Annotated in this window: 54 protein-coding genes and 1 pseudogene (1 of these 55 running past the window's edge); 50 read left to right on the forward strand and 5 right to left on the reverse strand. The window is 44.7% G+C overall.

Going from position 1 to position 115343, the window contains the following annotated elements; genetic code table 11:
* Window positions 1–496: 496 nt before the first annotated feature.
* The 17 genes and pseudogenes from AB4Z08_RS31745 to AB4Z08_RS31825 all read left to right on the forward strand — a co-directional run.
* Window positions 497–685: pseudogene (locus tag AB4Z08_RS31745) on the forward strand (hypothetical protein); the annotation flags it as partial.
* Window positions 686–1123: 438 nt separating this feature from the next.
* Window positions 1124–2461: a TolC family protein gene (locus tag AB4Z08_RS31750; RefSeq protein ID WP_441577806.1), complete on the forward strand. Its 1338-nt coding sequence runs from the start codon at window positions 1124–1126 to the stop codon at window positions 2459–2461.
* A 552-nt stretch (window positions 2462–3013) separates the two neighbouring features.
* Window positions 3014–3268, forward strand: a complete 255-nt coding sequence (locus AB4Z08_RS31755) for a pinensin family lanthipeptide (RefSeq protein WP_441577807.1) — start codon at window positions 3014–3016, stop codon at window positions 3266–3268.
* Between the two features lie 142 nt (window positions 3269–3410).
* On the forward strand, window positions 3411–5156 hold the full coding sequence (locus AB4Z08_RS31760) for a galactosyltransferase-related protein (RefSeq protein ID WP_441577808.1): 1746 nt from the start codon (window positions 3411–3413) through the stop codon (window positions 5154–5156).
* A complete protein-coding gene (locus AB4Z08_RS31765) occupies window positions 5108–7060 on the forward strand; it encodes a lanthionine synthetase LanC family protein (protein WP_441577809.1) in 1953 nt (650 codons plus the stop codon). The genes AB4Z08_RS31760 and AB4Z08_RS31765 overlap by 49 nt, the downstream gene beginning before the upstream one ends.
* On the forward strand, window positions 7057–8181 hold the full coding sequence (locus tag AB4Z08_RS31770) for a hypothetical protein (RefSeq protein WP_441577810.1): 1125 nt from the start codon (window positions 7057–7059) through the stop codon (window positions 8179–8181). The genes AB4Z08_RS31765 and AB4Z08_RS31770 overlap by 4 nt, the downstream gene beginning before the upstream one ends.
* Window positions 8174–9325 carry a hypothetical protein gene (locus tag AB4Z08_RS31775; RefSeq protein WP_441577811.1) on the forward strand — a complete coding sequence of 384 codons (1152 nt, stop codon included), beginning with the start codon at window positions 8174–8176 and terminating at the stop codon, window positions 9323–9325. Before AB4Z08_RS31770 ends, AB4Z08_RS31775 begins: the two co-directional genes overlap by 8 nt.
* Window positions 9303–10418 carry a quinone oxidoreductase family protein gene (locus tag AB4Z08_RS31780; protein ID WP_441577812.1) on the forward strand — a complete coding sequence of 372 codons (1116 nt, stop codon included), beginning with the start codon at window positions 9303–9305 and terminating at the stop codon, window positions 10416–10418. Before AB4Z08_RS31775 ends, AB4Z08_RS31780 begins: the two co-directional genes overlap by 23 nt.
* Window positions 10419–10422: 4 nt before the next feature.
* A complete protein-coding gene (locus AB4Z08_RS31785; protein WP_441577813.1) occupies window positions 10423–12609 on the forward strand; it encodes a peptidase domain-containing ABC transporter in 2187 nt (728 codons plus the stop codon).
* 68 nt (window positions 12610–12677) lie between these two features.
* A complete protein-coding gene (locus AB4Z08_RS31790; protein WP_441577814.1) occupies window positions 12678–13538 on the forward strand; it encodes a TraB/GumN family protein in 861 nt (286 codons plus the stop codon).
* 14 nt (window positions 13539–13552) lie between these two features.
* Window positions 13553–14392, forward strand: a complete 840-nt coding sequence (locus AB4Z08_RS31795) for a thiopeptide-type bacteriocin biosynthesis protein (protein ID WP_441577815.1) — start codon at window positions 13553–13555, stop codon at window positions 14390–14392.
* 2 nt (window positions 14393–14394) lie between these two features.
* Entirely contained in the window at window positions 14395–15690 is a 1296-nt protein-coding gene (locus AB4Z08_RS31800) for an HlyD family secretion protein (protein ID WP_441577816.1), read from the forward strand.
* Window positions 15691–18357: a lantibiotic dehydratase gene (locus AB4Z08_RS31805; protein ID WP_441577817.1), complete on the forward strand. Its 2667-nt coding sequence runs from the start codon at window positions 15691–15693 to the stop codon at window positions 18355–18357.
* Window positions 18358–18399: 42 nt separating this feature from the next.
* A complete protein-coding gene (locus AB4Z08_RS31810) occupies window positions 18400–19674 on the forward strand; it encodes a methyltransferase domain-containing protein (protein WP_441577818.1) in 1275 nt (424 codons plus the stop codon).
* A gap of 34 nt (window positions 19675–19708) precedes the next feature.
* Window positions 19709–20350: a hypothetical protein gene (locus AB4Z08_RS31815; RefSeq protein ID WP_441577819.1), complete on the forward strand. Its 642-nt coding sequence runs from the start codon at window positions 19709–19711 to the stop codon at window positions 20348–20350.
* A 29-nt stretch (window positions 20351–20379) separates the two neighbouring features.
* Window positions 20380–21276, forward strand: a complete 897-nt coding sequence (locus AB4Z08_RS31820; RefSeq protein WP_441577820.1) for a glycosyltransferase family 2 protein — start codon at window positions 20380–20382, stop codon at window positions 21274–21276.
* A 313-nt stretch (window positions 21277–21589) separates the two neighbouring features.
* On the forward strand, window positions 21590–21994 hold the full coding sequence (locus tag AB4Z08_RS31825; RefSeq protein ID WP_441577936.1) for a M60 family metallopeptidase: 405 nt from the start codon (window positions 21590–21592) through the stop codon (window positions 21992–21994).
* Window positions 21995–22623: 629 nt separating this feature from the next.
* On the opposite strand, the gene AB4Z08_RS31830 is transcribed toward AB4Z08_RS31825, so the two are convergent.
* The gene (locus tag AB4Z08_RS31830) at window positions 22624–22791 is read right to left on the reverse strand and encodes a class I lanthipeptide (RefSeq protein ID WP_441577821.1); all 168 of its coding nucleotides are present in this window, start codon (window positions 22789–22791) and stop codon (window positions 22624–22626) included.
* A gap of 976 nt (window positions 22792–23767) precedes the next feature.
* Here AB4Z08_RS31830 and AB4Z08_RS31835 point away from each other — a divergent pair.
* The 3 genes from AB4Z08_RS31835 to AB4Z08_RS31845 all read left to right on the forward strand — a co-directional run bounded on the left by AB4Z08_RS31835 (window position 23768) and on the right by AB4Z08_RS31845 (window position 30050).
* Window positions 23768–25327, forward strand: coding sequence for a DUF1254 domain-containing protein (locus tag AB4Z08_RS31835; protein WP_441577822.1), 1560 nt, complete (start codon window positions 23768–23770; stop codon window positions 25325–25327).
* Between the two features lie 189 nt (window positions 25328–25516).
* Window positions 25517–28009: a glycoside hydrolase family 95 protein gene (locus AB4Z08_RS31840; protein WP_441577823.1), complete on the forward strand. Its 2493-nt coding sequence runs from the start codon at window positions 25517–25519 to the stop codon at window positions 28007–28009.
* 943 nt (window positions 28010–28952) lie between these two features.
* Window positions 28953–30050 carry an Imm5 family immunity protein gene (locus AB4Z08_RS31845; RefSeq protein WP_441577824.1) on the forward strand — a complete coding sequence of 366 codons (1098 nt, stop codon included), beginning with the start codon at window positions 28953–28955 and terminating at the stop codon, window positions 30048–30050.
* 142 nt (window positions 30051–30192) lie between these two features.
* On the opposite strand, the gene AB4Z08_RS31850 is transcribed toward AB4Z08_RS31845, so the two are convergent.
* Together AB4Z08_RS31850 and AB4Z08_RS31855 are read right to left on the reverse strand one after the other, a co-directional pair.
* A complete protein-coding gene (locus AB4Z08_RS31850; RefSeq protein WP_441577825.1) occupies window positions 30193–31221 on the reverse strand; it encodes a glycosyltransferase family 2 protein in 1029 nt (342 codons plus the stop codon).
* Window positions 31222–31757: 536 nt separating this feature from the next.
* Window positions 31758–32084 carry a hypothetical protein gene (locus AB4Z08_RS31855; RefSeq protein ID WP_441577826.1) on the reverse strand — a complete coding sequence of 109 codons (327 nt, stop codon included), beginning with the start codon at window positions 32082–32084 and terminating at the stop codon, window positions 31758–31760.
* 243 nt (window positions 32085–32327) lie between these two features.
* Here AB4Z08_RS31855 and AB4Z08_RS31860 point away from each other — a divergent pair, with 243 nt between their 5' ends.
* Window positions 32328–34703: a mechanosensitive ion channel family protein gene (locus AB4Z08_RS31860; protein ID WP_441577827.1), complete on the forward strand. Its 2376-nt coding sequence runs from the start codon at window positions 32328–32330 to the stop codon at window positions 34701–34703.
* 651 nt (window positions 34704–35354) lie between these two features.
* Here AB4Z08_RS31860 and AB4Z08_RS31865 read toward each other — a convergent pair.
* Window positions 35355–37058: a RagB/SusD family nutrient uptake outer membrane protein gene (locus AB4Z08_RS31865; protein WP_441577828.1), complete on the reverse strand. Its 1704-nt coding sequence runs from the start codon at window positions 37056–37058 to the stop codon at window positions 35355–35357.
* 25 nt (window positions 37059–37083) lie between these two features.
* On the reverse strand, window positions 37084–40209 hold the full coding sequence (locus AB4Z08_RS31870) for a SusC/RagA family TonB-linked outer membrane protein (protein ID WP_441577829.1): 3126 nt from the start codon (window positions 40207–40209) through the stop codon (window positions 37084–37086).
* 778 nt (window positions 40210–40987) lie between these two features.
* Between AB4Z08_RS31870 and AB4Z08_RS31875 the strand changes: the two genes are divergently transcribed.
* The 29 genes from AB4Z08_RS31875 to AB4Z08_RS32015 all read left to right on the forward strand — a co-directional run.
* Entirely contained in the window at window positions 40988–41554 is a 567-nt protein-coding gene (locus AB4Z08_RS31875) for an RNA polymerase sigma factor (protein ID WP_441577830.1), read from the forward strand.
* A 59-nt stretch (window positions 41555–41613) separates the two neighbouring features.
* Window positions 41614–42612, forward strand: a complete 999-nt coding sequence (locus AB4Z08_RS31880; protein WP_441577831.1) for a FecR family protein — start codon at window positions 41614–41616, stop codon at window positions 42610–42612.
* A gap of 83 nt (window positions 42613–42695) precedes the next feature.
* Complete coding sequence (locus tag AB4Z08_RS31885; RefSeq protein ID WP_441577832.1) at window positions 42696–45314, forward strand: TonB-dependent receptor; 2619 nt, start codon at window positions 42696–42698, stop codon at window positions 45312–45314.
* Window positions 45315–45317: 3 nt separating this feature from the next.
* Window positions 45318–46169, forward strand: a complete 852-nt coding sequence (locus AB4Z08_RS31890) for a DUF4249 domain-containing protein (RefSeq protein ID WP_441577833.1) — start codon at window positions 45318–45320, stop codon at window positions 46167–46169.
* Between the two features lie 18 nt (window positions 46170–46187).
* Entirely contained in the window at window positions 46188–46955 is a 768-nt protein-coding gene (locus tag AB4Z08_RS31895; RefSeq protein WP_441577834.1) for a hypothetical protein, read from the forward strand.
* Between the two features lie 545 nt (window positions 46956–47500).
* Window positions 47501–48007, forward strand: a complete 507-nt coding sequence (nusG, locus tag AB4Z08_RS31900; protein WP_441577835.1) for a transcription termination/antitermination protein NusG — start codon at window positions 47501–47503, stop codon at window positions 48005–48007.
* A gap of 50 nt (window positions 48008–48057) precedes the next feature.
* Entirely contained in the window at window positions 48058–51210 is a 3153-nt protein-coding gene (locus AB4Z08_RS31905) for an amino acid adenylation domain-containing protein (RefSeq protein ID WP_441577836.1), read from the forward strand.
* 174 nt (window positions 51211–51384) lie between these two features.
* Window positions 51385–53808 carry an ABC transporter permease gene (locus AB4Z08_RS31910; RefSeq protein WP_441577837.1) on the forward strand — a complete coding sequence of 808 codons (2424 nt, stop codon included), beginning with the start codon at window positions 51385–51387 and terminating at the stop codon, window positions 53806–53808.
* 120 nt (window positions 53809–53928) lie between these two features.
* Window positions 53929–55224, forward strand: coding sequence for a M20/M25/M40 family metallo-hydrolase (locus AB4Z08_RS31915; protein ID WP_441577838.1), 1296 nt, complete (start codon window positions 53929–53931; stop codon window positions 55222–55224).
* Between the two features lie 16 nt (window positions 55225–55240).
* A complete protein-coding gene (locus AB4Z08_RS31920; RefSeq protein WP_441577839.1) occupies window positions 55241–64921 on the forward strand; it encodes an amino acid adenylation domain-containing protein in 9681 nt (3226 codons plus the stop codon).
* 38 nt (window positions 64922–64959) lie between these two features.
* Complete coding sequence (locus AB4Z08_RS31925) at window positions 64960–68256, forward strand: amino acid adenylation domain-containing protein (RefSeq protein WP_441577840.1); 3297 nt, start codon at window positions 64960–64962, stop codon at window positions 68254–68256.
* A 46-nt stretch (window positions 68257–68302) separates the two neighbouring features.
* On the forward strand, window positions 68303–76933 hold the full coding sequence (locus AB4Z08_RS31930) for an amino acid adenylation domain-containing protein (protein WP_441577841.1): 8631 nt from the start codon (window positions 68303–68305) through the stop codon (window positions 76931–76933).
* Window positions 76934–76944: 11 nt separating this feature from the next.
* On the forward strand, window positions 76945–80433 hold the full coding sequence (locus tag AB4Z08_RS31935; RefSeq protein ID WP_441577842.1) for a condensation domain-containing protein: 3489 nt from the start codon (window positions 76945–76947) through the stop codon (window positions 80431–80433).
* The gene (locus AB4Z08_RS31940; RefSeq protein WP_441577843.1) at window positions 80430–81635 is read left to right on the forward strand and encodes an FkbM family methyltransferase; all 1206 of its coding nucleotides are present in this window, start codon (window positions 80430–80432) and stop codon (window positions 81633–81635) included. Before AB4Z08_RS31935 ends, AB4Z08_RS31940 begins: the two co-directional genes overlap by 4 nt.
* Before the next feature lie 28 nt (window positions 81636–81663).
* Window positions 81664–83715, forward strand: coding sequence for a MupA/Atu3671 family FMN-dependent luciferase-like monooxygenase (locus AB4Z08_RS31945; RefSeq protein WP_441577844.1), 2052 nt, complete (start codon window positions 81664–81666; stop codon window positions 83713–83715).
* Between the two features lie 23 nt (window positions 83716–83738).
* Window positions 83739–85613 (forward strand): asparagine synthase (glutamine-hydrolyzing), encoded by a 1875-nt coding sequence (gene asnB / locus AB4Z08_RS31950; RefSeq protein ID WP_441577845.1) that lies wholly within the window; start codon window positions 83739–83741, stop codon window positions 85611–85613.
* 48 nt (window positions 85614–85661) lie between these two features.
* Window positions 85662–88919: a condensation domain-containing protein gene (locus tag AB4Z08_RS31955; RefSeq protein WP_441577846.1), complete on the forward strand. Its 3258-nt coding sequence runs from the start codon at window positions 85662–85664 to the stop codon at window positions 88917–88919.
* 33 nt (window positions 88920–88952) lie between these two features.
* Complete coding sequence (nadE, locus tag AB4Z08_RS31960; protein ID WP_441577847.1) at window positions 88953–89906, forward strand: NAD(+) synthase; 954 nt, start codon at window positions 88953–88955, stop codon at window positions 89904–89906.
* Window positions 89907–90008: 102 nt separating this feature from the next.
* Window positions 90009–93212: an amino acid adenylation domain-containing protein gene (locus AB4Z08_RS31965; protein WP_441577848.1), complete on the forward strand. Its 3204-nt coding sequence runs from the start codon at window positions 90009–90011 to the stop codon at window positions 93210–93212.
* Between the two features lie 46 nt (window positions 93213–93258).
* A complete protein-coding gene (locus tag AB4Z08_RS31970; protein WP_441577849.1) occupies window positions 93259–94905 on the forward strand; it encodes a cyclic peptide export ABC transporter in 1647 nt (548 codons plus the stop codon).
* A 41-nt stretch (window positions 94906–94946) separates the two neighbouring features.
* Window positions 94947–95780 carry a phytanoyl-CoA dioxygenase family protein gene (locus AB4Z08_RS31975; RefSeq protein ID WP_441577850.1) on the forward strand — a complete coding sequence of 278 codons (834 nt, stop codon included), beginning with the start codon at window positions 94947–94949 and terminating at the stop codon, window positions 95778–95780.
* Between the two features lie 97 nt (window positions 95781–95877).
* Window positions 95878–96870, forward strand: a complete 993-nt coding sequence (locus tag AB4Z08_RS31980) for a TauD/TfdA family dioxygenase (RefSeq protein ID WP_441577851.1) — start codon at window positions 95878–95880, stop codon at window positions 96868–96870.
* Between the two features lie 24 nt (window positions 96871–96894).
* Entirely contained in the window at window positions 96895–98061 is a 1167-nt protein-coding gene (locus AB4Z08_RS31985) for a hypothetical protein (RefSeq protein ID WP_441577852.1), read from the forward strand.
* Between the two features lie 13 nt (window positions 98062–98074).
* Entirely contained in the window at window positions 98075–100714 is a 2640-nt protein-coding gene (locus tag AB4Z08_RS31990; protein WP_441577853.1) for a non-ribosomal peptide synthetase, read from the forward strand.
* Window positions 100715–100719: 5 nt separating this feature from the next.
* On the forward strand, window positions 100720–105207 hold the full coding sequence (locus AB4Z08_RS31995) for an SDR family NAD(P)-dependent oxidoreductase (RefSeq protein WP_441577854.1): 4488 nt from the start codon (window positions 100720–100722) through the stop codon (window positions 105205–105207).
* 45 nt (window positions 105208–105252) lie between these two features.
* A complete protein-coding gene (locus AB4Z08_RS32000) occupies window positions 105253–106968 on the forward strand; it encodes a B12-binding domain-containing radical SAM protein (protein ID WP_441577855.1) in 1716 nt (571 codons plus the stop codon).
* 16 nt (window positions 106969–106984) lie between these two features.
* Window positions 106985–110314: an amino acid adenylation domain-containing protein gene (locus AB4Z08_RS32005; protein WP_441577856.1), complete on the forward strand. Its 3330-nt coding sequence runs from the start codon at window positions 106985–106987 to the stop codon at window positions 110312–110314.
* Window positions 110315–110317: 3 nt separating this feature from the next.
* Window positions 110318–113680, forward strand: coding sequence for an amino acid adenylation domain-containing protein (locus tag AB4Z08_RS32010; protein WP_441577857.1), 3363 nt, complete (start codon window positions 110318–110320; stop codon window positions 113678–113680).
* A gap of 20 nt (window positions 113681–113700) precedes the next feature.
* On the forward strand, window positions 113701–115343 hold the 5' end (the start) of the coding sequence (locus tag AB4Z08_RS32015) for an SDR family NAD(P)-dependent oxidoreductase (protein WP_441577858.1). It continues 2827 nt past the right edge of the window; only the first 1643 of its 4470 coding nucleotides appear in the window; the start codon lies at window positions 113701–113703; the stop codon falls past the right edge of the window.

A 115343-nucleotide genomic window follows, 5' to 3' on the forward strand; every position in this document is an offset into this window, starting at 1 on the left:
ATTGAGGAGCTATTCCGGGAGGTAACAAAAAAGGTTACACTAACTTTTAAAACCCTGAAAAGCCGCGATATATAAGGCATTGATGTAGTCCCAAGGGGATCACCATCAGGAGTAAAAAGAAATACTCTTACGTAATTAAACCTTGTAGAAGCATATTCTACAAGGTTTTTTTGTTTTTAGTGGTAAAGTTGTGAAAAGATAAGTAAGGGTAGAAAAGTGAGCGTTGCGGTTAGCAATAGATTTATTAAATTGTGCTAACCTTCACTGGCCTTAAATGCTATACTGTATTGCGTTTGACCAATGTTAAGTGATGTCAGGATAAGTGAAGTTGAAACAATTTTGGTTAACTTAAAACAAGTGTTGTATGATCAGTTTTTCTGTTCTTTTCTGGCTTAATAAAAGCCGCTCCAAAAACAATAAGCCCGCTATTTATCTACGTCTCAGCGTAGGCGGCAAACGTGCAGAACTTTCCACGTATTAGTAGCTAACCCCTTCTTTATGGAACGCGGCTACCCAATCCGTAAAAGGAACTTCCGAAGAAGCGCAAGCGATTAACCGGCAGTTACTCACCCTGAAAGCCAATTTACACAAGCATTACAGCCATTTAGTTACGTCCGGTTCAATAGTGACCGCTCAATCCGTAAAAAATTCCTTTGCTGGAATTGCGGAACATCGTCTTGCCTGAAGTCCATATCCATTTGCTTCGCCAGAACTCCAGATGATTTTTTGTCCATCTTGATGTTTGGAGCTTAGCTTTTTTTCTGCCAATCCATTATTGTGCATTAAGCAATTTCTTAAATCGTTCACGAATTTTATGTCAGCCGACAGGTTCTTATCCAGTAATAAGTTTCAGGCTTATTTTTTTTGAATAATCACATTATTTGTTATTTTTCAGTGCGATAAAGGTAATCGTTATTGAAGTTATCCGTGCCGCTATCTTCATCTGTCAGGGGATTTACCAGGCCAGGTAGGAACAATGAAAAATATTTGCGTTTAGATTCTATTTCCCGGAAAGTACTATATTATAAGACAGCGTTTAAAAGAGGCGTTGCCAATATAGGTCTGTAATTGATTGAATTCACCCCGTATTATTTGAGCACCCGAATTTAAACTATCCTCAACTATGAGTTTCAGTAAGAGCACCCTATTATTTGTAACCCTTCTTGTTTATGGGCAATTGAGTTATGGCCAGGCACAGATGGATTTGGATGAGTGTATAAAAATGGCGCTGGCAAATAATCCTGCCGTAGCAAAATCGGCATTACGGGAATCAGTTTCCAGGATTAACCTGGAGAATATAAGAGCAGCCCGTCTGCCATCACTGAATTTAACGTTTTCCGGTACTAAGCAATATGGACGTTCTGTAGATCCTTTTACAAATGGCTTTACAAATAACAGTTATTTGTATCAGAATTCCTTTTTACAAAGCCAGATGACGTTGTTTAACTGGGGAAAGATAAGGTCGGATATAGCAGCTAGTGCCGCTGGCTTGGAGATGATGAGATATCAGAAGAAGTATGCTGAATTGGAAGTGAAAATGGCAGTTATTGCCGCCTATCTTGATTTGTTGCTGGTCAATGACCAGGCGCGCCTGTCGGCACGCCGGTTGGCAGGAATGGAAGAGCAACTGAGAATTATGAAAAACCTTGTAGAAGCCGGCAAAAGGGCAGAGTTGTCTGTTATGCAATTGAATGGTGAATTACTGAAAGACAGTGCCCGAGTAAAAGATTACCAGATACAGAGAGCAGAAAAGAAGGCTGTGTTACGCAAGTTGATGTTCATGGATGGCACAACTGAATTTGAGATCAGTGATCATTTGCCTGAAATGGCGCAGGTGACCGGATCTGCAGAGACGAGCTCAGTGGAGCATATAATAGAAACTAATTCCAGCAACAAAATGCACCAAATGCAGATACGTCAGGCAGAGCTGTCTATTAGGTCTATTCGCTCTTCCAGGTATCCTAATATTTATTTTAACGGACAGTTGAGTTCTTATTTTTCTGATACCTATCGCAATCCCGATGGAAAGATTATCGGTTATCAACGGCAGGTACTGAACAATTTCAGTAGCTATGCGGGGATCTCTGTTAGCCTACCCATATTCGCCAATAGGAATCTTGTATCCAATTACAGGCGGGCGAAGATTAACCTGGAAATGGAAAAGATAAATCAGCAAGAAAATAAGATGGAAATAGCGGAGAAGTTAAAATTGCTGGAGGAAAAAGTAGCCGGTGCTGCTGCTCAAAACGAATTATTATACAAAGGAAGCCAGTTAATGGATTCCGTGCTTTCAAACATGAAATTTGGGCTCCAGAAAGGTAATATTACGACTACTGAATTCCTGGACGTTCAACAGCAGTATTATGCCACCATTCAGGAGCAGCGCATGGTGATGTGTCAGTATTTATTTTATTCATTAATCCTCAGGGAATACAGATCAGAGAGTGAAGAAAAGTTGTGAGAATTCGTATGAACGGCCCTCGCAGCACGACTTGATCCGCTCCTGGAAAGTGAATTGAAATGTGAACTTGTCCTGAATAAAAAAATCGCTAAACTTGTTTTATTTTTCTATAAATTGTAGTCGTAATAGATGTGAACACCCTTATCCACTTTAAGTATTTTTTAAACCCAAACATGAAAAAATGATACAGTGAATAATTGCAAATTTGTTAGATAACCACAGTACTAAATTCCCTTTTCGTTTGTGAAGTAATTTGAGCTATTGAGACATTGGGCACGCTGTCAGTACATCTGATTAATTAATCGGATTGGCGTTGTTATGCCAGTGCGGGAATGGTGATGGGTAACCATCATGTCCGCAACTTTGTTCTCTCTCTTCTGATTTTATTCCAGACTGAACTTTTTTAAGCCCTAATAATGTCTGCCTGTTCCAGGTGGTGATGCACTATGTGCAATTGCGACTGTTGGAATCATAGGCTGGCACCTGACCTCGGCATGTCTTATAGATCTATAGCATCGTTTGTTTCTTTTTTTCACTTTTAACCTTAAAAAAATGACAAGGAAAAAGCTCAAACTCGATGAGTTGAAAGTACAAAGTTTTGTAACTGAATTGTCCCCTGAACTTGCGAGGACGGCCAAAGGTGGTGATGATGATGCAACTAAGCCGCTGGTTACCTGCATTATTGAAATCAGCATTAAAACCTACGAAGCAACAAAAGAGGTTTCGTTCTGGCAATGCAGTACAACCAAAGCGGCGGATACTACAGCTGCAACGGGTTCTACAGCCTCACCTACCACCTTGTGGTAGCAGGTTCTGATTGGAACGAACACGTTATTGATGCAATAGCGGGTTAATGAAATGAATTATATGGCAGGGCCGCAGCATGCAGCGGCCTAGCCTATAATTTGTTAGATTAAATTATTCAGTTGCTGTTAGAAATTATAATGTTATGATTTATTTATCCGCAATGCCTGATACAGACTATTTTGTATGGCAGGTAGAAGTGCAGCTGCTGAATTTTAGCGGGCACGGAATTCCCAAAGATTGTGTCCATATTGTAATAGGATATAACGAAAGTATCGGTATAAATAAAGCCTTTCTGCAACTCGAAAAGGATCATAAAGAACAAGCGAATTTTTTCTTTTATCCTGATCGGAGAATATCCAGAAAGTATGTTTCATCCATAAGACCGCATATTTTATGGCAACATTTTGAAAAGCATCCATTGTTAAAAGAAGAAGTTATTTTTTACCATGATTCAGATATCATTTTCACCACAAGCCTGCCTGATTTTGAAAAATTCAGTGAAGGAGATATTTGGTACGTTTCCAATACACGGAATTATATCAGCCTGGATTACTTGCTACCATTTGGTAAAAAGGTAGTTGAGAAAATGTGTGAGATCGTCAATATAGATTTTGACACAGTATTGAGAAATGATGCAAATGCAGGGGGGGCACAATATGTGATGAAAAACATAGATGCAGATTTTTGGAGAGTTGCTGAAGGGCAATGTGAGGACCTATTTAAATTTCTGAATGGAAAGGAAGACGATGAGTCGCTTATTGGTTGTGCGGACATCAGGCCTAAAACTGAATTTCAAGCCTGGTGTGCTGATATGTGGGTGATTCTCTGGAATGGCTACAAAAGAGCCACTGTTGTAATAGATTCATCTCTTGATTTTTGCTGGCCGCATGAGCCGCAGGCCAGTTGGGATAAGAAACATATTTTCCACAATGCAGGTGTTATGCCCTTCCAAAAGGAGCTGTTATTCTGTAAAAGCCTATTTACAGAGGTAGTGCCTTATCATAAACGTCTTACCGCGGGGAGCTTCGGATATTGTGGAGATAACTATCTGGCGTTGATCTCCCGTTGTGCGGAGAACCGTTTGTATGATGCTACAGACGTTACCTTTCTTTTGCTGGTACGCATTGATTCAGCTGAGCGCCTGGAGAATCTGCGCGTCGTATTGGCTCATATCCACCGATATTTCAATACAAAAATATTTTTGCTCGAGGCAGATAGTTCGCGGAAAGTTCCTGAAGAACTCGTGAATATCGGAGGAATTGAATATTTTTTTATACAGGATAATAACCCGGTCTTCGACCGTACGCTATATACGAATACGCTTGCCTCAATGGCGAACACCAGGATCATCGTAAAGTGTGATGCTGATATCATTGTCTCGCCAGACCAGTTGTATAGGTCCATCATCTCAGTGAGATATGAGGAGGTAAGTTTTAGTTATCCATTTGATGGAACTGTTATGAATGTTACCGGCTATCAGCGGGATTACTTCATCAATCACCAGTCTGTTAGTCAGCTGTTTCAGTATTTTGATGCACTTGATAACTACGGATTTTCTTCAGTGGGCGGATGTATTGTCAGCAACAGGAAGCATTTCCTGGAAGCCGGAGGAGAAAATGAGAAATTTCAGAATTGGGGACATGAGGATCAGGAGCTGTTTATCAGGTACAGGATGCTGGGTTATAAAAACAACAGGGAAAAAGGACCCATTTTTCATCTGTGGCACCCTCGCAACGGGAATTCCTATTACAGTGACAAACAGGCTGAATTAGGAAGCTACAGAGAGTATTGCAGGGTTTCCTCCATGACAAATGAAGACCTGAAAAAGGAAGTTGAAAAATGGGATACTACACGAAGGACAGACACCGCAAACTTGCTGCGGAAATAGGTTGGCAGGTTATTCAACAGATGGACGCGCAGCTGCATGGAGCAGCTGATAACGATGCTTTGCTGAAAAGCATGTCGGCCGATATCTATGGGGGAATCGCAGGGGTGGTGCTGTTCCTGACGGAGTTATATAAAGACGCCGGGGAAACACCTTTTCTGGAAGCTGCTGTTCGTTATAGTTGGGAATTGTTGGACAGGACTCAATCCGGTAATGATAATATCAATAACTACAGCTTCTTCACGGGCAGCACGGGTATCTGTTACGCACTGTTCAGAGTTGGAGAGGTTGCTGATATTGATTCCTTTAAAAATGCGTATAAAAAGCTCCTGGTGCCATTGTCTGCTGCTGAAAGCATCGTTGAGACCCGCTGTGAAATGTTATATGGTTTATCAGGGGTCCTGTATGGGCTACTTGTGTTAAGTGAGTCTACCGGGGATTGTAATTTCTTTACACCGTCGATCAGGAATGTGCTGTCAGGAATATTACTGCAAACGAAATTATATGCTGAGGGTGTGTTCTGGGATAGGAAATTGGAGGAATCGAAACCGCTGTGTGGATTTTCACACGGTGTATCCGGCGTTTCATTCGTGCTTTCAAAGGCAGCCACATACTTTCAGTATGAAGAACTGGCTGCGATAGCCGCTCTGGGGTTTCAATATGAAGATGCCTGTTATGACCCAGCGTACATGAACTGGCCGGATTATCGGAAATTATTTTATTCTAAGGATGAATTGGGGTATCGAATCGACAATCTGCTGAAAGAGGATATCGGGTGGGCTATGGGTGGCTGTAATACATTTTTTTGGTGCCATGGAGGACCCGGTGGTCTGATTGCAAGGCTAACGCTGCAACAGCAGTATCCTCACCTGTATAGTCCTGAATTCCTGGGTGGAGTTTATGCGAATCTAACAGAGCAGATTAAAATACAGACTTCGCCGGACAATGTAAATGAAGATAATACGTTGTGCCACGGAAAATCAGGATTGGTACTGGCTGCGATATGTAGCGCACCTGAGTATGGAAGCGCTGTCGATATTGGAAATTTTGTCGATGCAATTTCTGAAAACCAGCAACGGAGCCAGTTTTCAGAAGTGTTGCAACAGAAAGAAGGCAGGGGGCTGAGCCTGTTGACCGGTATTGCTGGCATCGGATATTTATTGCTGGTACAGGGGAAGGCGAAAGGTTATCCGCATCAGATTTTTGACTTCAATATAACGGCGGCTGAGATACCTGAACCTGTGTTTCCCATGCAGTTGGCGGCGGATATTGGAAACCATGATTTTCCTATTTCTGTGTCAATATTGAAATCCGTTGGTTTTTTTGAACGGGTAAGAATAGACCGATATAAGAAATTTCAAGTTATTAGAAAGGTTATTGGTTTTTGTAATTGCAGTCAAACAGCAGGGTGGAAAACATGGCTATTGGATGCTATAAAATTTGAACTTTTCAAGGTAAATGCAAGAAACAGGATTTCCAGCGGGGTGCTTGCCACAGTGTATGCAGCCTATAGCCGTAATGCAGGTAAGATGTTCAAAGCATTGGACCTGGATGAACAACTGGTGCTCCATCCATTGGTGAAATTGAACAGTTCAAAGTTCCGATGGGATAGAGAGTGGAGTGAAGTTGACCATACGGCGGCTGGCGATTCCAACATAGATTATTTTATCAATCTCTCTGCCGGGGAGATAACAGCTAATTACTGTGGCGATTTCTGTTTTACAGCGCTCTTGCTGGTAAGTAAGTGTATGTCATATCACGACGTATTGGAAGAGCTATTACAGCACCATATAGAGGAGCCTGCCGAAGAGGCCCGTACTACACTGGAATCAAAACTATACGATCAGATTTTTGAATTATTAAGTAGAGGTGTCATAGTATATAATAAACATTTTATTAACGTATGATCAGTGAAAAACAAATTCGCGCTGCGGAGTATGCGGCGTTGCATCGGATTAATGATGCGCTGCTGCTAACGGCAACTACCCAGAAAAATAAAGGTCTGCTGTTTGGGCGGATAGGTGCTGCTATTTTTCTGTACCATTATGATCGTTTTTTTCAGCACGATCTGAGCTATCAGGTGGCCTGTGATATGCTGATCAACATGTCGCGAAACCTTGAAAGTGTAGACAATCAGCAATATTCGGCTGGTATTGGTGGAATAGGAAGCGCGCTGCAATACTTAAATGATGAGGATTTCATAGAGATGGGCGATGCGGTATCTCAGATCGACAAATTATTGATAAGACACATCAATGAAAAGATCACTCCGGAAAACCTGGGCTGTATTTCGTTTTTTGTCAGAAGGCTGAAAGTTGCGGATGAATCGCACAGGTTATCTGCTACTACCGGGGAATTAGATGTGCTGTTTCTGCATAACATGATCGCAAGATATATGAATGCGGCTATAGACCTTATCACGGAGCGCATAAAGGTTTTGAAAACCAACAGGGATGTGACGATGTTGAGCGCGCTGGCTGGTCAGCTGAGCATGATACAGAAAGTTATTGGAATAGCAGCTTCCTGTCGGGAAATGTTCCCTGGAATTGCACTGGTGCTGGAAGAGAGGTTTATTGAATTTGGCCAGATGATATTGGGTATCATGATGGATGGTAAATTCAATGAGCTTGAAACGGACGATCAGCGGATCTTGTTTTATGCGCTGTCTGAATTGTGTCAGGCCGCAAAGCTTTTTTTGCCGGCAGACCGGGTTTATTTACAAATTTCCGAATTGACAGATAAAATGAAGATCTATGATGTGTTGACGAATAGCAACGAGGATAGGCAGGTGTCTGTCGATGTACTTTTAGCCGCACTTCAAGCCCCTAACGGCAATATTCGCGACATTGGAATGCGCCATATAGGCCGGGTTTCGGCCAGGATTGCAGACAGAGATTTTCCATTCGATCAGATAAATGTAGGATTAACAGGGTTGTCTGGTGTAGGATTGTCAATCATGTCGTCAATTACTGAAGATTACAAATGGACTTCACTCGTAAATTTTAATCAAACTTACAGCCATGCCTGATATATTCCTGTTTACATCCGTAAAGTCATCTTTCGTGAAGGATGCGTTGTGCGCGCTGCCAGCTCAAACTAACAGAATTGTTGTGATTAATATAGATCAGCGGGAAGGCACGATGTTTTTCCCGGATGTGACGCAATTGGGCACCAAAGAGATTATTATTCCTGATCCATATAGCTTTCAATCACTGGCTGCTATGCAGGAAAATCAGATTGTGGATTTTTGTGATAACATCATCAGGCTCTTAATATTCAAGGGTATTATCCGGATATCGGGCGCACTGAACAACATTTTTCTGATTGATGCCTCTTCCGCATTACCTATGGCGGGAGTCATCAAAAAACATCAGGCCGGCCGGGTGCTTTTTACCGGGCTGATACAACCTCTCCTGGAGAACCTTCATTATGCTGGCAACAAATACCTGGGAAAGCACATCAACTTTTTCGATGGAATCATATACAGGACACACGAGGAGGCCACTTTTTTGAGGAAGCAGTATTCAAAAACTGAAAGCCTGATGCAGATAGGTTTTGCCCCATCTCCAGTATTGGAAAGGTGGTTGCATGGTCCTCTCAAAACTAACGAAAGCCCGGCATTTGAATACGTATTATTTGCGATTGAGCATCTGAATAATACGCAGCTGAAACACCTGACAAACGCCATCAAGCTGGTACATAGCCAGCATCCCGGAACCCGGTTTGTGCTGTGCGGTGATCTGGATTATAACAAACTGTATGCACAACTGGGTAGCGCTTCATCCACCGTAATTGTCGAAAGATCGGATGATCAGCACGTAATGCTGAATTGGCTGTATGGGGCGGTTACCACCGTCTTGCTTTCTCCCCGGCCACCTGAGGTTTTTAATTTGATTGACATATTGGTTGTTTCGAGAAGTGTTGTAGCTGGAAGGAGGGCCGTGCCCACGAATGTGGCGACTGATTTTCAGGATGAATGTGCACTGCAGTTAATGGATGGCAGCTATTCGGCGGAAACATTGCAGGATCTCCTTCTGGTGGCGATTAAGGATAAAGCATCACCGCGGACACCCATAGACCTGAACGGTATTCCAGGGTATGATATTGCCGGAAATGAACAAAAATTTTACTCATTCATAAAATCAACCTATGAAGCAGCTGTCAGTAATTAATGCGGAGATTTGGGAGCAATGGATGGAAAATGATGAACGGTGCAGAATATTGATGGGGGATACTGATCTGTATTTTGGCCTGGTGGATGTGGATGATATTTACAGCGGTCCGGAACCTGGAGAAAATGAGGTGCTGGTGCGTAAGTTGGCTTTTTCATCGAATTACAGAGATCGGACACTTGTAATCCAGGCGGGCAGGGCGCTGGAAGGAAAACAGCAGCAGTTTCCATTTGGGTCTGACTTTGTGGCCCGCGTACTGGCTGTGGGTAGCCAGGTACGCGGACTATCGGTTGGGGATAGGGTGATGGCAAACGGCACCATGGAAGATACTGGCAAGTGCAGCCGCGGATTGCCTACCAATTGGGCTTCCAAGATATTTGAACTGATTCCTGCCGGTAAACTCATTCAGGTACCTGATGCCATGCCGGATGAAGTTGCGGCTGCGTTTACGATTGCAGCCCAAACAAGTTACAGCATGGTAAACAAGGCCCGGATCAAACGCGGTGACAGGGTGCTGGTTACCGCAGGTGGGTCGAATACCTCTCTGGCAATACTGAGCATTCTGAGAAACAGGACCGATATTCAGGTAATTGTCACCACTACTTCCGCCGCCACGGCAGAAGCGCTGACGGCAGAATTCGAAGCAAAGGTACTGTCTGTGGATGCAGATAAACAGCTGCATACAAATGAGTCATTCCTGGCACTTTCGGGAACAGAGGGATTTGATGTCGTATTTGATCCGTTGATGGATGTCCATTTTCCGAGCCTGTACAATAGGCTGAATTATTTCGGGCGATATATTACTTGTGGCATTCTGACACAGCATTCTACTATGATGAAGGAGCATTTGTATACGGATGATCCCGGGTTTACGCTACAGCAGGTCCTGATGTATTTTATGTCGCGAAGTATTTCGTTTATTGGCAACTGCCTGGGAACAACGGCCGATCTCGAAGAGGCAATGAGAGATTACCTGGCAGGGAAATTCAGTATTAAGATCAGCGATATATTCAACACTACAGCTGCACAGTCTTTTGTAGACCGGACTTTCGTAGACAGAACAAATCTGGGTAAAGTAATTTTTAAATACTGATGGGATGAAGTTTCCTTTTTACAGGCAATATGACTCAAGAGACTGTGGCGCAGCCTGCCTCAAAATGATTGCAGGTTTCTACGGTAAAAATTACTCCATCCAGACGCTGAGGGAGCTATGTTACATAAATAGAGAAGGGGTATCTCTTGATACCCTCAGTAATGCTGCAGAGCAGATTGGACTAAGGTCATTTTGCGCGACTGTTACCCTTGATGTTTTGATAAAAGAAGCGCCTTTACCAGTGGTGGTATTCTGGAAACAAAAGCATTTTGTGGTAGTTTATAAAGTTACCAAAACCAAAGTCTATATTGCTGATCCGGCCAATGATAAGGTGGCGCTCGACTTCCAGACTTTCAGTAAATTCTGGATAAACTCTAAAACGGAGGGGCAGGATACGGGAATATGTCTTTTTCTTGAGCCTAGTCCTGAATTTTACCTGGCAAATGACGAGAGAAATAAGAAAAGGTCTATATGGTTCTTCGCAAGATATTTTCAACCCTATAAGGATCTATTACTCCAACTTGGCGTTGCCATGTTGATTAACAGCATCTTTGCACTTATCTTTCCATTTCTCAGCCGGGCAGTTATCGACATAGGCATTGGTCAGAAAAATCTGGCATTCATAAATCTAATCCTGATCTCCCAGCTGGTGCTCCAGGCCAGTCTTTTGTTTGTGGAATATTTCAAGGGCTGGATTTTTTTGCATATGGGCACCAGGGTGAGTTTGTCAATTATTTCCGACTTTCTTGCTAAATTACTTCGGCTACCATTTTCCTATTTCGAAAATAGAAGTATTGGCGACATTCTTCAACGAATGGGAGATCATGGTACAATTCAGGGCTTTTTGGCGAGTTCCGCTTTGAATATAATATTTGCTGTCTTAAACTTTATTGTATTCGGAGCCATACTTATCTCTTACAGCCTTCCCATATTTGTGGTGTTCATCATTGGAAATGCTTTTTATATCTGTTGGACGCTTCTTTTTCTTGGGCAACGAAAAAGGCTTAACTATAAAGCCTTCTCGCAGTCCACCGAAAACCAGAATACAATGCTGAACCTGCTGAATGGTGTGCAGGAGATAAAACTCCAGAATTGCGAACGTAAGAAAAGGTGGGAATGGGAAAGGGTGCAGGTGAATCAGTATAAACTATCGAAGGAACAGCTTCGTATAGGACAGATTCAACAAACCGGTTCATTTTTCCTGGACCAGGTTAAGAATATAATAATCTCCTATCTTGCTGCAAGGGCAGTATTGTCTGGTGATATTACTCTCGGTACCATGTTGTCGATATCTTACATCCTGGGCCAGCTAAATGGGCCGATTGGCCAGGCAATAGGATTGATCCTGTCTTTGCAGGATACGAAAATTGCACTCGACAGGCTGGCGGAGATTCATACAGTGAAAAATGAGGCAGGTGACTATGAAAATGGATTCGATGAAACGCTCGATACAAAGGCAGATATTGTAATCAAAGATCTGTCATTTCAATATGGAGACCCGAATTCCCCTAAAGTGCTTAAATCCATAAATTTGACAATTCCCAGTGGCAAAACAACAGCCATTGTAGGGAGAAGTGGTTCTGGAAAAACGACGCTTGTTAAGTTATTGCTCAAACTCCACATTCCAAAGGAGGGGGCAATTTATATCGGGGACCTGGATCTTGATCATATAAATCCCGGATATTGGAGAAGCTTATGTGGCAATGTTTCACAGGATGGTTTTCTTTTTTCGGATACGATCGCGAATAATCTGGCAATTTCAGATGATAAAGTCGATAAGAAGAAATTACTCCATGCAGTTAATGTCGCCAATATCGGCGATTTTATCAAGACATTGCCACTCAAATATAATACCCGCATTGGTCAGGATGGGATGGGGGTGAGCCAGGGCCAGCGACAAAGATTGCAAATAGCAAGAGCGGTATATAAAAACCCTGCTTTCTTGTTTTTGGATGAGGCAACCAATTCCCTGGATGCACATAATGAAAAAACAATTCTTAATAACCTGAATGCCTTTGTTCAGGAAAAGACTGTAGTGATTGTTGCGCACAGGCTTAGTACTGTTAAGAATGCTGATCAGATTGTTGTATTAGATGAAGGTACAATCGTGGAGCAGGGAACACATGAATCGTTGATCAGGGAAAAAGGTGCGTATTATAGGCTGGTTAAAGATCAATTAGAAATAGAATAGTTATGAAAAACATGCTGGCAATTTTGCTGTTTGTTCCATTATTAATGGCAGGTCAAAAAAGAACTAAAATGGAATCTGTATTCTGGAAGGTGTACTACCCCGGTACAGGAGTGGTATCTTATATTTTGGGTACATCTCATCCGTTTTTCGGGAAGGAATGGCTGGAAAAGTATCCGGCAGTTGTTGCCGGACTTGATTCCAGTGAGCTATTTTATGCAGAACAATTGCTGAACGACTCCGCGGCTGCTACATTAAGTTATGGATCTGGTGAGGTCAAGCCTCCTAGGCCCCTGGAATATTGGTTCGGAAAAGACAACAGCATGATAGATTCATTCTGTCAAAAGACCCTGGAATTTGAAAGACGGCCATCTGAAATCCTAATGTCTGTCCGGTCAGAGGGAGAACAACGGACCATCGCTGCTGTTATTAACTTTCTGACGCTGAACAAAATTATAGCTGCCATAGGGTTCAGACCAACCTACGGGAAATATCTTGATAGAATTCTGACAGACAGCGCAAAGCAGTTGGGAAAGGACCTGCATGCACTGGATGAAATCAGTTATATACAGAAGGAAGTGTACGACAAGAACGTAATGGGTACTGATATTGCAACGCATATACGGTGGCTGGGAGAGGCAGAGAAACAGATGATAACCAGCAGTGAACTCCAGGATATAAAAGACTTTGCTACCAATTATGAGAAAGGTGTATTTGACTATACCACATCTGCCAACCCCGCCAAATACAGCGACGCCACAAAAGCCGTGAGCCGGAATCACCAATGGATAAAGACTTTAGAAAGTACGATGAAGCAACGCAGGTGTTTTATAGCGGTGGGCATATCGCACCTTATTTTGAGAAAAAATGATGGAATTATCACCATGCTCCGGAAACGGGGATTTCGTGTAGAACCTGTTTTGCTGCAATAGAAGTACTATGAAATATGAAAAATGAACTGCAGAGCAGCTGGGTATCTTATCACATATATCTGTCAAATGGGGCCGACAATTTTCTGAAATATTTTTATCGGCACTGCCTGCGGTACATAAAAAAGTATGCATCTTCTTATTTCTTTATCAGGTACTATGATCGCTACGGCTTTCATATTCGGTTGCGTTATAAAACAACGGAACCGCAGATACTAAGGGATCGGTTAATTGATAAGCTATCAGGCTTAAAGTTGGATCAGTTTACCATTTCATCTATTCGTCCAAGGAAATACACGAGAGAAGTGGCCCGGTATGGCGGAAGAAGTAGGATAGGTTTAGCGGAAAATTACTTCAGGCTCTCATCAGACATCATTCTTGCGCTGATTTCCCGGGAAAGGAAATGGTCGTACGACCTGGCACTGGGAACAGCCATAAAACTGCATTATGTCGCTATCCATGCCATCGCCCTGACGGGAAAGAATCAACGCCGTCTGCTGGAGGGGTTGCATACCGGATGGTTACAGTATATTCTGGACGCGAGTAAAGGTGCCTGGGAGAAGCAGCAGTTATTAGATGCTTTTGAGACTTCCTTCCAACGCCAACAGCCCATCTTTGATAAACTGATCGTAAAGGGTGCAGATGATGAAGTGTTACAGCGCTGGGCTTCGGGTAATCAAAATATAGCAGCTGAAATAACGAAAACCGTAAGACCTCCTGTTAATACGTCTGATTCCAAAATCGGAGATCTGGTGGTGGATATATTTCACAGCTATTTGCATATGACTAATAACAGGCTTGGCATCAAGAATATCGATGAGTGTTTTATTTTTTATGTGTTACTAAAATATTGTTGATCATGACAGATGTAGCAGAAGATATAGAACTGAAGAGCGAGGAATTGCAGTCGGTGTTGGATAGAAAACCATCCTGGTTATTGCGGTTTGGTATTTCCATCATCTTCGTAATTGTTTTGCTTTTGGTGATAATTGCAAACCTGATCAGGTATCCGGATGTCTTACGGGCTGGTGCCATGGTGACATCCGTCGTTCCTCCCATTGCGGTTAAGTCAAAAGTTAACGGGCAGGTTTTTTTTTATGTCCATAATCAGGATAGTGTGGATATGGGGGCCGTACTGGGGTATGTCCGGAATGCTACCAATATGGACGATTTTCACTATGTGGAGCAGCTGATGGGCCGTCTCCTTAAGTTGTCCACGGATGACCTGCAGCAGCAGTTGTTACAAATACCTATTCGTTCGGATCTCTCCCTGGGGGAAATGGAACCTGAATTTTTATCTTTTTATCGTGCAGTTGAACAATACCGGATGTTCGTGAGAGACAATAGTCGCGAATATGAAACAAGTTTCTATCTAAAAGCTGACAAGTCTCAGGGCGCGATAGGCCGTTCGCTGGAGAAACAGCGGGAGCTGGTCTTACAATCGCTCAGGGATGCCGAGCGCCAGTATCATACAGATGAGGAATTGTTTAGCAGGAAGATTATTTCGAAGGATGAGCTGAGTAACTCATTGCAAAACCTCGTACAAAAGCAACTGGCACTGGAAAGTTTAAATACGAATAATGAAGAGTCGCTCAAGAACAGGAACAGCATCAACTACAACCTGAGCAGGATTGTTTCCACGACAAATCTGAATAAAAGAGAGTTGCTGCTTGGGCTGTCTGCCTCAATGAATCAGCTGGAAGTAGCTATGACTACCTGGAAACAAAAGTATTTGTTAGTGGCCCCGATTCCGGGTGAGGTGAATATTGTAGAACTCTGGTCCGATGGACAACTGGTAAAGGAAGGGCAGGAAGTGGTGAAAGTTACGCCTCATAACGCAGCGTTATTTGCAAAAGTATATGTACCTGTAACCGGATCTGGAAAGCTGGAAGTGGGACAGCGGGTTAATATAAGGCTGGACAACTTTCCTTACGAAGAATATGGGATGCTGGAGGGTAAAGTAAAGTATATTCCTAAGGTGGCATCCAATGGGATGTATGAAGTGACGGTTTCACTCAATAAGGGAATGACAACAATCGCCAACTTAATTATTCCTTACAAGCCCGATATGACTGGCGCCGCTGAAGTAGTGACAAAGGAACAAAGTGTAGCCGGTAGAATTTTTCGCATGTTTAATAAAGTAATCAGAAGGTAAATGAAAGTATTCGACTATGCCCTGTTAAGAATAGGAGGTGTTCCATATGAACAGCTGGCGTCCCTGAATGCAGAAGAACTGCCAGTACTGCTAGATCGTGTTAGAAGTACAGAAGAGATGTTGCAATCGCACAGGATGATTACATGCGACTTATTGTTTGACGAGATTAAACGCCAGGAAGATATGGAGGTGAAGAGGCGTTGCATCGAATTGAAGCGGGCAATTTTTAATGGAAGAGTCGTATCGCCAGGTAAGCTCGGAGAAATATCCGGGTTGCTTGATACTAACGTTCTGGAAGCCATCAGCCTCTATCTGAAAAAAGAACAGGATGCGCAGTTCCAGCAGCAGGAGTATAAGTCTTGCTTTGATAGGCAGTTCGCCGGAATGCGTAGCAAATTTAGGAAGTTGTTGTTGGAAGAACACTCGTTTTTAAACGGTGTTGTTTTTGCCAGTACGGATCTATTCGACGCTGTAGAAAAGCATCTGTCTGGTGATTTAGTTGCCAATACGAGGAATGCACTTCATACAGAACTGAGCTTGTTAAAGTATTTATCCCGCACTAGCCTGAAAACTTCACCTTTCAGTACTTTCACTGCCACATCCTTTTCACAGGTTCTCCCGAAGGATTCTCAACGTGGTTACTTTAACCTGGAATCTGTGGAGAAATTCAGTGTGATTAATATCAATAATAATATCCTGGCGCATATCAGGCGGGTTTTGTTGTACTACCCGCCATTTTATATGAAGAGGCGGGTGTTCCCCAATAACACCTTGTTAAAAAAAGACAACCGCCTGTGCTTTTTCCTGAATATAGGAAATACCGAATCATTTCAGACGCTTGAGCGCAGTGAAATAACAGACTTTACACTCGATATATTAAACGGGGAGGAAGAAATCTCTTTTGCCGGTCTCGCAGAAAGAATAGAAAATCAGTTTGAGGTAGATGATAGCGCTGAGATAGTTAGATTCCTATATCGGATGATTGAAATAGGTGTATTGCAGTTCGATTTCAGGATTAACCGCAACGATAGTGATTGGCTGCTTAATCTTGGAACCTATATTTCTTCGGATGAAAACGATGAACATCTTACCAGATTTGGCAAAAGGTTGATTGAAATACATAGTGACATCAGGTCCCTGGAAGACGGCGCTTCGGCAAAATTTCGCCGGAAGCTACTGGATCTTATTTATAAAAAATTGTATGACGCATTAGATCCACTCTATGCGCACCTGAGCATTCAACCATATGAGCAATATGTGAAGGATATGAAATCCGTTGAAAAGGTGATGGAACATAGAAAACCATATCGGATACTTTTGAAAAGGGAAAATCTGCTCTATGAGGATACCTTTCTGAAAATCCCTTCATCTATAGATAAACAGTCGATGGAAGAGGCCGCAGGCTTGTTACGGCAACTGGAGCAATGTTTCCGATATGTAGATCCTTCTGTTGGAAATCGGAGAGCAATGTATGAATTGTTTATGGCGGAGTGTAAAGAGCTAGCCGGGATGCAGGTGTTGGAGTTTTTTGAAAAATTTGAACTACTGAAGAAGGAAGGAAAAGCTGCTGATTACAGAAAGATAGGTGAAACAGATTATGATACTATTGTTGGCAATTGGCTGGAGAAGGCAATCAACAATATTGAAGTGGAGTTGCAGGATACTATTAATCTTACTGCACGCGACATTCTATTTGAAGTGCCACCTGAACTGAAGCTTTTTCACAAAAACGATATAAATGCATCTCATGCTGCATTTATACAATTCCCTTTTTTAGGTGGTCAGTTGGATCGGGAAAGCCCCTACGTTGTTAATGGAGGGATTTTAGGAGGACATGGCAGATTAATGGGACGTTTTCTGAACACGCATAATCACCAGCATGTAGTCAGTTCGCTGAAAGATATTTGCTCATCCAATGAGGCCTATATATTCGCGGAGTATGACGACAATTCCTACTTTAATGCGAATCTGCATCCGCTGCTCACGGATTTTGAGATCGAGTTCTTAAGTGAAAAGAACAGATGTAGTCCGGAAAAAGTGCTTTACTTTAATAGCCTGGTTGTTAAACCAGATCATGCCAGCCGGAATCTTATGCTCTTTGATGCCAGGTCAGGGAAGCAGGTGTTTTTTCTGGATCTTGCATTTCAGGACGGAAGATCCAGGTCGTCTTTCTATAGATTTCTGGATTACTTTTCCAATCAGGATAACGGAAGTTTTATTCCATTTGTATGGAAAATTTCAGACAAGGCCAAGCGATTATATAAAGATGATACTATAGTGTTTACACCCAGAATTGTATTTGAGGGTCGCCTTATTTTAAAACGGATGTCCTGGCAGATACAAAAYGTTTCTTTTCCTCAAATAGATGAAAAGGAGCCACCTGCCGATATTTACAGAAAAATACTCGAATGGAAATTGTCACTGAATTTGCCGGATACTGTTTTTGTGACTGTAGAGCGCACCGAGGGTGCTAACTCCCGGAAGGACACCAAGCCCCAGTTTATAGATTTCAGAAGCCCATATTTTGCCATGTTGCTGTATAAATACTATTTCGTGGAAAAGACAGCTATGAGGCTTTTTGTGACGGAGAGCTATCCTGACACCGGTTCTCTGATGATGGTGGACGGGCAATCTTACGTGAGTGAATTCCTGGTGCAGTGGTCTTAGTTTTTTCCCCAATCAACCTTTCTCTAAACTTAAAAAAATTGAATGATGACCGAACTGGAAATCTGCATTGCCACTTATATCATCAATCTGAAAAAGAGGCCGGAAAGGCTACAGCATGTTCTTGGACAGTTTCAGGGACGGGAAGAATTTAATGTTCACATTATAGAGGCTATTGAGCACCCAGTAGGAAATTTTGGATTGTGGCAAAGTATTAAAAAAGCGATACTGCTTGCAAAGGAATCGGGGGAAGATGTGGCGCTTATTTGTGAAGACGATCACCATTTTACCTCCTCCTACAGTGAATCCTACCTTGTTTCCAGCATAGTAAATGGCGCAAAGGTTGGACTGGATATTCTGTCCGGCGGTGTTGGCGGATTGGGTAGAATTTTTCCCGCTGCTCCTTATCTGTTATGGGTGGATTGGTTTTGGTGCACGCAATTTATTGTCGTCTATAGCAAGTTCTACGACACCATCCTGGAGAGCGAATTTTCTGAAAAGGATACAGTGGACGGAAAGCTGTCCGCGCTTACGGGATTGAAAGCAGTTACCTATCCTTTTATGTCGGTTCAGAAGGATATGGGGTATTCAGATGTTACTAATAATAACAACGTAAACCGTGGGCTGATAAATAGGCATTTTGAAGAGGCGGCCTCCAGGATTGGAAGCTTACTTGAGTCGCAATTTACCGCCATGAACAATTATGTGCACTATGCTAATATTCATCGGGACTCAGATGCAGAGGTAATCGTTCCATTGGTGTACGATTTGGTAAAGCCAAAAAGTATTGTTGACTTTGGATGCGGTCCCGGACATTTTCTGAATTCATTTCTGAAGAATGGTGCAAAAGAGATTTTAGGACTGGATGGCAACTTCGACGATAATCAGCAACGATTACTTGGTGAAGAAAATTTTCAGATCAGGAATTTTGAATTGCCTATTTGTCTCTCCAAAAGGTACGACATGGCTATTTGCCTCGAAGTGGCTGAACATCTGCATCCAGAATCGGCGGACACACTGGTGAAATCGCTGACGAATGCAAGCGATACCATACTTTTTTCTGCCGCAGTCCCTGGACAGGGAGGACAGCATCATATTAATGAACAATGGGTGGACTATTGGGTGGAGAAGTTCGCTAAACACGGTTTTTCATTCTACGACCCGATACGCGCGAAAATCTGGAACCATCCGGACGTACACTGGTGGTATAAACAGAATATATTTCTGGTCGTGAGCGACAAAATCCATCACAATTTCATTAAGCAACACATATTAAGTTACATTCATCCTGATCACTATAAAGAAAAAGTAGGGATATAAGAATCCATTTCAGTTTAATATTAAACCGTTGTATATGATCGATAAAGTAATACACCAGATTCTTTTAAGCGATATCCCGAATGCATGGATTCACCAATGTCTGAAATCATGGAATGCGATGAGGGAATATGGTTTTGAAGTTAAGGTCTGGACGTACAAGGATGTAGCTGACCTTATATCCGATAATTATCCGGCACTTGCACCTGCATTTTTCCATTCCAGGAATTTTGGTGAAGCAGGGGACATGGCAAAGTATGCTGTTATTCATCAGCATTCGGGTTGCTACGTCGACTGGGATATAGAACTATTTCATCCGGATAAGTTTGCGGATTTTTTAGAGAAATGCCCTGAAGGATATTTATTGATAGACCCGTCTAATGGTACCCTGGCGGCGGAATGTTTTGCGGCAGCAAAGGGTGATCATTTTATGTATCAGCTAATGGAAGACATAAAAGAAATATTTGAAGCGGAAGAGATTCCTCCATTCGCACCTAGTTATACCGGCCCACACAGGATGCGCGACACCCTCCGTAAGTTCGGTGAAGTTAAGCAGACAATAGTTCTTGTTAAAGACTTGTTTGAGTATGACTACGAAGAAATACGGAATGCCAATCTCAATAATCATGTCGAAAAGCCTCTCATACACTATTGGATGCATACCTGGATTAAAGATTGATGTATTATTGTTTATACTAAGCTAATGCTATGAGTAAACCGACTATATCAGTTATTTTTCCTGTTTATAATGCAGCCGCTCATATTGTCGAGAGTTTGAACTCAATACTCCGGCAAACATTCGGAGATTTTGAAATCATCCTCATTAATGATGGCTCTACGGATAATACTAAAGATCTCATTTTGTCAATAAGTGACAAGAGGATCAGGTATATGGAGAATAGGAGAAATCTGGGGCTTGTACATTCTCTAAACAAGGCTATCTATTATTCCGCTGCGCCATTTATTGCACGTATGGATGCCGACGATATTGCATTTCCACAGCGGTTTTCACATCAACTGGATGTTTTTGCATCCCGGCCTGATCTGGATATACTGGGGACGCAAACCCAGCCCTTGGGCGAATCTGTTGGGATGAGATATTTGTGTGGAGGTGATTTACACAGGATTTATCTGTTAATATATAATACACTGTCCCATCCTACAATTATGATGAGACGTGAAAGCCTGCTGAAGCACCGGCTTTACTACGACAAAAGCGCGATGCATGCTGAAGACTATAAATTGTGGGTAGATGCCTCCATTTGCGGTCTGCAGCTCGACGTTTTGGATGAGTGTCTGCTAAAATACAGAAATCACGAAGGGCAAGTATCTGAAAAATATAAAGCATGCCAGGAAGGGCAAATGTTGAGGATTCGGGAGGCATACGCCAGCTATATCTTTAATGATTTGATTTTCCATAACAGGCAGGCATTTCAGATGTTGCTTTATGGAAGACATATTGGTGGCTGTTATCACCGGCCTGTTATACATCTTGCAGAATTGATGAGCGCGCGTAATGTTCAACTCGGCTTTTTTGAACCTGTGCTTTTTGACAAATTCCTGGACTTCCGATTGGATATTTTAATCCGAAATGTAAATTTATAGGCCTGGTGGGCCCAACACTTGGCTGTTTTCCTTTCACCTTATATTTCACCGATATTACCCCTGGCAATTAAAACTATGAGAATTACAATAGTTGGTGCCCACAGGATGGGTAAATCAACCCAAAGGCAAAAGTGACATTTGTTTCCGGCTTTAAATCCGTTCCGTAATTTATTGCGGGCAAAACAACAAACGCACAGTGGAAAACAATGTTATCTTCAATGACTGATATGCCGGATGATTTATTAGCTGGAGATAGAAACTACATTGTAGTTGACAGATTAAATGCCATTAAGTATCAGGAACATGGTCTGCAATTACGGAGGTTACTGTAAATACATTTAGCTTAACAGTACAACGGACTTTTTTAGCTGGTCAGCCAATCAGGCTTACTAAAGATGGAGTTTGGGCAAAGGCAAAGATCTATCTGGCTAATCCTGATGCAGATAAAGATTTTAATGCTTCTACTAGTGGCAAAGATGCTGCAGGGAAAGATCTTTATGTATATAAAATACTACTGACAGATGTTTTTGTGCGTTTGTGTATGTTTGATCAGCTATACCTTAAATATGGTGCTAAATTTTGGCCTTCTTTCTACAAGCAAACACGATTGGATAGACCCGCTTTAAATACCACAGGTTTAAAAATGGAGTATTTTATAATGAACGCCTGCAAAGTATCAGGTAGTGATTTAAGTGATTTCTTTAAAAAGTGGGGTTGAAATTATCCAACCAGGCAGCTACTGATGCTGTATTTGCAAAAATAGCCGGATTAGACTTGCCGCATCCGGGTAGTGACCTGACTTTAATCCAGGAGTAGACCTGGTCTAAAGTTGTTAAATGGAAATTCCCTGTATTTGTGGATCACAATTACTAACCATAACGGTTACTCGTAATCAGGTCTGCATCACGGTTAGCAATATAGGCTCACCATTATCACACACTAAATCTAACAACAATTACGAAGATACGCCGTGCTCCCAGCGGGATCACAACAAAAAAAACAAACAGTATCAAAGCCGCATAAATCGCACGATTTACGCGGCTTTGATACTGTTTGGGCTACAAAGGTTTATCATTCAGAACGAAGGTGAATGGTAACATAAAAGGTTACGGATCAAATTGAAAGCTTGGGGGATAGCATAAATTTCAGGCATATAGTTTAGTCAATCTGTAAAGAAAGAATTCTACATTCCGGGCCCCTCGCAACGCATTTCCAAAGGACTTTATTTTGCATTGAAAAATTCTGCCAGGTACCTACCTTAAAGGCTTTACTAATTTGATCATTTGTTTTTTACTGCTCTACGCGCAATAGGCCCAATACTTTCGGCCTGCTGTTGATTACTTTTCCTTAGCAGCCCCGGCTGCAAATCAGCATGCTATGTATAGGGTCGCAGGGATTTTCTGTCGATGGATCAGAAATCAGGCGGCCAGCCATATTATTGGCGGGTGCTGTACTTAGTCGTGCAATAATTTTTTTACTCAAAACGAGTTTTTGTGAAGACATTTTCTTTTTCATGACTTTTTCAATTTGTGGTGACAGAGAAACATCTGTACTTTAAGGTACTGGATAATTTGCTGCCACGGTATCCCGTAAAAGCGGGATTTTTCACGCAAAGAAGAAAAGAGTTGATGTTTTTGCTTCTTCGCGTGAAATCCTTTAGCTTTTTACTCCTGTATACCATGCAGATCTTTCCTGCTCAATACTCCAAAAGCGCTGTCTGTCCGAATGATGAGCCATCCGGATGACTTAATCGCCATACTACGCCATCATAAGGTAAAAGTGTTGCCGTATTTATCGATGCGCGGCCCCGTATAATGAATTTAAATCGTCCAAATTGCATTTTTTAATTGTGTAGTAGTAGCACCCTGGGGTGATTAAGCATTTTTTTATATGACAATAGGGCTACTCAGCTTAAGTTGCCTATTTGCTTTAGATTTAGCAAAAGGAAGTTCGATTTCTGTACCATAGGGTTCACCGGAAGGTTACAAAGCTCTTGCTTGTCGCGGGCTTTGTTGTTGGGGCTACTTGTTAGTCTATTAGAGTGCGATTACGCCCTTGCTGCTTACTTGGTTTTATTTGGGTTGATTTATCATTACAAATGATAATACAATATCTTTTTGAGGATATTGTTGTTTTGGAAAACATATTCGGTTTGGTAGAAAATAGTGAACAAATATTTAATTGTGTTGTTTAATATACAGTCAAGAATAATCTCCTTCGCATAAACCAGTTATCATTATCATTTACAGGTGTTTCGGCGTCATCATTACGAGGGTAAAGATGGGCCTGGCTATATGGTGTCATATAGCTGGGTGGCTTTTTTTACGCAAAGAAGATGTGAACTAATGTAAAACACAGGCAACTCCTTACTGAATGTATTTTCCATATTTGAATGGATAATAAGTGGTATGTCACATCAACATGCTTTGGATGATTTATTGCCTTTTCGCACCTTATCAAATGTGTTACTGATAAACTTAAAAGGATAATTATGAAAATCACATTCCAATTATTTAGGCATATTTCACTGAGTATGATTGTTATTGGTACTTGTATGCTGGTAGTGTCAGGTTGCAAACAAAACAGTGAGAATGCAACATCTGCGGAGAAAGGAGCAGGGAGGTATGACTATCTTTCCGGTTCGTCTTTTGAGAAGGGCTTCCCTACCAGGGAAACAATCATATCCCTGACAGATGAACTGAAATTCCAACGCGCAGTACAGTCTTACCTGTGGTCGCTTCCGGCAATTAACATGTGGGCGATGAAAGAGGGATCGGAGAAGATTTTTGGCGCCGGATATAATATATTGCCTGTATGGACAAAGAGATTGGATGCCCGGACGAAAATTACTACCCCCAACTCGGATCTGATTTATGCTATGGGATATTTGGACCTGAAGAAGTATGGCGCGTTGGTAGTAGAAACACCTCCGGGAATACTTGGTATGTTTGATGATATGTGGCAAAAACCAATTATGGGGCCAAGTATAAACGGAACCCAATACAGGGGAGATGTGGGAATCCCCGGGCCTGATAAAGGAGCAGGAGGAAAATATTTGCTGCTTCCACCCGACTACAAAGGAAGTATACCCCAGAGTGGATATTATGTTTATCGTTCTGAAACTTATAATGTGTTTCTTTTCTGGAGAGCATTCTATAAAGATCCGTCTGACCTCTCATCACCCGTGGCAGCTATTAAAACAACAAAAATTTATCCTTATGGGAAAGAATCAGCTGCACTTCCTATGCAATTTCCGGATGCTTCAGGTGAAAAGGAGATTAATATGCTTTTCCCTGAAGATGGAGCCTACTTTGATATGCTGGACCGCTTTATCCAGGAAGAATCTGTCATGGAAAGAGATCTGGATATGAGAGGTTTTCTGCATACTATTGGTATCGAAAAGGACAAGAAATTTGCACCTTCTGAGGAAGATCGTAAATTATTGAATCTTGCTGCAGTAACTGCATTTAAAACCAGTAAGGTAATCATAAATGAACTTCTGCCAAAAGAGACTGGCGGACTGTATTATAAAGGCAGGCAATGGGTTAATACGTTCGCGGGCGAGAATACATCTTTTCAATCCAGTGGTACATTTACTAACCTCGAGCAAAGAACCGCCTACTTTACTTCAGCCTATTCTGATGCGCCTGCAATGGTGGTTAACATGATAAACAGCGGAGCTAAATATCCAGCCACCTCTAAAGATGCAGATGGCGAGTACCTTGATGGTGGAAAGAATTATTCCTTGCATTTGCCTGCTAATATTCCGGCAAAGATATTCTGGTCATTGGCAGCCTATAATTCAATAACAGCGTCAGGTCTTGATAATGGACAACCTTTCCCTTCGCTGAATGCAATGGATAAGCCTGTGCAGAATGCCGATGGGTCTATTGACCTTTATCTGGGACCAAAGGCTCCACAGGGAAAAGAAAAGAATTGGATTGCAACGGTACCGGATAAGGGGTACTTTGTTATTCTTCGCTTATACGCACCAGAGCAGGCTTTTTTTGATCAAACCTGGCAGCCAGAAGACATAAAGAAAGTTAAGTAAAATTAAGAGAGGGAGAAAAAATGAAGAACGACAGTTTAAATACTTTATGGATAGGACTTGTATAATGCCCTCTTTAAATGCTAAATAATCTAATCCTTGTGTTTTTTTATCTATTCCCAAAGTTGAACAGATAATTATCGTTTGTTTTTTTATTTTCCCGGCACTGTACCTCTATAAAAAACGAGACCAATGTCGCAATCAGAAAGTTTCAAGTTCAGCATATATGCCGGGATCACAGGATGTATGTTATTTGCAGCTACCGTGCAGGCACAAACGAAAACCGCGCCGGCTGTTGAAAGACCTGTAAATATCACAGCCAGGTGGGAAGACAGGGCTGAATGCAGTGGCCAGGTAAATAAGCCGGCAGGAGATAATGTATTGTGGTATCGCCGTCCGGCGCGGGTTTGGGAGGAAGCATTGCCGATAGGCAACGGCCGCATGGGGGCTATGATATTTGGCGGCGTGGCAGATGAACGTATACAACTGAATGAAAGCACGCTATGGGACGGATATCCGTTGGACGCTGATAATCCTGCGGCATTGAAGGCACTGCCGGAAGTAAGGCGGCTGCTTTTTGAAAATAAGAACAATGAGGCGGTAAAGCTGGCCAGCGAAACCATGCTAGGTAAGCCGGAACGAATAAAGCCCTATCAGTCGCTGGGGGAAGTATGGCTGGATCAGCCAATAGCCAACGCAGAACATTACAGTCGAACACTGGATCTCTCTACTGCAGTGGCAACAGTGAAATATACGTCAGATGGAGTGGAGTATACCCGTGAAAATTTTGCTTCTCTGGCTGAAAATGTTATAGTGGTGAGGTTTACAGCAAGTAAACCAGGTAAAATCAATTTCAGGCTTGCCCTCAGGCGGCAGCAGGATGCAACATGTATTCCGGATGGCAACGATCCGGCTGCACTTATACTGAAAGGAAAACTGCCAATAAAAGATGCGCAGGGAAATGCCCGTGGACTGCAATTTGCTGCGCGTGCTAAAGTAGTTAGCAGCAGTGGCACTGTCTATGTGAAAAACGGGATTTTGCATGTGGAGCACGCCAATAGCGCCACCCTGTTTATAACAGGTGCCACCAGTTATCCAGGGTTAAAAAATCTCGCAAAAGGTATAACAACTGCTAAGGTAGATCCTGTTCAGTTGTGCAGGGACAGGGCGGCAGCAGGAGCCAGCGCCTACGCTGCTTTGAAGTCGGATCATATAGCGGCATACCGGAAATATTTTGACAGGATGACCCTGCATTTTGATGCGCATGATACTATAGCTGGTCTGCCTACAAATGAACGGCTGGAATATGCGCGGCGTGCAGGTAGCCCGGATGTGGGTCTCATTGAACTGTATTTCCAGTTTGGCCGTTATCTACTGATCTCAAGTTCGCAGCCAGGAAGTATGCCGGCCAATCTGCAGGGTATCTGGGCCTGGGAGATGACGCCACCCTGGAATGCAGACTTTCATACCAACATCAATGTGCAGATGAATTACTGGCCCGCAGAAATTACCAATCTGAGTGAGCTTCATCATCCTTTGTTCGACCTGGAAGAAGCGTTGTCAAAGCCCGGAGCACGAACAGCCCGGCAGGTGTATGGAGCCAGAGGTTGGGTGGTACACCACCTCACAGATGCCTGGGGATTTACAGCGCCAGCCGATGGGCCGCAAGGAATATGGCCTATGGGCGCTGCATGGCTGGTGCAACACCTGTGGGAACATTATTGTTATACCGGGGATAAAAAATTTCTGCTGGAAAAAGGATATCCGCTGATGAAAGGCGCAGCTGAGTTTATGCTCGACTTCCTGGTGGAGGCTCCTGCCGGAACCGCTTGTCCAGGGAGTCTTGTAACCAATCCTTCTTTCTCGCCTGAAAATACTTTCCTGCTACCTGACGGCCATACTTCTGTATTCACATATGGCGCCACGATGGATATGGAAATTATACACAATCTGCTCGGCAATTGTATAGAAGCAGGAGAGATACTTGGTGTGGATAGCGCCTTCAGGGATCAATGTGCCGCGACGCTGAAACGTTTGGCTCCGGTGCGTATCAGCCCTGTTACCGGTCGTATTATGGAGTGGGCAGAAGATTATAAAGAAGTGGAACCACATCATCGCCACACTTCCCACCTGTTTGGATTGTATCCCGGCAACCAGATCACGGTAGATGGTACACCTGATCTGGCAGCAGCAGCCCGTAAAACCCTCGAAGGACGCGGCGATGATGGCACGGGCTGGGGGCTTGCCTGGAAGATCAATATGTGGAACCGCCTCCATGATGGTAATCATTCCTATAAATTATTATCGACACTACTTGCTACAAAAACATTACCCAACCTGTTTGATAACCATCCGCCTTTCCAAATTGATGGCAATTTTGGCGCAACAGCTGCGATCGCGGAGATGCTGTTACAAAGCCAATACAGGAAAAGCGATGGAACTTTTGAAATTGCCTTACTGCCCTCTCTGCCTGATGCGCTGGCCAACGGACGTGTGACCGGGTTATGTGCACGCGGGGGATTTGTTGTTGATATGGAATGGAAGAACGGCGCACTTGTGAACGCATTTGTCACCTCAAAGCTTGGTGGGAATCTGACTATTAAAGTGGGTAGTAAGTCGGTTAGCTATTCCACCAGGAAAGGGGAGCTGGTTAGACTTAACTACCAGCTACAGAAAATAATTTAAAGGGAATCCGGATCCGTGCTGCGGATAGCCTGAGCCAAAAGACATCCTGGTGCCGGTAACACCTACTAATCGGGTAGCGGCAAATATGCGGCGGAATCGGGAACGATTTCCGGCCTTTTGCCGCAGATGCAACCTGGCGTATACGATGGTGTATTTGTATTCTGGCGGGAAAGATGGGCCTATTTACACCATCAACGCCATTGAAAGTTTCCATTGCCAGGTTCGAAAGGTAAGCTCCCGCTTTTAGTCCGGGATCGTATTGTTATTACTTCTCGTATACTTCTCCGGTACTTAGGACTCGTCTATCTATTGCATTCCCATTATACTTCTATTACTGTTCCACTACATTGTTACTACTGTTACATTACTCTTTTACTACTCTTTTACTACACTCTTACTACTCTTTCACTGCACTATGAGCCCTCCAGGTATTCCCTGACGTCGTCCTATATTGAGCTGAGCGTTGGCTCTTGCCAAACATGTTTTGAACGTCTTTGGTATATATCACTATTTCCTGAGGTACTTTTTTCCGCAAAACCCCGCAAAAAGTAACAAAAGCGGAAGTTACATTTTCTCACACCTTCACCAGTGAATAACTTCGCATTGTACTTCGAAGTGCAGCCTATCTGACCAGATGGAAACACTTTAAAGGCATGGTGTTATAAATTGCCTCTCTTTAATCGGGAAAATTATAAGCTATGAGTAAACAGGATGGTCTGACCCGGTTTAATGGAGCCATTGAAAACTTATCGTTTTACCAATTCGGCTTTTTTGCTAAAAAATTAACAGTTCGGAATTAATAAGGAAGTATTTTTAATATTGGGTTTGATTTTTAAGCAAATGAGTGAGGTGATAATATTATTAATTCAATGAAAAAGATGTAGTGCTGGCTGACTATTCGAATTACAACTGTCCTTATTTTAGTTACATAAACTTTAAAACAATGCTATCGAATATCATTGAGCAGGAACGAATAAATCTAAGTACTTATCCAGATGGGCATTTACCCCTGGCAAAAAGAGTCCGGATTGCAGGGGAAATTAAAGACCCCGAAACGATAAACAAAATATTTCTGGCATGTTGCAAATTTGCTTTTACTAAGCTGCATATTAATGACAATCTGCTTTTGGATATTCTAAAGAAAGCCGGGCGTACTTTATATGAAAAAGAGATAAATGATTTTGGATTGATCTATGAGCAAAATAAAAACTATCTCGAAAGTATGGATAAATGGCCATTGTCAGGTGTAGCCATGGCGTGTTTGTCCCTGTGTCGCAGCCTGGATACCGGTTCAGCAGGTATATTGAATATGGAGGAATATGAAGGTCAGGATGACAATATATATGATTGGGAAGATTGGAATGCCGACTTTTTCGCTTCCAATGCTTATTCAGGTGGAAATCCATTTTTAAATGAGGGAAGCATCCAAAAGCGAATTGAATTTTGGGATTATTATTTGGAGACCGCCCTTAAAATCTACCGTTCACCGGATAGAATTGCAGATAGTGAAGTTAAAGGGGGAATTGCGGAAAGCACGGATATAATAAGAAGTAAAGATTATAATGATTCTTTCCTTCATTCTAAAATAAAGGAAGTTATTGATCTGGTGCTGCAAGACCTGAAAGAATCAAAAGCAGGATCTGATTGGATAAGAATTGAGATAGAAGGGCAGGATATTGGTGGCATGGGGATGAAAGGTTTTTATTTTAGTAACGACAATGAAAGGAACAGATTTGAGTTGACGTACTATTTGTATGATGGCGACCTCTCTGCAGTAAAGCTCATGGATAAAGTTAAAAAGCATATTTATGAGCAGAGCCCGAATGAAGGTACATGGTTTAGCTACTTGTTAACAATCTATCCGGATCAAACATACAGCGTAGCATACAATTTTGACGATCCTAAAATTTTCTCAGATAAAGCACCTAATCTAGAGCCATTTGTCGGGGAATTTAAAAAATATCCGAGGCTGCAGGATTTCACACCCCAATGGTGGCAGGATATAATAAAAAACCAGGGATTGCAGTATCGTTCCCTTTGACGAATTACGGGCTAAGGTAGCGTTGCGGTTAGCACGATAATTATTAAATCGCGCTAACCGTCATGCTTTATGCAGTAACTTTTTTATCGCTCAGCTAATTACAACCAGTAGGGTAAAGTGGATAGTGGGAAGGTAATTAATATTAATGTCGTCTTAAGGGGAGATGACGAAAAAAAGCCTGCTTGAATACTTTACGTAATTCCTTAAAAGTAACAAATTGCCATTCAAACAATCTACTTTTAAAATATAAGGAAAGAATTCTTTTCTCTTTTTTAAGTCTTAAAAGTGAAAACCATTTTTTGAAGAGTATTTCATTGAATACATGGGCGGAATAATTCCCTGATTTAGTATTGCCCTGTTTGAAGGCCTCAAAAACCTGCAGGAATTCTTTTGAGCTTCTGGATGAAAACCGATAGGAGAAGTAATCATGATGAATCCGAATTAAATTTTCATCTTTGGGAATGCCCAGGTTTGTATGGATGTTTTCGATGATACGGAGTTCTGCGCGGACTATTTTCTCTTCCTGAACCTTTGAAATGTTATTGCCGTGAAAGCGGTAGGCGACAAGGACCTCGTTAAGGTTTGCTACCGGATGACGTAAAGAGATTCTGTAAGAAAGATCATAGTCCTCTGCGGGAGAATAATCTCTATAGCCACCTGCCTCAAGCATCGCTGATCTTTTGATCATTAAGGACGAATTGATAAAGATATTGTGAAATACCAATTCAGGAGACATATTCTTATCTCCGGCCATCACATTTAAGTGCCCGATCTGTATGCCGGATTCATCAATAGTGATGGCTTGTCCGCCACATATTGCGACTTCCGGATTTGAACCTAAAAAACTGGTTTGCGCTTTAAGACGGTCAGGCATGGCTATATCATCACAATCCAGAATTGCGATATATTGTCCTTTAGCTTCTTCAATCCCACGGTTACGGGTGAAAGTAAGACCTTTATTGCCATCATTGTGAACTAAACGAATGCGGGGATCAGTAAACTTACGAACGATGTCAAGGGTGCGATCCGTAGAGCCGTCATTAATAATTAATAGCTCAAAATCAGTAAAGCTTTGATGGAGGACACTTTGTATGGCCTTTTCAATATAGGCTTCACCGTTAAAGGCCGCCATGAAAACAGTCACTAAGGGGGTATTTACATTTTTATCCATGCAGATGGTATTTGAATGTCCCCTTATTGGAATCAGGCTTGTCCTTACCAGTTGTGCAGATGTATATCAGGGCTTGCTGAAAGTTGTTTTCATTGAAACAATGACAAGCGTTATAATTCCCATTTCCTGTCCTGAAAATGTGGATGTTAAATAGATTTATCTTAAATTTTTCTCCGTAGAGATCTACTGGTGTAGCCATTTTTCTTTTCACGGTATTTATCCTGCTGCTGCTGTTTTGCAATCGAAGATAAATTTCATTTTTGATACCTGTATATTTTTTTCTCCTCCATTGGAACACAGGTGCCGCGATATTTTAGAAGAAAGCTACTTTTTTTATTGAGATTTTATGCTTGGGGAGTATAGTTACCCCGTTCGTCCTGATGATTAAATAGGTCGCAATGTAGCTGTGCTTACCCTGGGTAAGCACAGCTACAAATACAGGTCCTACTGCCTGGTGGCCACGTGATAGCACAAAGTTGAAAATGCGACAGGTTTTAAATGCCACAATTGCCTTTGGCTTATCAGACCCCTGAATGCTAGTTGTTGGAAGGTGGGAGTGCAGGCGGAGGTGGTACCGGCTTCTTATTTGTTTTTCGCGCGTCCTTCTTTATAACTGGCGGGGCAAATTTCACTTCGGGTGAGGCTTCCTGTTTGGTGCCTGTTTTACCGGCATTCTCCTTTATAACAGGTGGTTTAAATTTCACCGCAGATGCCTTGGTAGAAGGGCTGGCTGCTTTATCTTTTTTGATCACCGGTGGTTTGAAATGGACCTTGGAGGTATCTGCTGCCTTTTTTTCCTGGGCATACAGGCTTGTGCTACTCAGCAAAATTGCAGCAAAAAGAAGAGAGGTATTCCTATTCATAATGTGGATTTTTATATAGAGTCTTATTTTTCTATTTTCCATAAAAGTTTTTAATCAGGTCTAAAGCCTGTGTATTGCTATATTCCCTTCAGATAAAATAAAAGAATATACAATTGAAAAAATATCATTATGTTTGTAGCCCTTTTAATTGCTCCCCATAACCCGTCACCTCTTTTAATGCTTGTTTAACTTTCCCGTCAGGGCGTAGGTTTTCTGAATGGGACATTATTTCCTAATACACACATGACAAAATCAATGCATGGTACATGCACGAGAAGGATACCGGTATTACTGGTATTCCTGTGCAGTTTTAATTTTTTTGGAAACACGGCTAGCGCACAACCCGCAAAAGACTCCACGGCTGCAGCTATACCCGGCCCGGTGAAGGTGAGCGCTGACAGTCTGTTGATACGGATGGAGGAGCTTCACAACACCCTGAACCGTATCAATGATATCTCCTCCCGGGGATTTGATACACGTGGTATGGAAGGAGAACTCCCTGAAATAAAATCCAATCTGCAAACCATTGAAGATAACCTGAAGCTATATAATAAAGTTTTAAATATCCGCAACCTGCAAATGTTCCACGTATTACTGGCAGATATGCGGGAACATCTGGATGACTGGCGCTCCCGGTTGTTCGATTACAACAAGGAACTCGTGAGAATGAATGCAGAAATGGTGGCCTTTACCAGGGATTCCTTCGTAAAGCAAATCAAAGCAGACACTACTTTCCGGAATTTTTACCTGCCTGAATTAAAAGAATTAAAAAGCAAATGGGATCAGGCACAGAAAGCTACCGCACAACATCTGGATAAGATTACTGTATTGCAGGCGGGCATTTCCGGCAGTTACTTTAAAGCACTGGAACTGGAAAATAAGGTCAATGAACAGTTGCGGATTTTTAGTGTCAAATCTTTCGGGAAGGAATATAAGTACCTGTGGGAGGATAAAGTCCGTATTGATTCTTCCGCTGCTACGTTGTCTGAGCAATCTTCCAAATCATTTGAAGGGCTGGGGAAAATACTGAATTATTATACCCGAACGCATTCCGATACCTGGTTTTGGATGTTGTTGATAGGGCTGGTATTTTTCTTCCGGGTAAATAAACAATTCAGAAGAATTAAAAAGGCAGGCAGAATTGAATTGCTGCAACCGCCGTATATAAAGTATCTGCGGGTGCTTCCTTTTTCAGGCACGCTGGTGATCATTCTTAATATCGCCTCTTTCTTTGACCTACATGCACCATCGGCTTATATAGATTCGTTGCAGTCCTTTTTACTGTTTTTACTAACCATCTTGTTCTGGCGCAAGTGGGAACGCCGGATGTTTGTTTACTGGATCGCCATTTTTGTATTATACCTGCTTACAACGGCAACGGCGGCAGTTGTTGTGCCTGATGTGCGTGTCCGGATATGGATGCTGGTACTGAATGGTTTGTCTGTAGTAACCGGTTTGTTTATTTATTTCCGCATTTACAAAAATTTATCTGCCGGAAGGCTGGTTAGAATTGTGTCTATGATCTTCATTATTTTGAATGTACTGGCGGCGCTGTTCAACTTATATGGCCGTTTAAGTATAGCTCAGGTATATAGTACTGCTGCGATCGCCGGTTTATTGCAAATTATTGGCCTCACGGTATTTATGCAGATCATGGAAGAAGCATTTTACCTCCAGATGCAGTCCAGCCGGATTGCAGGTGGTATTACTGCGCGGTTTGATTTTGAAAAGGTGCGTCCGGGACTACACAAAGTGCTGGTAGTGGTAATGGTGGTATTATGGCTGATGGTGTTTACCACCAATCTGAATATTTACAATGAATTGTATGGTGGTATCAGCAGCCTGATCACTGCCCCCAGGATTATCGGCAATACTTCTTTTACGCTGGGCAATATTCTGTTGTTCTTTGTGATCCTGTTAGTCTCCAATCTTTTCCAGAAGTATATCGGTTATTTTTTTGGAGAGACAGATGAAGACCTGGTGGGTGAGGTAAAAGAGAAAAGTTCCCGATTGCTGCTGTTACGCCTGCTGGTGCTGGTAGCCGGTTTCCTGATTGCCATCGCGGCTTCCGGTTTACCGATAGATAAGATTACTGTGGTACTCGGCGCCCTGGGTGTGGGTATTGGTTTGGGGTTACAGAATATTGTGAACAACCTCGTCTCTGGTGTGATCCTCATCTTTGAACGTCCGCTGAAGATTGGCGACTTTGTAGAAGTAGCCGGACAGAAAGGTCGCGTAAAAGACATTGGCATCCGATCCAGCAGAATGGTGACGACAGAAGGAGCAGAGGTCATCGTACCTAATGGTGATCTGTTATCTTCCAAACTGATTAACTGGACACTCAGCAATAATCATATACGCACAGAACTCTTATTCACCATTGCTCCTTCCACAGCGTTGCCGCTGGCAAAAAAAATTATCATGGAAGAGGTGTCCGGTTCGGATGCCATTATCGGCAAAGTAGCGCCTGAATTACTGGTGAAGAGTATTAATGATAGCAGCGTAGCGCTGAAGCTACAGGTATGGATTCAGAATGTACACCAGGACGAAGCATTTAAAAGCCGTATGTTACAACAGATCTATCAACGGTTAAAGGATAATGAGATCACGATGTCGTAACAGGTAATTTTTTACTTGTAATTCAAAGTAATCAACATACCGTAAATCGAACAATTATATAGTTAAAAACTGTAAGGAAGCGACTGAGAAATCCACTGGCAAACAGCATGTCATTTTGCAAATTTCAACCCTGGTTTATCAAATAAAATAGTGTTTGCCAGGGGAATCTCTTTTAAGCGTTAAGAGAAACCTCAGGCTCTAGTTTTCTCTGGAGGATCAGTAGTGGGGTCGCAATGAAAGGGCCAGCATGATCCAAAAGTCCATGAATCACGAATCTTTTGGTGGCTTTGGCCATCATTGCTTAGTGCAGCGATTTGGATCTTTCCTAATTGCAGTTTTTTTTGATTTTCCTTTTTCATATATTATTTATTTAGAATTGAGGGTTTTCGGGTCAACGGATATTTTTTGCAAACGGATAGCACTACAAAAACTAGACGAAAGCAAAGTTATAATAGGAAAATGAATTGACACGACAGCAGTAATTAAATAATAAGGATTTTTTAAACAACATTTTATTGGAAGTGCCTGCTGGTTTCGGTTTTTGGAATATAATGGTAAGCTATATCAAACATATCTGAAGGGATACATAAAAGGATACACTAACTTTTTAAATTTAGTGTATCCTTTTGCAGATCGATGAAGAATATATTTCTAGTATCCCTTATTCTGTTCCAATACAGCTCCTGTATTTTGTGTTATTTCAGTAGCTGGTATCGGCCATAGGTTATGGTATGCTTCAATTGTCAGGCCCGACTTCGGATTGTATCTTTTATCACGATCGTACAACAGCCCTAGCCGGGTAAGGGTTACCGCCCGGAATTCTTCCATGTACAATTCCCGCAGGCGTTCATCCAGGATGTAATCCATATTCATTTCTGCAACGGAGGCAGGAGTGGTTTGTGCCCTGTTCCGCAACACATTTATATCATCTGTCGCTTTCTGTTTTTCTCCCTTCCCAAGATAGGCTTCCGCTCTTAGCAGATAGGTTTCTGCCAGGCGGGCCATATATTTCTGCATAAATAACCGGGAGGCGCCATTCAACAAAAGTCCGCCAAACGGATTGGTCACATTGGTAAGAATTGCCGGACCGGCAGCAGATACGAAGTCACCCGCTGATGGAGATGCTTTCCTGATAACCGGATAAAAGTTACGGATGGTATCCCTGAAGTCCGCCGGTTGTACTTTGTCCTTATAACCATCTTTTACATACCATTTACCATAATCAGGAGAGGTAGCAGGTACGCCGGATATCCGGATATCCCTGACGATATTATAGGAAGAATTGCGGATATCGCCGGGTGTCCATATCTCGTAGAAAAAGTGGGAGGTAGGGCGTATCCATCCGATGCCGTTGGAAGAAAGGCTGTCCACGAACTTGGCATTGAAAAGGATAGACATCTTGGTTTTAGTGGTAGACTCCACAATTCTGACGCCTGTTAAACTGGGAACTACTGCCCAGGCGGTTTGATCGCCTACAGATGCGGAATTGTTCAGCGTGGTTTGTATCACCATTAGTCCTTCATGGTTGCCGGTGCTATAGTTTTGATTGTTGTATTCAAACAAATCCCGATAGGCATCGCCTGGCAAATTGGCCCGTTTGCCAAACCGGCCGGTCACCAGCGATAAGCCGGGAAAGTTGATCACCGCGGATGCACTTGCAATGGCGCCATCATAATCCTTTAAGGAGATGAGCACTTCGGTGAGGACATGTTGGGCGATTTGTTTGTTCACAGTACCATCAGGTACCTGGTTAATGTCGGACAATAAGCTGATCGCCTGTTGCAGATCTTTTTTGCACTGCTGGTATACTGCGTCCCTGGTGGCGCGTACATAATCATACCGCGGACCTGAAAGTTCATTCAATTCGATAGGTACCCCGCCGAACAGGTTGCCCAGTACGTTGTACGAATAGGCTCTGAAGAACAATGCCTGGCCGAGGAAACTTTTTTTATCCCCATCACTCAGCTGGGTAGATTTATTTAGCTGGCTGATGATCAGGTTCGCATTGGTAATGATCTTGTAATATGCTGTCCAGATGCCCTGTGGAATAAAATAGCTGGGCACCATGGTAGCCTTATAGGCATTTAACTTTGCGGCAGGATCATAGTCAGTAGCATTATAAGCAAAGTCGGTAGCGTAATACATACCGAAATAGGTATCGAGGTTGATATTGCCCATGTAAATGTTCCTGACACCGTTGTACAGGTTGTTGGTAGCCTGCTGGTACTGGGTTGATGTTTGCAGCGAATTTTCCGGTGTATAGATAGATAGCGGATCTTCATCCAGGAAGCTCTTGCTGCAGGAAGATAATGCCGCACTGATGCCAAGCAGGTATATGATGACTCTTTTTTTCATGTCTTAAAATTTACGGGTGAAAGCATTAAAATGTCACGTTTACGCCCAGTGAAAAGTTCTTCATCACGGGGTAGCCATTCTGATCCAGGCCCAGGCCTCCCGGTATTCTCAATCCCAGTGAGGACCGCTGACTGGCCGGAGGATTGGACTCCGGGTCCCATCCGTCCCAATTGGTGATGGTCAGAAGGTTTTGTGCATTCACATATATACTCGCCGCCTTCACTACTTTTAACCGGCTCAATATCCCTTCCGGCAGCATATAGGTAAGGGTAACGTCCTGGAGACGGATAAAGCTCCGGGATGTATAAGGACCGAAATTTTCTCCCAGCGTAGCCACATAGGCAGCGATGCTTCTGTAGCGGGCGTTGGGGTTGTTGGGTGTCCAGTAGTCATATACAAAGCCGTTGTTGTTCCTGATATTGTCCGGATTCAGCAGCATGATACCAGGTGCTCCCAGGTATCCGTTTTTACCACCCTGAATAGTATTGATAAAGAATTTTAACTGGAATGCTTTGTATTGGAAGCTGTTGGAAATACCCAGACTGTAGGAGGGATCCAGTCTGCCCAGTATCTGTTTATCTGCCGGCGTGATTTGCCCGTCACCGTTTCTGTCTTCGATTTTATATTGACCGGCTTTGAAGCCCTGTGCGGCAAGGCTGGCAGGTACTTGTTCTCCCAGCTGGTACATACCGGTAATTTTGTAGTCGTACACAACACCGTATGGCTGGTCGATGAAGTAGCTTAGGATAGGATCGGCGCCATTGATCAGGTCATTTTTGGTGCCGTCTATATCCAATACTTTGTTCCGGTTCCGGAAGAAATTAGCTGTTACTTCCCATTTGAAATTTTTGTTGCTAACCGGTACGCCTGTGATGTTCAACTCCTGTCCTCTGTTCTGAATTTTCCCGATGTTGATCAGGAAGCTGTTGAAGCCTGTGACGGTAGGCGTGGCTCTTGAATTCAGGAGGTTTTCTGAGTTGGAGAAATACAAGTCGAGTGAACCGAAAAGCCGGTTGTTGAAAAAGGAGAAGTCCACGCCGGTGTTAAAGGAATGGGTGGTTTCCCAGCGCAGGCCGGAATTGGGCAACTGATTTAAGTAAGAACCCAGTTGTGCGCCGCCTGAGCTGCCATATAAATAGCCATTCGCTAATCCAATGCTCATCTGGGAAAGTGTTTGGTATCGACCTACGGTCCTGTTACCGGTAGAGCCGTAAGAGAGTCTTAATTTCAGGTCATCGATAAAGCCAACAGATTTAAGAAATTGTTCTTCTTTTACACGCCATGCAAAAGCAATAGATGGGAATGTGGCCCATTTGTTTTGGGCGGAGAAGCCGGAAAAACCATCTCTTCTGACAGTACCGGTTAAGATATATTTTTTGTCGAACGAATAGGAGAGCCTGGCCATCTGGTAAAGTGCCTGTTCCTGCCAGGGTAGTGTAGCCAGATCGTTTGACACTGTGAGCCGCGCGGGGTCTCCCACATCGAGCCTGTTGTAGGATAACACGCCATTGGTGATACCACCGGCGGAGGTGCTGGTTCCATCGTGTATGTTTTTCTCTGCACCATACAATAAGGTCAGGTCTACGCCGTGTTTTCCAAAGTCCCTCTTATAGGTAAGGATGTTGTCCAATGTCAGAAAGTAATCCGTCATGTAGGTTTTATAGGCGGTCGCTTCAACAGAAGGGGCATTATAATTAAACCGGTTGGTATAGATATAATTATTCCCGAAGTTGACACGGTAGTTCAGTCCTTTCACATGTGGAATGTCCACGCTGACGAAGAAATTTCCTATTATGTTCAGATTCCGGTCGAAGTCCCTGGATCTCTTGAGTACTTCTAACGCGGTGGGCGTAGTTGTTTGCGCATAAAACTCCAGCATTTGACCGGTTTTTGGATCAAAGGGCAGGTTAAATGGCTTCAGCTGCATGATGTCGGAAAAAGTGGGAGAAACGCCACTGTAATCATTAATGGAGAGCCCCGTTTGAGCGCCTACTGTCAGCCAGTCGGCGGGTTTGGCTTCCACGTTGAGTCGTATACTGTTTCTTCTGTAATTATCATTTTTAATGAGATTCAGCTGGTCAAAATAACCATAGCCCAGATAAAACCTGATCTTCTTTGATCGTCCGCTGAGACCAATGTTATGGTTCTGGATTCTGGGGCTGCTATTGGTCATTAAATCCCACCAGTTGGCTTCATAGCCATTTTTGTAATTGTCGCCTTCGATGCCCGGCATTTTCGTAGTAGGGTCCCAGTTAGGGTTCATCTTCGTCATGTCGTTGGGGTCGCGGCTTTCAGACAGGTACCAGTCCCCCAGTTTCTCTATATACTGGGCGCCGGATGCTGGTCTCATACTTTTTTTGGTCATCTCCTGTATAGAATAGGAGCCGCTGTAATCGACGGTGAGTTTATCGATACCGCTTGCCCCGCTTTTGGTGGTGATCAGGACCACACCATTTGACGCCTGGGAGCCATATACAGCGGCAGCACTGGCATCTTTCAAGAGGTCAATGCTGGCGATGTCGGAGGGATTGATGGAGGTGAGAGATCCTCTATAGATGAGTCCATCTACTACAATCAATGGGGAAGTGGTACCGGAAATGGAGTTCCGGCCCCGCACCATCAACGTAGGATCACTGCCTGCTCTTGTAACTTGTCCTACCGTCAGACCAGGAACGGTACCTCTCAATGAGGACATGACGTTTGCATTGGGAGATTGTTTTTGTAGTTGTAGGTCGGCTTTGGCTACTGCTCCGGTAACATCCTGTCTTTTCCTGGTGCCGTATCCGATGACCACCACGCTACTCAGTTCACTTACGGTAGTCGACAATGTGAAGGATAGTGTTGCATTATGGCCCGGAACAATTTTATATCCTGTAAATGATTTTGCATCATAGCCAATCATACTCACATTGAAGGCGTAGCTGGCCGCCGGTAAATTTTTAAATGTGAATTTTCCGATGCTGTCAGAGATGGCGATATTCACGCGTTTGCCGTTGGATGAAGCTTCAACCGTGGCGCCGGGAAGCGGTGTGCCTCCCTGATCGGTAACGATACCGTTCACACTGCCGGTATTATTTTGCCCGTAGGATGGGGCAAATACAGCGCAAAGAACCAGTGTGATCGCAATGCTTGTTTTCACTATTCCTCTCATAGAACGATTTTTTTGGTGTTTGCTATTAGGACATAAAGTGATGTAAGGTGGTAGCAGTAGCTACCTGCATTCGCTGTCGTTTTCCAGCGTTCTGAAGTTTTTTTCATAATGTGGTTTTTTAACGTGAATAGATGTTGGTCATAGTTACATGCAAACGTTTGCATTTTTATCTAAAAAAATTGATACCTCCGGTTCAAAAGTTGATAATTAATTCGTCTGGTCATGACATGGTGCGCTGTTTTTTCATTGCTGTGATGTCAACATGCCTTTTAACCACAGCCCTGGTTGTTTGTGCATGCACAGTTATGGCTGATAATGGCAATCTTGTGATACAGGTATTTCGTCTGAATTCCGAATTTGTAGGTTGTATCATCGCCCCGCATTTTTATAGAGCAGTATCAGGAAGTTATAGAATAAATAATATCGCCGGTGGCAAATTTTCATCACAGGTAAAATAATACCAGCAATTGCTTAATTTATATTCAAATCGTTTGTGAAAACAGGATGTAGCTACCGGAATCGCTCAGCTGCGGAATATTATCGATGTCAATGAAAAAGGGAAATTTAAATTTTCTTACGCTGTAAATAAAGTGGTCCGCTTATCTTCAATTGCGATTATTTTATAAGTAGGCCCTTTTGTTTTTTCATCTTTATGCTTTCTTCAGTTTAGTTAAATGGAGTGAATAATGCGCTCTATGTTGTTGTGCATGTTGTCTCCGAATTGGCGACTATTTAACAAGTGTTTTACTAACTTCGCCGCTGATTTTATCATCCTTACATGTCAACACCTATTCTGCACCAAACTCCGGATACCGAATTGTGGCAACTTGTCCGGGAGGGCAACCTGCAAGCTTATGGAGAGATATATGAACAATATTGGGAAACCCTGTACGAAAGCGCCTACTGGCGTTTGTACGACAAAGCCGCCGCCAAAGACATTGTGCAGGAGGTATTTATTTACTGTTGGCAGAAAAGAGAACAGATACAGATTACGGAATCTATAGTCGCTTATCTTCGTGCAGCCGTAAGGTTTAAGGTGCTGAATTATCTCAAATCGGAGCAGGCCAGGGAGAAATACCGGCAGCTGGCGGGCCGGGAATTACCGGAAATTACTCATTCCACAGAAGAAACTATTGCGGATGCTGATCTGCAGGCCAGCTATCGCCGTGAGTTGCAGCGACTCCCGGAAAAGATGCGGCAGCTGTTTATTGATAGTAGGGATAATGGTCTCTCTATCCGAGAAATCGCCGAAAAACATACACTGTCAGAACAAACGGTTAAGAACCAGCTTTCCACAGCGCTCAAAAAACTGAGGGAAGGGCTGGGTAATTTCTTTTTAGATTAATTTTTTTTCTTCAACATAGTACTTCCGGAATTTGAGGATTGTCTATTAAACAACAGCATATGAGTCATCCTGATCAACATACCATCGACCTGCTGCTTGAAAAGCATGCGCTTGGCATTTGTACGCCGGAGGAACGAGCTATATTGGAAAGATGGTATGCCGCATTCCCTGCTGAAGGTCATGTATTTCATGATGAGTCAGAGAAGCAGGCTATGAAGGAATCGTTGAAGACAGGCATTTTCGGAGTTATCCGGGAGGAGAAAGCTGAAATAAGTGCGGAGCCATTGCATAAAATACCAGGGAAAATACCTGTCCGGCGCGTGTATTGGCGTGCTGCAGCTGCCATACTAGTGCTGATCACCACAGGCAGCCTGTTTTACCTGTTCAGGGGAAAGCCGGAAGCCGTATCGTATACAGAAGTCAGCGCTCCTGCAGGCAGGAATATTCTCCGGGTGAAACTGCCGGATGGCTCTGATATGTGGCTGGCGCCTGGCTCCAGGCTGCGCTATGCCAGCCATTTCGGGGAAAAAAGCAGGGACGTGCAAATGGTAGATGGTCTTGCTTACTTTGCTGTGGCGCCTGCTGCTTCGCATCCATTTACTGTCAGCACCGCTTCCGGCATAGTTGCGAAGGTACTGGGCACAGAGTTTAGTGTGAAAGCCTATCATGGATTACAGGATGTACAAGTGTATGTAACCACAGGCATGGTCCAGGTATCAGACAGTAATCATGTACTGGGTGTGCTGGAGGCAGGTCAGCAGATCGTATATCAGCTGGCTACGCATACGGCTACACGCCTTGATGAGCAGGTGGACGACTGGCGCCAGGGAAGTCTTCTGTTGCAGCATGTTTCGTTCGGGGAAGTGGCCCACATACTGCAGAACCGCTACCAGGTCCGGGTTGCCTATGACACCGCTATGATGTCGTCTTACCGTTTTAATCTCCGGATAACCGACAAAGCTTCACTGGAGGAAGTGCTGGAAATGCTGAAGGATTTGAGCGGCATGACTTATACGCTCCACGATGGCCAGGTAACCATTACCGGCGTACAACAATAATCATTCAATCACAACATTACCCCCGTTTAAGCAGCCGTAAAAGCGGCAGGGGAGTACTATGCTTTTAAAAAACGAATAACGTCATGCAACGATTATTAACCGTTCTGTTCTTAGCATGCAGTCTGATTGCTACCGGTCAGCAAAGTGTATTAAAGCTTACTATAAATATTCCGGCCACATCGCTGGAAGCCGCGCTTAAACTGCTGGAGCAACAAAGCGATATCCATTTCTCCTATGAGTATACACGGGTGAAGGGGATTAGTGTGGAAGCACATCGCTATAAGGAGGCGGCGCTGGAAACTATCTGCAGGGATTTGTTGAAAGGCACCTCCCTCATGTTCAAACGTAAAGGGGACCACATCATTATTGGTCCGGTACCGAAACGTGACCGTACGCTGAGCGGATACGTGGAAGATGCTACTTCGGGAGAGCGGCTCATCGGTGTTTCGCTGGCCGTACCGGAATACCAGGCAGGCACCATCACCAATGCATATGGATTTTACAGCATCACCCTGCCGGAGGATTCTTTCCGGATACAACTGTCCTATCTTGGTTATCAGCGGCTGGATACGGTAGTGGCGGCGCAGGGTAATGAAGGGATTAATTTCAGGCTGCAGGTACTCAATCGTCAGTTGGAGCAGGTAACTATCCGGGGTGGGCGTGCTGAACAGATCGAAGCATCTTCCCAGATGAGCCGCATTAATTTGTCGGCAGCAGCTGTACAGGCAGTGCCACGCCTGCTGGGGGAAGCGGATTTGTTTAAGACCCTGCAATTGTTGCCAGGCGTTAAACAGGGAACGGAAGCTACCAGCGCATTGCTGGTGCGTGGTGGAACGCCTGATCAGAACCTCATTTTACTGGACGGTGCCCCGCTGTATAATCCGATGCACCTGATGGGCCTTTTTTCTACATTCAATACCAATGTACTTAAAGATGTAACGCTCTATAAAGGGGCATTTCCGGCGCGGTATGGCGGCCGGTTATCATCCGTGGTGGATGTGTCTACCAAAGATGGAGACATGAATAAAATACACGGTGATTTTTCCATTGGACTGCTATCTGCGGAGGCTTCGCTGGAAGGGCCCATCAGGAAAGGGAAAACAACTTTTCTGATCTCTGGCCGCAGATCTTATCCCGATCTGGCAGCTAAGATTTATCTCAACGCCCAGGATGATGCGCCGGATAAGTTCGGATTACACTTTTACGATTTCAACGCGAAATTGCACCACAAATTCTCGGATAAGGACAAGTTGTACCTGAGCCTTTATAACGGGCGTGACATGATGGAGACACGATACCGATTCCAAAGCGGTTATAAAAATAATCATTACGTCTCCAACCTCGGCGCAAATGCCGGAAACCTCGCAGGCACCATCCGATGGAACCATGTGTATTCTCCAAAATTATTCTCCAATGTGATGCTGATTGGCAGTGATTATCATTTCAAGTCCCGCTTTTACCAGGAAGGACAAACTGACCAAAACGCCTATACTGACTATCAACAGCTGAATTCCGGTATCAGGGATTATGGGGTCAGGACAGATTTTGAATATCACCCGAAACCTGCGCATTCCGTTAAAGCAGGCGTTGCTTACATGTATCGTATTTTTACTCCCGGCGCGTTTCGAACACGACAGACACAAAGTAAAGAGGTAACTGTGGATTCCGTGAATGATAATCCTGATATTCATGCCGGAGAAATAGACCTGTATGCAGAAGATGACTGGGACCTTTCCCGGCGCCTGAAAGTGAATGCCGGAATGCATTTCAGCGCTTTTCCTGTAGAAGGTCGTTTTTATAGTTCGCTGCAGCCACGCCTGAATGTGCGCTACCTCATGCCTGGCAACTGGGCACTCAAGGCGTCCTACTCCCGCATGACACAATACGTTCATTTGCTGGCCAACAACTCTATCTCACTTCCTACCGATCTGTGGGTGCCCGCAACAGATAAGGTGAAGCCTCAGGACGCGGACCAGTATGCACTTGGAATAGCCCGGAATGTTTTTGGAAACCAGTTTGAATTTTCCGCTGAAGGGTATTACAAACGTATGCGGAATGTGATTGAGTATAAGGAAGGTGCAGACTATCTCACCAGCAGCAGAGGGGCTACCTGGCAGAACCAGGTGGCAGCAGGCCAGGGAGAATCATATGGACTGGAATTGCTATTGCAGAAGAAAAGCGGCAGACTTACAGGTTGGGTAGGGTACACGCTTGCCTGGGCTAATCGCGTTATTCCCGAGGTGAACTACGGAAAGGTGTTTCCATATAAATATGATCGCCGTCACGACTTACATATCGTGGGCGTTTATAAGCTACGCAAAGGCATTGAACTTTCCGGCTCCTGGACTTATCAGAGCGCCGCACCTTTCACGATTCCGGTAGCGTCCTATGAAGGTTTGGACGCGCCTGCCACTGAACACACAGATCATTACAGGATGTACCCATCGAACCAACGCATTAATATACGCAATAACGCACGTATTATGGCCTACCACCGGCTGGATCTGGGTATCAATTTCATCAGGTATAAAAAAAATGGGATGACACGTACCTGGAATATCAGTATACTCAATGTTTACAATCGCTTTAATCCTTTCTTTTATTACCTGGACAATTATGACAATGGACGCCCCAGAGCTAACCTGACAGCAGCTAACCTTGTTCCTTTTATGCCCAGTTTCTCTTATAGCCTGAAATTTTAAAAAATGAAATCAACATTATTTCTGTTGCTGATACTGGTGGTATGCAGCTGTAAAAAGAAAATAACAATAGACATACCGAATGAAGCAAATAAGCCGGTACTCAATTTACTGATGAGTAGAGATAGTCTGATGCTGGCACGCTTAACAGTGTCCGGCCACATCGGAAATGGGGCGCTATTTCCCGAAATAAGAAATGCGGTTGTAAAACTGTATGAAAATGGGGTATTTAAGGAAAAGATGGATACGGTTGTAAAAGGAATATATACTTACTATAAAAGCACTGTTACCGCGAAGGCAGGTGCAACATATCGTATTGTTGCTGCTATTCCCGGCTTTCCGGAAGTGGAAGGCAGCGACTTTGTGCCGGAAGGGGTAGCTACGGGGGAAATCTCCGTAAAGTCAATTGCCGCCGGTTCCCAGATCAAAGGGAATGTAACAGTGGAACTGCACGATAAAAAAGGAGAAAAGAATTATTACCGCATCAGGATCTATGGTCTGTCTAAAGATTATCAGGGGCACTACAATAAGTGGCCGCATAAATTTGCGTCAGGTGATCCCAAGGATGGACTGTTCAACAATAAAGACCGTACGGAGTTTTTTACAGATGATGTTTGGTTTGATGGACACAGCCCCCGGTTCAGTTTCCTTACATACTGGTATAACCCCAGGGACAAAATCATAGTAGAAATATCAACCCTCACTTATAGCAGTTATACCTACCTGTTCACAGCGTTTATGGCCCATGAAAAGAATGACGATCCTTTGTCAGAAAAGGTAATTATTTTCAATAATATCAATAACGGTCTGGGGATTGTTGGTGGCCTGACGGAACAGGAATACATTATCGGCGAGTAAGATTAAATAGATAACTTAATGACTGACTATATAAAACTCTTCCCGGAATATGAAGATGTTTTTTATGATGAAATAGCATTGCATAGAAAATATTTTCTGCCCCTCGCCTCCATTAACCTGAGATACCTGCATCCTGACAGAGATGAGTGGCTCCATTTTGTTTCGGTAAAGGAAATATACAATGAAAGAGTAGGAGAACATACCGGGGCTTATCATACAACGTATACCCGACCGGACGCATTGGCTTTTGATATAATAGACGGGAAGTACAAATTTGATGCAGACTGGCGTTACTTTGGCGAACACCGTTTTATTCCGCCGAATGAATATCATATAGCATATACGAACCAGGAGATCGGATACAATATGAATGAAGTGATGTATCAGTTGAAAAAATCGTATTACCAGAAATATGGTCAGTTATATGAGGGGGATTTTAAACGCCCTGCGCTTAAAGCAGAAGATGTGCGGCGCCTGATGCGATTAAGGGCATTAAAGCCGGAAGACCTCAGAGCGGATGAAATTTCCAGTTACCTGGTGGAAAGCCATCAGCAAAAAATTGCGGGTGTGTTTGTGGGCCTGGCACCATTTGCGTTTCCGGATATTGATTCCGCACTGATACCCCGTAATGATGGAAAAGCATTTGAATTGATTGGTATGATGGAGGGAAGTGATTTTCAGCATACCGCTCCTGGTGATATCAGCTTGTTCCATAGCCCGGAACTAAAAAAGGCGGTAGTAGGTTTGGGATATCTCCATCTTCGACAGATTTCCAAACAGCCTTAGTTTTTACTTTAATTCGGCCGGCCGTGGTAAATCAATGCAGTGCCTTCAGCAGTTTTTAAATTGATTTCCGGGCAAAGCATCATCAAAATTCCCCTGGCCGGCTTCTTTCTCTTTTATCCATCTATAATGTGTTATCCAACATATGCCGCTGCATGTTGTAGCATCCGGCTATCATCGTTCATTTTTCTACGCATCTCACTGAAGCCTCACTGCAGCAAAGGAACCAGGCACAACAATAAAGGAACGCCAGAATCGCTGTTTACTGATAAAACAGATCTGTTTTATCGTAAAAGCCGTAATAATAACTGCGGCAATACCTATAAATAATTAATCAAGTTAAATTAACTTGGTAGTCACGATAATGAAAGGCCCTATCCAGTATATTGTTGTTACACTTTACAAAGAGTTGTGTCACCCGGTAGTTATTCAATGCCTTTCGCGGTTCATCTGGTATTATTAAACGGTAGTAGTCATTGTTACTCACTGCAGCGGTAGCTTTGCTTTGGCGAAACCCTAATCCTTTTCTAGTCCTAAATGCTTAGCCCATGAAGAATTTCCCAACGGGATGGTACCTTATTTATACGAAGCCACGTTATGAAAAAAAAGTCTTGTTGCAATTAACCAGAATGAACATTGAAGCCTATTTGCCATTTACCAGAACACTAAAGACGTGGCATGACAGGAAAAAATATGTTGAAGAGCCACTTTTCCCCTCTTATGTTTTTATTCACCTGAAAAATTTGGAGAGCTATTACGGCGGAATCGATGCCGACGGTGCCTTGTTTTATGTAAAAACAAAAAAGGAAATTTCACGCGTCAGCGATTCTATTGTCAATGATTTAAAACTGGTCACAACGCAAGCCAACAGCGTAGAAGTCACCCAGGAATATTTTCAGCCGGGACAAAAGGTAGTTATCCGTGAAGGAGCTTTAACCGGACTAAATTGTGAGATGGTGGAAGTAAATGAAAAGAAGAAGCTGCTGGTGAGAGTATCTCTCTTACAGAGAAATATTCTCATTTCGTTACCTGCTGAACAATTAATGCCTGCATAATACAGTGAATTTAATCCGGGTATTTGCCTCAATACAAACAGGGAAGGAACATGCAAAAGATTTTCCAAAAGGAGCTTACTGCCAGTCTGCAGAGGCATAGTCAGCATATAGCCATCGAGGACAACGGCAGGCTGGTTTCCTATTCCGGACTGTTGTTGGCTGCCAACAAGGTAACAAGATTTCTGCAGTCACAGGAGGTAGTAAGGGAAAGTATCATCGGTATCATGATAGATGACAGAACCGACCTGATTACCTGTATCACAGGTGTCGCCAATGCGGGCTGTGTCTTTGTTCCAATTGATGCTTCCCTGCCTGATAAACGCCTTGTTGCGATCCTTCGTGAACTGAAATGCCGGCTTATCATTTCAAGCCGCAAACACGAATTGAAAACGGCGTTTAATGCCATGCCGGCCCTGAAGCGCTACAACTTTGAACATATTCTGGAGCAGCTGCCGGAAACGGATGATTTGCATCTGCCATATCCCGAATACCGGGAGGATGATTCCCTCTATATCTATTTTACATCGGGAACAACAGGTCAACCAAAAGGGATCATTGGTAAGAACAGCAGCTTGCTGCAATTCCTGCAATGGGAAATTACGGCCTTTGGAATAGATAGTACTTCCAGGTGCAGCCAGTTTATCAGTCCATATTTTGACGCATTTCTGAGAGATGTATTTGTGCCTTTGCTTTCCGGTGGTACGGTATGTATTCCACCGGCACAGGATGATTTTTTTACACCTGAGAAAATGGTTGACTGGATCGACGAGCACCATATAACGATGATCCATTGTGTGCCCAGTATCTTCAGGATTTTTAACAGCAGGAATTTGACGCAACAGCATTTCCGGAGCCTGGAATATGTGTTTTTGTCAGGGGAAAGAATTATACCGGCAGAACTGAAATCATGGTTTGAAACTTTTGAAGGCCGCATAAGGCTGTTCAATCTTTATGGTGCAACGGAAACAACCATGATCAGAGCTTATTATGAAATCAACTTCAGCGATACACAAAGTGAAAGGATTCCCATTGGAAGTCCCATCAGTGATACAGAACTTATCATCGTGAACGATGGGCTGAAGGCCTGTGGTACAATGGTAATAGGGGATTTGTATATTGTTTCCGATTATATTTCCAAAGGGTATCTGAATAATTCAAAGCTAACGAAAGAGTTGTTTGTGAAGCTACCGGCTGCATCCCTGCAAGCCATGGCTTTTAAAACGGGAGACAAGGCCAGGAAACTGCCAAATGGAATGATAGATCTGTTGGGCCGGGGAGATAACCAGGTTAAATTAAGAGGTATCAGGGTAGAGCTTTCAGAAATTGAAAATGCCCTGCTGATGTCAAAGTATGTCAGTAGTGCGGTATGCTCAAAAATTACAGCAGATAACGGAGAAGATGCCCTGGTGGCTTTTATTATAAGAGATCCGGAACTAGCTGCCGGCTTTTCCATTCTTCCTATGATAGGAATGTACCTGGAGAAGCACTTGCCGTCATATATGATTCCCTCTAAAGTCATAGAAACAAGTGTATTCCCGTTGCTGAGCAATGGTAAAATTGACCATAAATCGCTGCTCAGACACATTGCTGAGGGAAATATTATCGCCCCTGAGAATGAGTTGCAGGAGCAACTGCTTGAAATCTGGAAGGAGCTATTGGGAGACCATCCTATTTCCATTGATGATAGCTTTCAGAGCAAGGGAGGCAATTCGTTGAGCATGATGCGGCTGATAGGGCGTATTTACAACAGGTTTACTATAAGGATAACACTGGCCCAACTGTTTGGTCATCTTACTATCCGCAAACAGGCGGTTTTGATAGCGGAAGTCTGCAGTGATCAGGTATTCCGGATAAATCCGGTAAGTGAAACAGCTTTTTATAACTTATCACAGGCGCAGGAAAGAATATATTACAGCTGCCAGCTCGACAAATCGAGCACCGTATATAATATGCCAATGGCCTGGGAAATTACCGGAGTATATGACCGCTTTAAAATTGAGTCCGTTTTGAAACAACTTATTGCGCGTCACGAAAGTTTAAGGACCGGCTTTAAAATAGAAAACGGGAATCTGTGTCAGGTGATAGCGGAGCAGGTGGATTTTTCCCTGTTGGAAATGGAGATGGAAGCAGGAGATTTGCAGCAGACTATTTCAGCGGCTGTCAGGCCATTTGATTTGAGCGAGCCTCCCCTTATCAGGGCATCGGTATTATTGATGCGTAATGGTACGCGTATACTGCTGATAGATATTCATCATATTATTTGTGACGGCATTTCTGAATTCATTCTTGGCAATGAGTTTATGCAGTTGTATCAGGGAAGGGAACTGGCTGCTACGGCTTTTCAATATAAAGATTATGCTGAGTGGGAGCATCAGTTTACAACTACCAGTGAGTATCTCCGGTCAGGAGAATTCTGGTTGAATATGTTTGAAGGTGAATTGCCCGTGCTGGCGCTGCCTTCCGTCAGTAAGCATATTAAAGAGGTAAATTACGAGGGAGGAAGTATTGACTTTGAAATTGATCGCCATATTATTGATGCGATTGCAGCGGAATGTAGCGGAGAAACCATTACCAGGTCTTCCGTTCTTTATGCTGTTTTTTTCGTATATCTGTCACAGTTAACTGGTCAGAAAGATCTTACAGTAGGCCTTGCTGTGTCCGGAAGGTCCCAGTATGAAATCGAACATGTGGTGGGGATGTTTGTGAAAACACTGGCAGTGCGTTACCAGTTAAATATTCATTTATCCTTCAGGAGCTTTGTTACGGAGCTGCATCAACTGTTGATACAGGCAAATAGTCACCAGCACTATGACCTGGTCAGTATTATGGATGAGCTGAACAAATCCCGGGAAACACCGGTTAAAAGTCTGTTCAATGCGCTATTTGCCTTTCAGAATTACAATGTCGCCAATGATGCTTATACCGGCAATGATTTTCCGCCTGTAATTTTGGATAGTACTACATCCAAGTATCCACTGTCCCTGATTGTAAATGAAATGGAGCGCAATTATTTGTTCAGGCTGGAATATGCATCATTGTATTTTACCCGCGAAGATGCTCAATTGTTGGCGGAAAACTTTAAATTGCTGACAGTGGCTATTGCTGCTGACACAGAAAGACCGTTGATAACCACTATCAGCGGCAGCAACAAGGTGCGGGCACAAATGGAAGATGATATTGTTTTTGATTTTGCAGATGAATGAATGTTTGTTGGCCGGATGTATCAAAACCAAACACTTACTGTTCATTTCCGGACAATCAGGTATCTTGCGAAAGAGCTTAAGTTGCTTATTATCAGTCTGTTGCTTTTTTGGCATATAATTCCAAGTCGATAAAGGTTAATCTATCCTGCGAAACGATATAAAATAGCTGAAGTAATGGTTAAAAACTATCTTAGAATTACCTTCCGTAACCTGTTTGGCAATAAGGAACATGCGCTCATCAACATCTTTGGGCTTACTGTTGGCATAACTGTTTGTTTGCTCACTTTTCTCGTGATCAGGTTCGTAAGCAGCTTCGATAATTTCCATCACAACAGAGATCATATCTACAGGGTAGTATCGGTGTTTAAAACACCCAATGGCCTCAACTACGAGCCGGGGGTTTCATTCCCAACAGGGCCTACACTCCGGCAGGAATACGGAGATATGGTAAAGGTAGCTTCTATTTTGAGTCTCGGAGGCAATGGCCAGATTAATGTATTGAACAACCTGAACGACGCATCGGTTGCACAGAAGTTCAAAGAAGAAAGCGGCATATTGTACGCAGAACCAGAATTCTTTGACTTATTCGATTTCAAATGGCTGTCGGGAGATAAAGCAGCCGCATTGAAGGAACCCAACACGGTGGTGCTTACCCGTTCAGTGGCAGAGAAATACTTTGGTAACTGGCAGTCTGCTGTTGGCAGGCTCCTCAAACTGGACAATACCTATACGCTGCGTGTCTCTGGTATTCTGGAGAATCCTCCCGCCAATACCGATTTCCCGCTGAAAGTAGTCATCTCTTACATCACCCTCCGGACTACTCCTCTCAATTCCCGTCTAACAGATTGGAGCAGCATATTCGCACAGCACTATTGTTTTGTATCATTGGATAAAAATGTATCGGAAAATCAATTCAATAAAAGATTGGATGATATTGTACAGCGATATAAACCGATAGAGAACCGCAATGAAGGAATGATGTTGCTGCCCTTAAAAGATATGCATTTTGACACCAGGTATAATACATTCAATAATCATCCTTTCAGCAAAAACCTTATCCTTGCTTTGAGTCTGATCGGGCTGTTTGTATTGGTGATAGCCTGCGTTAATTTTGTCAACCTTGCCACTGCACAGGCCATTAACCGCTCGAAAGAAGTGGGTGTCCGCAAAGTGCTGGGCAGTTCCAGGGCACAGTTATTAATACAGTTTGTAGGCGAAACAGGTATGTTGGTGTTCTTCGCCACGCTGTTCGCTGTCATTGTCTGTGAACTTACCCTTCCTTTCGTCAACCGTTTACTGGATACTGCTATCGGACATGATTTTATCGCCGCACCGGAAGTAATTTTAATGCTGATAGCGATCATCATTGGCACTACCTTTTTGGCAGGATTTTATCCTGCGGTGGTTTTGTCCGGATTTAAACCCATCGCAGCGATCAGGAATAAAGTGAACGTCAAAAGTAGCGGTGCCAACATGTTACGGCGTGTTTTGGTGGTGTTGCAGTTTACTATATCACAGGCACTTATTATCTGCGTTTTGATTATTATCGGGCAGATGGACTATTTCCGGTCCAGCCCCATGGGATTCAATAAAGAAGCGATTGTAGTCACGCGCATTCCCGGCGACAGTGCAGGCATTTCAAGAATAGATGTACTGGGTAATCAGCTGAGACAGATGTCCGGCGTTCAAAAAGTAAGCTTCAGCTACGGCAGTCCGGTTGATAACAATGACTGGAACAGTGATATTAAATTCAATCACATACAGCAGAATAACCTGGGTGTTAATTTAAAATGGGCGGATGTAGACTATCCGCAGACGTACGGACTCAAGTTGCTGGCAGGGCGTTTTTATTTCGCCAGCGATACGGTGAAGGACCTGGTTGTAAATGAAACCTTTCTGAAGAAGGTGGGCATCAGTGATCCCCAGAAGGCTATAGGCGCTATCGTGGAGATTCCCGGCGAAGGGAAGACCGGAACCATCTCCGGTGTAGTGAAGGATTTTAACGTAGCCTCTCTGCATAGCCAGTTGTATCCGGTAATTCTGGGGACCTGGAAACAAACTTATCAGACTGTAAACATCAAAGTGGATCCCTCGAAGTTAAGCAACGTGCTACCGAAAATAGAACGGACATGGAAAGAAACATATCCGGACTATGTGTACGAATATCGTTTCCTGGATGAAAGTATTGCCAGTTATTACAAACAGGAACAACAACTGTCCACATTATATAAGATTTTTGCCTGTGTAGCCATATTTATTTCCTGCCTCGGACTATATAGCCTTGTATCGTTTGTAGTGGTACAACGTGCGAAGGAAGTAGGTATCCGTAAGGCGCTGGGAGCATCTGCCAGTCACATCGTATTTTTATTCTCCAAAGAATTCACTATCCTCATCGTGGTAGCATTTTTCATCTCGGTTCCGATCGCATGGTATTTTATGCATCGCTGGCTTGAGAATTATGCTTTTCACATCACACCGGGCGTAGGATTGTTTGTACTTGCAATAGTTATTTCAATGTTTATCGCCTGGGCGTCCGTGGGGTATAAAGCTGTCAAAGCGGCCCTTGTCAACCCACTTAAAAATCTGAAGGAAAACTGACCCTTTTTTTCCGATAACATCTTTCCTGTATACACATACAGGATAACGCTGCCTTGCGCCTGTTTCGCAGCTTGAACCTTTACACATATGAAAGTCAAAGTGTGCATAAGTCTCCGGACAATGTCCATCCTATGCCTGTTACTATTGCTGAAGGCAAATATAGTAGCCCAGAACAGGCTCCCCGTGCTAAATAATATTACTGCTCTTGCAGATACGGCATCACATACCGTCAGCATACATTATTCCGTGTCCGATGAAGACAATGACTCGTTGAAAGTAACCTGTATTGTCACCGACAGTTCAGGAAAAAGGATACAGGTGGATGCGGCGGATATCAGGGGAGATATAGGATATCCTGTTCGCAGGGGAAAAGACAAAAGTGTATGGTGGAAATTTCGTATTCCCGGCAGCGAAATTGGACGATATACCATCACGCTGGTGGCTGATGATCTGCATACAGTAGATATATCTCACCTCGTTAATCAGGTGGATACGCAGCATTTGAAGAATGATCTTCAAGCCATCTATGGCATGCGTGATATGCATAGTGTGGCAGGCAGATCGCATCTGGATCAGGTAAGAGCCATGCTCAAGGCAAGATTTCTTGGCAGCGGGCTCTCGCTGAAAACACAACCGCTATTGACATCTGACAGTATAAAAGGGTATAATATCCTGGGGGATCAACAGGGAATAGATAGCCAGGCAGGTACCTATGTACTCTGCGCTCATTACGATGGGGCTCCCGGTAGTCCGGCTGCGGATGATAATGGTTCAGGGGTTGCCGGAATGCTGGAGGTGTTGAACGTATTATCTAAGTACCAGTTTAGCCATAACATCAGGTTCATCGCATTTGATATGGAAGAAAACGGATGTATCGGGAGCCGTACTTATGTAAACGGAATACTTCAATCCCGCGAGCAGCTGGCTGGAGTTATTAACCTGGACATGATCGGCTTTTATTCCGATGATCCTGGTAGCCAGATTATCCCGGAAGGATTTGATGTACTTTTTCCTGACGCATGCAAACAAATCAAAGACGGCGGTGCTAAAGGAAATTTTCTGGTAAGTATAACCAATGACAGTTCCAATTACCTGGCGGCCGACTTTCAGCATAATGCTACTGATTATGTTTCCGCGCTTAATTGTATTACACTGACCACACCTGGTAATGGAACATTAACGCCTACGATGAGTTCCGGCGATCACGGAAGTTTCTGGCAGGCAGGATACAAAGCAATTTTCATCGGTGATGGAGGGGAAACAAGGGATATTTACCTGGATACGCCGAAAGATGTACTGGAAAATATCAACTATGGTTTTCTGAGTAAGAATGTTAAAGCCATCATCGCTTCTCTCGCAAAATGGGGTGGCATCCGGCATGTGGCGACACAGCATACCGGCATCCGTTTTAAATAAATAAACTGATCTTTTCATGGATACCTTGGTTCAGCTATTAGTGCAGGCGGCATCAGTGCCAGGTAGGGGAATCATGTTCATTGATAGTTCTTCTGCGGAAGATTTTCTATCCTATGCTGATGTGCATAAGGCGGCATTCAGGCTGGCTGGTGCGCTGCAGGAGCGTGGAGTGGTTCCGGGCGATGAAATTGTTTTCCTGGTTGCTGATAACAAATCCCTGTTAACGCTTTTCTGGGCAAGCCTGCTCATAAAGGCCGTTCCTGTTCCATTGTCAGTGGGTACTGCAGATGAGCATTACATCAAGCTGTCGCAGGTATGGGAAACACTGACCAACCCGCTGCTGGTGCATGATACAGGAATGGAAAGACTGGTAAAGGTTTTATCTGCCAGTGAGCACAAAGGGGAACGTTTGCTGCAAATTCAGCAGAAATCCATTCCATTCAAAGAGTTGGAAGCAGTGAATGTGATACCGGAACTCCCTGCCATCAGCGGCAGTGATCTTGCCTATATTCAATTCTCCTCCGGTTCAACCGGTACTCCTAAGGGGGTGACATTAACGCATGACAATCTTGTTGCGAATACCACAGATATAATGAGTCGCTCAGGTATCACCACCTCGGATCGCTTGCTGAGCTGGATGCCGCTGACGCATGATATGGGAATGATCTGTGCGCATCTTACAGGCGTAAGAGCGGGTATTGATCAGTATATCATGCCGGTTAGTTTATTTATACGCAGACCTTTGTTATGGCTTGAAAAAGCTCATCAACACAGGATATCTCTGTTGTATTCGCCAAACTTCGGCTACCAGTACCTGCTACAGGCGATGAATAAACAGGAACGATACAACTGGGACCTGTCGGCAGTACGGCTTATTTACAACGGGGCAGAACCAATTTTGCTTGGTATCTGCGATGAATTCAGCGCTTCCCTGAAAAAGTATGGACTAAAGCCCACTGCTATATACCCCGGATACGGGCTGGCAGAAGCTTCTGTGGCAGTAACATTGCCAGATCCCGGTGATTCAGTGAAAGGATATTTTCTTGACAGAACCTCGCTGAAGGCAGGTGACAAAGTAAGGCAGGCAGCGGAAGCCGATGCAGTTACGTTTGTAGAAGTAGGAAAACCCATTGATACCTGCCGGGTAAGAATCCGCCATGAAAAGGAAAGAGATGCAGAAGATAATGTGATTGGTGAAATTCAAATACAGGGCGCCAATGTAACCAGTGGATATTATCATCATCAACAGGCAACCACGGCTGTATTTACTTCGGATGGATGGCTGAAAACAGGTGACCTGGGTTTCATGAACAATGGGAGACTGGTTGTTACAGGCAGGATCAAAAATATCATTATCATCAACGGGCAGAATTATTACCCGCAGGACATAGAAAGGGTTGTGCAGGAAATTGAAGAAATTGGCCCGGGCAAAGTAGTAGCCTGCAGCTTGAGGCATGTCACAGAGAGCAGGGATGAGCTACTTATTTTTCTGCTGTATAAAGATGCATTACCTGGCCTGTTGCCATTGATAGATAAGGTCCGCACAAAACTGCTTAACCAGTTGGGGATCGATGCCGGTAAAATTATCCCTGTCAGGAAAATATTCAAGACCACCAGCGGAAAAATACAGCATCATAAATTTGTGGAAGAATATGAAGATGGAACATATGATGCGCTGTTGAGTGAGATAGCTGCATTACGGGCGGATGATAATACAGATATCCATGAAGGTGCGGCGATGGAAGACCGGATATTGCCGCTGGCACAGGTTTTATTCCCGGATCATACGCTTCTGGTAACCGATAACCTGTTTGAGTATGGCCTTAACAGTTTAAAGGCCAACCTGCTGGTGCTTCGGCTGCAAAAGGCGCTTCATCTGCGTGTAAGTTTAAGTGATCTCTTTGAATATCCAACGGTAGCCGGTTTGGCCGTGGCGATACAGGCCAACGGTGCTCCGGATTTGTTGCCGCTGCCACATGTGGATAATCAGGCACTTTATGAAACAGCGGCACTGCAGAAGAAGTTCTGGTTTATGCAGCAGTTACCGGAAAACCAGGGTTTCCTGCATCTGTATAATGCCGATGAGATGATAGGTACACCGGACAAAAATGCGCTCACAAAAGCTTTTGATACCATCATCGACCGTCATGAAATTTTACGGACTACTTTTCACATGACTCCGGATGGGTTGCTGCAAAAAATACATGCAGCAGGAGAAGTCCGATTTGCACTTATTGAACGGGACCTTCAACTGACTGCTTCAAAAGAAGAAGCATTGCAGGAAGAAATAAAATGGCAGGTACAGCAGGCATTTGACCTGGCGGGTGGTCCATTGCTCCGCGGTGTTCTTTTCAGAATGGGAACCGACCGGTATGTTTTCCTGTTTATCATCCATCATATGGTTTGTGACGGCTGGTCGATCGGAATTTTCAGAAAAGAATTTCTCTCACTATATGACTGTTATCATTCCGGACTTCCTCCTGAATTGAATGAAGTTAAAAGCCAGTACAGGGATTTTTGYGCATGGCAGCAGCAGAGAAGGCAGTTACCCGTAGCGGAGGTACAAAAAACATATTGGAGAAATGTGCTGCTGGCTGCGCCTCCATTGCTCAGGCTCGCTGGTACCCCTGCTGCACAACCGCAAACATATTACGGCCGGTCAATATTATTTGGGTTGCCCTCTTCTTTGACGGAGAAAATATATACCTACAGTCATCAGAAAAATGTTTCCCTGTTTATAACATTAATAGCTGCACTGCATGTGTTGTTCAGAAAATATACCGGGCGAAAAGATATGCTTTTCGGCACGGATGTTTCCGGAAGAACACATGAGGATCTGTTGGATAATATCGGTTTGTATATCAATACGGTTATATTGAGAACGGCTTCCGATAACGAAGATTCTTTTGAAAAACTGACAGATAAAGTAAAACATACAGTACTCGGTGCTTTTGAACATAGTGAATATCCCTTTGAATACCTGGCAGAGGAGCCGGGCATAAGGCAGCAGACGACGTCTTCTCCACTTTTCGACGTGCTGGTATTATTCCAGAATTTTGAACATGGTTTTTCTTTCGAGCACAATTATGCAGACCTGAAAATCAGCCCGGCAAAAACAGCTGTTTATTCCAGTATGGTGGATCTGGAGCTGGAGTTCCGGGAAAAACATCATTCTCTGCAATTGAGTATCCGCTATAATTCAGGATTGTTTACAGACGGATTTATAACCACGATGGGTAACCGGTTTGTAAAGTTGCTGGAGGGGATGATGGATGCGCCTGCACTACCGGTAGGGCAGGTGAATATGCTGGAGGAGGAAGAAGCAGTTCGTATGCTGGATATGTCTCGTGGGCCTGTTGTTGCGGCCCCTCCTTACGCATGTGTTCAGCAGTTTTTTGAAGCAGCGGCGGCTGCATTTGGGGATCGCCCTGCCATTATATTTGAAGGAGAACAACTTTCCTATGATGTATTGAATCGCCAAAGTAATAGGTTGGCACGATATCTCCGCCAGCGGCTGAATATTTCCCGGGAAGACAGAATAGGGTTGCTGTTACCCCGCAATGAGCAAATGATAGTGGCTTTACTGGCAGTGTTGAAGTCCGGAGCAGCTTATGTGCCAATGGACCCCGATCTGCCAGCTGAAAGAATAGCGTTTATGGCAGCAGATGCCAATGTAAAGGCGATTGTTGTCAGTGATGCTGCTGCTTACAGCGGAAAGACAACCAACCTGGAGATAGTCCTGCTGAATGAAGGGTATGGGAATGATATCGAAGAGGAAACCCGTCATCTTCCACATTGGAATACGCCGGGTGATCTGGCCTATATTATGTACACCTCCGGGTCAACAGGTCAGCCTAAAGGCGTTATGATCACACATCACGCCATGATGGATTATGTGCAGACATTTGCTGCCTATTTTTCCCTTGTTCCGGAAGATAATGTGATTCAGCAAGCTTCCCTGTCTTTTGATACCTCCATTGAAGAAATTTTCCCGGCAATATGCAGCGGATCATCGGTAACCATATTGAAAAACGGGGGCCGGGATATAGAAGGAATCTTTGCAGCAATAAAAGACCATAAAGCAACGGTGCTGTCTACAACGCCATTGGTGATAAATGAACTGAACAAGGAAAGCAGGCGGCTGGAAGGGCTCAGGGTACTCATCAGCGGAGGCGATGAATTAAAACCCTCCTATATTAGTCACCTTCTTGATTTCCCGGCCCTGGAAATCTATAATACATACGGACCTACTGAATGTACTATCTGCGCTACCTATGGAAAAATAAATGATATAGGAGATGTATACAGTATTGGCCGGCCAGTGGTGAACCGGGAAGTATATCTCCTGGACGATCGGCTGCAGCCTGTACCTGCCGGCATGTCCGGAGAAATTTATCTCGGCGGCGCCGGACTGGCAAGAGGATATGTAAATCCCGGAGAAGATATGCTCCGTTTTATTAAGCATCCATTTCATGCCAATGCTTTGTTGTTCAAAACAGGAGATATAGGAAGATGGCAGGACAATGGTACGATACAGTTCCTGGGAAGAAGCGATACGCAGGTAAAGATCAGGGGATATCGTGTGGAACTTGCAGAAGTGGAAACGGCCATATGCCGGCAGCATAATGTAAAAGATGCAGTAGTGCTGGCACGTGAAAATCAGAACGGAGAGAAGTTCCTTGTTGCCTATGTTATTTTTAACCAGGAAAACAAACCGGCGGATTTGCTCCGCAGTCTTCAGCATATATTGCCTTACTACGAAATACCTGCCGTTGTAGTTCCGATGAGCGCTTTTCCTGCAACCGCCAATGGAAAAATTGACAGGAACGCCATGCCGGCTACAGACAATGTACAGATGGGGTACGATGCCTCATTGGCTATGCCCTTGTCTGCAACGGAACAGCAACTTGCAGGGATATGGAGAGAAGTGTTGGGCGGCCCGCTTCCTGCATTGTACGATAACTTCTTTACACTGGGAGGAGATTCCCTCAAGGCGATGCGGCTTGCTGCCGGCATTCTGGCGGTATTTGGTGTCAGACTGGAATTTAAGGATATATTCCTGCAGCCGGTTCTGACAGAAATGGCCAGCCTTATCCAGGATAATGATCAGGCGGAAGAGGACGGAATACTGCATGTACCGGATAATGATTATTACGAGGTATCTGCAGCACAGCAACGCTTATGGGTGATAGATCAGTTTGAGAAAGGATACCTGGGGTCCAATATGACCTGGAGGCTCGATATCAGTGGTGCTCTTGACAAACAGGTGCTGGAAAGAAGCCTGCAGTTGATAACAGCCCGGCATGAAAGTCTGCGTACCGTTTTTGTTCAGATAAACGGACGCCTGGTACAAAAAATATTACAACAGGTAAATGGCCTGGAATATAGGGATCTCAGTAATGCTCCCGACAGCGAAAAGGTGATCCTGGAGATAATGGAGAGGGAAACAAAAGCGCCTTTCGATCTGGAAGCAGGACCATTGCTGAGGGCGAAACTACTGCAGCGGAATAAAGAAAAATACGTCTTGTTGTTGTCGATGCATCATATTATTTCGGATGCATGGTCTATGAAAATTTTCATCCGGGAACTGCTTGCCTTTTACGAGGCGGGCAGGAATAATATTGCTGACCCGTTGCCGCCAATGCCGTTGCAGTACCGGGATTTTACCACCTGGAAAAACAAGGCTGATCTTACTGCTGCCTGGCAGGAAGCAAAAACGTATTGGATGCGTCAGTTTGAGAAAGGCGTTCCGGTGCTGGAATTGCCAACAGATTTCCCCAGACCGGCTACAAAAACATTTAACGGAGACAGTCTGCATTTTACCCTCACGGATGGGCAGTACAGCTCCTTAAAACAGCAGGCACATAAAAACGATACTACACTCTTCGTTACCCTGTTATCCGCATTGGTAACGCTGCTTCATAAATATACCGGCCAGCAGGATATGGTAATCGGAACGCCGGTGGATGAACGAAGCCATCATCAGTTAGCAGATCAGATCGGGTTGTATATAAATATGCTTCCTCTCAGATGTCAGATCGACAAGGAGCATTCTTTCGGGCAGCTACTGACTGCCGTTAAGGAAATTGTGGTGAACGGACTGATGCATCGTGATTATTCCTTCGGACGCCTGCTGGAAGAAGTGCCTGTACAGTATAACCAGGGAAGGGCGCCGCTGTTTGATGTGATGATGGTTTTTCTGCAGGAGGAAGAAGCCAGTGGTGTGATCGATGCTCCTGATGGATTATTGATAGAGAAATATCCGGTGCCTGTATCCGTAACACAATTTGATCTGACCTTTATCTTTATACAGTCTGCTGAAAAATTATCCGTTACCATTGAATATAACACCAACCTGTTTACAGCCGCAAGAATAAAGCGGATGGGGGATAATTTTCAACAGCTGATCTCCGTTGTGCTCACTGGTGGTAATACGCCTATACGTCATCTTTCCTATATCAGTCTGCATGAGCAGGAAATGCTCCAGGCTTTTAATAATACACATTTCCGATATCCGGAGGGTCAAACGTTGTTGACGCTTCTGACGGACCAGGTAAATAAAACGCCTGATGCGATAGCGCTGGTCTGTAGAGAGCAACAGTTTTCCTTCAGGGAGCTGAATGATGCCGCCAACCGCTTGTCGCACTATCTGATGCAGACCTGGTCGGTAAAAGCGCCGGATATTATCGGCATTATGCTTGACCGTTCGGAGAAGTCGGTGATCACGTTATTGGCTATATCCAAAGCAGGCGCCTGTTTTGTAAATATTGACCATACACTTCCGGAGGCCAGAGTAGCCTATATTATACAGGATGCCGCGCCTAAGCTGCTTCTCACAGAAGCTGGACTTGCCGGAAAAGCGGCAGGCTATACGGGCACCGTGATTGATATCGATGCGGTGGACCTGGTAGGTTATGATACAACTGAACCGGCGGTACCATTTGTACCTGAAGATCTTTGTTATATCGTCTATACTTCCGGTTCCACGGGTAATCCCAAAGGAGTATTACAAACGTTCCGCATGATGTTCAATCTCACGCTGTGGGACCTTTATGGCTCGCAGTTGGGATGGGGGCTGTCACTGTTGCAATATGCCTCTTTCAGTTTTGACGCATCCTATCACGATGTTTTTTTCAGCCTTTCTTCAGGAGGAAAAATTTTCCTTATCCCGGAAAATATGCGGTTGAACTTTCCCGTGCTGAAGGATTATATCACACAACAGGGGATTGAGATTATTTCCTTTCCGTTTTCGGTGCTGAGTCAGTTCTTCAGTCAGGTAGATGACAATGGATTTGAGCAGGTAAAACATATTATTTCCACCGGGGAACAATTGCTGGTAGGCGCGGGATTAAAGAGTGTGTTGAAGAAGTATCCGCATATTCAGCTGCATAATTTTTACGGTCCATCAGAAACCCATGTGGTTACAGCCTATCTGGCAGATCCGGCGCGTCCGGACCTGATGCTAAGACCACCGATAGGCAAGCCTGTTTTCAATTCAGATATACATATTCTTGATGTGGACGAACAGCAGGTGCCTGTTGGCGTGCCGGGAGAGATATATATAGGAGGAGATAATCTGGCTCCCGGTTATCTCCGTCTTTTGTCAATGACCCAAGAGCGATTTGTTAACATACATGTTCATGGCCGGGAAATACCGGTATATCGTTCGGGAGATATTGGTTACTGGCTGGATGACGGCAACATCATCTTCACGGGCAGAAAAGATAAACAGATAAAGATCAGAGGCCACCGTATTGAACCTGCCGAGACAGAAATATTACTGTTAAAACATGAGGCGGTAAAGGAAGCGATTGTGCTGACAGACAAAAACAGTCAGGGGGAATATGTGCTGCTGGCTTTTTATATATTAAAGCAGGAATTCCGTGGGAGTGATGAATATAATGCTGCTGCGTTGAAAAATTATCTCGCCGTTTACCTGCCGGATTATATGCTGCCTTCGAGACTGGTATGTCTCGACACTTTCCCTCTTACGCCAAATGGAAAGGTGGATACTGCGTTGTTAATCCAGGAACAGGAAAGTGCATCCGTGGTGGTTGTTATAAATAATGAACCGGTCAGCAGGCAGCAACAAAAGCTGGCGATGATCTGGGATGAAGTACTTCGTTGTGGCCCCGTGCATCCTGATGACAACTTCTTTGATCTTGGTGGCCATTCGCTGAATGCAACAGCTGTTGTTACCAGAATACATTACAGGCTGAATAAAAAACCGGATTTACGGTCTGTGTTTGCCTATCCTACTATCCGTAAACTGGAGCAGCATATTGCGCACCTGCCGGAAGAAAACAGCCCTGTTATTCCGGCTTCATCGGTTGCAGATGCGTACGAACTGTCTTTTGCACAACAGGATTTCTGGATATTGGACCGGTATGAAAAGAATCTGACTTCCGCACATAATATGTCATCTGCTTACAGATTCGGGAAGGACTTTAATCCGGAGTTGTTCTGCCGCGCATTTATTGAGGTGGTGAAACGACATGAAATATTGAGAACTACTTTTTTTACGAAGGATGATCAGCCATGGCAAAGAGTACACTCGTATGCAGAAAGCGGCATTGCATTGCATCCGGAAGACTGGAGAACACATGACAATGTGGTGGAGGATCTGGAAACGTTGATCATGCAGGAACAGTTGCAGGGGTTTGACCTGGAGAAGGGGCCGCTACTGAGCGCCCGGCTGCTGCAGATAGCGGACGATTCCTTCGTTTTTATCTTTACAATTCATCATATTATCTCTGATCAATGGTCCACTGCTGTGTTGTTCAAAGATATGGTCACCGCGTATGATGCCATTGAGCGGGATGATGCCTACACTTTACCACCGTTAAGGATACATTATAAAGATTATGCAGGATGGCAGAACAGGCTGTTTGCTACCGGTGACTGGAATAAAAGCGGTGATTACTGGCTCGATCAGTTTGGTGAGGATGTGCCGGTGCTGGAATTGCTCACTGACTTTCCCCGTCCTGCAGTGAAAAGTTTTTCCGGTAGTATGGAAATGTTGCACCTGGACGCTGCTCATACTCTGGCATTGGTCAACATAGGACGTCGGATAAGAAGTTCAGTATTTATGACCTTGTCGGGTGTTGTAAATGCTTTGCTGATGCGGTATACTGGGCAGGAAGATATTGTGCTGGGGACGCCGGTGGCAGGCAGGGATCATTACGATCTGGAAGAGCAGGTAGGTTATTATGTAAACAAACTGGCCATCAGGACAAGATGCAGCAGAAACGACAGTCTGAAAAATATTTTATTGAGTATGAGGGAAGCGATGCTGGAGGCATTTGTACACCAGGGATATCCTTTTGTTAAACTGGTGGCCGATCTCGGATTGGAAAGGAACCCCAGCCGTTCTCCGTTGTTCGACGTAATGGTAGTCATGGAGGAAGCTGACAACGACCTGTTACAGTTGGCGAAATTCCCTGTTGAAGTAATAGCTCCACAAACAATTGCCGCCATATTTGATCTGCTGTTCAGATTTGTATTTAAAAACGGAATGGTGACGATTGTAATAGAGTACAATACCGACCTGTTTAAAAAAGAAACCATCATTGAACTGAAGGAAGACCTGTTCCAACTGATCTCTCAACTGATCGGCAATGACCAGGTGCTGTTGTCTGATATCCGTTTTCATGCAGATGCAGACGCAGATGTGGATGCGAGGGCTTTCATGCAATAGTGGTTTGCCTGCTGTCTTATTATTTTAATCATCGACCTATGGACAAAAAAATAATACATACGGTTTTCGAAGAAAGAGCCCGGGCGCATCCTGATAACATTGGTATCCGGAAAGGTACCAGGGAAGTAACTTACGGGGAGCTGAACACAGCTGCCAACAGGCTCGCTCATTTCTTAAGAAGTATTTCCTGGCACGGAGATAAAATCACCGGTGTACTGATGGATCCCGGTATCGAACAGGTAATGTCTATGCTGGCAGTTTTCAAGGCAGGCGTCATATATCTTCCGTTATCCAACGACTTTTCCGATGTAAGATTCAGGCAGATATTTGACAGCTCTTTTCCGCCGGTGCTGATCGTACAGCAGGAGGCCGAAAAACGCATATACGAGCTGCAGAACAGGATAGGCGCCTGGGCGGACTACCTGGTGGTGATGGATGAATCATACGACTTTACGGTACAGCATCGGCGCAATGAGGAATATCATCAGATGGTAATTGATACCGGAATGCTGCGGGCAGATAATCCTGAGCTGATTTCCAGCGGAGAAGATGGAAACTATATATTTTACACATCCGGGTCATCCGGTCATCCCAAAGCCATACTCGGAAAGCAGGAAAGCCTGAGCCATTTCATTCATTGGGAAATAAAGGAATTTGGCATCGACAACAGGCACAGGGTGAGCCAGCTTACGCAGATCACCTTCGATGCTTCCCTGCGGGATATACTCACGCCGCTTTGTTCCGGAGGAATACTTTGTATTCCTCCGGAAGCAACAAGGCAGCAACTGCATCAACTGATTCAGTGGATCATATCTGAAAGAATAAGCCTGATACATTGTGTTCCGTCCCTGTTCAGAGCGATTACAAAGGAAATGCAGAAAGCCGGTGGTACAGGATATAATTTCCCGGATCTTAAATACATTTTGCTGGCAGGTGAGGTACTCTATGCACGTGATGTGTTGCAGTGGCGTGCGCTGGCGGGAGAAAATACGGCGCTGGTTAACCTGTACGGAGCTACGGAAACAACGCTGATAAAAGTGTTTGAACGGATAGGGGAAGTAAGCGGGGACACCGCCACAGTATTACCTGTGGGTAAACCTATTGACAATACTTCTGTCGTAATATTAAACGGGAAAAATATCTGCCGGCCGGGAGAAATCGGAGAAATCTACATTAAAACCCCATTTGTATCAAAGGGTTATTACGGTAATGAATCACTGACAAAACAGGTGTTTGTTCAGAACCCGCTGGTGGCCGACAGAGAGGATATTGTGTATAAGACAGGAGATCAGGGACGCTATCTGAAAGATAAACGGATAGAAGTACTTGGGCGTCTTGATGATATGATAAAGGTAAACGGGGTAAGAGTAGAGTTAAGCGAAATAGAGCAGGCGGTATTAAAGAAAGAAGGTATTGAGCAGGCGGTAGTTAAAGCACATAAGAACAGTGATAATCAACAGGAGATCATCTGTTACTATACCGGCGAAAACGTTGGCAGAGACGAATTGAGAGCTCATCTTGAAACATTGCTGAACAGGAATATTCTCCCTGGGTATCTTATTCAGATGAAGGAATTTCCACTTACTTCCAATGGAAAAATAGACCGGCGTTCGTTAACCCTCAATAAAGGGTTTTTGATGAATGACCTGGAGTTTAAGGCCCCTGTCAACGATACTGAGGTGGCGCTTGAAAAAATATGGACCGGCATACTGGGGATGAACAAGATGAGCAGGGACATTTCTTTTTTTCAGGTAGGAGGCCACTCGCTGCGCGCGGTTCAACTGGCGTCCCGCATCTCTGTTGAATTAGGAGCAGCACTGAAAATTACGGATATCTTTAGTCATCCTACTATTCAGCAACAGGCGGAGTTAATACTGGCATTGTCGGAAGAAAATACAGCGACAGTTACCAGAACCGGGGAACAACAATACTACGATGTATCAAACGGGCAGCTCAGATTATGGCTGCAGCATCAACAGCAGGAAGCCGGCGATGTATACAATATTCCGGTGGCCTACCGGTTAAAAGGACCACTCAATACCAATATACTGCACAACGCATTATTGGAAGTGATCAACAGGCATGAAAGCACCCGTACCACTTTTGCCTTTGTTGACGGAGAATTGAAACAGGAAATAAAACCGACAGCATATTTTAGCTTCCGTCTGGATGCGATAGAACTAAGATCATCTGATGATCCGGAGGCTGCGCTGACGAAAATATTACAGGAAGAAAGCGGGGTGCCTTTCGACCTGAAAGTGGGACCGTTGCTCCGCTTTAGCCTTTACCGTACCGGTAATGATGAACATGTGCTGTCCCTTACTATGCATCATATTGTATGTGATGGCTGGTCGATGGAGATCATGTTTAAAGAAATAATAGCATTGTATAATGCAGGTTTAAAGAAAACAGATCCGCTGTTGCCTTTGACTACACTGCAATACAGGGATTATGTGGCCTGGCTGAGGGAACATCTTGCGCAGCACAACGCAGGGTACAGCAGGTATTGGAAAGATCAGTTCAGCAGGCCGGTGGCACCGCTGCAGCTACCGGCAGACTTCCCCCGCCCTTCGAAACAAACATTTAATGCTGCGATGTATGCGTTTGCCGTTGATCAGGATATGGTGGCGCAACTCCGGGAAATGAGTCTGGAGTACGAGGCAACAGTTTCCGATATATTGCTGGCCGCGTTCTATATGCTTCTTTATATCCGTACCGGGCAGCAGGAAATAGTAGTTGGTATTACCGTCGCCGGAAGGGAGAAAAGGGAATGGGAGGATATGGTTGGCTTTTTCGTCAACACGCTTCCGCTGCTGGTCAGGTTTAACAATGAAAACACCTTTGAACAATTGTTGTCAACAGTGAAGCATGTTGCGATGGAAGCTTATGCACGGCAACTGTATCCCTTTGATAGTATTATAACAGACATCAATGTTCCGGTAGACCGCAGCCGTAATCCGCTTTTCGATGCAGGATTCCATTTTTACAATATTGATTCGCTGTTTGATATTGCATCGCTTCAACTGGAAGATGGTACGCAACTGTCAGAACTGGATACCGGCCATCGATCGGTGAAAAGTGATATTTGCTTAAAGGCGGTGTTATTGCCACACCATCTTGAATGCTACTTTGAATACAACAAGGATATATTCAGAGAATCTACCGTGGCTTCGCTGGGGGAAGACCTGATTTTTGTCCTGAACAATATATTAAGGCATCCCCATCAGCAAATGGGAGATGTAGCTACCTCCTATGCCTCGCACAAATTGAATGGACAGGAAACGGCGAGGGAACATGTCCGCTTACGCAATCTGCAGCGTTTAATGAAATCATGATCACGTTATAACAAACCATAGCGTGATAAATACTTCAGAGATCAATATGGAGCAATCTAATCAAATGTATGCGTTGTCTCCGCAGCAAAAGCGGTCCTTCCAGCTTATGCGGAGCGGCGGGGATTATTATGGACAGTGCACCGTCAGCATTGAAGGCCCGCTTGATACTACCAAATTCATGCGCTGCCTGGATAAGCTGGTGGAACGACATGAAATACTGCGCACCGTGTACCGTGTGCAGGATAACAACGCTTATCCCATCCAGGTAGTAGAACCCTTCCAACCTGGATATCTGCAACACATGCAGGTATTACGGGCGGAACTGCAGGAGGTATCTGCCCAACAGCACCAACTGACCCTTCATCTTCCGCTGCTGGCAACAGACAGCGTTTCCCTCCGGAATATCGTATCAGAACTGGCACGGCTATACGCAGACGAAGACGTAAGCGATATCGCCCTGCAATACGGGCAATTTGCAACATGGCAGCAGGAACTATTGGACATGCCGGAAGAGGAGGGAAGCGCCTTCTGGAAAGAACACGACGCTGCTTTGTTTTCTTCCGAAATATTCCCCTATGGGAGAACATCCGTAGCAGTACCGAATATACAGGTAATGGAATCGGCTGTGGACGCAGGGTTGAACGAACAGATCCAGCGGTTTTGCGAAAGGCATGCCTGTAATACGGAAGCATTTTTAGCTGCTTGTTTCGCCGGATTACTTCATCGGTATACCCGTGGTGCAATTCATTTCGGATATGTGATAAATGAGCGGGAATATGCCCCCCTGCTGTCTGGTATCGGAAACATGTCGAGGACATTGCCTTTTCATTTTCCTGTAGCAGAAGGAGCAACGTTTACAACATTGCTCGCCGCTTTCAGAGAGCTGTATGGAAACATACTCACCTGGAAGGAAGGATTTGATCCGGTGATTACTGCAAATGAAGACAGGCCAGCCTATTACGCAGGCTATGAATATCTCGACTGCCGTGAAAAATTAAAAGCAGGGGCAGTTAATTTTGAGATCAGGCAGCTGTTGGTCAAAAATGAAAATTTTGTTGTAAAAGCGTTTGTGCAGGCATATGAAAAAGGGTTGTATATCAACTGGTATTTTGATGAAAATCATATTACATCTGCTGCAGTAACCATCCTCAGTAATCAGTTGCTGGCATTTGTCAGTAATGTGTTGGCAGATCCCGATCAGGCAGTTGACCTCGTCAGTATCCTCTCCGGCGAGGAACGTGCGCTGATGATGGAAAAACTCAACCTTGCGGTGCAGCAGGAGCCAATAGCAGCGCTGGTACCCATGCTGCGTGAGCAGGCGGGACGCTATGCTGGTGAGCCGGCACTGATATTCAGTGGTGGAGTGCTCAGCTATAGGGACCTACACGAAATGTCGGACCAACTTGCATATTATCTTATTCATGAACAGGGAGTCCATCCCGGAGATCATGTAGGATTGTTAATGGGTAGATCGGAATGGACAATTATCGGCATACTCGCCATACTAAAGGCAAGGGCGGCGTTCATCCCATTGGAATTTAATTATCCGGCCGACAGGGTGAAATATATTGTGGAAGATAGTGGCGCTTTGGTGTGGCTGGCAACAGACGCTTCATTGTTCAGTCATTTTGATATAGCACATCTCCGCGGGATATCGCTGCCGGATCAATGGGAGCTGATAAAGCAATCCCCGGTGGATGCTGTTGGTCAGGCGTATAGTGATGATGATGTCGCTTATATAATTTATACTTCGGGTACAACGGGCAAACCCAAAGGCGTTAAGGTTGGCGTACGCAGTTTCTCCAATTATGTGAACTGGGCTAACCGGTACTACTTTGAGAATGCAGCCGGTCAGCCATTTGCATTTTTTACGTCCTTATCATTTGATCTGACGCTGACAAGCATTTTTTCACCACTACTGCGTGGCAGTGCCATTGTAGTTGTTGAAGCAGCAGAAATATCGGATGCGCTGACTGCTATATTCCGTCCCGGGTCAGGCGTTCATACGGTGAAGTTAACTCCCTCACATATCAGCATGTTGAGCAGCTGTGGTATCCATTCAACGGATGTGGCATTGGCTATTGTAGGAGGGGAAGCACTTACCGGGGAGCAGGTTGGGCTGCTTAGAAAACTGAATCCGCAAATCCGCATATTCAATGAATACGGCCCTACGGAAGCAACGGTAGGTTGTATTGTAAAGGAAATAAAATCAGCAGATGAGAAGATCACAATCGGATATCCTATTGTGAATGCTGATATATATATAGTGGATGAATCTATGCAACTGCTGCCTGTAGGTGTAACAGGGGAGATCTGTATCGGGGGGGCGGTGCTTGCGCATGGATATTTGAATGCGACGGATGCAGACAATGGGAAATTCAGAGAGAATCCTTTCCGCCCCGGCACACGTTTGTATAAAACGGGAGATGCCGGCAGGTGGCTGGAAACGGGGGAGATTGATTATATAGGCCGTATCGACCGGCAACTGAAAATCCGGGGATATCGTATTGAACCCGCTGAAATCGAAGAAGTGTTGCTGCGCTTTGAGGGAATCAAACAGGTAACAGTGGTGGCTACGGGTGCTGATCGCTCCCGCCTGACGGCTTACTACGCAGGTCCTGCTGTACCGGATGACGGGGATATTATCTCCTTTCTGAAGCGTTACCTCCCGGTGTATATGATTCCGGGTTATTATGTGCGGCTGGACGCGTTCCCACTTACAAGTAATGGTAAGGTAGACTATAGCGCATTGCCTGATCCTGCGGCATACTACAGCCGTAAGTCGTTGTATCAGCCTCCCCATACATTGCTGGAATGGCAGCTTACACAGATGTGGCAGGAGGTAATGGAGGACAAGAGGATCGGCATCAACGACAATTTTTTTGAACTTGGAGGACATTCCATCAGGGCTATCCGCATTATATCCAGGATATATAAGGAGTTACATGTAAAAATGTCATTGAGGGAATTTCTGAGTAATCCAACTATCCGGGAGCTGTCGGCATATATATCTACACTCGGAAAAAGTGGCTATCAACCTATAGTTGCCGTGCAGAAAAACGATGTATATCCGCTTTCTCCTGCCCAGAAGCGGTTATGGGTGCTGGATCAGCTGGATGGACAGACCGGTGCCTATAACATGACGGTGGCCTATACCATCCATGGAGCGCTGCAATCGGAAATATTAAAACGAACTTTTGCGGAAATCATTTCCAGGCATGATAGTCTGCGTACTACCTTTTCTACGGATAAGGATGAACCGGTACAGGTTATTCATCCTTTTTCTGAAGACCGGATGGATTGGGAATATATAGCATTTGAGGGAGAAGAAAATCCCGGTGATGAAAACTCACCGGTAAGACGATGGGTAGAAGGCAACGCAATAAAGCCTTTTAATCTATCGACTGGTCCATTGCTGAGGGTGCGCATGGCGCGTTTGTCGGACAATGAGCACTTGTTTGCATGTACGATGCATCATATCATTTCTGATGGTTGGTCTTTACGGATATTGATGAATGAAGTCAGGGAAGGCTACGAATGTCTGATAGACAACCGGGAGATTCCGTGGCCGCCTTTATCTATTCAATACAAAGATTACGCTGCATGGCAACATCAGCAGTTACAACTGGAAAGTCACGCCGTGCATAAAGCATACTGGCTGGAGCAGTTTGCTGACGATTTGCCGGTGTTGGATATGCCAGCCAGCTATCCGCGCCCGGCGGTGAGGTCGGGTAAGGGAGGCGCTTTTCAGCTGGTGATAGATGCAGCAACTACGGCGCAGTTGAAAGCATATGCTGAAAAAAAGAGCGCAACAGTGTTTATGGTGCTGCTGACAACGCTGGATGCCTTGCTATATAGATATACCAGTCAGAACGACTTTGTAATAGGCGTGCCTGTTGCCGGGAGAGAGCTCGATGAGCTTGCGGGCCAGGTGGGATTCTACCTGAATTTGCTGGCGCTTCGTACACGTATCAGTGAAAATGATAACTATGCGCAGCTGCTCGAAAAAACAAGAGAAACCACCTTGTCGGCCTTCGCGCATCAGGCGTATCCCTTTGATATGCTGGTGAACCAGCTTAATCCTGACCGCGATATCAGCAGGTCGCCGCTGTTCGATATCCTGTTGTCTTTCGACAATACATCTATAGAAAACAGTGACCTGTCTGGCCTGGGCAATGCCGCAATACGGCCCTTTAGGCTCAACAGCCGGAGTAACAAGTATGATCTTGCATTTTATTGTTATGAATACGCGGGAGAATTGCAGGCAAATATTGAATTCAGCCGCGATCTTTTCAGCGATGCTTATATAGAAAGACTTTCCCGTCATTTTGTGGAGATGATGAAGGCCGGTATTGAGAATGACAGCGTATCCATCAATCGTATTTCATACATGGGGGAAGAGGAGCAGCGAAGATTGATTGAAGTATTGAATAAGACGGAGGTAGCATATCCCCGTGATATCACTATAAAAGAACTTTTTGAAAAAATGGCTGCCACCTGTTCCGGCAAAATAGCTGTATGGGACGGAGCGGCAACATTTACCTATGAACAAATAAATAAACAGTCAAACCGTATTGCCCGTTTGCTTCAACAGAAAGGAGTAAGCAAAGGTAACCTGGTAGCATTGATGACCGATCGGTCAGTACTGATGATAACCGGTGTGTTGGGCATTGTGAAGGCGGGCGCTGCCTGGGTACCGGTAGATCCGGAGTATCCTGCAGACAGGATCCGGTTTATACTGGAAGACAGCCGTTGTGCTTTGCTGCTGACGGACCGGGAACCGCTGCTGTCAGGCATTGAGGCGGTTGTTATCTCACCTGAAAATATTGATAAACAATTACAGTCATTTGAAGTGACTGATATTTCAGGAGGTGCAGCACCGGATGATGCAGCCTATGTTATTTATACTTCGGGTTCCACCGGCACGCCCAAAGGTGTGATGGTCCGGCATTTCAATCTCATGAATTTTTTTACGGCCATGGATGCATCACTGGGGCTGGATGCCGGTGATACATTGCTGGCTATAACTTCTATCTCTTTTGATATATCCATACTGGAACTTTTCTGGACACTGTGCAGGGGAACCGGTATTGTGATAAAAAAGGATATACGTCAGGTAGAGGACTTCAATATTTTCCTGAAGCGCAGTGATAAAATCCGGATGGAATTCAGTCTTTTCTTCTTTGCCAGTTACCAGGAACAGGCAGAAGATAAATACCGGTTATTGTTTGATGCGGTGGATTTTGCTGATAACAACGGCTTTGAAGCAGTATGGACGCCTGAAAGACATTTCCACCAGTTTGGAGGAATCTTTCCCAACCCTGCCGTGATCAGCGCGGCTATTGCAGCAAAAACGCATCACCTGAATATCCGCGCAGGAAGTCTTGTACTGCCTTTACATGATGTGGTGCGCGCTGCCGAAGAATGGGCAGTAGTAGATAATATCTCCGGAGGAAGGGTATCTCTGTCTATGACCTACGGATGGCATGCAGATGATTTTGTTTTTAATCCTGAAGCGTTTGCAGACCGGAAAGCGCAGATGTATACGCAGATAGAAGCGTTTAAGACACTTTGGAAGGGAGGACTTCTGCACAGGAAAAACGGGATGGGGAAAGAGATTGCTATAAAAATATTCCCTGCTCCTGTGCAAACAGATATACCAGTATGGCTAACGAGTTCGGGAAGTGCTGATACCTTCAGACGTGCGGGAGAAATCGGCGCCAATATTCTTACGCATTTTCTCGGACAGGATTTGGAGGAGCTGGATAAGAACATCCGTCTCTATAAACAGACGTTGGCAGACAATGGGCATCCTGTTGAAAAAGCCCGTATTTCTATCATGCTGCATACCTTCCTGGGAGAAGATATGGAACAGGTAAGACGTGAGGTGGAAGCGCCTTTCAAAGAATACCTGTTATCCAATGCTGATCTCCGGCAACGTATCACCGCCACACTTAACAGGGATCAGGAAAGTAAAGAAGAAACCAGTGAATGGTGGAAGGAAGTAGCGCAACTGGCATTTGACCGTTATTGGCAAACCGCTGCGTTGCTGGGTACGCCCGACTCCTGCGATAGCATTGTACAGCAGCTCGCTGCTGTGGGCGTGACAGAAATAGCCTGCCTGATAGATTTTGGAATAGCGCATGATAAAATAATGGAGGGATTAAAAACACTTGCCATCTTTAAGGAAAACTATAGCGGAGGTAGTCAGGATACCAACAAGCCCGCCATCACGGTACTTCAAACCACTCCCTCCTTATTGAAAAATCTGTGGGCGGACAATAATTCCAGGTTATTTCTGCAATCACTGAAGAAAATAATTGCCGGCGGCGAGGCCTTGCCGGAAGAGCTGTTACGTGACCTGCACGCCGGCACAAATGCAGCAGTATATAACGTATACGGACCTACGGAAACAACTATCTGGTCAACGGTTGCGCGGCTTGCTCCGCATGAACCGGTTAATGCCGGCCGGCCGGTGGCCAATACGCTCATTTATGTGTTGGATAGGCACATGAACCTTGTACCGGAAGGCATTCCCGGGGAAATATATATAGGAGGTGAAGGGGTGGCAGCAGGATATCTTTACAGGGAAGAGCTGACCCGGGAGCGGTTTGTCCCGGATCCGTTCCGGAAGCTTTCACCCGGGCTGCTGTATCGCACAGGAGATATTGGACGATGGCAGAACGGTCATCTGGAGATCATCGGCCGTACCGATAACCAGGTTAAATTAAGAGGATATCGTATTGAGCTGGGTGAAATAGAAAAGGTATTGCTGAAACATCCGGCGGTAACTGAAAATGCCGTTATCCTGGAAAAAGGACCGGACGGCAGTCCCTTTATCAGCGCGTACTGCGTAATGAAAGACGGCACAGCTACCGATGAACTGCGTTCTTTTTTGCTGGATAAACTACCCGGTTATATGGTGCCGGCACAGTTCACAGCAACAAATAAACTGCCACTGACGCCTAACGGAAAAACCGATCGGAAAGCATTGGCGGCGCTACGCACAGGTAAACAGGATAATAAAGGGCATCAGGAGCCCCGTAATGATAAAGAGACCCTGCTGGCAGGTATATGGAAAACAGTGTTTAACAGGGAGGAAATCGGCATCTATGATGATTTCTTTGAAATGGGAGGAGACTCCATCAAAGCTATACAGATTCTTTCACGCCTGCAGATAGCCGGTTATAAACTGGAGCTGCGTAATATTCTCCAGTATCCTTATATCAGTGATCTTGCCACCATACTGAAGAAAACGACCAGGGTGGCCGACAGTGCGCCCGTAACGGGAAAAGTACGCCTTACGCCTGTGCAGCACTGGTTTTTTGAGCTGCCGAGAAAACAGCGGCATCACTATAATCAGGCGGTGGTACTGCAACTGGACATGGGGGCGGATGTGGAGATGATGAAAGCCATCTTCTCAAAAATACAGGAGCATCATGATGCGCTCCGGCTGGTTTTTTCGGTGAATGAAACCAGGGTGACTTCATTCAATAATCCGGTCAGTATGCCACTGGACATGCACTTCCAGGATCTGCGTTCCGTGGTTAACCCGGAAGAACAGTTGCAGGAAAGTATTGAACAGCTACAGTCGGGCATAGATCTGGAACGCGGACCGCTGATGAAACCGGGACTGTTCCTGTTGGCATCACGCAGCGTATTGGTAATCGTCATACATCACCTGGTGATCGATGGTATCTCCTGGCGCATATTATTTGAAGATATAAACAGCCTGTATCAACAATATAAAACGGGAGCAGTACTCACACTTCCGGCAAAGACAGATTCCTATAAACACTGGGCTGAAAAATTACAGGAATACAGCAATAGCCGGAAACTACTGGAGCAGAAAGCATTCTGGCGTGCGCAGGAAGAAAATGCCATTTCCATCTTTGCCGCTGATTATCCGTCAGGAATAAATACCGGAAGAACGGCCACCCGTCTCTCTTTCAGTTTAAGTGCGGGCGAAACGCAACAGTTACTTACACAGGCCAACAAAGCATTCAATACAGAGATCACCGAAATCCTCGTGACATCACTCGTTATTACCATGGCAAAAGTATTTGGCCGCGCAGAAGTATTGCTGGCAATGGAATCACATGGCCGCGAACACCAATGGGAAGATGTGGATATATCAAGAAGTGTGGGATGGTTTACCAGTCTGTATCCGCTGTTGATTGCTGTTGACTCCGGGCTGGACATGGGGCATGTTATCAAGTCCGTAAAGGAACAGATGAGAGCAGTTCCCGACAAAGGAATGGGATACGGCGTACTCAGGTATCTTACTGATTCGGCGAATAAGAGCGATATACATTTTACACAGCAGCCACAAATATGTTTCAATTACCTGGGACAGTTTGCCACTGACCTGGATAACTCCTTTTTCAGGGTGGAAGGCGATGAAGGGTTCCTCAGTGATCCGGATGATGAAAGGGATTTTGAACTTGAAATCACCGGGATTGTAGTTACCAATGAACTACAGATGACGGTCATTTATCCGCAGCAACGATATGAATCGGCCACCATGAAATTATTGATGACCACTTACCAAAGCTGTCTGCAACAGATGGTGGCCTATTGTACCGGCAAAACAGAGACCGAATTGACGCCCAGCGACCTTACCTACAAAGGGTTGTCAATGGAAACGCTGGATACCATTAATGAGCTTTTCAATTAAAACAGCCGGCCATGACCGCGAAAAACAACATCCAGGATATTTACTCACTGACACCTATGCAACAGGGGATGCTTTTTCATGCACTGCTGCATGGAACAACAGCCACTTACTTCAAGCAGAAATCCTATCGCCTAAGGGCAAGTCTTGACGTAGCAGTAGTACAGAAAAGTGTACAGGAGCTTTCACGCCGGCATGATGTGTTGCGGGCTGCTTTCATCTACGAGAATCAACCCCGGCCATTGCAGGTAATTCTCCGTGAGCGTGAAATAGGATTTACGTATGTTGATTTATCCGGAGAGGATGCATCCCGCTTACCGGAGGCAATAACCGATTTTAAACGTGCCGACCGGGAGATGGGATTTGACCTGGTAAAGGGCCCACTTATGCGGGTATCATTGCTTAAAACAGACATATCGGAATATGAGTTCATCTGGAGTCATCATCATATTTTGATGGATGGTTGGTGTACCAACATCATCATCGGAGAATTTTATGAGATATACGATGCTTTCCTGCATAACCGGCCGTATGTATTGGACACGCCCGTACCTTTCGGCAGATATATTTCCTGGTTGCAGGAGCAGGATAGCGTACGCTCCGGACAATACTGGAATGAATACCTGCAGGGATTCGATTCTCCGGCTTCATTGCCACGCAGGTACCATGGAAGTGGAAGTGGAACCATGTATGAAAGAGAAGAAATTAAATGTGCACTTGATCAGGAAACAACGCAGCGGCTTACTGCTGTAGCAGCTGCCAGCCGGCTGACAGTGTATACCGTCTGCCAGGCCATATGGGCCGTACTGTTATCTAAATATAGTCGTTGCAACGATGTGGTATTTGGTAGTGTGGTATCCGGCAGACCTGCAGGCATCCCTGGTATTGAAAAAATGATCGGGCTATTTATCAATACCGTTCCGGTACGTATTCAGTATTCCCCCAACGAGCGATTCTCTGATCTGCTGAGCCGCGTTCAGGAAAGGTCATTTGAAAGTGAATCACATCACTATTTCTCGCTGGCTGATATTCAGGCGGCCAGTTCCATGAAGCAGGAATTGGTTGACCATATTATGGTTTTTGAAAACTTCCCGACAACTGATAGCCAGGGAGAAGATAAGCTTGCGGAGATAGCCGTTCAGATAGGGGAAGAGGAAGTGTTTGAGCAAACAAACTATGATCTGAATGTTATTATACATCCCGGCGATGCTTTAAAAATTGTACTCCAGTTCAACCGGCTCGTATATGACCCGGAAGAAATCCGCCAGGCCGGCAGTTCTTTTATCAGCATCGTACAGCAGATAGTGGACAATCCCGACTGTAGCATCAGTGATCTGACACTTACTGCCAAAAAGGAACACAACAAGCCCCCTGCAACTACTGCTGTATATATACTCGATGATCAAAACAATATACTGCCGCCGGGTATAGTAGGAAAAATAGCTATCGGAGAAACGGATGCGGCAGGAACATACGGTCTGACCGGTGACTGGGGAAAATCCCTGCAGGATGGATCTGTTGTATATCTTGGTCCGGGAGGGTCAGAAGTAAAGATCAAAGGTCGTTATGTATATCCGGAAGAGATCCGTCAGCTCGTCACCACATACCCCGGTATCGGCGAGGCGGAGGTATACGCTATGACCATCAATGGTGAAATGCAGATAGTTGCCTATTATGTGGCGGGAAATGAATTAAACAGGGAACACCTGCTACAATATCTTACACAATCGCTTCCAGCGCATATGGTGCCGGCATCCCTATTGCAGATAGAAGAATTCCCCCGCACGCCTGATGGTAAAACCGACAGAGAAAAATTGCCCGATCCATCCTATCTCAGCGAGAAGAAATCCGGTGCGGAGAAAATTCCGGCCAACAGAGCAGAAGCCAGATTGAAGGAACTATGGCAGGAAGTCACCGGACGTAAAGATATCCCCGTTGATGGAAATCTGTTTGAGCTAGGCGCACATTCTCTGGATGCTGTAAGGGTGATATCCCGTATCCGCAGGGAATTTGATATCAGCTTTAGCGTAAAAAAGATATTTGATAATCCTACTATCAGGAAACAGGTTGACGAAATGCAGCGTGCGAACAGGGAAAAATGGGAAGAACTTACCCCCACCGGCATATTACCTGCATACGAACTGTCACCTGCCCAGAAAAGAATGTGGATGCTGGATCAGATTCAAAAAGACCAGACCGCCTTTATCATCTATGGTGTTTATTTCATCAGGGGCAAACTCGATACCGCTGCTTTTATTAAGTCAGTACACGCACTGGTAGAAAGGCATGAGATATTGCGTACCATCTTTGTGAAGTCAGGTGCGGGCGTGCAGCAGGTGATACAGCCTTTTGATCCTGCTTCCTGTGATGCCGTATATAATGACCTTACTGCCGATCCCGGTAAAACAACGGAAGTCATTGCCATTCTGAATGGTCACCACAGAACTGCATTTGATATCGGAGAGCGTCCGCCATTCAGCGTTAGACTGCTACAGATAAATCCGGATGAATTTATTTACACAATTGCAGTTCATCATATTATCGCAGATGGCTGGTCTGTAGAAATTATTAAAAATGAATTACTGCAGTTGTACAATGCTTTCAGCAACAGGTACCGGAATCCCCTTCCGCCGCTGCACACGCAGTACAAAGATTATGCGGCCTGGCTGCAACGGAAATTATCCGGCGATAGTTTGCAACAGATGCGGGCATACTGGTTGAAAGTGTTTGATGGGGAACGCCTGCAGTTGAATATGCCAACGGATTTCCCGAGACCTGCGATCCGCACTTTCCAGGGTAATACATCGGCTTTTTCTATCAATGGCGAATTGACGGCAGCACTACGCAGGGTGGCACAGGAAAAGTCGGCCAGCTTGTTCGTATCGCTGTTGGGTTGCGTGGTGGTATTGTTGTATAAATATTCCGGACAGCGGGATATTACTATCGGCACTGATGTGGCGGGGAGAGTAAACGAGGATTTCGAAAACCAGGTTGGTTTGTACCTTAACACCCTGGCGCTCCGCACAACCTTCGAAAGTACCGACAGCTTCACAGATTTGCTGGACAACATAAAGGAAAATTTCTGGGATGCCCAGCAATACCAGCTTTACCCGATAGATGACCTGGTAGCCGACCTGAAAATACCGGCCAATGCTGGCAGGTTGCCTCTTTTCGATACTTTTCTGCTGCTGCAGAATATAAACAGGAATGGAGTGGACGACACCATTGCAGGAGACATCCGGGTAGAAGAATATACACTACCGGGCGGCCCTGCCAAATTCGACCTGACTTTCATATTCAAGGAAACGGAAGAAACATTGCAATTGCTGATGGAATATAATACGGATCTGTTTCTGCCGGAAACTATCGACCGCCTGTTCAATGATTTACTGTTAATCATGAACGCTTTGACTACTAACGGCGCACAAACGGTGGCTTCTATTCAGATGAGCCGCAGCGAAGAAGAGATAGCTTTTGAAAACCTTATCAACGCCGGATTATGAACAACATTGATTCATTTATAAATAAAGTAAAAAACTTCGAGACAATAGAAAAGAAAGATCTGCAGGTGTTTGCAAGTGAGCAACTGCTGGCGGTTAGTGTGGAGGAAATGAAAATGCTGCCCGCCTATCTCCGCCAATTTGACCTTAGCCCGGATGACCTGTCCGGCTGCATCGGAGATCCAATCATGATCAATGAAACAATTGCAGATGTCCGGAATTTTATCAGCATTATATATACCGCTTTAGACTGTGCTAAAAAGGGGATACCGTTTGATTATAAGACAAGGATCTTTTTCGGACTGGTTTCTTCTATACACATCCGCACTTTTGAAGCGGCCATCAGGGAGTCCGATTTTGATGCTGCCGGCCTGCAGGAAAGTGTGCAGAGTTCAGCCCGTTTCAATGAATACATACGCAGACTGCTTGGAGAGCTTCCGGTTACTTTCAGGTTAAAACTCGATTTTTCAGCGTCGTATCTGTCGGAAGAAGTGCAGTACGAATCGCCACTCAGTTTCAGCACTTCCCACGCCGGTTTTTTGATGAAGGTGTCTAATACATATGAGCTTTGGCAATTGGCCAAAGATGATGGACTACCGGAAACAGATACTGTGCAGTGGCTGGAAAATACCATTGAAGACGGAGCGGTACTGTATGACATTGGTGCCTGCCTTGGCTTTTTCTCGCTCTATGCCGCGAAATTGGGTAAAAAGATTAAGGTGGTTTCGTTTGAACCTGACCCTGTCAATTACTACAGGCTGTGTATGAATATTCAAGCCAATAAGCTGTACGATTCGGTTGTTTCCTATCACATGGCCGTGTCTGATTTCGTTGGATTTAATACGTTCAACTCGTCAGGTTTTTTCGCCGGGAAGGCAGAAAATACGTATGAAAGCATGACTGCACCTTCTCATGTATCGGGATGCGTTGTTACCACCATTGATCATTTTGCGGCATCAGGAGAACCACCTACCCACCTCAAAATTGATGTGGACGGAGTGGAAGGACTGGTACTGTCCGGCGCTGCAAATACGTTGCTGTCAGGCAGTCTTCAGCATATCCTTGTGGAAACCTACGAAGAATCTGCTATAGGTATATCCAGCTATCTCGCCAATTTCGGATTCACCGAAAAGTCGCATTTTTTCCCTTCTGAGTTCCGATATAACAATGAAGGCAGACAAGGCAATTATATTTTCAGTAAATGATACAGATCATTCATTTAAATAATCCGCTGTGTTAAAAGATACATTCAGTCAGCATCTGCGCAGTACCTTCCTTTGCGTTGGAGATGATCATATTACATTTGACAGATGCCGGAGTGCGAGTCAACAGTTGTTCCGGCAATTTTCTGATGCCTGTACACCGGCGCCTGGAAGTCGTATCGCTGTTCTCGCAGAAGATCCGCTGCTGGCCATCATTATGGTCCATGCAGTTATATCAGGCAACTGTACTGTTATACCGGTTCCTCCCGGATATACAGAACAGCAGATCAATAAGCTATTCGATATGCTTGATCCCGCGTACTGTATAGTGGAAACTCATCTGTCACATAAATGTAGTGCGGCATATAAACTGTATTGTGTAGATAGTTTACCGGAAACAGTTGAGGAAAATGATATTTCCGGCAGAACACAGTGGAGCGATGTGCCGTTGATACTCTGCCATACCTCTGCAGATGGCAGTTTAACGAGGAAAGAAATTTCAGTCGGCTTATTGGAGAAAACCTTTTATCAGTACGATGAACTTTACGAGGTAAAGCCAAGCGATGTATTGTTAATTTTTGAAGAAGAATTATATGCCCGGATCCCCGAAGTGCTCTGGGCCTGGTACAATGGCATCACGGTGGTATTACATGCAGCAGCAAACGAAAGCCCGATGGATCAGTGGGTACCTACCGCCGTCAGCTTCGGAATGCAGTTTGGTCTGTTTTATTTCGGCAGTCATAACGAAGGCGTTACGGAGAGGAATAAATACAAATTGCTGATAGACTCCGTAAAATTTGCAGATGAGCATGACTTCAGTTGTGTATGGACGCCTGAAAGACATTTTAACCAGTTCGGCGGGCTTTTTCCGAATCCATCCGTATTAAGCGCTGCGTTGGCAATGGTCACCAGCCGTATTCAACTGCGCTCCGGGAGTATCGTGTCTCCACTGCATCATGCAGTCAGAATTGCAGAAGACTGGTCTGTAGTTGACAATTTATCAAACGGAAGAGCGGCTGTTTCTTTTGCTTCGGGATGGCAGTGCAACGACTTTGTTTTTTTTCCTGACAGATATGACAAGCGACATGAATACATGCTGGAACAGATAGCCGAAGTGAAAAGCTTCTGGAAAGGGGAACACCGTGCCATGTTGAATGGATTGAAAACACCTGTGGAAGTTGAAATTTTCCCTAAACCGGTACAGGCTGAGCTGCCGGTTTGGATGACAGTATCAGGAAAGACAGAATCTTTTGTGGATGCGGGGAAAATTGGCGCCAATATCCTTACACATCTGCTTTGGCAGGATACGGATGAACTGATAGGAAAGATCAGGGCATACCGGGATTCTCTCGAATTGAATGGATTTGATCCCGCATCCCGTATTGTATCAGTAATGGCGCATACATTTCTTGGTGCTGACAATGATGCGGTAAAAGAAAAAGTAAAACCATTCCTGATGGACTATATCCGGTCTTCAGTTCACCTGATAGAAGCCATGTCTGGCAGTAATGTACAGAACAGGGAGAAAAAGGATGTCGTTGGCAGATATGGTACTGTGGAAGAAGAAATGCCGGCAGATCTGCTGGAACAGCTGGTGGAATTTGCGTTTGAACGTTTTTTTGAAAAAGCTGCCTTACTGGGAACACCTGAAAAAACACATCATCTTATCCGGAAATTAAAAGGGTATGGAGTAGATGAAATTGCCTGCCTCATTGATTTTGGCCTCCCTGATAAAGAAATTCTGGCAGCGCTGCCCTATCTGGACGAGCTGAGAAAACTATATGATACAAAGTTGATCCGGAAATATAATGTTACCCTGATGCGCTGTTCCAGTGAAAAACTGACAGCCCTGAAAAGCAATAAGGATGCAGCCCTGTTCCTCAGCAGGCTGCGGAAAATACTGACAGACAACGGCCATGATGCGGTATCAGCAGAACTGGAATACGATCACAGACAGCATATACTTCGTTTTAATGACAACGATGTAAACAGTTTGTTTGACGTGATTGACACTGACATACCGGAGATGAAGGAAGCAGATGTGCTCGAAGATTTTAACGCGCCCATTGATAAATCTTTTTAAATAACAGCTATACTAAAGCAACTATGTGCGGAATAACAGGAGTATACAATATTGGTGCCCCCCGTCAGGTGGAACGGAATGTGTTGCAGGGCATGACAGATGCGCTGGCTCATCGCGGCCCCGATGATGCTGTGATCCTTACAGATGACAGGTTCGGATTTGGTATGCGCAGACTGAGTATCATAGACGTGGCTAACGGAAAGCAACCATTTTACAGTGAAGATGGAGCGGTGGTGCTGATCTGCAACGGTGAAATATTCAACTACAGGGAATTACGGGATGAGTTACAGCAAAAGGGTTACCGATTCACCACCCTGTGCGATGTAGAAGTTATCGTACATCTGTATGCGGAGTATAAAAGGGAGTTTCTCCATAAACTGAATGGGCAGTTTGCCTTCGCCATATTCGATAAACGGGACAACAGCCTTTTTCTTGTAAGAGATCAGTTCGGTATCTGTCCATTGTTTTACGGCATTTTCAACAATACACTGATATTTGGTTCTGAAATAAAAGCCATCCTGGCGCATCCGCTGGCAGTTAAACAAGTGAACCTCACCGGGCTGGATCAGGTATTTTCATTTCCCGGTATGGTAAGTCCAGTTACCATGTTCAAAGGTATTGAATGCCTGCCGCCGGGACATTCCCTTCACATCAGGAATGAGGCGATACAGGTTAAAAAATACTGGGACCTTGATTATCCTGAAGAGGCACACCTCTATGAAAGCCATTCGGAGCAACATTATGTGGAACAGCTCGAAGAGTTATTATTTCAGTCAGTAAAACTCCGCCTGCAGGCGGACGTTCCGGTGGGATTCTATCTCAGCGGTGGTCTTGATTCTTCTCTTATCGGGGCCATTATGAAAAAAATCAATCCTGATATTTCCTATCACTCTTTTTCAATTATGTTCCCGGAGTTATCGGATAAACAGATTGATGAAAGAAGATTTCAAAGGATGATGAGTGAACGTTTAAATTCCATTCATCATGAAATCCCTTTTAACTATATGGATATAGAGAAAGGGTTGAGAGAGGCGGTATTCTTTGCGGAAAGCCCGCTGAAGGAAACCTATAATACCTGCTCCCTGCAATTATCGAAGTCAGTGAACAGGAACGGCATAAAAGTAATTCTCTCCGGCGAAGGCGCCGATGAGTTTTTCGGTGGATACGTTGGATACAGATTTGATAAACAAAGAATCAACGGGGGAGAGGTGAAGGGACTGGAGGAGTTGCTGGAAGAGCAGATAAGGCAGGAGTTATATGGAGAACCGGATTTTTTTTACGAGCTGAATCAGCATGAGCTGAAGGAATCCAAGCAAATGCTGTACAGTCAGCGTGTAAATACTGCATATGCTGATTTTGATTGCCTCACGAAAACCGTCATAGACAAAACCAGAATCGCCAACAGGCATGTTTTTCATAAGAGATCTTACCTGGATCTGAAGCTGCGGTTATCTGACCACCTGATTGCGGATCACTGCGACCGCGTGGCCTATGCAAATTCAGTGGAGGGAAGATATCCTTTCCTGGATATCAACGTGGTAGACTTTGTAAGAACAATCCCTCCGGATGTTAAAATGAAGGACCTGGTGGAAAAATATATTCTGAAGAGAATGGCTGGTAAGTACCTGCCGGAGGCCATCATCGACAGACAGAAGTTCGGCTTTGTGGCGCCGGGAAGTCCGCAACTGCTGCAGGGCAATATCGAATGGATACAGGACATGCTGTCGTATGAAAGAATAAAAAGGCAAGGATATTTTGATGCCGATGTAGTGGAAAGGCTGAAGAAGATCTACGGAAAACCTGGTTTCCGACTCAATCTCCCTTACGAGTCCGATTTGCTGATAGTGGTACTTACTTTCAATATTTTTCTGGATGTATTCAATATGCCCGACTATTAAATCCACTTAAAAAAATAAAGATCCCAATCGAAATAAACTTACTCTGACATGACTGTTGATAAACAATTTGTTCACCGGGTATTTTCAGTGATCGCCTGCGCTTCGCCTTCCGCTATTGCGGTAGAAGAAGAGGGCCGGCAGATTACTTATGCAGGTCTGGAAACAGTATCTGGCCGGTTGGCTGGTTTTCTGTCTGGAGCAGGCGTTAAAAAAGAAACCATTATTGGCGTTATACTGCCTTCCTCTGTAGAACTCGTGGCATCACTGCTGGGTATATTCAGGACAGGGGCAATCTATCTGCCGATAGATATGCAGTTTCCGGCGAAAAGGCTGCAGCAGATATTCACTGTTTCAGCACCTGAAATACTGATCATTCACCGCTCCTGGCTGGATGAAGTGCTGCATTTTATCCGTGAGTGGGATGTAAAGATGCCTGGTATTATTGTTCCCGGTGACATGACTTCGGATACTTCTATACAATGGATAGCACCAGGCCAGCCACCTGTGGACGTGAATGTTGACACATATGCACCATTCAGTTATGAAGGTTCGCCGGAAGATGCTAACTATATATTCTATACTTCCGGCTCTTCCGGAGAAGCAAAACCCATCCTGGGCTGTCATATCAGTCTTAGTCATTTTATTCAATGGGAGATCAGGGAATTCAGTCTTAACGAGACATATAAAATCAGTCAGCTTACAAAAATCACCTTCGATGCCTCGTTGAGAGATATTTTCGCTGCGTTGTGCGCAGGCGGCACTTTATGTATCCCTTCAGAAACAACCAGGAATAATATTCCGTTACTGATCCGGTGGTTGGACGAGCATGGTGTTAGTCTTGTGCACTGTGTGCCGTCATTGTTCAGAGTGATCATTAAAACATTGCAGGCCGGGACTTATAACAGTGCGCTTTTTCCCAGGCTGAAATATATATTGCTGGCAGGAGAAGTGTTGTATTCAAAAGATATCAGCGATTGGAGAAAGGCTGCCGGTATGAGCGCTGAAATTGTGAATTTGTATGGAGCGACTGAAACCACGCTGGTAAAAACCTTTCACCGTATCCGGGAAATTTCAGCAGAGGCATCGCAGCCGGTACATGTGGGCGTGCCAATCGATAATACGCTCGTGGCGATCATCAACGACGGCGCCTTGTGCCGCATAGGAGAAATTGGTGAGGTATATATAAAAACACCATTTGCAACAAAAGGATATTATAAGAATGAGGCCCTCACCGGAACTGTGTTTGTACAGAACCCACTGTTGCCGGACAGAGAGGATATTGTATTCAGAACAGGAGATATGGGAAGATATCTTCCTGGTAGAAATATTGAAATACTGGGACGTCTCGATAACCAGGTGAAGATAAACGGTATTCGGCTGGAATTGAATGAAGTGGAGCAAGCGATGATGCAACAGGACGGTATTGAGCAGGTAGTGGTTAAATTTCACAAGACTACAGATGATCTGCAAATGCTGATCGCCTACTATACAGGGCGGCAGATCAGTGGTGAGACCCTGAGGGATTTTCTCCGTAATTCACTGGCCGATTATGCCATTCCCGCACATTTTATCTGGTTGGAAGAATTTCCGCTGAATCTGAATGGAAAAATAGACAGAAGATCCCTGCCCTTGCCCGAAGCAATTATTGAGTCGGGTGAATATGTGGCACCTGAAGGAGAAACAGAGATAAAGATTGCCGCCATCTGGAAGTCTATCCTTGGATTAAAGCGTATCAGCAGAACAACTTCTTTTTTTGCCTCCGGTGGACACTCCCTGCTGGCTATTCAGCTTTTGTCAAGGATCTACAGCGATCTGCAGGTAGATTTGAAAGTCGGCGACATATTCGCTCATCCTACCATAGCACAACAGGCCGCCCTGATCGCTGTTTCCGAAACCGCATCGTTCAAAAGTATACCGGCAGGTGCCATCAGCAATGGACTGCATGAAGCGTCCCGGGGGCAGCACAGATTATGGACGCTTGCCCGGCTGGAAGAAGGTAGTAATGCCTATAATATGGCAGGCGCTTATCTGCTGAGTGGACATCCCGACATTAATGCCCTTCAACAGGCTTTCAACGCCTTTATCAGCCGGCATGAAATATTGCGCACTAATTTTATGCCTGATGGTGCCGCGCCGAAACAACTGGTGCATGCGGCCGGTCAAACAGATTTCCATATCAGTTACCACGACTACAGCAGCAAGAGGTATGCTGCAGATGATCCATTTATTATATCACTGATAAATGAAGAAGCTGCCCGGTCTTTTGACCTTGAAAACGATCGGTTGCTGCGTGGGACATTACTGCAAATAGCACCGGATAAACACATCTTCCTGCTCGTCATGCATCATATAATTTCTGATGAGTGGTCTATGCAGATCCTGGTGCGCGAGGTAGCAGCCCTATACAATGCCTTCCGCAGCGGTGACAAAGCCGATTTACCGGAATTGAAAATTCAGTACAGGGATTTCGCTTCCTGGCATAATAAATTATTACATTCCACAAAGGGCGAAGAAAACAGGCAATTCTGGCTGCAGCAGTTTGCAGATACACCGCCAACATTAAATCTGCCGACCGATTTCATACGCCCTCAGGTGTTTACCTCAAATGCAAAAGCGTTGTCCTTTGTGATCGGTGAAAATAGTGCTGCACAATTGGTAGCGCTTGCGCAGCAACAGGAGGCCACGCTTTTTATGGTCCTGCTTTCTGCCGTATGTGCGCTCATTTATCGCAAAACGGGGCAGCGTGATCAGGTGATCGGTTCCCCCCTGGCAGGAAGAATCCATAAAGACCTGGAAGACCTCATGGGCTTATTCATCAATCCACTGCCGGTCCGTGTCCGTTTCCCGGAAGCCTCGCTGTTTACAGACCTGCTGGAAGTAGTAAAAAAGACTACGCTGTCAGTATATAATCATCAGCTCTATTCGCTTGACATGTTATCTGCCGACCTCTCTATGAAGAGGGATTTTAGTCGCTCCATGTTTTTTGATGTGGCGGTGATGTTGCAGAATGTAAGTGGACGAAACGACGGACAGCAGGCGTTTGAAGGATTATATGTGGATTATCTTCCGCTGGATGTGGTAAGCAAACATGACTGGGAATTCTACTTTGTGGAAGAAAACGGCGCCATTCATCTTACCATTATTTACAATACTGATTTATATATGCCGGATACCATCGCGTTGATCGGAAAAGAGTTGTTGCAGATACTTGAATTGGCGGCAACAACTTCGAAATACCGGCTCGATGAAAATGATACTGATACTATGATTGCCGAGAGGTCGCAGCCTATCAGCAACATTTTTTAATAAATTATTTCTCCCGTAATCAACTTCTCCAAAATGCATTACACATTCGATGTCGGAAAGGAAGCAGACCGTATTATTGCGGAAATAGAACACCGGGTATTTTATACTTTTTACAGAGCAGGAGCAGTACTGGGGATTTCCGGTGGGATAGACAGCAGTGTGGTGGCAGCACTCGCAGTACGGGCGCTGGGTAGAGATAATGTATTGGGGCTGCAGATGCCGGAACGGGATTCCTCACCACTCACCGCCGATTTGTCAACACTGATAGCCAAACATCTTGATATTATCACCATCGAGGAGGACATCACAGCCATGCTCGCGGCATCACCCTGCTATACCATGCGCGACAAAGCCATTCAACAAATCATACCGGAATACTCGGAGTTGTACAAGTGTAAAGTTGTGAATTCGAGTTTGCTGGGAGAGGAGCAGGGGAATGTTTTTTCAATTGTAGTCCTTTCCCCGGACGGGAAGGAAACACGGGCTGTGCTACCGGCAGAGGTGCTCAGAACCATTGTCGCCGCCACCAACAACAAACAAAGGGTACGCAAGCTGCTGGAATATTTTTATGCCGACAAACACCACTACGTTGTAATGGGAACGCCGAACCGCCTGGAATATGAACTTGGCTTTTTTGTGAAAAACGGAGATGGTGCGGCAGACATGAAGCCTATAGCGCATCTTTACAAGCGTCAGGTATATGAAATGGCGAAATATCTGGGCATCCCCGATATTATTCAAACAACACCTTCTACCACCGATACCTATTCACTGGAGCAAACACAGGAAGAGTTTTATTTCGCCATGCCTTTGCTGAAACTTGACCAGTGTCTGTATGGTAAAAACAATGGGTTGCCGGTAGCGGAAATAGCGGGTAGCACAGGTCTTACCGAGGGACAGGTGCAAGTGGTATTCAACGATATTGATCAGAAGAAAATACTGACGGAATACCAGCGCTTAAATCCGGTGATGATAGGAGATATGTAAGCGTGCTGCCTGCGAATACAATTTTATTAACGCATCATTTCATAGCCTGATATGCGGCATATGCTATCTGCCTGCCCTGGCGCCAATTAATGATTGATAACAATGAATAAGGAATTTGTACACAGCGTTTTTGAACAGCAGGTGACCCTGTCACCTGAGGCGATTGCCATAGAACATAGTGGACGTAAAGAAACCTATGACCGGTTGAACAGGCAGGCCAACAGAATTGGCCATGTATTACAGACCATCATACCTCCCAAAGGTGTAACCGCAGTATTGCTGGATGCAGACCCGCTTTACATCAGAAGCATTTTGGGTATACTGAAATCAGGAGGTGTATTTATGCCTATGGATGCCCATATGCCCTTACATCGTTTACAGCAGATGCTGGAGCAAAGCAAGGCCGCTGTGTTAATCACTTCGGAAAAATTGCTGCCCCTGGTGGAGCGCCTCATGGAAAATACACCGGTGAAATGGTTGATGTTATTGTCTGATAATGATATTCCGGTTAAAGTGTACGAATGGAAAAATGATCATCTGCATGAGGTGTTTGTAAGCCAGGGAATCGTCAATAATGAGGAAAATCTTCCACTGCTGAACAGCGGTGAAGATGGCAACTATATTTTTTTTACATCAGGATCTACCGGCGTACCAAAGGGCATACAGGGAAAGCATGTGAGCCTGTCCCACTTTATCCATTGGGAGATGAGCGAAATAATTAACGGTAGCAAGGTAAAAGTGAGCCAGCTGACGCCGGTCACATTTGATCCTTCATTGCGGGATATATTTCTTCCGCTTTGCTCGGGAGGTACCTTATGTATACCGGACAGGGCAGACAGAGAAGATCACCTGGCATTGCTGAAGTGGTTAAATGATGCCAGGGTAACGGTAGTGCATATGGTTCCGTCATTGTTCAGGGCACTTATAAAAACAATGAGCAGCCTGCCTGATCCATCTTCCTGCCTGCCATCACTAAAATATATATTACTGGCCGGAGAGCCATTGTATGGCTATGATGCTGTTAACTGGTACCGGTTGAAGGGAGAATCAGTACAACTGATCAACCTCTATGGTCCTACTGAAACCACGCTTGCCAAATTCTTCTATCGGATCAGCGATTACAATCAGTTGCTGAAAACACCGAATGTAAATATCCCGGTTGGTAAACCTATCAGCAACACACTGGAAATGGTTTTTAGCAATGGGAGTATTTGTAAGAACGGCGTAGTGGGAGAAGTATATATCATGACGCCTTTTATGACTAAAGGATACATCGATGCCACCCTCAATGAAAACGCTTTTGTACAGAACCCGCTGCACAACAAATACACAGATATAGTATATAAAACAGGGGATCTTGGAAGATATCTTCCTGACGGAAATATAGAGCTGGTGGGGAGATTGGATTTCCAGGTCAAGATAAATGGCGTCCGCGTAGAGATAGAGGAAATAGAATATCATCTGCGGAGCATTGAAAAAATTGCGCAATCAGTGGTACTGGTAAAGGAAATGAGGAATGGTGAAAAGAAGCTGGTCTGTTATTATGTGGGAAAGGAGCCGCTGGATGACGCAGCATTGAAAGAATACCTGGAACTATATCTTCCCGGATCTATGATTCCGGCTTACTTTATTTCACTGAAAGAAATGCCGTTGTTACTCAACGGAAAGATAGATAAAAAAGCGCTGCCGGATCCGGTGCTAGCCGCTGCAGCCGACTTTGAGCCACCGGCAACAGATATGGAAAGAACACTTCATGAAATATGGAAGGATGTATTTCATGCAGACCGTATCAGTGTGCTTGATAGCTTTATTAGCCTGGGAGGAAACAGTCTCAATGCCATCCAGGTAATGACGAAAATCAATGGAAGCCTGCAGGCCGGGATCAGACTGGGAGATCTCCTGAAACTGACAACGATACGGAATATCGCAGCGGAAATTGACAGAAAGAAAAGGAGTAACGGCAAAAGTATAGAGCCGCTGGGAGAACAGCCGTTTTATGAATTGTCGTTCCTGCAAAAAAACTACTGGCTGGCAGAGAAGATGAGCGATGGTAACAATGCGTTCATGATGGCAGGTGCTTATCTGCTGCTGGGTCAGCTGGACAAAGACGCTTTTGCAAAGGCGCTGCTGACGGTGGTAGAAAGACATGAAATACTAAGAACGGTTTTCCAGGCAACAGATGGAGAACTAAAACAGGTGGTGAGACGCTGGGATACCGGAAGCTATGATATGCTGTTTGAAGACCTGAGGCAGGAAACAACCAGGATACAGGATATTGCAGACAAGGAAGTGAAAATCCCTTTCGACCTGGAAAACGGTCCTTTGTTCAGAACCCGGCTAATGCAATTGCAGGAGGAGAAATATGTTTTTCTACTCAGCATGCATCATATTATTTCGGATGGTTGGTCTGTAACCATATTGATCAGGGAAATACTGATGCTCTATAATGCTTATCGGGCCAACAGGAGTAATCCGCTCAAATCTTTACACGTACAGTATAAAGACTTCGCAGCCTGGCAGAATGCCCGGCTGAAAAATGGTGTCATCAGCGATGCGCGCACATTCTGGCTGAACAAATTTGAAAAACTGCCGGAGTCGGTCGGGCTACCGTCAGATTTTCCACGACCTGAAAAAAGATCCTTCCGTGGAGATACCATCTCGCAACATATAGATGAACACCTGACGCGCAACCTGAAAGAATTCAGCAGGACTTATGGCGTAAGTCTTTTCGTATTGGTTACCACAGCACTGAAAACATTGCTCTATAAATATACCGGACAGGAAGACATTATAGTGGGTACTGCCGTGGCGGGCCGTGATCACCCCGAGCTGGAAGAGCAGGTAGGACTGTACACCAATAACCTGGCGCTGAGAACAAGGGTGAGCGGCCAGGAAAGTTTTCTGGATTTACTACAGTCGGTGAATAAAGATGTGCTGGAGAGTCTTAATCACCAGTCCTATCCCTTTGATTTGCTGATCGACGAACTGAAGTTGCAGCGTGATTTTGAAAGATCGCCCCTGTTCGATGTACTGATACTGGTACATAATTTTGAATCCCTGATGAATGAAGACAGCCGGATGGAGGGCCTTCAGGTGGAAGAGATTCCGCAGAACATCAAAGCCAGCAAATTTGATCTCAGCTTTATTTTTTGGGAAGATGGTCCATATCTCAAGATGGACATCGAATACAGTACAGATATTTTTCGCGCGGAAACTGTATCCTGGTTTAAAGATGCACTGGTAAATATTCTGAAGGCCGGTGTGGATACACCTGCAGTTTCAATATCTGATCCGGTACTATTATAAACAATTGAGCATATTCTGCTTTTAACACTTCTTATCAACTATCTGTATGGATCTGTCAAAAATCTTAAAAAAGCGGTCCCGGAGTTTCATATTTTTTATGTTACTGCTGGGAGGCGTCAATAGCCTGTTGTACACTGCAATACTTGCACTGATCGACCACAGTATTGGCAGTGGCCAGGCGCAGGCCGGCAATAGAAACTGGATGCTGTTTGCCGGAATGGTGCTCCTGTCTTTTTTTATTTCAAGGGTTTTTCAGGGATATATCATCCGGCTGACACAAAATGTATTCTTTGAGTTTGAAATGCTGCTGATCAATAAACTTCGCCGGGCCTCCTATCAGAAAGTAGAGCAGATGGGTAGTGAAAAATTGTACACTGCAGTAGGAGATATCCGGACATTGAGCGGATTACCGGAAGCATTTATGCAGGCTTTTAATTCGGCCATTATCATCATTTGTTCGCTGGTATATATATTCTTCATTTCTCCCTGGGGAGGTGGAAACATACTGGTGCTGATGGTTGTACTGGCAGCCATTTATGTGGTGAGAAACAAAATCATCATGAAGGATCTCAACAAAATAAGAGATCTGGAGAATATCCATTACCGTTACCTGCATGATCTGCTCGAAGGATTTAAGGAAATTAAAATGAGCCGGCGGCGGAGTAACAAACTGTTTGAGCGTATAGGCCAGAACAGACTCAATAGTAAACAACTCAGTATCAAAACCGGCATCAGGTATTTAACCAATGAGCTGATCGGCATCTATAGCTGGTATGTAGTACTTGGTATGGTGTTATTTGTTTTACCAATGATATGGAAAATGCCTGCCGCCGACATTTCCTCATTTATCATTGTTGTGCTCTACCTGATGGGACCCGTTGCCCGGCTGGTAGTCTTCTTTTCCTATTATTCCGGCTCTTTTATCGCTGTAAAAAGACTGAAAGATTTTGATAAGGAAATTGATGTTCCTGACCCCTCTGCGGCAACTGACGAAGCGGTGACGGCTGTGACGACTCAGGAGTTCAGGAAAATTCAATTTGATAATGTTGCATATGAATACTTTGACGCCAAGCATGAAAAAACTTTCAGCTGGGGGCCGGTGGACTTCACTATTAACAGGGGAGAGATCGTATTTGTGACAGGAGGGAATGGCAGCGGCAAGAGTACTTTTGTGAAATTGTTTACAGGGCTGTATTCACCGGTACGGGGACATGTTTATTATAATGATGACATCATTACCAGCCAGGAGCTGGCTACCTATACAGAGGAAATATCTGCCATATTTACCAACAATTATATTTTCTCCGAGAACTATGATGACTTTGACCTGAGTACCAACAACACTGAACTGGGGAAGTTCGTCCAAATGCTTGAGATGGAACAGCTCATTCGTTTTAAAAGTAACGGCACCATCGATGCCAGTCTTTCGAAAGGCCAGCAAAAGCGCCTTGCACTGATCTTTTCGCTGCTGGAGAAAAGAGATATCCTTATTCTGGACGAATGGGCGGCAGAGCAGGACCCGCGCTTCCGTGCCTACTTTTATAAAGTGTTGATACATCAGCTCAGGGCAATGGGAAAAACCATCATCGCCATTACGCACGATGATGAATACTATGAATATGCGGACCGGTTAATCAAATTTGACTACGGCAGAATATTGGAATTTGAGTATAGCAAAACGGAAAAGATATAGCTCCCGTAGTATCTGATCATTCAATAATAAAAATGCTTTTTATGCATCTGACAGTTGCGCAAATAGAACAATATCACGAAAACGGTTACCTGCTGCTGGAAAACGTGTTTAGTGCAGGAGAAGTAGATCATATCCGCAGGGAGATGATAAAAGTAATTGCAGAGGATAGCCCACGGCGTATATTGGAAAAAAATGGGGCTGTCCGTTCTTTTTTTGCACCCGATCATACCAACGAAACTTTCAAAAGGATCGTCTGCCTGAAACGGATGGTGATCCCGTCCAGTCAGCTGATCGGATCAGACGTATATGCCCATCAGACAAAAATTAATTCCAAGTCGGCGATGATCGGCGATTGGTGGGAATGGCACCAGGACTATACATTCTGGAAAAATGATGATGGCATGCAAACGCCGGATGTGCTCACAGCCATGATCTATCTCAGTGATACCAATGAATTTAACGGACCTATGCTGCTTATCCCCGGTTCCCATAAAACAGGTACGGTAAACGATGAGGAAAACAGCGCTCCCAATGGCGATAACGACAATGAGTGGTTTGAGAACTATAAGGCCAGCACCTTTTATATGACAGCGCTGACGGCAGATCTCAAATACACCCTGAAACAGCACGAAATTGCGAGATGGGCGGAGCGGAAAGGAATAGTATCAGCTAAGGGGCCCGCCGGTTCGGTGTTATTCTTCCATGGAAATGTATTTCATGCTTCTTCCAATAACCTGTCACCCTGGGACAGGCATACTTTCCTGGTAACCTACAACAGTACCCGCAATACATTGACTGAAGTAGAAAGACCAAGACCTGCATTTATCGCCAACCGTAATTATGAAAAAATACTCCCGCTTTATGACGGGCTATAGCTTATAAAAAATATCATCACCCGCCGATAAATCATACGCATACCTGGCATATTAGGGGATATCTATTTTTTAAGAAACTTGTAAATCAATATTTCCGATGAACGCTGATGATTATAAAACGGAAGAACTGCAACAGGCAGAGCTGATCAACGGAAACGCCGTGTTGAAGCCGGAAGACCCCGGCCTGTACCCTGTTATCGTACATTGCCTCGCTGCTGACAGTTTTGTTCACTGGCTGAAGGAGAACAAAACATTCCTGGATAACACCCTTTCAGAATATGGTGCTGTTTTATTCCGTGGGTTTCCGGTAAAAGATGTACATGGATTCCGGGAAATTTTACCGGGACTTTTTGATAAAGAAATAGCATACAAGGAAAGAACCTCGCCGCGACATCCAATAGTAGGACATGTTTACAGTTCCACAGATCATCCCAGCGACCAGGTAATCCAGATGCATACGGAATCTTCCTATGCTGCTGTGTTCCCGAACAGAATCTGTTTTTATGCACAAACGCCGCCGTTGGCAGGTGGCGAAACGCCTATAGCAGATGTCCGGAAGGTAGCCAGCTTGTTGAGCGCCGCCACCATTGAAAAATTCAGCCACCTCGGTGTTAAGTATGTACGTAACATTATGGATGGCGCCGGACTTGGGTGGAAGGAAATCTTCCAGGTAAACTCCCGGGAGGAGCTGGAAAAAGTGCTGTCAGGATCGGGTATGCAACATGAATGGGTGAAGGAGGATCATCTGCGGATAACCTGGACAAGACCCGCATTTCAGCAGCATCCTGTTAATGGAAACAAGGTATGGTTTAACCATGCTTTCTTTTACAGCAAGTCACTTATTGATGAATATATACGTGAAGTGATACCTGATGAGGAACTGCCATTTGTCAGCTACTATGGTGATGGCAGCGAAATTGAAGACCAKGTGATCCATGAAATCAGTAACGCCTACGATAAAACGAAGATCATTTTTCCCTGGGAAAAAGATGATGTACTGCTGCTCGATAATATGCTTTTTGCACACGGAAGAATGTCTTTCAGGGGAGAACGGAAAATACTCGTAGCGATGGGTAATCCGGTAGGATAAACTTCTTCATGAAATATTATTATAATGAATACAGCCGGCTTAATCCAGGAACGTATCGGGAAAAATGCAGCCAGCATACGGAAGGATAAGATCAATCGGGTACTTATTCTGTACGAGGAAGGGATTCACTATATCGGCGATGCCTGTGTGCGTTTTGATAAAATAAGGTATTTCAGATCCTTTCTCAATAATGGAATGATTACCATCAACTTCAATAAAAAGCATAGCGCAAAAATCTATAACGCACTGCTGAAGAATAACCCGCATGTACATACTTTTTTTAGCGAAGAATGGAATGATATAGATTTTACGGCATATGATGTTATATGCTGCGTGACGTACGACGAGGTGGCTATCCTGCAGTACGTAACCGAACGTTATGGAGCGGCTATTCTGAATGAGAGCTTTCATCCGGTGATTTATTCACTGTCTGATTTTATGCTGGAGCCGGAAGTCCGCAGCAGATTTGTGTTCCCGGTTTATAAAGAGTTGGTTGACTATTGCAGGAATAGCCGGATGGGTGAACTGTATGTAAGTCAGGAAGAACGGGAGGAGGCAGATCAGTGGTTAAGGGCACAGGGCTTAAAAGAGGCTGAATATCTTGTGGTCATGCTTGATTCCACTTCCGACAGGAATAAGCTGATGAAGATTAACACCTATTTTGAATTTCTTTCAGCGTTGCTTACAATCGATAATATCAGGATCCTGATTTTTGATGAAAATAATATTGGGAAAGAAGAATTTTATGGGGAGTGGCTTGGCCCCACAAGTATGAAAAAGCTAATTGTTTCAAAAGGCCGCGGCCTCAGAGAGGATATATGCCTTGTTGCCTCTCCCTATACCAAGCTGGTATTTGGCCCATGCACCGGATTGATTCATTGCGCATCCAGTGTGTTTAATAATTACCTGAACAGGGGAATGGCACGGAAAGATGTGCCTGTATTGATTACCTACACGGGAAAATACGCCAATAATACAAATGCCAGTTTCTGGTGGGCGGATGCTCCATTGGTTCACTGTTTGTTGCTGAAGGAAAGGAACAACCGGAAGGAGTTACTGCTGCTGTCGGATCTGACAGAAGAAGAGCAACAACGGAATGATTCTTTACCCTGTAGTGAATACTCCGCCAGCCTGCTGCTCGATTTTGTTTACGCCAAAATCCACTCTCCGTCGCAACCGGCGGTCAGCTAAAAATTACATTGTTATGCCTGGTCCAACGAAGCTGGATTTAAATTTACTGGAAGCAAATAAAAATGCTGTTGCCCGCGAATATTGGGACAACAGACTGGCAGGTTTTGAATGCTGTGATTATTTAGGGAACTATTCCCTGGATATCCTGAAGCTGGAAGAATGCAGCCATTATATTGTTTACACCACGCAGGCGCCGCAGCAAACGTGGGAGGAGCTGAAAAAATTTGCTGTTTCCGGTAAGGCACAGCATATTGTGCTGTTGGCTGCACTGAGTCTTTTTGTCCAGCGCTGTTCCGCTGTTGCGGATGTTATTATTTTCAATCCGGTGTACAGACAGGAGGCTTCCGGAACAGATGATCATATTGTACCTGTGAGGATGAATGAAGAGGCCGGAAGTACATTTATTGAACAGATAAAGTACCTGAAAAAACATCTGATAAATGACTTCAATCACCCGCAACGTCATGTGGAAAGTATGCTGCATATGGAGCAGCCAACATTTCGCCGGTTATTCAAAGTTGGATTGTCGGTAGAGGAAGTCCAGCACTCCGGCGCATTCGATTCCTTTCATCCGGACATCCTCTTTGTATTCAGCGGGAAAGATAGGCTGGAGCTTAGTATCCGTTGCGATACAGCCCAATTTGATACCGATAAAATCGCACAAATGGCGGTGGATTTTTTTGACTGGCTGAACAAACTTGTCACCGGTAAAGAAAAAAATCTGACAACGATTCCATTGCCATCTCCGCAGGAGAGGGAGCGTATTGCGAAAGCGTTTAATGATACATATGCCGGCTATCCACGACATAAAACAATAACGGATCTTTTTCAGGAGCAGGTTAACCGTACCCCTGATAATGTTGCGTTAAGAGTAAACAATAAACTGATTTCCTACCGTGAGCTTGACCGTAGCTCTTCTCAGGTGGCAGCATATCTGCAAACAGAGAAGGGAATTGTAGCTGGTGATCTGGTGGGCATCATGCTTGAACGTGAAGAGTGGCTGTTACCTGTTATTTTCGGTGTGCTAAAAGCCGGCGCTGCTTATGTACCGGTCGATCCATCCTATCCGCCAGCAAGAATCGCGGCCATAGCAGCAGATTCGGGCATGAAGGCACTCATTACCCGCGACCATTTTTTAACGGCTGCCCTGGAAAGTACCCCAATAGTGAGCCTTGATAATTCTACGGAACACATCTGTAGTATGCGGGCGGAATATGATCACGTAAGTGTTGATGATAAGGGGCTGGCGTATGTGATCTATACTTCCGGTTCAACAGGTCATCCGAAAGGAGTGATGATAGCACATCACTCCGTGGTTAACAGGATCTCCTGGATGCAGAAAAAATATCCGCTCGGGGAATCAGATGTACTGCTGCAAAAAACACCGATCGTGTTTGACGTTTCTGTATGGGAACTTTGCTGGTGGGCAATTTGTGGGGCCAGTCTCTGTTTGCTGCCTCCGGGTGAAGAGAAGGATCCGGAAGCCATCATCACGGCTATTGACCAGCATAAAGTCACCTGTATCCATTTTGTTCCCTCCATGCTTACGTTGTTTCTGAAACAGACAGAAGACAGTTACGGAAAACTGGATAGTTTAAAGCGGGTATTTGCCAGTGGGGAGGCCCTGAAACCAGAACAGGTGCAGTTGTTTGGAAAAACGCTTCATGCATACGCAGGTACGGCCCTGGTGAACCTCTATGGCCCTACAGAAGCTACGGTTGACGTGTCTTATTATCAATGCAATTTCAGAAATGAGGAGAGGACAGTACCTATCGGTAAGCCAATTGATAATATAAGGTTGTATATACTTGACAAAAATAATCATATCGTACCGGTGGGGGTGCCGGGAGAGCTATATATAGCCGGTGATGGACTGGCGCTGGGGTATCTCAATAACGCCGGATTGACGCAGGAGCTGTTTATGGAATATTCAGGGATATATGGTGAACGTTTGTACCGCACGGGCGATCTGGCAAAATGGCTACCTGACGGTAATATCGTTTATCTCGGAAGAACCGATCATCAGGTGAAAGTGCGGGGATTCAGAATAGAGCTGGGTGAAATAGAATCTTGTTTGTCTACCCATCAGCAGATCAGCAACTGCACCGTAATAACCCGCGACATTGCAGACGATACATGCCTGATAGCCTTTTATGTTGCGGAGTATATGATAGAAGAGGCGCAGTTGAAATCTTTTTTGGGGAATTTGCTTCCCACGTATATGATTCCTGCTCATTTTATTTATTTGCCCGTTATGCCGCTTACAACAAACGGGAAAGCAGACAGAAAAGCACTACAACAGATTCCTCTCAAAAAAGACGTTCCGGTGATAGGTCCTGCCAACGGGCTGGAAGAGAAGCTGGCGGAAATATGGGCGCGGGTACTGGGGAGAAAGCCATCTTCTGTCAGCACCAATAAAAGTTTCTTCGAACTGGGAGGAAATTCACTGAAGCTGGTGAGAGTGAATGGTATGTTCAACAGGGAGCTTCACCTGAAAACAACCGTCAACGAAATGCTGAACTACCCGACCATTGAATCTTTTGTCGCATTTGTAAACGGAGAAAATAACAACGCCGGAAACATCAGCGGCGAAGCAGCTGGAGAAGTGGAGGAAATGAGAGCAACCATTGATTTCCTGAATAATAATATCTAAATACAATGAGTAAACAAACTGGGATGGAAATAGCTGTAATCGGTATGTCGGGCCGATTTCCAGGCGCTGCCGATCTGCATCATTTCTGGAATAACCTGGTGAATGGAGTGGAATCCATCAGTCGTTTGAGTGATGAAGATTTATTGGAGGAAGGAGAAGACGCGGACATCCTGAAAAATAAAAGGTATGTAAAGGCCAGCTCTTTTATGAGCGACAAAGGATATTTCGATGCGGACTTTTTTGGTTACCGGCCGGAAGAAGCAACGCTGATGAATCCACAGATAAGGATATTTCATGAACTCTGCTGGAATGCCCTGGAAGACGCAGGATATAACGTACGTAGCAATAAAGAGAAGATTGGGCTTTTTGCAGGAGGCGCCAATGATCTGAACTGGCAGAATTATACATTTCTGGCCAATGAAGATGGTGCTGTTGATGATTTTACCGCCTCACAGCTCCGTGATACTGCTTATTTATGTTCCCGAATATCTTACCTGTTCAATTTACAGGGTCCTTCCGTGTATGTAAATACCGCCTGTTCCACTTCGTTGGTGGCCATTCAGCGCGCCTGCATGAGTCTTTTGCTGAGAGAATGCAGTATGGCTATGGCAGGAGGAATCACCGTAAATAATTTTTCAAAAAGAGGATACCTGTTTCAGGAAGGAATGATTAACTCTCCGGATGGTCACTGCAGACCCTTTGACGCAGATGCTGCAGGCACCGTTGCCGGTGAAGGTGGAGGTGTGGTGGTACTGAAAAGACTCGCCGATGCGATAAAAGACAGGGATCATATATATGCCGTTGTTCGTGGATATGCTGTCAATAATGACGGCAACAGGAAAATGTCATTTGCTGCCCCCAGTGTGGAAGGGCAACACGCGGCAATTGTAAAAGCACTCAATATGGCAGGCGTTCCGCCTGAAAGTATCAGCTACATTGAAGCACACGGCACCGGCACGGAGCTGGGCGACCCCATTGAAGTGGAAGCACTTAATAAAAGCTTTGGCGCCGCAGCAGAAAAATATTGCGCACTGGGTTCGGTAAAAAGTAATATCGGTCACCTTGATGCAGCAGCCGGCGTGGCCGGATTCATAAAAACCGTGCTGGCAATGACATACAGGAAAATACCTGCGAGCCTGTATTTTAAGAGTCCCAATCCAAGAATAAATTTCACGGACACTCCATTTTATGTAAATCATCAGTGCAGCGAATGGCATAATGAAAAATACCCTTTAAGAGCAGGCGTTAGTTCATTCGGAATTGGTGGAACCAATGCGCACGTTATTCTCGAAGAGCCGCCGGTGGAAGAAAAGTTGCATGGTACTCGCCCCTTTCAGTTGATGGTGTTGTCCGGAAAAACCAGTGCAGCACTGGAAAGAAATATTACCCGATTCAGCAATTTTTTGGAAGAAGACAGCGCTGCCAGATTGGAGGATATCGCCTACACGCTGCAAACCGGCCGTACGCCCCTTGAATACCGACGGACGATAGTCAGTGCAGACAAAGAAGATACGTTGGTGCAGCTGGCAGAAAATCCGCCTGCCAGTCCCGTCTCCGTTGAAAATAAAAACAGGCCCGCAGTAATTTTTATGTTCCCCGGTCAGGGCGCTCAGTATGCCGGCATGTTCGATGACCTGTATGAGGGAGAAAGCATTTTTAGAGAAGCAGTAGATAAATGCCTGGCTGTTGTATTAGACAAATGTGGAAAAGATCTGCGGCCGGCGCTATTATCTGATTCATTAAACGACACCGGAATAAATAATACCGCCATCGCACAACCGGCATTGTTCATTATGGAATATGCGTTGTCGCAGTTGCTGATGGCCTGGGGAATACATCCTGATGCCATGATAGGGCACAGCATCGGAGAATATGTAGCTGCCTGCGTTAGCGGAGTATTTTCCCTGGAAGATTCCCTTGTGCTGGTAGTCAGAAGAGGAGAACTCATGCAGCAGGTAATGCCTGGCGCCATGCTGGGGATTTCTATGGCGGAAAGTGAGTTGCGCCCATTGATGAATGGCAATAGCCATATATCGCTTGCAGCCGTCAATAGCCCTTCCTTATGTGTGGTGTCCGGGGTGAAAGAGGAGATACTTCACTTCAGGGAAAAACTGGACGGCCTTGGATACAACAGCCGGGTATTGCATACATCGCACGCATTTCATTCCTATATGATGGATGAAATACTCGATGCCTTTGCAGAAGAAGTAGGAAAAGTGAGTATAAGAGCAGGAAAGATTCCTTTTATATCAAATCTTACCGGTGACTGGGCTACCGTGATTCATCCGAAATACTGGGTAGACCACCTGCGTAATACCGTGATGTTCAGACAAGGGCTGGAGATTTTACTGGAGAACAACAACTGTTGTTTTATTGAGGTCGGTCCGGGAAACACGTTGAGTACTTTTGTCCGGTCAAATACATTTCGCACCAAAAATCATAAAGTTATTCCGCTGTTAAAACACGCACATGATACCGGCAATAATCAGCGACATCTGCTGAAAGGTATCGGAGAGTGCTGGTTGCACGGTATTAATCCCGACTGGAATGCCTTTTACCGGGATGAACAACGGAGAAGAGTATCGGTTCCTGTTTATTCGTTTGAAAAAACAGCATACCCGGTGATCGTGGATGCCTATAAAATGATCCGGGAAAGAACAGTAACAGAAAAGACAGATAAAGATCCTGACCTCCTCAATTGGTTTTATACACCGGTATGGAAACTGTGTGAGCCTTCCAATACCACGGCGTATACAATCAGCGGACCGGTATTATTGCTGGCCGATGATGATGGTGTTGTTGACAATTTGCAGGATAAGCTTCGGGAGCAGGGAGCACCTGTTGTTTTGGTGAAGAGAGGAACACACTTTCGGGAGCTATCGCCAGCAGCCTGTGAAGTCAATCCGGGGGATACAAAAAGTTTCATGGAATTATTCGAATGGTTGTCCGGCAATAGCCTGATGCCGGAGCGGATTATCAATGGATGGAGCATTACCGGAAATACATCGGATGCTTTTTCTGATGAAAAATATACGCAATGTTTCTACGGCTTTATTGAACTGATAAAAATATGTTTCTCAGAGGGGAGCACGTTGAATAAACAATTGGTATTGTTGACAAGCAACGTATTCGATGTACTGGAAAAGGATGCAGATCCTGGTATACAACCGCTGTCGGCCGGATTACTGAAAGTAGTCGGGCAGGAATATCCCGGTATACGCACCTGCCACCTGGATATCAGTCTCACAGAAGAAGTGAATGATTATTCCGGTATGCTGCTTGGTGAGATCAGCATGAATGATACCGGCAAAGTAATTTGTTTACGTGGAGGAAGGAAATGGGAACAACTGTATGACAAAATGCGGATAACTCCCGGTGAAGCCGGGTGGCCATGTAAGCAGGAAGGAGTATATCTGGTTACAGGTGGACTGGGAGCGTTTGGTTTCCATATTTCAAAATATTTGCTGCAAACGTTCAATGCCAATATTCTGCTGCTGGGTCGTAGCCCGATGCCAGATGGAGAAAGCCGCCATGCAGGAGAGCAGAAAATGCTGGATCGCTACGCCGCGCTACAACAGGAGCCCGGAGCAGTTATGTACGTAGATTGTGATATCGCTGATACCATTGCGCTCTCGGCTGCGGTGCGTGCTGCAGAAAGCAGGTTGGGGCAGGTGAATGGCGTTGTACATGCTGCAGGCATCATCCGTGGAAAATCCATCAGTGCTTTAAGTGAACTGACAAAAGCGGATTTCGAAGAACAGTTTGCGGCGAAGGTTACAGGAGTACGCGCACTGGAGGCGGTGTTTGCAGACAGGCACCTCGATTTCTGTCTGCTGGTTTCTTCTCTGTCTGTTGTATTGGGTGGTCTTGGTTTTTCAGCCTATGCGGCAGCCAATACTTTCATGGATCTTTATATCCGTTCACAACGTAACAAGGGAAAGCTGAAAGGCTGGATGACGGTAGATTTTGATGCCCTGAGTTTTGATGAACCTTCTGAAAAAGCGATTACTACCAGTGAGCTGATTAACGCTACCGGGCACGCATTGAGGAACCCGCAGCTTCCACAGGTAGTGGTGGCCGTCAGTGATCTGAGTAAAAGGATCGAAAACTGGGTCAGCATGAAAAATGGGGTGGCCGGAAAAGAGGCGTCTGCAGGTATTGTACAGGATACCGCCGGTCGTAACGGTGATGAATATACGTATACAACTGCAGACAACATCGGAGTCAGACTGATGCACTTGTGGAAAATGTTTTTCGGGAAATCTGACATCGGGGCCGGAGACGATTTCTTCGACATAGGAGGTGACTCCCTGAAGGCCCTGACTATGATCGCGCGTATCAAAAAAGAATTCAATATAGAATTATCAATAACCAGCTTCTTCAGGTTATCCTCCATACAACAACTGGCGGCGCATATAGCGGACCTTAAGAGCCAGGAGGAGGTAGAACAGCACAGGCAGCAATTACACGACCAGGAACAGTTCATCTTTTAATTTTCCAGTTACCATCTTGAAATCATTGTTATGATAAATGATAGCATGTTATCAGCCCCGGAAAACTGCACGGCTAACAAAAGGATACTTTTGTTGTCATTGCCGTTCTGGACACCATCCATACCGCCACTGGGTATTTCGCTGTTAAAATCCCTGTTGCAGGAAAACGGCTTTGACGTACGTACGCACGATGCGAACATGGATTTTGCGTTTCGGGAAATTTACGGAGATTATTTTTCCGTAATAAAATCGGTGGTGCCGGCCTATAACCAGGGCAATTTCTTTAACATCGGTATGGATGTGATGAGAAATCAAATGCTGGCACACATCAACTATACCGACCGACAGCATTATTCCAGTCTGATAAAGGAGATTATCCGCCTTCACTATTACTGTGATATTGATGACAACAGTATTGATCAGCTGATATCAATCCTGGACGAGTGTTTTGTACAGCTGAAAAATTTTATAACGGAACAGATTGCCGATTATCAACCGACAACCATTGGCCTCTCGGTTTTCAGTGGTAACCTGGCTTCTTCCGTGTTCTGCTTCAGGGAAATCAAAAAAATAAATCCTGAAATAGAAACTATTATGGGAGGTGGCACCTTCTCTATGGAGCTGGCGATCAACAATCCAAATTTTGAAAGACTGCTGGCGAAAGAAGGAAAAAATATCGACAAATTTTTTGTAGGTGAAGGCGATCTGCTGGTGCTCAGGTATTTTCAGGGCATGCTGGACGGCAATAAAAAAATATACCAGCTTGCTGATTTGCCGGGCAAGAATCTGCAGGTAACAGATATACCGGTTCCTGATTTTAGTGATCTGGACATTGATAAATATCCCCAGATTGGCTACTGGACTGCCAGAAGCTGTCCGTTTCAATGCAGTTTCTGTTCTGAAACGATCTACTGGGGAAAGTACAGAAAGAAAGGTGCTGAAAAGATGGTGGATGATATGACCCTGCTCAGTGGAAAATATGGCAGCCAGATTTTTATGATGGGTGATTCTCTCCTGAACCCCGTTATAGATCAGTTGGCCCACGAAATGATCAGGCAGAACACGGCCCTCTATTTTGATGGTTATTTAAGAGCCGATCCTCCTGTATGCAAAATTGAAAATACCCTTCTCTGGCGCAAGGGAGGGTTATATAGGGCTCGTCTTGGTGTTGAAAGCGGCTCTCCCGGAGTACTGGAGATCATGAACAAAAAAATCAGTGTGGAGCAGATCAAAGAGTCGCTCCGTGCGTTGGCTGTTGCAGGCATAAAAACAACCACCTACTGGATCGTTGGGCATCCCGGTGAAACCGAAGAGGACTTCCAGATGACGTTGGATGTAATTGAAGAAATGGCAGATTTCATCTGGGAAGCCGAGCCTAATCCTTTTGGTTACTATCTGACCGGACAGGTTAATTCCGATAAATGGATGTCCGCCTATAAAAGACAAACTATTTTCTCTGAAGAGTATACGGAAATGCTGCAGGTGCAAACCTGGGAAATGCAGGGATGTGAACCCGTTCGGGAAGAAATTTACCGCAGGGTAAACAGATTTGTTGAACATTGTTATAAACTCGGTATCCCTAATCCATATTCCGAAAAAGAAATTTATGATGCAGACGTCAGATGGAAAAGACTGCATGCCAATGCAGTGCCTGCATTGGTGGAATTCCGGAACAAGGAAATAATCATTAACGACTTCTCAGGTGTTACAGACGGAACGCAATCCGATAATCTTTCTGCAGAAGTAGATTTTATCTTTTAAAGCTGAACAACAGGCTATGACAACAGATGAGATCATACAGGAATTAGTTTCCAGGGGAGCAAAATTTGAGGTATCAGATGATAAGCTCAAAGTGATGCTCAGTAAGGAGAAAATGACGGCCGATATGGCCAACCTGATAAAGGAAAACAAACAGGAGATCATCAGGTATATTAATGCCAGGCAGAATAACCGTATCCATCCTGCTACTACTAAAGAATACTACGCCACATCCCCCGCGCAGAAAAGGCAATACTTTTTACATGAACTGTATCAGTCTTCCCTGGCTTACAACCTGCCGCACACCAATAAAATTGAAGGCGAGATAACAGTGGAACGCCTGCAGGACGTATTCGAAAAGCTGATTGCGAGGCATGAAAGCCTGCGTACCAGCTTCCGCCTGATGAACGGTGATCCTGTACAGGTGATATCGCAGGAAGTGGATTTTCGAATAGAACATTGCAAGGCGACGGAAGCGGAAGCAGATGATATTATACGGAAATTCGTGAGACCCTTTGACCTCGCAGTTGCCCCGCTGATGAGGGTTGGACTTATAGCGCTCAGCGACTGTGAATACATACTCATCGTGGATATGCACCATATCGTAACGGATGGTGTATCACATGTGTTGCTGCTCAATGACTTCATACAACTCTATCATGGCAACCAACTGCCGGATGTGGTATTACAGTATAAAGATTATGCTGAATGGCTGCATAATAGTGAACAGGAACACATCAAAGCAAAGCAAAGAAAATTCTGGCTGGACAGATTTGCAGATAATAACAACGGATTTGATCTGCCGGTTGATTTCAGCAGACCGGCCATTAAAGACTATCAGGGTGACAGAATACATTTTTCGCTAAGTCCCGGGCAGACAGCGGCACTACGGGCTTTCACCAGGGCGGAAAGCGCTACCTTGTTCATGACGTTGCTGGCTGTTTATAATGTGCTGCTAAGTAAATTAAGCGGCCAGGAAGATGTGGTGGTCGGCACTCCCGTAACAGGACGTTCTCATTCAGATATGGAAAATATCCTGGGCATGTTTGTGAATATTCTGCCACTGCGTAACCGCCCCGAAGGAGGACTGAGCTTCAGGCAATTTTTAGCGGAGCTGAAAGCAAATACGCTTGCCTGTATCGATCACCAGGACTTTCAGTATGAAGAACTGATTGATGCATTGAAAATTGACCGTAATCCCGGTAGCTATCCACTGATAGACATCATGTATGTTCATCATGGATTTAAAAACCCGGAAATGGAATTCCCTGGTCTTACACTGACGTATTATCCTTATAGCAGTAAGGTATCCAAGTTTGACCTGATGCTTACAAGCGTCGAAAGTGAACACCAGGTTAACTTTGAGGTTGAATTCTCTACAGCATTGTTTAAGCCGGAAACAATTGTCCGTTTCACTGATTTCTATAAACAGGTCTTAATAGCCGTAACCGAGGCTCCGGATAAAAAACTGGCGGATATTGTGCTTCGCAATACAAATGAAAAAAATGGAGGCATAAATAATTTTAATTCCCTGCCGCTGAATTACCAGGCAAGAGAAACGGTAGTTGATCTGTTTGAAAGACAGGTATTGGAACACCCGCATCAGATAGCAACCGTATGCAATGGTAACACCACTACTTTCGTAGCACTGCAGCACCAAATGGATAAAATAGCTGTCTGGCTGCAGCAGGAATACCAGCTTGGAAAAGGTGATTTAGCCGGTATCCTGCTGGAGCGTGGAGATCTTATGATCCCTGCAATACTTGCTGTATTAAAGGCAGGGGCAGTATATGTACCACTGGACCCGCATCATCCTGCAGACAGGATCAACGCCATCATACAGGATGCCGGATTGAAAGTGCTGATAACGAGTGGTGATGATGCCGATTTGCCTGCCGGTACCCGTCTTGTAAATATAGAAAAGACAACAGGCACAGCAGATCAGCTACATCAAGGTCCGGTTGCGGTAGATATTGCAGGAACAGATCCGGCGTATGTTATATACACCTCCGGATCCACTGGTAAACCCAAAGGTGTCAGCATACAGCATGCGGCCCTGAACAACTATATCAGCTGGGCCGCCGGCGCATACCTGCAACACGAAAAAGGGTCGTTCCCATTGTTTACTTCCGTTGCTTTCGACCTGACCATCACCTCCATTTTTGTACCCTTGATTACCGGTGGCACCATACATATTTATCCGGAGAGCGACCATCATTTTCCGGTTGATCAGGTGTTGTCAGATAACCAGTCATGCATAGTAAAACTGACTCCTTCTCATCTGAAACTGTTAAAAGAATCTTCTTTTTTCCACAATATGGATTATAAAAGTAAGATCAAACGGTTGATCGTGGGAGGGGAAGAACTGACGACGCAGCTGGCCAAAGAAATACATCAGCTATTCAACGGAGAAATAGAGATATATAATGAGTATGGACCTACAGAAGCCACTGTCGGCTGTATGATACACCGTTTTAATATTGATCGGGATACAGGAAGAACAGTACCCATAGGAAAGCCGGCTGCCAATACGAGGATTTATCTGCTGGACAAATACCTGCATCCTGTTCCGGCAGGAGTGGTCGGTGAAATATTTATAGCAGGCGCTGGTCTTGCTGAAGGATATCTCCACAACATATCTCTTACAAAAGAACGGTTCCCGGAGAATCCACATATCCGTGGAGAGCGGATGTATAAAACCGGAGATCTGGGAAAATGGTTGCCGGGAGGCGATATAGAGTTTGTAGGGAGAAGGGATAGCCAGGTGAAAATCAACGGATACAGGATAGAAACAGGAGAAATCGAAAGCTATTTGACTGGACATGATGACATCAAAGAAAGTGTGGTAATAGCCAGAAACAAGGAGGGTGAAAAATATCTTGTTGCCTATTATGTAGCGCTTAACACTATTGATGAAAAGCTCCTGCGCGAGTATCTGCAACAGCGATTACCGGACTATATGGTGCCGGCCTATATTATCAGGCTGGAAAGTTTGCCACTGACACCTAATGGGAAAACAGATATAAACGCGCTGCCGGCGCCACAGACCGGAGAATCAGAGCAGGGCGCTGCTGCTTCCAATGAAACAGAAGAACGCCTGGTATTGATATGGTCTGAGATCCTGCGGATTGACAGCAGCAAAATAGATGTCAACGCAAATTTCTTTGTATTGGGAGGGCATTCACTGCGTACCTACAACCTACTGCACAGAATTGAAAAAGAATTTGATGTCAGGATTCCCCTGCTCACTTTCTTCGAGAAGCCTACCATTAAAGAACTACATACGAATATTCTTGTAGCGAGATTATCACAGAAAGCAAACAACAACTATAACAAAGTAAGTATTTAACGAATGGAAGAACTACTCAGAAAAGTGGAGGAGCTGGGAATTTCGTTGGTGGCCCAGGGGGAACAACTGGACATCTATGACCCGGCTAATGCCCTCACCGATGACTTACTGAATGCGCTGAAAGATAATAAAGAGGCCCTGCTGCACCTCCTGCAAGGCATTACAGGTGATAAGTATATTCCGATCCCCCGGGCTGAAGAAAAAAAATACTACCACCTGTCAGCAGCACAGCGGCGGCTGTACTTCCAGTATGAATTTGACAAAACATCACTGGCCTATAATATTCCACAGGCAGTAACCCTGACGGGAAAACCGGACAAAGCAAGGATAAAGAATGCCTTCACTGTCTTACTGGACCGTCATGAAATATTCCGCACTGCTTTCGAAATGGTAAACGACCTGCCGATGCAGCAGGTATTACCTCCACAGGATTTTGATCTGGAAGAATTTCATGCAGATAATGGCGATGTGAAGACCATAATACATCAGTTTATAAGACCCTTTGATTTGCATAAGCCTCCCTTATTCAGGGCAGGGTTGATCAACGTCAGGCCGGACGAACATGTGCTGGTGGTAGACATGCATCATATCGCATCTGATGGGGTGTCGGCAGGAATACTGATAAGAGATTTCATGGCTATTTACAATGAGGAAGTGTTGCCACCATTGCCATTGCAATACAAGGACTTTGCGGAGTGGCAACAATCTCCGGCACAACAGCAATTCATGGCCGCCCATAAACAATACTGGGTTGATGAGTTCATGGAAGTGCCCGGTCGCCTTGAATTACCTGCTGATTTTACACGGCCGCTCATTAAGGAGTATAGCGGCAGCTCCGTGACAGTTGAAATAGATGCAACAACAACAGCGGGATTGAGAAACATCGCAGAACAGGAGGGTGCCACCATGTTTATGGTGATGTTGTCGCTCTTCAATGTATTGCTCAGTAAACTCTCCAATCAACAGGATATTGTTATCGGATCAGTTACCGCCGGGCGTCAGCATCCGGATCTCGCCAATATGTTCGGTATGTTTGCCAACACGCTCGTGCTGAGAAACGAAGTGAAAGGAGCGCTCCGCTTCCAGGAACTGCTGGCTGTTGTGAAAGCGCGTGCACTGCAGTGTTTTGCGCATCAGTATTATCCTTATGAAGAGCTGGTGGAGCAACTGAGAGTAGAAAGAGATACCAGTCGGAATCCGCTGTTCGATGTATTGTTTGCCTATAATAATTTTGAACCGGCCTACCTGGAAATGCCGGGTCTTACCCTGCAGCCCTGCAGCTTTGAACCTGGTGTCGCCAAGTTCGATCTTACCTTGACGGTAATCGAACAAACGGAAACAATGAAGCTGAGCCTGGAATATGCGACCTCCGTTTTCAAAGCTGGAACCATCGAGAAATTTATGGCCTGTTTTCATCGTATTATCAATGCCGTATTGACTAATCCTTTTGTAAACATCGCTGATATCGACATACTGTCCAACGCCGAAAGGGAACAGGTGTTGCATGGATTCAACAATACGAAAGTGAGTTATGCTGCAGACAAAACAGTGATTGACCTGTTTGAAGAACAGGTATTGCGCACACCTGCCAATACAGCTATTATCTGTGAAGAAACCAGGATTTCCTATCAGGCATTAAACGCAACCGTCAATAAACTGGCGCATTATCTGAGGGAGAAACTCGATATAAAACCAAACGATCTTATAGGAGTGATGCTGCCCAGGACAGAAAGTCTTATTGTCAGTATCCTGGCGATATTGAAAGCGGGTGCGGCTTATGTGCCTATCGACCCAAACTATCCCGAGGAACGTATACAGCTCTTAACGACCAACAGCGGATTGAAGGCCATCATAGGCTTACAGACAAATAATGGCCGGGATACCGGAGTACCGCTGGTTTCTATCGTTGCAGAGAAAAATTTTATTGCCGGACAGCCGGATACTAATCCGGGGAAAATAACAGGTCCCGACGACCTGATCTATGTCATCTATACTTCGGGTTCTACCGGCATCCCCAAAGGAGCTATGGTCAAACATCATTCATTTACCAATCTGATAGAATGGTATCGTGATATGCTGAAAATGACGCCTGCAGACGTTATGTTGTTACTTGCGCCGGTAAGTTTTGACCTGGCACAAAAGAATATTTTCTCCCCGCTGGCGGTTGGTGCGCCTTTATGTCTTTCTGAAAAATTGCATCTGGAGTATAATGCCATTGCCGAAACAATCAAAAGGGAAAGCGTAACAATAGTAAATCTTGCTCCCAGCGCATTTTACCCGCTATTGGAAGAAGAAGAATATTCCGGCTTCCGGAATCTGCAGCCGCTCAGGAAAGTTGTGCTGGGCGGGGAACCTATCCATACCAGGGAGCTGGACGGCTGGCGTAAATCGGCTTATTATAATGCCAGCATCATTAATTCGTATGGCCCCACAGAGTGCACGGACGTGGTGTCCTGGCATGAACTATCTGACGACGAACTCGAAAATGCCAAAAGTATCCCGATCGGGAAAGCGCTTAATAATACACAGCTGTATATACTGGACCAGGATCTGAAACCGGTACCAGTGGGAGTAACAGGAGATATCTATATCGGTGGGGTATGTGTGGGAAATGGATACCTGAACAATGGTCCGTTGACAGCAGAGAAGTTTATAAAGAATCCTTTCGATGAGCAGCGGCTGATTTATCGTACAGGTGACCTTGGAAAATGGCTGCCGGAAGGCAGTATCGAATTCACCGGCAGAAATGATGACCAGGTGAAGATACGCGGATTCCGGATTGAGCTGTCTGAAATAACCAACAACCTTACAAGTCATCCTATGGTGAAGGATGCGGTAGTATTGCCAGTGAAGAAATACGGTAATGAGTATCTCTCGGCCTACTATACAGCAGAAGAGGAAATCCCATTAACGGTGCTGAGAAGCTTCCTGACAGCCAAATTACCCGGGCATATGGTGCCTGCGTATTATGTGCATTTAAAGAGCCTGCCACTGAATCCGAATGGTAAGCTGGATAAAAAGGCCTTGCCTGAACCAGATGTGGAGATCACCGACACCTATGCGAAACCTGAAACCAACATACAGTCAAAACTGGTGGAAATCTGGTCCCGGGTGCTGAATATCAACAGCGACAAAATCAGCATCTATGCTAATTTCTTTGATCTGGGCGGTCATTCATTAAAAATAATTCAGTTAAACAGACTGGTGAATGAGGCGATGAATGTTAATATTTCTGTGGCAAATACCTTCCGGTTGTCCAATATTTCTTTAATGGCAGACTTCATTGTAAACGGTGATAAAAAAACGTCGGAGATGGAAAAGGAATTTGAAGACCGTGGGGACTTTCTGAATTTAATAAGCAGATAAAATACCAAAATCAGCCAGGTATGGATAATAAATATACGGGGTATGAAATTGCCATAATCGGTATGGCCGGCCAATTCCCCGGTGCAGAAGATATACAGACATTCTGGGAGAACCTGAAAAACGGCGTCGAGTCCATCAGTCATTTTACCCGGGAGGAACTTCTGGAAGAAGAAATTGACACGGCATTGATTGATCGTCCGGACTATGTTCGGGCCAATGCATATTTGAAAAGCAAGGGGCAGTTTGATGCAGCATTTTTTGATTACCGGCCGGATGAAGCCAACATGATGGATCCGCAGATGCGGGTATTGCATCAGTGCGTATGGGCGGCTATAGAAGATGCCGGATACAATATCAATAATTACAAGGGCCGGGTGGCACTTTTTGCCGGCGCTACTTCTGATGTCAACTGGCAAAACTATTCCACCCTGACCAACAACCGTTTTCTATCTGACCAATACTTCAGCGAGTTCCTGACAAATGTGCAATATGCCAGTTCGAAAATATCTTATCAGTTCAACCTGCGTGGACCTTCCGTTTTTCTCAATACGGCCTGTTCTACTTCGCTGGTAGCCATTCACCAGGCCTGCAACAGTTTATTGCTGGGCGAATGTTCAATGGCGCTGGCGGGTGGCGTATCCATCAGGAATTTTTCCAAACGGGGATATATTCACCGCGAAGGCATGATTCTTTCTGCAGATGGACATTGCCGCGCTTTTGATGCGGAGGCAAGTGGAACGGTCGGCGGCGAAGGCGTTGGTATCGTAGTCCTGAAAAGACTGAAAAATGCACTGGAAGATAAAGACAATATACTGGCCGTCATTAAAGGCACAGGTATCAATAATGACGGCGCTGGGAAAGTAGGATATACTGCTCCCGGAATTGATGGTCAGGTGGGGGCAATTGTAATGGCCACCAAAATGGCCAGGGTACCGGTAGAAACCATCACTTACCTGGAAACCCATGGTACCGGTACCCGATTGGGCGATCCTGTGGAGGTGGAAGCCCTGAATAATGTATTTGGAAAAAGTGATGAAAAATATTGTGCAATCGGGTCCGTCAAAACAAATATTGGACACCTTGATGTGGCAGCGGGAGTAGCCGGCCTGATAAAAGTAGTATTATCATTACAGCATAAACAACTACCTCCCAGCCTCCATTTTAAAACACCTAATCCACAGATCAATTTCAATAACGGCCCTTTTTATGTAAACACAGTGCTGAAAGAGTGGAGTAATGAAGCAGGGCCATTGCGGGCAGGGATAAGCTCATTTGGTATTGGTGGAACCAATGTCCATATGGTCATAGAAGAAGCACCTGTTGCCCTGTCTGCGCAAACGGAAAAAAGCCGTTTCCGCCTATTGCCGTTTTCAGCAAAAAGTCCTTCCGCACTGGAAGGAAATATCAGGAAGCTGGCTCACTTCCTGGCAGCCAGCAAAGATACCTCGCTCACGGATACCGCCTATACGCTTCAAACGGGAAGGGCTGCTTTCAGATACCGGAAAATGCTGGTATGTAAAGATATCCGGGAAGCAGTGGAGTTGCTGGATGGCATCAAAACGGAACCGCTGACAGATACCACTGCTGCGGATGTAAAGTCTCCGGTGGCATTTATGTTTCCAGGACAAGGTGCCCAATACAGGGATATGTGCCGGGATCTTTA

The sequence above is a fragment of the Chitinophaga sp. RAB17 genome (assembly GCF_052114225.1).
In the GTDB taxonomy this organism is placed as follows: Bacteria; Bacteroidota; Bacteroidia; order Chitinophagales; family Chitinophagaceae; genus Chitinophaga.

Bases quoted from the DNA above. Each gene is read 5' to 3' on its own strand.
- AB4Z08_RS31750 (WP_441577806.1), top strand. From the start codon at position 1,124: ATGAGTTTCAGTAAGAGCACCCTATTATTTGTAACCCTTCTTGTTTAT.
- AB4Z08_RS31755 (WP_441577807.1), top strand. From the start codon at position 3,014: ATGACAAGGAAAAAGCTCAAACTCGATGAGTTGAAAGTACAAAGTTTT.
- AB4Z08_RS31760 (WP_441577808.1), top strand. From the start codon at position 3,411: ATGATTTATTTATCCGCAATGCCTGATACAGACTATTTTGTATGGCAG.
- AB4Z08_RS31765 (WP_441577809.1), top strand. From the start codon at position 5,108: ATGGGATACTACACGAAGGACAGACACCGCAAACTTGCTGCGGAAATA.
- AB4Z08_RS31770 (WP_441577810.1), top strand. From the start codon at position 7,057: ATGATCAGTGAAAAACAAATTCGCGCTGCGGAGTATGCGGCGTTGCAT.
- AB4Z08_RS31775 (WP_441577811.1), top strand. From the start codon at position 8,174: ATGCCTGATATATTCCTGTTTACATCCGTAAAGTCATCTTTCGTGAAG.
- AB4Z08_RS31780 (WP_441577812.1), top strand. From the start codon at position 9,303: ATGAAGCAGCTGTCAGTAATTAATGCGGAGATTTGGGAGCAATGGATG.
- AB4Z08_RS31785 (WP_441577813.1), top strand. From the start codon at position 10,423: ATGAAGTTTCCTTTTTACAGGCAATATGACTCAAGAGACTGTGGCGCA.
- AB4Z08_RS31790 (WP_441577814.1), top strand. From the start codon at position 12,678: ATGGAATCTGTATTCTGGAAGGTGTACTACCCCGGTACAGGAGTGGTA.
- AB4Z08_RS31795 (WP_441577815.1), top strand. From the start codon at position 13,553: ATGAAAAATGAACTGCAGAGCAGCTGGGTATCTTATCACATATATCTG.
- AB4Z08_RS31800 (WP_441577816.1), top strand. From the start codon at position 14,395: ATGACAGATGTAGCAGAAGATATAGAACTGAAGAGCGAGGAATTGCAG.
- AB4Z08_RS31810 (WP_441577818.1), top strand. From the start codon at position 18,400: ATGATGACCGAACTGGAAATCTGCATTGCCACTTATATCATCAATCTG.
- AB4Z08_RS31815 (WP_441577819.1), top strand. From the start codon at position 19,709: ATGATCGATAAAGTAATACACCAGATTCTTTTAAGCGATATCCCGAAT.
- AB4Z08_RS31820 (WP_441577820.1), top strand. From the start codon at position 20,380: ATGAGTAAACCGACTATATCAGTTATTTTTCCTGTTTATAATGCAGCC.
- AB4Z08_RS31830 (WP_441577821.1), bottom strand. From the start codon at position 22,791: ATGAAAAAGAAAATGTCTTCACAAAAACTCGTTTTGAGTAAAAAAATT.
- AB4Z08_RS31835 (WP_441577822.1), top strand. From the start codon at position 23,768: ATGAAAATCACATTCCAATTATTTAGGCATATTTCACTGAGTATGATT.
- AB4Z08_RS31840 (WP_441577823.1), top strand. From the start codon at position 25,517: ATGTCGCAATCAGAAAGTTTCAAGTTCAGCATATATGCCGGGATCACA.
- AB4Z08_RS31845 (WP_441577824.1), top strand. From the start codon at position 28,953: ATGCTATCGAATATCATTGAGCAGGAACGAATAAATCTAAGTACTTAT.
- AB4Z08_RS31850 (WP_441577825.1), bottom strand. From the start codon at position 31,221: ATGGATAAAAATGTAAATACCCCCTTAGTGACTGTTTTCATGGCGGCC.
- AB4Z08_RS31855 (WP_441577826.1), bottom strand. From the start codon at position 32,084: ATGAATAGGAATACCTCTCTTCTTTTTGCTGCAATTTTGCTGAGTAGC.
- AB4Z08_RS31860 (WP_441577827.1), top strand. From the start codon at position 32,328: ATGACAAAATCAATGCATGGTACATGCACGAGAAGGATACCGGTATTA.
- AB4Z08_RS31865 (WP_441577828.1), bottom strand. From the start codon at position 37,058: ATGAAAAAAAGAGTCATCATATACCTGCTTGGCATCAGTGCGGCATTA.
- AB4Z08_RS31870 (WP_441577829.1), bottom strand. From the start codon at position 40,209: ATGAGAGGAATAGTGAAAACAAGCATTGCGATCACACTGGTTCTTTGC.
- AB4Z08_RS31875 (WP_441577830.1), top strand. From the start codon at position 40,988: ATGTCAACACCTATTCTGCACCAAACTCCGGATACCGAATTGTGGCAA.
- AB4Z08_RS31880 (WP_441577831.1), top strand. From the start codon at position 41,614: ATGAGTCATCCTGATCAACATACCATCGACCTGCTGCTTGAAAAGCAT.
- AB4Z08_RS31885 (WP_441577832.1), top strand. From the start codon at position 42,696: ATGCAACGATTATTAACCGTTCTGTTCTTAGCATGCAGTCTGATTGCT.
- AB4Z08_RS31890 (WP_441577833.1), top strand. From the start codon at position 45,318: ATGAAATCAACATTATTTCTGTTGCTGATACTGGTGGTATGCAGCTGT.
- AB4Z08_RS31895 (WP_441577834.1), top strand. From the start codon at position 46,188: ATGACTGACTATATAAAACTCTTCCCGGAATATGAAGATGTTTTTTAT.
- nusG (WP_441577835.1), top strand. From the start codon at position 47,501: ATGAAGAATTTCCCAACGGGATGGTACCTTATTTATACGAAGCCACGT.
- AB4Z08_RS31905 (WP_441577836.1), top strand. From the start codon at position 48,058: ATGCAAAAGATTTTCCAAAAGGAGCTTACTGCCAGTCTGCAGAGGCAT.
- AB4Z08_RS31910 (WP_441577837.1), top strand. From the start codon at position 51,385: ATGGTTAAAAACTATCTTAGAATTACCTTCCGTAACCTGTTTGGCAAT.
- AB4Z08_RS31915 (WP_441577838.1), top strand. From the start codon at position 53,929: ATGTCCATCCTATGCCTGTTACTATTGCTGAAGGCAAATATAGTAGCC.
- AB4Z08_RS31925 (WP_441577840.1), top strand. From the start codon at position 64,960: ATGGACAAAAAAATAATACATACGGTTTTCGAAGAAAGAGCCCGGGCG.
- AB4Z08_RS31930 (WP_441577841.1), top strand. From the start codon at position 68,303: ATGGAGCAATCTAATCAAATGTATGCGTTGTCTCCGCAGCAAAAGCGG.
- AB4Z08_RS31935 (WP_441577842.1), top strand. From the start codon at position 76,945: ATGACCGCGAAAAACAACATCCAGGATATTTACTCACTGACACCTATG.
- AB4Z08_RS31940 (WP_441577843.1), top strand. From the start codon at position 80,430: ATGAACAACATTGATTCATTTATAAATAAAGTAAAAAACTTCGAGACA.
- asnB (WP_441577845.1), top strand. From the start codon at position 83,739: ATGTGCGGAATAACAGGAGTATACAATATTGGTGCCCCCCGTCAGGTG.
- AB4Z08_RS31955 (WP_441577846.1), top strand. From the start codon at position 85,662: ATGACTGTTGATAAACAATTTGTTCACCGGGTATTTTCAGTGATCGCC.
- nadE (WP_441577847.1), top strand. From the start codon at position 88,953: ATGCATTACACATTCGATGTCGGAAAGGAAGCAGACCGTATTATTGCG.
- AB4Z08_RS31965 (WP_441577848.1), top strand. From the start codon at position 90,009: ATGAATAAGGAATTTGTACACAGCGTTTTTGAACAGCAGGTGACCCTG.
- AB4Z08_RS31970 (WP_441577849.1), top strand. From the start codon at position 93,259: ATGGATCTGTCAAAAATCTTAAAAAAGCGGTCCCGGAGTTTCATATTT.
- AB4Z08_RS31975 (WP_441577850.1), top strand. From the start codon at position 94,947: ATGCATCTGACAGTTGCGCAAATAGAACAATATCACGAAAACGGTTAC.
- AB4Z08_RS31985 (WP_441577852.1), top strand. From the start codon at position 96,895: ATGAATACAGCCGGCTTAATCCAGGAACGTATCGGGAAAAATGCAGCC.
- AB4Z08_RS31990 (WP_441577853.1), top strand. From the start codon at position 98,075: ATGCCTGGTCCAACGAAGCTGGATTTAAATTTACTGGAAGCAAATAAA.
- AB4Z08_RS31995 (WP_441577854.1), top strand. From the start codon at position 100,720: ATGAGTAAACAAACTGGGATGGAAATAGCTGTAATCGGTATGTCGGGC.
- AB4Z08_RS32000 (WP_441577855.1), top strand. From the start codon at position 105,253: ATGTTATCAGCCCCGGAAAACTGCACGGCTAACAAAAGGATACTTTTG.
- AB4Z08_RS32005 (WP_441577856.1), top strand. From the start codon at position 106,985: ATGACAACAGATGAGATCATACAGGAATTAGTTTCCAGGGGAGCAAAA.
- AB4Z08_RS32010 (WP_441577857.1), top strand. From the start codon at position 110,318: ATGGAAGAACTACTCAGAAAAGTGGAGGAGCTGGGAATTTCGTTGGTG.